Below are 113,412 nucleotides of genomic sequence, written 5' to 3' on the forward strand. Positions count from 1 at the left end.
GGCTAGCAAAATAACGATGGAGAGCAGGATATAGCTTCCGACAAAAAAAACCGCTAAAACCAGCATAAGCGGATTTAACGGACTGAGCCCATCCACCCTCGGTTGATATAAGTGGTGAGGACCGAAGCGCAGCAGCATTAGCATGAGCGAAAGCAGCGGCGTAACGTATACCCAACCAACCGTTTTCCTTATAATCGAATTCCGGACACCTCCAACCAGCATGCTAAGGTGAACTAAATGGCTAATGGTCAACAGCAGCATGGGGGCGTTCCAAAACAGCACGATCTGCCTTTCAAACTGCGGGAACAGGGCCGTTTTGATATACTCTCCCAGAAAATAAAAGAGCAACGACAGCATCAGGAGGGATGCAACGCGGTTCAGCAAGCTTGTCTTATTTCGAGCATATACGGAAATCGCCATATAAAAAAACATGTAAGACGGCAGCAATATCGTTAAAAAATCAAGCGAGATCTCGTTCATCTTGGGGTTCCTTTTGGCGCATATTTCACTAGAATTCTTCGCTTAATGTTATTCCAAATTTCGTCAAAATACAACAGCCCGAACACTGAAAATGCGCACGGGCTGAAACGATATAGGAGGCTAACGACGGGGATCATACCAAGCTAACACCGTGCTCCAGTCACTCCATCCATAATAAGGAATGCCGATATCCAAATCTTTGATGCCTATCTCCGCATAACTGCCATCCGGATTCGAGCTCCATACGTCCGCATGCTTCCCGTCCGATCGGATCCAAGTCAGCTTGTTATTTTTTCTCAGCATATAAGGTCCGAAGTCACCGTTTTTCTCCGGCGGATTTGTGATTTGCTTCTGCTCCTTGTTTGCAATGCTCACCTGAAACAATGCCGGAAGCGGCCAAACGGTATCCCCACCTGACTCCTTCGATCTTGAAACAATGATCATACGGTCATTTTCCCAAGCAAAATCGCGATCAGCATATCCCTGGGGCGTATAGGATGCCGGTTTCAAGGCGGGAAGCTCCTTAATCTTCAGATGTTTATTCTGAACGGCCATTCGGCCTTCTCCTTCAATATAAGCAAGTCTGGGTTTTACAGGCGCCCAACCAAACCACTGCGGGTAATGAAGCATGTTATCCAACTGTTGAAAATGATTGCCATCCGAAGACAGCACGCATAACACATTGCCATCTGCTGACAAGGATGCGGTTGGGTTCGCGGTGAATGAGATCCACTTCTTGTCATTAGACCACTTGAATAGGCTGGTGCCCACCGCAAAAAAACGGGATGACTCCGAAGGAAGCGTATAAAAATGTTTGATCTTGCTCCGGTCCATGTTGGCGTCTGCCGGAACCGTATACAACTCGACGTTCGTCCAACCGGACGGACGCAGTTGAGCAGGCGAGGAGACTAGAAAGCCGCTGCCATCGGGGAGCCACGAATAGTTGTCAACACCCAGAGCAACGTTCTTAAAGGGCTCGACTTTATCGCGGTCGACTTTTGCGGTATTTAATACGCCATCGAGTTTAAAAGCGAGGTAATTCTTTGCAGGGGACCACCAGAAACGGTCGCCGCCAGGATAGACGCGGTAGTGCTGTTTCGCCTCCAAACTGTACACCCAAATCTCATGCTGCCCTTCGCCAAGGGAGTACGCGATGAATTTTCCGTCAGATGACCATTTGGGGCTGCTGACTTTCTTGCTTTCCGTTAGCCGCATCTCTTGACCGTCTTTCTTAAGCCACAAGTCATCGCCGCGAACGAAGGCAGCTTGCAGGGACGGCCTCGGTTCGGCAAACCCGGTATTGCTCGCTAAGAAAGACATTACGATAGTCGTCACTATCATTTTTATTTTCATCTGCAAACCTCCCTCATGCATGCTGTAAAAGTATTTTCTGCATTGGAATCCAATTTATTCCTGAGGGAACTACAAAAAAAGAGTAGTTGCCTATGCAACTACTCCTTGCGTATACCCAATCCAAACCGCCCGCAGTAAGCTTCCAGCTCAGTGAACGGAATCGTATGGAACGCCAAGTTGTTCACAATCGATCGATTGTAGCCTGACCAAGAACTCCAGCGGGAAAGGAGCCGCTCCAGCTCCTCATTCTCGGCAGAAGCCCAGAACTGAACTTGTTCAACGTCGGGGTTGCCCGCTTTTATCATGCGAATGAGCGCCTTTAATCCACGTAGAAACAGCGAAGTTCGGCGGAACTGCTCCCGAATGAACGCAATCTCGATCTGGCATATATGACGATCCTCGTAGTCGTTAGCTCCGGTACCGTACACAACGCCTGCAGCGCCTACAAATTCGTAAGGCTCCTCGCTTAAAATCAGCATGGCTTTGCCGAACTCCAAAGGACTGCCCATGAAAGAAAGCTTCATAGCAAAAGGATACGGCAAGTTTAACTGATCATGATGCTGCAGCAGAAACTTCATATAAGCTTCGTAATCCATCTCGAATTCGCAGGACCGGAATTGAAAGGCCATTAGCTAGGATAAGCCCGCAAACTCTCGTTGTCTTTAACGATTTTGCCGAAGCCGCTGCCTTTGTTGTTCGAATTGCCTTTATTAATGCTTGGTGGAATCACGATCATGAGTAACGCCTCCTTCTTTGTTTTTTTACTGTCATATGTATATTATACCTTCTTAAATTTATCTAAAAAAGACTTCAAATTGTTAATTTTGACACTAAAAATGACTTGTTTGCCCATTTCGCTGTCGAATTCACGGCTGGTATCGGTAAACTTGGCATATAACCGGCATAAATAGACATTTTCCGCCAGAGCCGCAAGCTGTATTTCTTGGACCCCCGGTTCGTCGGCGACGATTTCGCCAACCATGAAGGAAAGTCCTTTCAGGAACATCCGTGTCCCCCGGTATGCCCGGCTCAAAACCGCCATGTCCATTAACGCAATATGCTTATCCTCAAAATCATGTTCGGGAGTTCCGTGATAATAGGCGGATACCCCAATCATACTTCCGTCCCTATCCAATGCCTGGATGATCCGGCCTTGCTTTATGTATCTGTACAGCAGCGTTATCGTATCCATTGTTGAATAGGAAGGATGCATGTCGCGCCGGTTAGCAAGAAAAAATAAACTGGCTTGCGCGAAATCATCGTCGGTTACGCAGCGCTTGCAAGACATCGCCGTCATTCGGTAATCCTCCACTCCTCCGGAAGCGAGCCGTTACAACCGGCTCGCTAGTGTCTGTTCTAAAGTCCGTATAATTTGCGGATGTTCATGGGTTAACCGGTGAAAAGCTTCCCGTCTGACCGAAAGCAATACCGCAGGACTCAGTGCCTTCACGGTTGCATTTCTCGGCGTATTTCGAAGCAGCGCCACTTCGCCGAAATGATCCCCGTCCTGCAGAGCGGCAACTCGAATTTCTCCTTTGCCGGGCACATGCTTCAATACTTCGAACTTGCCACGGACGATAATATAGCATTTATTGCCCTCTTCACCTTCGCGGACGACCGCCTCGCCCTCCTTGCACATCTCCGTTGTGAACAAGTTTGCGATATTGCCAAGAAACGAGCGCTCAATGCCATGAAAGAAAGGCAATTTGGCCAGCCGGTCGACATCCACCGTTGCATGAAGGCCGTCTTGAGACAGATGAAACCCCATCTGTTTCTCCCACATGGCCGCATAGTATCCGTTTTGCTCCAGCAGCTCGCGATGGGTGCCTGTTTCGACGATCCGCCCTTCCTTAAACACATAGATGGCATCGGCATGAACAACTGAAGCGAGCCTGTGCGTAACGGAAATGATCGTTTTGTCCTTTCGGCTTTGCCCGATTAACTCATTAATCTCGGCTTCCGTTCCCGGATCCAATGCCGATGTAACCTCATCGAGCAGCAGCAGCTTCGGCTTTCGCAGAAGCGCCCTTGCGATGGAGAGCCGCTGGCGTTCTCCGCCCGACAAAGAACCGCCCTCGTGGTGGATCGGCGTGTCGTAGCCTTCCGGCCATCCGGCGATGAGATCGTGGATTTTCGCCTGCTTCGCCGCCTCCATCATATCGGCTTCCGCAGCATCGGGGTTATCCAGCAGCAAATTGTCACGAATCGTTGCATTGAACAAAAACGTATCCTGAGCAACGAGCGTGGACAGCTTTCTCAATGATGCCTCGCTTACATCGCGAAGGTCGGAATTGTTAATCGAAACCGTGCCTTCTTTAGGATCGTAAAAGCGTGAAATCAACTGCAGCGCCGTGCTTTTGCCCGAGCCGCTCGGCCCGACAAGCGCTGCATACGTTCCAGCCCGGATGTCCATGCTTACTTCCTTCAATTGATGGGAATCTTCGGTATACCCGAACGTCACGCGATCCATCCGAACAGATGCATACGACAAAGGAAGCGTTAGCGGAGACTCCGCCTCAGGAACGTCGGGCTGCTGCTCGAATATTTCCCCCACACGCCGGAAGCTGACGCCCGCATCGATGACATTCGGAAGAAGCGCCGACAAATTGGAGCCTGACTGGCCTACGGCCATAAATAACGTAAAAAACGCCATAAAGCCGCCAACCGTAATCTCATCGTTAAAGATGAAATATCCGCCTAAACCGATCATAATGCCGTTCAGAACAAGCAGCGCCGTAAGCGGCAGCCGCTCAATTAAAGATCCGGCCATATGCAGCTTAAACCCGAAGGTGAACAGATCATTCATCTGTCTGCGCGCACGTTCCCGGATGCTTGCCTGCTGGTGCAAGCTTTTGATCGTTTTGTGCCCCTTGACCATCTCGTCAATCGTATTGGCGAAATGCTCTTGCGCCTCCTTGTAGCCTGCGTTGGCGGCTTCCGCCCGACCCTGAAGCAGCTTGGGCCCAAGCAGCATGAGCGATGACCCGGCCAACATCGCCAGCGTCAGCTTCCAGTTAATTGCGAAAAGCATCACCAGCCCGAGGACCACACTTAACGCTTCCTTCAGCATGAAAGGATACGTAATGCGGACGACTCTTTCCATCGCGCCCATATCCGCAGCGAAGCGCGTGACGAGATCGCCGACCTTGTAACGTTGATAAAACGGGAGCGATTGCTTTTGCATATGATCGAACAATGCTACCCGCAATTTGCGAATAAATTCCCCGCTGAGCTTGCCTAGTGAGTAGTCGCCCATTGCGCTGGCACAAATGTTAAGAAAGCCTCCGCAAAGCAGCAGCGTAAGGATGAAGATGAATGCATGAAGATCTTTTAGCGTGAATGCGTCATCCACCAAGTATTTCAAACTTAACGGCGATGCAACCGCATACGCGATTTCAATGAACATACTGCCTAAGAATAGGACTGACAAAAGCTTATGCTGTGCAAAATGACGCAGCATCGTCTTGATGAACGGCAATGAATATCGCCACCTCCCGCTCTCCATAGATTACCTTAGATCCATATAGCTGTAAATCGCTTCAGCCGCTCCGAACGACAAAATCTGCCAATAAATGCTCGATTGCAAAACAAATACCATTAACCTATACTTCATGTTACATGCAAACCTTGCCAAAGCCCATGCATAGAATCAACGTTGACCGGAGGGGAAATACAATCGAAAACAAAGATACCGATCATAGACCGATGTCGACAATTAGAGAAATGACCATAGAGGATTACGAACAATCCTTTTTACTTTGGAGCCAAATTGAAGGGCTCGTGCTCAGCGACGCAGATTCCAAACCAAATATTGAAAGCTATCTGCACCGCAATAAGGGATTCTGCTTTGTCTGCGAAGCGGAAGGCAAGATCATTGGCACCATACTAGCGGGGCACGACGGAAGACGGGGATTTATTTATCATCTGGCCGTAAATCCAAATGCTCGTAAACAAAAAATTGGTCAGCGCCTCGTAGACTCGAGTTTAAGCCGACTTAGAGAACTGGGCATTAAAAAATGTCACATCTTCGTACTTGAAAATAATGACGTTGGCCATTCGTTCTGGACAGCTGCGGGATGGGAAAAAAGGAGCGGTTTTTTCGTATATTCAAAAACACCTTAGGACCGACTCCCGGTATAGCGCCATTGAAAAAGGCTGCCGAGACCGATGGGTCACGCAGCCTTTTTATTTTTATAACTCTTTTGTCATAAATGTGCTGAGGGGGTCCTCTGTATAATTCGAAAACGGCCCGCAATATTGAAACCCGAAGCGCTCATACAGTTTTCTGGCTGCTTCGAACCCTTCCATAGAGCCTGTTTCCAAACTTAGCCGGTTATACCCGCGCCGTTTGGCTTCCCCAACGATATGTTCAAGAAGCTGCTTGGCGACACCTTTTCTTAGATGCGCTGAAGACGTTCGCATGGATTTGATCTCACCGTGTCCGGCATCAAGTTCTTTCATCGCTCCGCAACCGGCTAACTGATCTCCTTCCCAAGCGCTCCAAAATGTCACTTCCGGTTTTTTCAGTCCATCAATATTCAGAGCGTGCATGCTTTCTGGCGGAGAAAGCTCCGACATCCCCTTCAGATGTTCCAAAATTAATGCCCTCACCTCAGGTCCGGTTAAATCATCGACTTTAATAGCCAAAACAGTCATTCTCAATCTCTCCTTTTTCATTGCTCTCTATGATTACATTATATTTTACATTATTTCCCTCAGGTCGAAACATTCCCCTAAATCATGCGTCTATGTTAACGATAAGATACCTTAGAAATCAGGTGATAGGAATGGAATTATCCGCTAAAAAATGGACATCGTTCATATTTGTATTGATCTTTCTTGGACTGGGGATCATGCCTGTGCATGTATCAGCAAGTACTTCCGTCAAGGCATCGCTTCCCTCGTTTCCCATCAAAATTAACGGGCAAGAAATGGACTACCTGCACAGCAAATACCCTTTTTTGCTTTATAAGGACATCACCTATTTACCGCTGACATGGAACAACCTGCAATCGCTGGGCATCGAATTTGATTGGAGCGAGGAAAACGGGCTGCTCATCTGGCCAAATCGCAACTATCCGCCGCCGATCCACGAAAACCCGCCTGAGCAGGATCTCACCGCCAAGCGTAATTCTGCTGCATATACCGTACATCTTGCCGATGAACCTATCACAATAAACAATACGGTTATTCATAATCGAACGGAAACCTACCCTTTCCTGACTTATCAAGACGTCACTTACATGCCCTTAACATGGCGGTTTGTACACGATCTCCTGCAGCTCGATATCCGATGGAGCGAGACGCAAGGGCTTGCCCTCATCGGCGGCCAGTCCATCATCGGTCCTCTGATTGGGGATGACGATAATTCCTTGTATTTCTATTCCATGCTGCCAAATCCGGATAAGTCCATGATCAAGATCGATAAGAAATCCTATCGCATAGAATGGAAGAACAGAGAAGAACAAGAGAAGATGTTCGCGACCTTATCGGCTGCGGCCCATCCGTATGGCGGCAAACCAGCCGTAGTAGAGCGCAAGGATAGGGATTTATATTATGGTGATGTGAAAATATATACGCTATCCGACTCCGATGTTTGGGAATCGGATACTTGGGGAGCCCCCGTCCATACCTACACAGAGTTTAAAGCCGGTGACCAAGGCATGATTATCAGCATAAATATCAGATTGCAAATAGCAGCAATCGGTCCGAACTACGGGAGCACCTATACGATTCTAGTCCGAAACGAAAAAGCGACGATGTTACAAGATTTTAATCAGAAGCTCGATCGGGTTATTCCCAATCCTGACGGCACGGTATGGATCGCCTCCGCTAAATTGCCCGGCCGTAATGGATATATCCCCGGAAGCGCACGTCTCGGGCTAATGGACCAGAATGGCCATGTTGAGTTGGTGAACGGGAAGATGAACGAATCGGATGTGTTGGCCCTTGGTCTTACCAATCCTTCTCTCCCCAATCCGGCAGATGGAGATGGCACCCTATACGTGGTGCTCCTCGGTCACAACCAAGGGGACTTCTCTGAAAAGGACAGCGCAGGTCTCTATACGTTGGATACGAAGCTGCAAACCAAACGTCTCTCCGAGCAGCTGGCCGGGGAGTACTATTTGGATAAGAACAGAACTGTTTATATCCAACATGCTTACAATACGCTTGAAAATTGGTCCGCCGGCGAGCTGCGCACTTGGTTTGATTACGAGCTTGCCGCTATGAGCGCAACCGAATAGTCCACAAGATGAATGAGGGCATCCCGATCCCGATCGATGTCCTCTTTTTTTCTTTGTTTGATGATCGGTCCAACATCCCGGAGAGCTAATTATTCACCATAGATGTCAATGTTCCTTCCACAATCACTATCACCCACTCTACTTTCCATTATATCCTCTTTTATTTATATAAAAAATACCCATTTAAGATCAAAACATTCTAATCATGAGAACATTCCTGCCATGGCAACTTATTCGCAACGCAAAATAAACAGATCCCGGAACCTTTTCCGGGATCCATCATCTGCACATTGAGCGAAGCTAAAAAGAAACGTTGATCCGCTATTCTCCCAAAAAGCGGCCATCTCGCCTCGGAGAGGGAACAACGATCCGCTATTTTGCCGGTTTGGGCAAAATCCAGCAAACATCGGGCAAATAAGGCCCTAGAGTTCCGCCTAGCCTTGGAAAACATACCAACATTGGAAAAATAGAGTACCATAGTTCCCCTTCATACAAGAAACAGCGGCAGCGGATCTATTTCCCCCTCCCGCCCACTCCTGCTTCACTTGGACAGCACATCCAAGCGAAAGCCGCCGGTTGTCAGCCAGCCGCCGCCGTTAATCCATGGCCCCCAACCGCCGATAGGCGTAATAAGACCGCTGCGGCGCTCGTCATCTATGGCCTCGCATACTCTTGATATCACAACTTTACGACGAGCGTCTTGTGCGGTTCAAGAACTAACTTTTGATTAAATAAAAGTTTCCCTTCGATGTGCTCGAACGCAACAGCAGTCCCGCCAAGCATGACGCCCTGAACGTCTCGGCCTGTCAACAATCCGCTTCCAAAGCTGGATAGCGCAAGCCTCCCCATCTTAACTTCCAGCTCCAATTTTCCTTCCGAGCAGCGGAATTCGCCCCAGCCGTCGTTCAAGCTCCAAAAAGAGCTGAAATCGTCCTCCTGCCATTTCGGACTAAAACCGATATGCCCTTGAACCATATCATACTCGAAGCCGCTCAGTGCAAGCAGCAGCCCGAAAGAGGCCATGGATCGCGCGTAATTGCTGCCGCATTCGAATTCGTTCCACGGGTTGCGGCGTTCTCCGTCATACCGGTCGCGAATCGCTTTCACGACACGCAGCCCTTCCGTCACATATCCCTCATAAATCATATGACAAGCAGCCTGATATTCGAAGCCGTTCATGCATTCTTCCGCATAGGGAACAGGCACTATCGGAGAGTTCGCGTCAGGCCAAGAGCAAATCACGAGGCCGGACTCGTCATTTAACCCATAGATGCGGCAAGCGTTGGGGTGATCGCCTAAACGCTCCATATAATTGTTCTCATAAATGGAGTGGACCGCACGCTTTACTTTGGCAGAATCCAGCACATAGCCAAGGCCTACAAGATGAGCGAACCACTGGCCAAGCACCTGATCAATGCCGCAGCCTTCACCGATTTGATATTTATGCTCGCCGGCCTCTTCGTTCCAATACTCGGCTTCCGCGCCATATTTTTCGAGAACAGAGCGGTCTTTGAGATCAACCTTTTGATGGAAATACCGGCCGTTGAATAAATGCTCATTCGTCCATGCCGCGCCCTTGCGCCTGATCGCATCGTACTCCGCCGCTTTCTCCGGCTCGCCGAGCTCATTCGCCATCTCTGCCGCTGCCTTCAAAGCCGTCAAATACATGCTCGTCAGCCAGGAGTTCGGGCCGAACAATTCCATATCCAGCGTATGGTGCTGCCGCCCTTCCATCACGCCGTCTTTGTCGGCATCCCACTGATCCTCGTTGGTCGGCTCCCAGGCAAATTCGAGCGCCTTGCGAATGTTCGGCCAGAGGGCTCTCAGCCACTGCGTGTCGCCGGACACTTTCCATTCGCGATAGGACTTAATAATGCCGCCCATTTGACCATCCGCAGCAGCTCTGAAGTTGTTATCGCGCGTCGTCCTCTCAGCCGGCAGCATGAGGCGGAACGCCATTTTCCCATTTTCGAACTGGGCATAGGTGTAATCGATCTTTCGCATCGATCGCGCCAGCGCCGGGAACAGGAAAGCCGTAGCCTGCTCGTAATTCCACACGTGCGTACAAGAGCCTTCGCAAGAACCTTCGTTGGTATGCACGCCCTCGAAACCGTACAATGTCCCGTCGGTCAAACGCAGCACGGTAGGAGATTTCAGAATCGACATATTTCCGCTGATCGCATCAAGCACGGTATCGGGCAGCGTAGAAGCAAAAAGCGTTTCCTTAAACAACCGCGACTCTGCATGCAATCGCTCATAGTTTGTCATGACGTATTTCGCCGTATCCGTAGAATCCCGAAAAATCGTCGAATAATAATTTTTCCATGATGGCAGCCGGCCCTCGCCCGGATTCCAGAAATTAACACAATTCGGAAAACTCCATGCCAGGATGAATCTAAAAGTAGCTTTCCCTCCAGGCCCCACTGTACGATGGCCGCTCAGCAGACCGACATCCTGGTGTTTTTCATGGGCTCTTCTCGGATCGAGATCACTCGGTGCTTCATAATGCCGTTCCTGAAAGCGGCCCGTTCGCCGAAAATCTTTCCAGAATACGGTCAAGTTATCGAACCAGCTGCCACGGAACCAATAGGACTGATAACTGACATCATCATGATCGGCAAGCAGCGTCAAATCACCGAAGTCGGCATCGTCCTCTTCATAATGAACGGAAGACATCCGAATCGCTCTTCGTCCGCCCACCTCGACAGCCTCATTAACCGCACCCTTGCGAAGCGGATTCGTCAAATTGCCGACCACGCTGAGCGCTAGTTCATCCGTGGAGCGGTTCGTCACTTCATATTCAAAAATGGCGCACGGAATCGATGAATCCCGGTCATTGAGCGGGATGAACGGATTAAAAGCTGTCAGCTTGACATGAATGGGATCATCGCTATCGTCGAACGTCATTTCGGCGAACGGAAATTCACCGCGAAAGGACGTATTCGCAAAATGCGGGAATCCAGCCATGTTCTCCCGTCTGGGACCATAGCCGAAGCCTTCAAATTTCCCCTTGCCTTCGCCTGTATACGGCGTTTGCAAATCTCCGTTCAGCACTTTGGTCAGAATCACCTCGCCTTGACGTTCCGCTTTTACAGCAAAAAAGGAGAAACCGTTAAAGCTCAGCTTATTCGGCCGGTTGTAAATCTCCCAATCGATCAGCCGCCCGTTTCCGGCCAAGCCGATGCTGCCCGTACCGATCCCGCCGAGCGGAAACGAGATTTGACTCGTTTTGGCACCTGCATACACAAAATTTTTCTCCATACCAAACAGCTCATTTGACCGATTATTGCTCATATGATTGCCTCCCCAAACTCCTCATGATAGAGATCTGATTTCTCGTGCGCACTTGGATAGAATAAACAGGTGCAGCCTGATGCCTTTCAACGAAGTAATTCATGTTCGGTTAAACACCCCGTGCACGTGCACGGAGATGACGAAAAAAATTTACAGCAGAATCATCGTGCCGTTAAGGGCGTCCCCCCACTCCGGCTGTTCCAGCATGGAAGCTCCGCTCACATGCCTCGTACACGTAAACGAAATCATCTTAACAAATACGTTTCGTTTTGTAAACGCTTCATTCGAAATTCGTTCCAAGTGCCTATATCCGCTCCACCCCTTTACGTTCACGAGCACGGGTATTGACCTGCACGCTCTGTTAAGCTACGATAAGACCAACAGAGCCTTTTACGGAGGTCCATCCACATGAACATAACCAGTAAACAAATCGCCGAACTATGCGGCGTTACCCGGGGGACCGTGGATCGCGCGTTAAACAACCGCCCCGGCATTCATCCCGAAACCCGCGAGAGGATCATGCGTGTGGCCGAAGAGCTGGGTTACCGTCCGCATTTTCTAGCGCAAAGCTTAGTGAAAGGACATACGAAAACACTTGGCATTGTTTTGTTCGACATCCATAACCAAATATTTGCCCAACTGTTCCATGCCTTTGAGGCGGAAGCACGTAAACAGGGGTATATCGTTTATCTTGTGCTTTCCAACCGGGATAAGGAGCTGGAACTAGAATATATCAACAACCTGTTGGACCGTAAAGTCGACGGGATTGCACTGCTGCCTGCCAATGACAACAAAAAGTTCGAGTCTTTCCTCCTTCGCTCGCGTACGCCGATTGTCACGTTCGGCAACCGGTTGTCCGGCCCGTTTCCATACATTTGGATTAACGATAAGCAGGCGATTTGCGATTCTGTTGCCTTTCTTGCGAGCCAAGGCTACCGCCATATCATCTACTTAAGTCCGCCGTTGATGCGGAAAGGGAAAGAAAACATTTATGTGCCCGAACAAAGGTACCAAGGTTTTGTTAGCGCGTGCGCAGACATACCGGACATGCGTTTTAACGTCATCGCACAGAAGCAATATTTGTCAGAATTAGAATCGTTACTGGATCATATCGACAGCAAATGCGCCATCCTCTGCTCCAGCGATGTGTATGCCTTGGAAGTACTTAAATGGCTAAAAGCCCGTAAAATCCGCGTGCCAGAACAAGTCGGCCTCATGGGATTCGATAATATCGATTTTCTCACCTATATTAATCCTGCACTGACAACCGTGGACTATAATGTCAACGAGATCGGTACGAAGCTCGCCGATTTGTTAATTCGCCGCATTCATAATGACGAAGTGCCCGCCGAGACGCTGATCGAGCATCACGTCGTGCAGGGCGAGTCTGTGACGCTGCATGCTGACTAACTAAACAAGCCCCGAGTTCCACGTTTGAAGTGGTCCTCGGGGCTGCCGCTATTGTGTCTTCAGCGAAAGTTTTGCGGCTTGCAGGCCTGCCGCTGTTCCCGTAATTACAATCTCTCCGGATGCAGGAGTGGTTTGAACGAGCAGTAAACAGTATCCGTTAAAAGCTCTGCGCCGATTCGCCTTATCCGGCTCATGGCTGCTCGGATTGCCGTTGCCGACACCTAATAGGCTGCCGGCCCCTTCGACCGCGAAAACAACCTCGTTATCTGCGATTGGAACGACGCGGCCTTGCTCGTCGCGAATGGATACCCGGACAACGGCAACGTCCGCCCCGTCCGCCAGAAGCTCCGTTCGGTCAGCCTCCAAATGCACAGAGGCCGGCGCTCCGACCGTTTGGACCTGCTTGACAGCAAATGTGCGGCCTTCCTTATAGGCCGTAGCGACGAGCTCGCCAGGCTCATAAGGCACCTGCCACTCCAAATGTCCGGCTTTTGCCATTGGCTTAACGCCTAAGCTGCGCCCATTCAGTGTAAGCTCGACTTGATCCCCGTTCGAATACACCCACACCTCAATCGGTTCGCCGGTCTTCTCAGTCCAATTCCAATGGGGCAGCACATGAACGATCGGTTCATCCGTCCAGGCGGATTTTAAATAATAGTAGACATCCTTCGGAAAGCCGCACGTGTCCATGATTCCAAAATGGGAGTTGACGCAGGGCCATAAATTTGGCGTCGGTTCCCCTCTATAGTCGAAGCCTGTCCAGAGGAAAATGCCCGTCAAAAAAGGATGGGCAAGCAGATCGTTCCAAGCCTTTTCCACCGTACAAGACCATGAAGGCATGTAAATTCCTTCATAGGCCGGGCAGTAACCCCGCTCCTCATCCATTTCGTATACGCCTCGGGTCGTTGTGCTGCTCGCACTTTCGCTGCCGATCATGATCCGTGACGGATATTCCTTATGATCCGAGATATCCTGATCTTGGCGTTGACCATAATTGTAGCCTACGATGTCCACCTGATCGCTGTATGTCTCGTTATTCCATCCATGATTCATGGCCGCCAGCGTAGGCCGGGTAGGATCCAGTTTGCGGGTGGCATTATGCACGGATCGAAGAATGCGTGCGCCCATACGCTTCCCTTCGAGGATCTCCTCGTTTTCCAAACACCAGACGATGATGGAAGGATGATTGCGATCCCTCCGTATCATGCTTTCCAGATCGGCCATTCCATTCGGCGTGCTGTCCAGCTTACGGTTTTCGTCGATGACCAGCATGCCCAGCCTGTCGCAGATATCGAGCAGTTCCGGGGTCGGCGGATGGTGAGCGCTCCGATACGCATTGCTTCCCATTTCTTTCAGCAGCTGAAGCTTGTATTCGATCAGCCGGTCCGGCAGTGCGACTCCGACACCGGCGAAGTCTTGATGATTGCACGTACCTTTAATGACTGTCGGCACGCCGTTTAATAGGAAACCGTTTTCCGTAAATGCAATCGTCCGAATGCCGAAGACCGTTTCATACACATCCACAATGCGGCCATCCACAGCCACTTCCGTGATCAAACGGTACAAGCGGGGATGCTCCGGCGACCAAAGCTGCGGATCGGGTACGGTTATGGACTGTTCCGTTTCTTTTTCAGCCAACCAGGAGGCACGAATAGAAACGGTATCCGAAGCGATTCTTCTTCCTTCGGCGCCTACGATGGTCGATATCAGCTCGCATTCCCGGTCCTCTTCATATTCATTGTGCAAAACCGTGCGGATGACAACGCTCGCTGCATGTTCTGTCACGAGTGGCGTCGTCACGTAAGTACCCCAATGACCGACGTGGAGGCGGTCCGTTTTTTGCAGCCACGTATGACGGTAAATGCCGCCGCCCTCGTACCACCAGCCCTCGCACCGCGATGCATCCACCTTAACGACAATGACATTCTTGCCTTCATCGCCGTAACGCAGAACATCCGAAATGTCATAATGATAGCCGGTATACCCGCTGTTATGCGTACCAAGCAGGTGGCCGTTAAGCCAAACCGTACTTACACCCATGACCCCGTCGAAGTGGATCGATATCTTTTTCCCTTCATCCTCAGAAGGAATGGCGAACATTTTTCTGTAAAAGCCTACCCCCGACGGCAAATAGCCGTGACTGCCGGGCCGGCTGCCCAAGTTCGGATCGTTCACGTAGTTCTCCTCCACGACCCAGTCGTGAGGAATATTCACCCGGCTCCAATCTTTCGGAATCGCAGCTCCTTCTGTTTCTTTATCCACGTAAGCAATCTCAAGCCATTCGCCGTCCTCCCGCTTCCCGCTGTCTGTAATGCCCCCTGTCATCCCTGCTTTCACCGCATACTTCACCGCAATGTCGCCTTTATGGAAAAACCAGTCCTTGTCAAAAAGCTCTCTGCTCCTCGTTTGTTGATGCTTCATGTCACAGCCTCTTTCTGTCAGTTTTTTTGTAATATATAATTTTATTAATAATTATATGATTACATAAAACCTTCAACAATCAGAGAATATTTATGTTAATATAACAATATTAATCTTAATGAACGGAGGGTGATCCCAATGAAACCTTATTATTGGAATGTACAAACAGATATTAATTTTCAATTGCCCCTCTATATTGTCTCAACCGGCTGCTGGATACATCAACCTCAAGTGATTAGAAAAGAAGGCTACAAAGGCTTTCAATGGATTCAATGCTTGAATGGCCAAGGCACTCTGGAAATCGAAGGCAAATCGATTGTCATTTCCAAAGGCCAAGGCATGCTGCTGTACCCCGGTGTCCCGCACCGCTATTCTCCGCTGACGGAGCCCTGGACGGTGCAATGGGTTGAATTCAACGGAAATTGTGCCCATACACTACTGCAAACTCTTCATTTCCATGATTCGGCGGTATTTTACATCACCAGGCCGGAAATCTTGCAAGCGCGAATCGACGAGATCAATCATATGTTCAGTATCCGCAAAAATGGCGTAAGCTACGAAGGCTCGCAGCTTCTTTACGGCTTATTGATCGACTTGTTCCGGCATACCTCAACATCGGAAACGCGTTCCGTTCAAGAGCACTACGAGCACTTGAAGCCGGTGATCGACTATATCGGGAACCATTTCGAGCAACCGATTACGCTGCAGAATTTGGCGGATTGCCTTTCCGTGACCCCCCATTATATCTGCGTCCTCTTTCAGCAAACGTTTAGTACGCGACCGTTCGAGTACATTAACCGTTTTCGGATTCAGAAAGCAAAGGAATATCTCCAACAATTTCCTGCATGGGAAATCCAAACGATTGCACGAAAAGCCGGCTTTGAAAGTCCGAGTTATTTCATTAAAGTATTTAAGCAAAACGAAGGTCTCACACCGAGTAATTTCCGCAAATTGCATGTGATTCGTTAAACGTGGCTATCCCAAAAGCAGAGATCACTTCTTGTGAATAATTACAAACCTCATAGAAATAACAACAAAAAATAATTTAAAAACTATATTTTAATTGTTTTTAGTTGTTGTTCAATGTAATATGGACAAAACCATATATCTATTTCCAGGAGGTTCCCACGTTGGTTATTCCATTGAAAAAAGTGCTCGTTTCTTCGCTGGCAGCTGCAACTGTCCTCGCCACACCAAGCTTTCCTATGCTTGATCAATCTCCAATTGCCTCAGCGGCAATCGTATCCTCTGATTATGCTTTGCATCTGCTTTTCGATAACGACTTTGCGGATAGCTCCACAAATCTGTTGACAGCAACTCCCGTTGGGAACCCGGCTTTTGTTCCCGGCCGGATTGGAAATGCGTTAAGCATTAACTCTACAAGCTCAGCCAAACAATATGTCAACCTGGGGAAACCGAACAACCTTCAGTTCGGCACAAGTACCGACTTTACCGTTTCATTCTGGGTGAAATCTGCCGGCGTCTCGTCTGACCCTGCTATTTTATCGAATAAAAATTGGGACAGCGGAAGTAATGCAGGCTACGTGCTCGCTTTAGATTCTGACAAAGGTCTGATCTGGAATTATAATACGGCTGGAGGTTCAAGAGCTGATGCAAAAATTCCAAACGTAGCGAATGGAGCCTGGCATCACATCGTGGTCTCGCACGATCGCACGGCAGGACGCGTCGATTTCTATAAAGACGGCATTCCTGTAGCGGTAACTAACTCGAAAGGAAGCCATTATAATAACATTGCAAGCACAATGAGCATTGTCGGGCAAACTGGCACCATTGATTCCGGACTGCCGACGATGATAGGCAATGACGGTACCGGCAATTATTCCGCTGCTTTGCAAGTTCAGCTTGATGATCTTCAGATATTGAAGAGAACTGTAACAGCGCAAGAAGTTTTAGACAGCTATTCTATGGTGCCTCCGCTTGCCGCCGAAAAATTTAACGGCTCGGTGAACTTGATAGGGGCGCAGCATACCGTTCAAGGCTCGCAGTTCCGTTACAACCTGGATCTTCGTACGCCGACGATGAGTGAAGGCATTGCTAAAGCAGAAATTGAACTTGCTTATGACAGCCATTTATTTGAGTTTGTCAGCGCATCGCGAGCAACATCTGTTGATACGTCAGTCCCCGGAATTGTGAAATTAAGTTTACCCGGAGACTCTATTTACAACAATACCAATCCCCTCGAATACGCCACTTCAACACTTTCCGAGCTGAAATTCAGCGCGAAGTCATCTTCCGGACAAGGAACTATTCAAGTAAAAAATGCTGATTTTTATAACGGATCAACGAAAATGGACATTGAATCCTTAAATAAACAAACCGCTGAAATTCAAATCCACCCCAAAGCAGCAGAAGATCTCAATAAAGACGGTCATGTGACGATCGGCGATGTCGTTTTAGCCCAAGGCCATGCAGATGATGTGTTGCAAGGAATAGCCAAACAAGCCAAATTTACTCCTTATAAGCGTGTTGTCGTTATAGGCATTGACGGTGCAGGCGTTTCGGTCGCTCCGAATGCTCCATATTGGGAGACGACCAGCTCCGTCAAGGAAACGGTCGGCAGCCGTCAGGTCATCCCAGCGATCAGAAACATTATTGAGCATGGCGCTGTCACATATACAGCCAAAACGACGCTGCCATCCAGCTCTTCCCCAAACTGGGGAGCAATGATAACCGGTGTTGATTACAGCAAGCATTTAATTGACAACACCGACAGCTCGAAGTATACGTATAGCGAAACTTCACCCTACCCGTCATTCTTTAAAAAAGTGAGAGCAGCACTGCCTGAGACCAAACTAGCCGCTTTTGCAACCTGGAATAATATATTTAACGGCCATATTGAGCCGTCCCTAGGCGTGGAGGGCTACTCTCTAGGCGATGATGGCAATGCGGCAGCCTTCGCTCAGTATGCAGCAAGCGGGAAAGCTTACGATGCATCTGTCATTTTCTTTCAAATCGATGAAATGGATCATGCCGGGCATACCCACGGCTTCTATACAAAGAACTATTATGAGCAATTGAGCAAGACCGATAAGGATGTTGAGACGATCTATAACGCTTTAAAAGATAATCAGCTGCTCGACGATACGCTAATTGTGATGCTGCCCGACCATGGAGGAGGCACCGAGAACGCCAATCATACGTTAGGAAGCTCTACTTCGCATGGACAAGATTCCCCGCTTGCAACAACGACATTTATTGCCGCTAACGGAAGAACGGTAGCCACGGATGCCGGGAAAGAGAAACTGCTGCAAGGGGGTACGACCAAAGATTTGGCAGCCACCGTCCTCTACGCCCTTGGTATCGACCCAACAATCGGGGATTCTAAGGTGATTGACGGGATGTTTATCCCGCAGAAAGATCAGCACAACGCCGAAGCTCCAAACTTGAAACTAACCAAAGTCGTCTCCTCAACGACTGAGCTCCTGAAAAGTTATGAGTTGTCCATTGATCAGCTGAAGTCCGATGCGAAAGCCATGGATATCGAAATTGACACGAAAAACGTGACTGTCAAATCCGTAGCTCCTGTGCAAGCCGGCGTCAACGTGCTGCGCAATGAAACGGCAAATGGCGTGACAAGACTCATTCTCTTCTCGGATACAGGTATTGTCCCTGGCGAGCCTATTGTGAAAATAAATGTTGAAGCCCAGGGAAGCGTTCCGTCCGCAGCGCTGCAATCCGCGATGGTTGCCGATTCGCAGGCAAAAGAAACGATGCCGAACTTTTCAGCCGCTGAAAAAACGGAAAGTGATATCATCCCTGTTACAGGCGTTGACGTAACGAAGGCAAATCTGACGCTTCTGGAAGGACAAACTGCCGAACTTCGCGCAAAGGTCCTCCCTGCCACAGCCAGCAATCCAAACGTGACATGGACCACGAGCGATTCTAGCATCGCTTCAATCGAACAAGTTAGCGATAAAGTCGTTATTACAGGTATCAAATCAGGGACGGCAACCATCACAGCGACCACAGCCGAGGGGAACTTCACTGCCCAAAGCCTCGTTACTGTGCAGACTACCCCTGTAGAGACTGCACTGTCTTCCATTAAGTTGAACGGTAAAACGTCCCTGTACAGCGGTCAACAGAACCAAACCGTCGTCAAAGCAACATACAGCGATAATAGCATCACTCAGATCGTATATGGGGTCGTTTATAACAGCACTGCTCCATCCATTGCCAAAATAGACGCTAAAGGCGTAGTAAGCGCACTTCAGGCGGGTACAACCGTTATTAAAGCAACTTATGGCGGATTGACAGATCAATATACGTTAACGGTTAGATATGAATCCCATGAATCTTCAAAAACGGATGAGCCTGTTGGGCCGATAAATACTACCGGGCAGACCCTGCCTAAAGTTGAACCAAAGCCAATTGAGGCTCCAAAAGAGGTTGAACCGGCAATACCTGCGCTGCCGGATCTATTTAAAGGCGAGTTCATTCAAACAGAACTGCTGCTCAAAAACGTGGCGTCCAAAATAGAAGCAGCGAAAAAGCAGACCGCTCACGTGCAGTTCACCGATTTGCCCGCAACCCATTGGGCAGCGAGCCTTATTCACAAATTCGCGGCCATCGGTGTCGTTCAAGGATTAGCAGACGGGAAATTCGAGCCAAACGGCAAAGTAACACGCGCGGAGTTTGCGACACTCCTTTCAAGGGTATTCGCAGTTGACGGGCAGCCTGTTCGCACCCTGACGCTTCATGATTTGGACGGGCACTGGGCTAAGACAGCCATCGAAAAACTGGCTAATCTCGGCATCGTGAACGGCTACGAAGATTCCAGCTTCAGACCTGACGAAACCATCTCCCGTGCTGAAATGGTGACCCTCCTAAGCCGTATCGTAAATTTGCGTGCTTTACAAAAAGAAAACGCGTCTAGTTTCGCTGATATTGACAACTCTTTTGCTAAGGAGCAAATCAACGAGGCAGTGAAAGCAGGAATTATTACTGGCTCCGGCGATGGCAGCTTCCATCCGGACATGCCTTCTACCCGGGCTGAAGCTCTTACCGTCATCATGAACGTTCTAAATCTTCATCCTGATTTGAAGCGATTGTTGGACAGTTTGGAGGTAAGATAGTAGCAAAATTGCACAAAGAGGGTATCCCTTACGTCATGGAAATGACTGAAGGGACACCCTCTCTTTGCATGTGTTCGATATGCCATGTACCAACTTGCGGGCCAAATTCATCGAACCTGTCGGCTAATCCCCGTAAGGATGCTGAGTTAGACAATAAAATCCACCTGACGGAACAATATTATCCATCGCCACAGCATGTACACATTTCTTATAATTACCATAGTAAACGTTTACAATTTCATCGACAGAGGAGTGGATATTTGTTTTCCAGATGAGCTTCACATGTAATCAGGAGAATATGAATTGGATTTACCAGCCTAAGGAGGTACTATCATGTATCAAATTTTGAGATCGTTAGTTCATCGTATACATAGGTTTGCAGCCGCTTCTCTGGCTGCTATTGTCGCAGTCTCCCTCTTTTTTCCGGCACTTCAAGCCGACGCAGCCAGCATTCGCAGTGATTATAAAGCTTATGCGATGGCTCCGCTTACCAAGATAACGGATTGGAACGCATTCCGCAGCCAGCTGACGACGCTGAAAAACAATGGTATCTATGCCCTCACAACTGATGTCTGGTGGGGGGATGTAGAGCAGGCCGGCGACAATGTCTTCGATTGGTCCTATTACAAAACCTATGCCGATACGGTGCGCGCTTCGGGCTTGAAGTGGATTCCGATCATCTCCACGCATCAATGCGGGGGCAACGTCGGGGATGACTGCAATATCAAGCTGCCTTCCTGGCTCTGGAGCAAAGGTACGCAAGACCAGATGACAATGCGCAGTGAAACCGGTTACTACAACAACGAAACCTTGTCTCCATGGTGGACAGGAACATCCACGCAGTATGATGAGCTTTATGCCTCCTTCGCGACCAATTTCAGTAGCTATAAGGATATTATCTCCAAAATCTACCTCTCCGGCGGCCCTGCGGGTGAACTTCGCTTCCCATCCTATAATACGGCCGACGGCTGGGCCTATCCGGGACGCGGAAAGCTGCAGGCGTACACCGATACGGCGAAGCTGGACTTCCAGAATGCCATGAAAACCAAATACAGCACGGTCTCCGCTCTCAACAGCGCTTGGGGGACGAACCTGACAGCCTTCACGCAAGTTGCTCCTCCAAGCGATGGTGACAATTTCTTCATCAATGGCGTAAAGTCCACATACGGTAAAGACTTTATGACTTGGTATCAGAGCGTGTTGGAGAAGCATCTGAACACGATCGCTGCGAAAGCGCACAGCCGTTTCGATTCCGTTTTCGGCGTTCCGATCGGTGCGAAGGTGGCCGGGATTCATTGGCAAATGAATCACCCTTCCATGCCGCATGCCGCTGAATTCGGCGCTGGATATTACAACTACAGCACGCTGCTGGACGAGTTCAAGAGATCGAATCTCGATCTGACCTTTACCTGTTTGGAAATGACCGACAATCAAGCTTCTGCAAGCCCTTATTATTCCGCTCCTAAGTCGTTAGTTATCCAAGTCGCAAATCTGGCGAACCAGAAGGGTATTCGCATCAATGGAGAGAACGCGCTGCCAATCAGCGATGGCAGCGGCTATCAAAACGTGGCGGAAATGCTGTTCAACTACAATTTCGGAGGCTTTACTCTGCTGCGGATGTCCAGTCTCGTCAATGCAGACGGCTCCAAAACCGCTTTGCTGGATGCTTACCGGGATGCTATTGCGATGACTCCGATACCGGTTACGTTCATCGTCAAGAACGCGCCAACCGTTTCGGGGGATGTTGTCTATGTAGCGGGAAGCCGCTGGGAAATGGGCAACTGGACAACAGGTGTTTACCCTATCAAGCTGACTTACAACAGCTCCACCGCCGACTGGCGCGGCACAGCTTATATCGGAGCATCCCGCTATTATGAATTCAAAGCGATTATCAAAGATAGCGCAGGCAATTTCAAAAGCTGGGAGCCCGGAGCCAACAATACATGGTCGACACCTGCGGCAGGAACGAACTATACGATAACTTGGTAATTCAAGTCTCGCCGCCGCTAAATATAAAAGCACAAAAGGCTAGAGGATCATAGACGGATCCTTTAGCCTTTTGTGTGTTATTTTCCTCTTCAACTAATTCCTTTGTCTCGTTAGAAGCAGCATAAGGAAGGAAATCAAAATAATCGAGCAAGTCCATGCCCACGCCATCGTCGTATTGCCCGAATCAACGGCAACGTAGATGGCCGTTGGAATGGTTTGCGTTTTACCCGGTATATTTCCGGCAATCATCAATGTTGCGCCGAATTCGCCAAGACCGCGGGCAAAGCCTAGAATATAGGCGGAGACCAGCGATCGGAACGTTAGCGGAAGTGTGATGTACCTGAACACCTGCCATTCGTTCGCCCCGATTGAGCGCGCAGCTCCCTCCATATCCCGGTCCACGGCAGAGAAACCTACCTTCATCGTTTGATAGACCAGCGGAAAGGCAACCACAATCGAAGCGATGACGGCAGCCCACCATGAGAAAATAACGGGTGCGGCAAACAGCCATTCGATAAATTTCCCAAACCAGCTTCTCCGGCCTAGTATGACTAAAAGAATAAAGCCTACTACAGTCGGCGGCAGCACAAGCGGCAGCATAATGGCTGTTTCAAGAATGGTCTTGCCTCTGAACGATTTTCGGGACATCCACCAAGCAATTCCCACGCCGAATACAAGGACAACGAGGCTGGATAACAATGAAACTTGAAGCGATAACCGGATAGGCGTCCAAAATTCGTGCCAATTCATGCCGGCCACAATTAATTCAGGATCGTAAATCCGTATTTAACGAAAACGTCAAGAGCTTCTTTGGACTGCAAGTACGTGTAGAAACCTTCAGCTTCTTTGCTGTGCTTCGTAGCCTTTACAATTCCAATCGGATATTCAACAGGCGTATATGTTTTTGGATCGACTGCAAAAGCGACTTTTACTTTTTGGGAAGTCAAAGCGTCTGTTTTGTAAACAAAACCAACATCCGCATTTCCGGTTTCTACATACTGCAGCACTTGACGCACATCTTTCCCTTGAACCATCTTGGACTGTAAGGAATCCCATAGTTTCGTGTTCGTCAGCGCTTCTTTGGCATAGCTGCCTGCGGGCACGCTCTCAGGAATGCCAATGGCAACGTTCTTTACTTCAGCTTTAGATAAATCCGCTGCATTGCGGATCGGTGCTTTCGCATCTGTGGAAATGACGGCAACCAGTTCATTCGTCAACAATTTTTTCTGCTGCGCTGTATCGATTAGCTGTTTATCAACCAGTGCCTTCATGTTTTTGGTTGCTGCAGAAAGGAACAAGTCTGCCGGAGCTCCCTGTTCGATCTGCTGCTGCAGAGCGCCTGACGCACCGAAGTTGAAATTCAATTTGATCGCCGGATTTTTCGTTTCATAAGCTTTTTGAATATCCTTAAGCGCATCCGTCATGCTCGCTGCGGCAGAAATCGTTAACTCTACGGTTTCAGCAGGTTTTTGACTGGGAGCACTCGTGCTTTGTGCCGGTGTGCTTACACTGGGACTCGCTGCCGGCTTCTCTGCTGTTCCGCAGGCAGTGAACACTAGCGTCATCCCTAAAGCGAAAGATAAGACCATACTACTTTTAACCATTTTAAACATTGATTCCCCTCCGAATTATATTTAGTTATAATTAAATATAATCATTATACATTCGGCCTATTTTCTTGTAAACTCATAAACCATAAACAAAAAGCTGCCCCTCCGTCATCTGCGATGACTTCTGGACAGCTCATTATTTGCCAAACCTTCGCCTGCTCCTACTTTGCTTGAATGTAGCCTTCAGCTTTAAGCAGTTCCGCGATCAACACAGCGCCGCCTGCGGCTCCGCGCAATGTATTATGCGACAATCCTACGAATTTGAAATCATAGATGGAATCTTCGCGCAATCTGCCTACCGAAACGCCCATACCGCTCTCAATATCACGGTCAAGCTTCGTTTGCGGTCTGTTGTCTTCTTCGAAATAAGTGATGAATTGCTTCGGTGCGCTTGGCAAACCAAGCTCCTGCGGGCGGCCTTTGAATTGCAGCCAGCGAGCGAGAATTTCTTCCTTGGAAGGCTTTTTCTCGAACGATGCAAATACCGTAGCCAAATGTCCGTCCGTAACCGGAACACGGATACATTGCGTTGTAATGAGCGGCGAACTTGCTTTAATAATTTCATTATTTACAATGCTGCCCCAAATGCGGAGCGGCTCTTGCTCGCTTTTCTCTTCCTCGCCGCCAATATAAGGAATGACATTGTCCAGCATTTCAGGCCAGTCGGTAAAGTTTTTGCCGGCACCGGAAATCGCTTGATACGTCGAGGCAACGACTTGAGTCGGTTTGAAATCCAGCAGGGCATGAAGCGCCGGCACATAGCTCTGGATCGAACAGTTCGGCTTGACGGCAATAAATCCGGTCGAAGTTCCGAGCCGTTTTCTCTGTGCAGCGATGACTTCGATATGCCCCGGATTCACTTCCGGAATGACCATTGGGATGTCTGGCGTCCAGCGGTGAGCCGAATTATTGGAAATAACGGGAGTGCCCGTTTTGGCGTATGCTTCTTCCAGCGCTTGAATTTCATTCTTTTTCATATCAACGGCACAAAAAATAAAATCAACCTGAGAGGCAACTTCCTCCACTCTGGATGCGTCCTGAACAACAATCTGTTTCACATCTTCAGGGATAGGCGTGTCTAATTTCCATCTGCCTTGCACAGATTCCTCATAGGTTTTACCTGCAGAACCGGCGCTTGCTGCGATGGCCGTTACTTGAAACCAAGGATGCTGATCCAGCAGCTGAACAAAGCGCTGACCCACCATTCCTGTTCCTCCGACAATACCGACTTTTAACTTTGCTGTCATCTAATATTCAATTCCTTTCAAAGTGGCATAATAATGGGGATCTATTCATTCCCTTGCATGAGGGATCTCCCTAAAAAATATTCAAAGCGGATGATTTGGTGAACCTTGTACGGCAAGAAAGCGATAAATATAAAAAAATCCCACCCCCAAGACTATAATCAGCCTTAGGGACGAGATTTGTATGCTCGTGGTACCACCCCAGATTCGCTAATATGTCGCCATATCAGCCTCTTCAAGTACGGCATTGCATAGGCAATGCGTATACTTTAGCTCTATAACAGGAGCTCCTGGCACACCATCTCCGCTTCAAGCGGTTCCGATGCGCTGCTCTGAGGCTTTTTTCAATAAACAATTCTTTGCTCCTTTTCAGCTGACGGAGCTCTCTGTGAAAGAATTTTATTTATTTACTCTTCTCTTCCTCGCATTTGAATGTTGCGATAATTCTATCAGATATTGAATGCAACGTAAACACAATTTTAGAAAATTCGAAAACTTTTTATCCTTCCACAATATCCGCCCGCAATTCGCTCGCAACTTCCATCATCTTCGGAATCACCGCTTCATTGGTGCCCGATACGTAGATATCGCCTTGGTAATGCCGGAATGGGATTCGGCTATCGCCGCAGCTCCACATGAAAAAATCCCCGTCAATCGACATCGTCGTGGCGCCGGTTACTGTAAATACAGATGTATAGGAAAAATCGGCTTTGGAGGCAAAATACTGTTTGCATTCCTCCAGAGATATGATTTTTGCCGAATGGCCATCTTCCTGTAGTGCTCTAGTAATTCGATACCGTTGACTCATTGCTTGCGAATCCTCCTATACTTCACCCCAGAATACTTGGGTCTCATAATTAAAAAACACGTTGCCGTCCTGTTCATTCCGTTCAAAAACGTTCCGAAGTTCTGCCATCATTGGTTCGTAGCGCGGATCTCCCGGCGCAGGGGAATAGGAGGACGATTGCAGCCTGCCGCTCAAGCCCTCAAAATCAAATACTTGCCCGTTGGTGAACCGTGCTTCTTGCATGGTGCCAGGCTTGAAAAAGGAGAGCAGAATATCCGGCGAAATATTTTGATGGTTGACTTCCTTATAGTCAGTCGAAAATGTACGAAGCAATTGTTCGTACTCTTCAAGGAACAAGCTGCCGCGAGTAAGACGCGCATTCCAAATCAGCACGACCTTTCCGCCCGGCTTCAGAATGCGTCTGAACTCCGCTTGCGCGGCGCTGCGGTCAAACCAATGAAACGACTGCGCACATACAATAGCATCTACCGAGCGATCTGGCAACCCCGTCACCTCAGCGGATCCGGAACCGATGGAAAACCGGCTTTCTTCTCCCAGCAGCTTCGCAGCGGCTTCCCGCATTTCTTTGTTCGGCTCGAGAGCCGTTACATAGCTCCCCCGCGCAAGCAGCAGCTTCGAGAAAACACCTGTTCCAGCACCGATATCGGCAATTTCAGCATGCGGTTGAAGTCCGATAACCTCGTACAAATAATCGATCGCTTCTTTCGGATACGACGGACGGTACTTTACATACTGATCGACCCGATTGGAAAACCGTTCTTTGCTGTCCATGATGAATCACTCTCCCTCATTAGTTTCACTAGATGAAATCAAGTTTCATTATTTATAATTCCATTCTATTTCAAAACCGTCCAAAATGCCAGCACAATTTTTTCGCCCGTCCTTTGCGCCGCCGGAAAAACGAGATGCAAAAAAGCCATCTCCGTTAATGGAGTGGCTATATCGGCGTCTTACTTCAAGACTTTGTCAGCTGTCTCCTATCCTCGACTTGCGGCGGCTCTTCCATCCAACCGTGCTTGATCATGATTTCCCCGCCTTCTGAGACAAAGGGAAGAATCTTTTGAGCGAGCCGGGCCATCGCGAGCGGCAAATCGCTGCGCAGACTGAAAGCTCCGCCAAGCGCATTGCTGCCAATCCCGAAAGACCCCAGTAAATTGGTGATGTACATCATTAACTTATCTGAGAATGGAGCAACCGTAGAATTGGTAGCTTTTCCCGCGTGTGTGGCTGGCGGCTCAATATAATCATCGCGCAAAAACTCCCCCAAGGTCGTTTCGATCTCTTTGGACAGCTTCATGCCTTTCACAAAATATTGTTTCACTTTTGTATCGTTGGCTACTTGCGCGAATCCGATCATAAGCTGCATCCCCGTAAGATTGGTCTCAATGGCATGATGCAGCAGTGAAATCTCAATCGCATTCAACGATCTCTTTTCCTTGAACACATTGACGCCCGATAAATAATTATCGTTCCGAATAAAAGTCACTTCTTTGGGCATGGACATGAATGGCGGCCGGACAAGAACTCCCTTCTCCAAGAGAAATTGCGCGCATTGATCGAACAGCTCTTGCGAAGTGGCCGTTAACTGCTTAAATAACTGCCTGATATCTTTCCGATACGACATTGTTGAATACAACGCAAATAGGCAAGCTTCTATTTTGCTTATCATGTGCAAAAACATCGGTTCATACAAATAATCAAATAATTTAGGAACCCCTTTATTTACGTCATTAGCCGTAAAGCCAAGCGGAATAACGGCTCCCTCATTTTGAAAAATCCGTTTGATGGTTTCCACGGTTTGCTCCGACGAGGCATACGTCGACTTCAAGATTTGCTGAATCTCTTCATTATCCGCGTGTTCAAGCATATAGTCCAAGAATCTCAATAACATGGTTTTTTCTTGATATGTCATCCACAAGTTGCCTAATTCTGACGATGTTAATGGGATATCGGTCGGTTCCATCTGTTAGACTCCTTTAAATAAACTTTCATTATCTCATCCTAATGATTGCTTTCATTTATCATTTCCGAATGGGGAAAGTTTATCCTGAGCACATTAACCGTTCTTGGCCATTTCGCATCATACTTGAAAAGCCCAAAGAAGCTAAGCACATAAGCTGCTTAGCTCCTTTTTCATTCATCTATTTACTTATTTAGCAAAAAGCTTTTCTGCCGCATCAAGCGCCATTTTATTGCCAATGGCCGAATAATCGAGCCAAGGCTGATCGGCAATCGGGTAAACATGACCGGCTTTCACCGCTTTAAGCCCTTTCCAAATAGGGTTCGATGACAGCTGTTCAAACAGTTTCTTTGCCGAATCGTCATTGTTCACAATGACGAAAATCGCATCGGCATCGTAGTCAGGAAGAACTTCTTGCGAAATTGTTTCATAAGCTTTGTCGATTTTCTCCACACCGTTTGCCGGCTTCAACCCTAAATCTGTGAACAGAATCGGTCCCAGGGGACGCTTCATACCCATGACACGCAGTTCCTTAGCTGTCACACGAATCGCCATGACTTTGCCGTCGCCAATTTTGGCATTAATAAGCCCTTTCACATTCCCTGCCTGTTTCTCGTAATCCTTGATGTACGTTTCCGCCTGCTGCTCACGGTTCACGAGCTTGCCGATTTTTTTCAAATGGTCGCGCCATGTTCCTTCGTCCAGGTCAAACACTTCTGTTTTCGCAATTTTTTCAAACTTGGCGACATCTTTACCGGAAAGCGATTTATCCAAATAAATCACTTCAGGCTTCAAAGCCAGCAGCGCTTCCATATCGGGTTCAGCCGCAACGCCGAGCTTCTTCGTATTCTGCAAACGGTCAGCGACGTGCGGTAGGAATGCTTTGAGGTCGCCACCCATGACAGAACCTACAGGCGTAATGCCAAGCGCCAGCAAATCATTCGTTAAATGAATGGAAATCGACGCAATACGCGGCTCTTTCTCCACCGGTTTAGCGGAAGTCGTCACGGCAGCCGTAGGGGCCGCCGACGCTGTAGATGCGGCTTCTTTCGGTGCGGCGGTTTGGCCGCATGCCGTCAGGACGAATAAGGAACTGATCACGCTGAATAATGCTATGTTTTTCTTCTTCACGATAAAAACCCCTTCATAATGTGTTATTTCGTTCTAGCGAGTAAAAATAAAAAGTACGGCGCCCCGACAGCGGCAACTACGATGCCTGCCGGGATAGCGTTAGGCTGAAAAATAGAGCGTCCTATCGTATCCGACGCAACCAGGATGACGAGTCCGACCAAGCCCGCTATCGGCAGCGCATGCTGATACATCGGTCCAACCAACCGACGGGCCAGATGCGGAGCAACCAATCCCAGGAAGCCAATCCCGCCGGTCATGGCCACGCTTGCGCTGGACAAGGCGACTGCGGTCATCAGCAGCAGCAATCGTTCGCGATTCACGGCAACGCCAAGCCCTGAGGTCACCTCATCGCCCAACGAGAAGGAATTCAAGATTTTCCACTTGCTTAATGCAAACGGCAGGAAAATGCCAACCCAGGGCAGCAGCGCAACGACATGCACCCAATCTCTTCCCCAAACGTTGCCTATCAACCATCTGGCTGTAAAAGTATACGTCGCCTCATCCAACCGCAGCGAGAGAAATAAAGTTACGGCGCTGAAGCCCGCTGCGATGGCAATTCCGACAAGAATTAAACGTATGGGCACGATCCCTTTATATCGGTCATAGGCCAAAGCCATAATCAAAATGGCCGTTATGACGCCTCCGGCAAAGGCGAACATCGGAATGAGCAAGGCGGGTGTGCCCTTCATGGAATGAAAAAAGCTGACGAACACAATTAAGCCTAGTGCAGCGCCCGAATGAAGCCCCAGAATCCCGGGGTCAGCGAGACCATTACGGGTTATTCCCTGCAAAATAGCGCCGGATACCCCTAAACCGATGCCCGCCAACATCGTAATGAGAATGCGGGGCAAGCGATATTCGAATAAGACGAGCCGGCTATCCGGAGTGCCGTAGCCTAGAAAGGTTTGCCATACTTCCAACGGCGAAAGCCGGATCGAGCCCGTATTCAGACTAATCAGAATGACGACCAAACTAATGAGGATCAAGCAAATGCCGACCATGATACTCTTGCTCTTTCGTTGACGGTTACGCAGCGAACTCATGACAGATTCCTCCTTTCTTTCCGGGCCAGATACAGAAAGAAAGGTACGCCTACCAGAGCGATCATCAAAGAGATCGCCAATTCCTTGGGCGGATGAACCATCCGCGCACCCAGATCTGCAAGCACCAGCAGGATGGCTCCGAGCAATGCAGACAGAGGAATGATGAAGCGATAGTCCACACCAACAAGCTTTCTGGCGATATGAGGGATAACCAGGCCTACGAATCCAATGGATCCTACAGCTGAAACTCCCACACCGGCAAGGATAATTGCCAGAGCAATGCCAAGCAACCGGATTCGCTTTGTTTTGACGCCCAGACCTGCTGAAACTTCTTCTCCCAAAGAAATTAGCGAGACAGAGCGGCTTATCGTCACAGCCCCCGCAATCGCCAGAAGAATAACCGGCACCAGCAGGTTTAAATGCTTCCATTTTACACCGGCAACACCCCCGGCGTACCAGAACGCAAGATCCTGACTAAGATCATAGTAGATCGCGACACCCGAACTAAGCGAATGCAGCAATGCCGCAACAACGGATCCCGCAATCGTAAGACGCAGCGGGGTTAGACCGCCAGGCGTGGATGAACCAAGCAAGTATATGAAAACAGTGCTGAGTACGGCCCCGAGAAAAGAGACCAGCATGAGGCTCGAATAGGGCAAATTAGGAAAAAATGCGAAGCTTAAAGCAACCATAAAGGCTGCGCCTGCATTGATCCCCAGAATACCGGAATCAGCTAACGGATTTCGCGTAATTCCTTGCATTAAAGCACCAGCCACTGCAAAGCCTGCTCCGATAACAGCCGCACCGAGGACGCGAGGCAAACGCAATTCATGAATAATCTGGTGCGATGTTAACTCAGAATTATAATGAAATACGGCCCCCCATACGGTTGCTAGTGTTAAATCCTTAGCCCCAAACGAAATGGCTGTAAACATGACGATAAGTAAAACGAGCATCGTTATGAGACTAATCAATCCATATGTCATTCTGTTCATGCTTGTAAGCCCCGGCTTCATCGAGATGATTCATACCCCTCATTAATACTGATAATCATTATCAATAAATTCATTATAGAAATCTCTCTTGCTTTCGTCCATGACATATTTATAGATTTTATCCTTGGATTATTTTCAGATTCGCATTGGTTGGGGAATTCTGCTTCAATGAAGTTCCGCTTAGCATGGATACCGCCTTTTCCAGAAGCTGTCCAATCGCTTGCGGCGCATAGACCATCCATTCATCCCAATGGAGCATGAAATATCGCCCCTGCCTAATGGCCGGATGACGCAGCCAAACCGGATCCGTCATAATCTGATGCTGAAGCTTTGCCGAGGATTGCCTGGTCGAATTCAAGAAGATGACATAGTCCGATTCATACTGGTTCATATCCTCCGGCGTTACCCTCAGCCAATTGAAATAGGTACCTTCGCTGTGCTGATTAATTTCCCGGGCAATTCGACTTGGAGGCGACAACTGTAAAGACCGGTAAAAAACATGCCCCACATTTCTGGCGCCATACAATCTCATTTCCGTGTTCATCATGCGGCAAATAGCAACCGTTGGGCTTCCGAACGTCTTTTTCACTCGTTTCCCGGCCTTCTCGGCCTTGTATGTATGGAGCTCGATCCAATCTTTGGCTGCCTGTCTGCGGCCTACGATCCCAGCTATTTCTTCCAGATGCTCAAAGACATCCTGCGATGCCCAAGGTACCGAAATAATAGGAGCGATGTCGCCAATATGCTCTCTCGCTTTCAGTAGCACATTCTCTTTGCAAAGGATAAGTCCCGGCTTCGCTTCCAGGAAAGCTTTTCTGCCTATTTCCCAGGAGTCTGCGGCGTGCAGCGGCAAAGTCAACGAAGTCGTTTCAGCCTGCAAATACTTTTCATGGTGGAATTGGGCTGCGCTCGGAACAATCCCCAGCGTCAGCAAGTGATCCGTATAAGGGTAAGATAGCGAAACAATATTGGTTAAGGGCTCGTTCGCATATTGCGTGGGAGCATACCCGCAGTTCTCTTTAAAGCGCCGGCTAAAATAAAATTCATCGCGATAGCCTACCCGTCCGCTCAAATCCCGTATCTGCGGCGCGGATACAAGCAAAATTTCCTTTGCCTTGTTCATGCGAACTTGAGTAAGAAATTCGATCGGCGATTTATTCATTTTTTGCTTAAAACGCTGCGAATAATAAGCAGGATGCATGCCTGCAATCTCCGCCAGCTTGTCCAGATTGATATCTGAATGGTAAGCATCCTGCATGTATTGAATCGTAAGCTGAATCGAGGCATCGGCATCCTTCGGCGCCGTGTCCAGACGCGGCTGATCTTTTAGAATCAACGCTACTAGTTCGTACAAATATTGCTGACGCAAGTGCTCTCTTACACTTGAATCCCCGCATGCGGAGGCAAGCAGCTGCATTTTTCGTTGAAAAAGCAGTGTATCCGTTTGAAGAGCTCCGTGAATGGGAAATTGCTTCTCCCGCTCAAAAACCTTACGCGCTTGCGTATTCTCTGCAATTCGAAACAGATTGAATTCCAGCTGATAGATCACGCTGTTCGCATTGCCCGACAAGTTCAACGCTTGGACGCTCATGCCGGGAAGCAGCAAACACAGCGTTTTGCCATGCAGTTGAACCTCCGTCTGATTGATTTGAAGCTGACCTACCGTCTTAACAAAAAAGAGCAGCGTGTGATGAGCAACTTCCTCCGCCGTTCGTTTCCACTCCGCTAAATCGGTTATAATTTCAAGCTTGATCAGCTCAAGCAATGTTCCTTGTAAATACAGTTCGTGGTCCGAATCACGATTCATCCGAGTCCCTCCCGCGCAAATGATAACCATTCTCATAATAATATAACACAAAACATTTTTTTTCGCTGATCCAGAAATTCTCAGTCATGTTTGTTGGAGGCGAAAACAATAAGAAGAACCTAGCCAGTGGCTAGGTCCTTGTCTTAACTCGTATGTTGGAGCGCTGGGAGCTTTCACTCACCCTGATTCGGTTGAAAGAGTCATCTTTCTCATCACGCTTCGGACACAGCGGCCGTTATTTTCGCGACAAGCGTCGTGTCTCTCTGCGGACGGACACCAGAGTCCTTATTTGCCCATTTTGTTGAAAAATCAGTCCCCCAGTGAGCACATAACAGCGTTGGTGTCCGCTACATGTTGGAAGTGGTTCTTTTCCATCGAATAAGGGCCTCCCAGTCCGCCGTTACTTTAACGCTGAAAAACAACGTCTCAGCTAACACATCAAACCCTCTTCAATGAACCGGCTTGCGTTTGAACAATAAATATAGGAAGAACGGCGCCCCAATACCTGCCGTAAATACCCCTGCCGGTATATCAAGCGGCATGAACAGCATGCGTCCGGCCAGATCGGCCAGCAGAAGCAGAATCGCGCCGATTAAAGCCGCAGCGGGAATCACGAGCGAGTACGAGTTGCCTACGAGTCTGCGAGCGATGTGGGGGGCCATGAGGCCGAGGAATGAAATCATCCCCGCCACCCCGACGGCCGCACCGGCAAGCGCTACGCTGTAGAGCAGCACCATGACTCGGGTAACTTGAAGACGGCTCCCAAGTCCGATAGCCGTCGGTTCGCCTAATGTCTGAATCGTCAGCTCCTTCGCATACAGGAGGGAGAGTGGGATAAAGATGGCAATCCACGGAAAAATGATCTGCACATACTTCCAGCTTGTTCCGTAGATGCTGCCCGTCATCCAGTTTAACACTTGAGCCGCCAAGTAAGCCGGCCCGCTAATGAGCAGAAACAGGGTAAGCGCCGCCATCGCGGTAGAGAGGCCGATCCCGATGAGCACCAGTCTATAGGTCGACACTCCCCGCTTCCAGGCAAGGGTATAATTGATCAGGACCGCAAGAAGCGCTCCTATTATCGCAACAACCGGGATCCAATGAACGCTGTAGCCGGTGAACAATGTCATGAAAGCAACAGCCGCTGCCGACGCGCCGCCGGTGACGCCCAGAATGTCCGGCGAAGCGAGCGGATTCCGAATCACCCCCTGCAGCAGGGCGCCCGATACGGCCAGCGCCGCCCCGATCAAGACCGCGGCAAGAATTCGCGGCAGCCGGAATTTCAGCAGAATCAGCTCTGAGCTGCCCGGATTCTGTCCCGTCAACGAGCGAAAGACTTCCTTCATCGGAATGCTTACGCTGCCGACGGAGAGGCAGACCATGGAAAGCACGATCATCGCGAGAAGCAAACTGAGAAGGATCAAAGCCGATCTTGCCGAGCGTGAGTTAGTCATTCGCCTTCCTCCTTGCCGCATGGATCAGAAAGGGAACGCCCAGCATCGCCGTGGCGATCCCAACGGGCACCTCCTTAGGCATCAAGACGAAACGCGCAGCAAGATCCGCGGCGACGAGCAGCACGGCACCGCTTAATGCGCAGCAAGGCAGCAGCCACCGGTGATCATGGCCGATCAGCGCCCGGCACAGGTGTGGAACGATCAGCCCGACAAATGCGATCGGACCGGCAGCCGACACCGAACTCCCCGCGAGCAGCACGACGGCGAGCGCCGACAGCAGCCGCACGAGCGTCACGCGCTGACCCAGGCTCCTTGCACTTTCCTCGCCCAACATCATAATGTTGAGGGAGCCTGACAAAAGCAGCGACAAGCCTAAGCCAATCGCCATATAGGGGGCTACGGACAGCAAATGGTCCAATTTCCTCCCGGAGACGGACCCGATCATCCAGAACAAGGCCGCATCCAGCGACTGCTTGTTAATCAGAATCAAGCCTGACGTGATCGACGAGGCAAAAGCACCCATCGCTGCGCCAGCTAACGTCAGCTTGACCGGTTCGAACCAGCTGCCCCGCATCGCCATGGCGTAGACGCAGATCGAAACGAACAGCGCGCCGGCAAAAGCGATCCAAATCATTTTATTCATCGTAAGGGCCGATCCGTAAAGGACCAGCCCGATCACGATGAATAGCGATGCGCCGGCATTGATGCCGAATACGGAAGGCGAAGCGAGCGGGTTTCGCGTCAACACTTGCATGACGGCGCCCGCTACGGCGAGACAAGCGCCTACGGCAGCCGCGACCAGAACCCGCGGCACCCGGGACGTCCTAAGTATCAAATGCTCGTTCGATCCATTGAAATGGCTGTAACTCGCCCACAAATCGTCAAGCCCGAATGTTTGCTCCCCCAATAGAACGCTCACTGCGGCGAGCACGAGCAGCAACAGGGCTCCCGCCGTCAATGCCATCATCTTGCTTTTGCGTGTGTGAAGTAAGGCAGCCGTGTTATTTGACATCGAAATACTTGATCAATTCATCCAACAGCAGGTTGGCGGCTTTGTATCCGCCTGCGGAGTTCCAAATGCCTTCATCCACTTGAATCACTTTATTGTTTTTCGTTACATTCAAGTTTTTAAATAACGGATCATTCGTCCATTCCTTCACCACATTCGCGGCATCTGTCTTCCCTTTCGCTTCCGTGACGAAGTAGAACAGGACGTCCCCATCCATTTTGGCGATATTTTCTTTATTCAAAACTTCAATGAAAGCATCCTTGTCCTGCGACTCGGGACGCGCGACACCCAGTTGGCCGAGCAGTACGCCGGCGAATGTCTGCTTCTGATAAATGCGCACCTGCGACGCCGAGAAACGCACCAATGAAACCTTCGTAGCCGCCTTGCTGCCAAGCTTCGCTTTCACTTCCGCTACGCGCTTGTCGAAAGCGGCCATCGCTTTCTCGCCTTCATCCTTCTTGTTTACCGCCTCTGAGTACAGCTTGAAGTTGATTTTCCAATCCCCAACCAAATCAGCTGCGAATACCGTAGGAGCAATTTGCTTCAGTTGATCGTAAATTTTCTCCTGCCGCACTTTATTCCCGATAATCAAATCCGGTTTCAAGCTGGCAATCAGTTCAAGATTCGGCTGCAATTCATCCCCGACGACGGTTACATTCTGCATATCGTTCTTGATATGGTCGTACCAGGGTTCGCCAAGCCAGGACATAACGGCTCCTACAGGCTTAACGCCTACCGCGAGCAGAGCTTCCGTCCCCTCATTCGTCAGGATAACAATGCGAGATGGCGTCCCCTTGATCGTCGTTTCGCCCATTGCGTGTTTAATGACCCGCGGAGCATCGGCTTCCGTATTCGCGGCAGCGGTCGGTGAGCTGCTAACGGCCGGGACCGGCGTCGCGCCGCTTGCTGTGGTCGGCGTAGCCGTTGACCCCGTGGAACAGGCGCTGAGCAGTAATGTGAAACAGATGACGACCATGGCAGTCATCCAGGCTCTTGTCTTCTTATACATCTGTGAATCTCCCTCTTCTCTATAGTGATAATGATTCTCATAACCATTACTACTATAGCGTCTAAGCCCACCTTCAACAATGGGATATTTGGACAGCGGGAATGGATTATTTCGACACCAGTCCCGGGCATAAGACTCTTTGAATCTTTTGGGAGAGACGCCCTCCTGCTTCTTAAAAATCCGGCTGAAATAGTAACTGTCTGCGTAGCCGACATGCTCCGAGATCTCTTTCAGCGTTTTGTCCGTATAGACGAGAAGTGCCTTGGCCTTGTTCATCCGCAGTCCGATCAAATAGTCAATCGGGCTTGTATCCATCTGGTTCTTAAACAAACGAAGCAGCTGTCTGGACGTACATTCCAGCGTTTCAGCCAGCGCCTCCAGCGTCACCGCTTCTTGATAATGCTCTTCCATATAATAAACAGCTTGGCTGACGAGATCGGGACGGATGACGTCCACCCCTTGTTCGTGCAGCTGCTCCACCAGTTCGTAAAGCAATTGATAGAAGAGCGTCTTCACCTTGAATTTATCAAGCGGGCTGGGTGCCTGCCATATTTGATGCATATGCTCCAGCTTCTGCAGCCAAGAGATCGGAAACTTAGGCGACAAACTGTAGCGCAGCAGGAAGGGATTCTCCCGCTCCATCAGATTAACCAGCTCGTATCGGTTCGGAAGCGGCAGTGTCGCCTTGTACAGCACCATGAAATATTCCAGCTGCTCCTCCGCCGTAATGTCGAGAACAATCCCTTTCCCGACGTGCAGAACATGGAATCTCGGCATACGGCTTTCGCTTCCGTCAATGTACAGTTCGGCACTGCCCCTGATGACATACAGAAAAGCGCTTGTCGGCACGCGATATCCGCGCATCACTTCGCCAGGCCCCAGCAGCATGCGCCGAACATCTAATACTTTGATGAGAACATGATTCCACAAAACAATATGGTCGCTAATTCTCATAAATCGGTCATTCCTTTCTATCTAACTATCTATCTATTAGCCCTATCTTATCACAATTGAAAATAATTCTCATTATCATTTGTGGATCGTTCTTGTTACGCACAAAAACCTAGCGAAAGATCGCTAGGTTTCAATTGAAACACCGCCAAGCAGGTATCAATACTTACGCGTAGAAACATCCCGCTTCGCCGTTTCCTGGGAGAAAATGCTTTCCGCTGTAATGATATTCACCGGAATTTCCTTCCCTGCGACAAGGTCTTTGGCGGCTTTAATAATTTGCGGACCCAGCAGGGGATTGCATTCTACCGACATGTTCAGCTTTCCTGCCAACATAGCTTGGAAAGCAAGCTTCGTAGCATCCACGGAAATGACGATAACGTCTTTGCCCGGCTTCAAGCCCGCCTGTTCAATCGCCTTAATCGCGCCAAGCGCCATATCGTCATTATGGGCAAAAACAACCTGCGGCTTCATGCCCTGCTGAAGCACTTTGCCCATTAGCTTTTGACCGCTTTCCATCGTGAAATCGCCGATTTCCGAAGCTATGACCTGAAATGCGGCGTTCTGGGAAAGCACCTCCTCAAATCCTTGCCGGCGCTCAATGGCCGGTGCAGAACCTGCGGTGCCTTGAAGCTCCACAATCTTCGTTTCTCCACCCTCCGCCGGCTTGTGCTCGACAACCCATCTGGCCGCTCGCCGTCCCTCTTCAACAAAATCCGAGCCGATGAACGTAGTCCACAAGGAGTCGTCTTCGACTTTCACTTTCCGGTCGCTCAGCATGACCGGTATGCCGGCTGCCTTCGCTTCCGCCAAAACTTCGTCCCAGCCAGTCTCTACAATTGGCGTGAAAGCAATGACATCCACCTTCTGCCGGATAAAACTGCGAATGATCTCGATTTGCCTGTCCTGACTGCCTTCCGCGTTCTGCATGATGAGCTCGATGCCGAGGTCTTGGCCGGCCGCAGATTTGATCGATTCCGTGTTCGCTGCCCGCCAGCTGCTTTCCGAGCCTACGACGGCTACGCCAAGCTTCATCTTTTTCGTGTTCACATCCATGCGGGAAGCCGCCTGCTTGAGGCCCGGATCGCTCGTTGCCTCAACTTCCCTGGCATTCTTGGGAGTAATCAGATGACTGCGCAGAATGATTTTTTTCGGGATCACTTTCTCACGGTTCAGGATATCGAGCGCGTATTGAATCGACTCCCTTCCCCCAGTCGGACTAGTCACCGTACCGCTCAGAACGCCTTGTTTGACTAGATCGAATCCTCCGTTCAGGGTGTCCAGCCCATCGATGCCGATAATTTGCACATCATGCAAGCCTAGTGCGTCAATCGCCCGGTAAGCCCCTAGCGCCATAGCGTCACTATGCGCAAATACAAGCTTAACTCCCGGAGAGTTGGGCAAAATACGCCTTAACTCATCCTCGGCCCGATCCCGCTGCCAGTCGCCGACAACCACTCTGTTCACTGTAATAAAAGGGGAGTGAGACAAATAATCCCGGAAACCACGGCTGGTCTCTTCAACGGATTTCGTGCTGACGGCCCCTTTTATTTCCACAATGTCGGCCGGAGAACCGCCGAGCAAATCAGCAGCCAATTTGCCTGATTTTTTTCCGATCGCTAAATTGTCAGACCCGATAAACAGCGAGTAATCATAGCCGGTCACACCGCGCCCGAGAACGATAACCGGAATTTCCTTATAAACCTCCGTCACGATAGGCGTCAGCTTCTCGGAATCATTCAGCGAAATAATAAGCAGATCGATGCCGTATTTCATCAGCTTTTGTACATCGTGAACCTGCTTCTCGCTGTTTTCCGCCGCATCCGTAAAAATCAGTTTAACGTTTTTATGCTTTTCCGCTTCCTTGCGAATTTCATTGTTCATTAACAGCTGCCGTGGTTCATTCAAGTTCGGCTGGCTGATGCCGATTAAGAAATAAGGTTCATCTTTTACCGCTTTAAGGTGCAGCAGGCTTGCGACGAGCATGACCACAACCAGGCCAATCAAGCTGAAAACAAGCAGCCATATGAAACCTATTTTGGAAGGAACCTTCATCCTAGTAGTCTCCACGTTTTCTATATTCCAGAGGCGATACGCCAGTCATTTTTTTGAACGTATGGCTAAAATAGTGCTGAGATTGGTAGCCGACTTTCTGCGCGATCTCGTAAATTTTGGACGTGGGATCATTCAGATATTGAATGGCTTTCTTAATGCGAATGTCGGTGAGGCAGTCGACGAACGATTTTCCCAAGTCTCTTTTTAACAATTTGCTTAAATACGTCGCATTCACGTTCATCTGCTCAGCCACCTCGGATAATGATAAATCCTCCTTATAATAATAAGTTTCCAAATACTTCTTCGTCATCATCACAATAGGGGTCAAAGCGCTTTCACGAAGGAGTTCCTGATGCAGGTCTTCATAATGCCTTGGCACATGCTCAAGCTGCTCGACAACCGTATGGGTCAGAAGCAGGCTGACTCCCAAATAAGTCATCACCGTGCGTTCAAACTCCTGATAAATAGTGCGAATGCCAGCTAAGTCTGAAATTTGCGTCAGGGCGGCAATCCGTCCTTTTTCCACGCTGAAAATGACAGACACAGGAAGCTGCGGCAGCATTTCAGTTAAAATGTTTTTGATCGCGAACTCGAGCAAAGGCGGATCCCACATCTTATTCGGCGCATTGGCGGTCATTTTGCCGAGCGGCTTCAACAACAGCATGCTGATTTTCCCATGAAACTGCGGCTGAAAAAACAGCCATTCTTCCTCAAACTGTTCCTTCGCAAGCTTTCCGGTGATCCATTTGCTAAAAAACTCTTCGCGCATAGTCAGAGCGTTGAACTCCAGTTTCTGGTTCATCCACTGGGTATGCTTTTGTTCCACGCGATCCTTCGTCAACACGTCTATTGCTTTGTTTACTGCTGCGCCCAGCTCCTTTTTTTGCACAGGCTTTAGCAAATAATCAAAGGCGTTGAGCCTAACCGCTTGCTGGGCATACGCGAACTCATCATGGCCGGAGATGACGATCACCAAGCAATTCGGATTTTGCGTTTGCAATTTCTCCATCAATTCGAGACCGTTCATAAATGGCATGTTAATATCCACAAACATCAGATCAGGACAAGCGGAAGCCGCAATTTCCAATGCTTCTTTGCCATTCTCTGCTTCAGCAACAACCTCAATGCCCATGTCAGCCCATGGCAGCGTCTTACAAAGGCCGTTTCGAATGCGCGGTTCATCGTCTGCGATCATTAGTTTCCACATGATTCGTCACCTCAACCTGACTTTTTCATTGCTTGCACCATTGGATGCTTGATTTCAACCGTTGTCCCTTTACCGAGCTCACTGTATATTTGGATTCCGAAAGCGGTTCCATAAGTGAGTTGTATCCGCTCGTTTACATTGAACAAGCCAATGCCGTAGTGATCCTCGCGCATTTTCTCGCCGCGTAGAATTTGGTTGATTTCCTCCAGCTTCTCCGGCGGAATGCCAGCCCCGTCATCCATGATGCGAAAACAAATCATATCGAGCTCTTGCTTGGCGGAAATGCTGATTTTCCCTTTGCCCGTTCTTGCCTTAATCCCATGATAAATCGCGTTTTCTATCAAAGGCTGCAAAATGAGCTTCAGGACATGGTAATGATATAAATGCTCCGGAATGTCAAACTTAAAATCTAATTTATCCATATAGCGGGACATCTGAATAATCATATAGCTCTCGGCGTGTTTCACCTCGTCCCGCACCGGAATCCACTCGTTTCCGCGATTCAAGCCGATCCGGAACAGATTCGTAAGCGCCCCGATCACTTCAATGATATCGTCGGCTTCATATTCTTGGGCCATCCAGCCGATCGTATCCAACGTATTATATAGAAAATGCGGTTTGATCTGGGCTTGAAGCACCTGCAGCTCAGCTTCCCGCTTTTTTTTCTGCTCCATATAGACCACATTAATCAGATTGTTAATTTCCTCCAGCATATGATTAAAGCTGTTTCCCAGCTGTCCGATCTCATCTTTGGTTTCGGCAACAAAACGCTGATTAAGCTCGCCGTTCTTCACCTTGCTCATCAAACTCATCAGCTTACGGATAGGACGGATTAATGTGCCTGTAAAATAAGCGGATAAAAGCGCTGCCAAGAGAATCGTTATAAACGTAACGATAAAGGTATACAGCTGAATATCCGTGATGACCCGCTGATAATCGTCATTGGGGATAACGCCAATGAACCTCCACTTATTGGTTTCGGAATCGTTAAACAAAATGCGGTAAGCATGGCCTTTAATTTGCTGCGTCACGCTCCCTTGCGAACCGTCCGGCAGCCATTTTCCTTGAATGCGGTACACAATATCGTTCGTTGGAGCATACACAATATTGCCGTTGTGATCCAAGATGTACATAAATCCCGATTTGCCCAGCTTCACATTTTCGAAAATGGATTTAATCATATCCATTCTGAGATCCATCAGAACGACTCCCGTCACTTCTTTCGTTTGGGGATCTGCCACGGCATGCACGAGCGACAGCACATCGTATGAACTGTAGTTTTGAGAAGTTGAGACGTTGCGGCCTATCGGATTGCTAATAATCATCGTTTCGGAAGGGGCCTTGACCGCATCCTGAAACCAGCTTTCCTCGACCAGCGAATCACGCGTAATCCGGTTCATATCATGCGATGTGAAAGCACCGCTTTTATTGACCAGCATAATCCCCATGATTTCCTTGTTGCGTTCGGTATACATGGACAACGTTTTGTCGATCCGGGAAACTTCTTCCTCCGTGATCTCCAGTTCATTCATCTGCATGAACTTCTCAACTTCGGAATCCTGGCTTATGTAATAGAGCACATCTTTGAGATGATCGATATAGTAATCCACATTGCTTTCTACTTGATGAATCATTTGAAGCGTGCTTTGGTCCGCCTGATTTTCCGAATACTTACTGTACGTCCGAATTCCCCAAAAGCTTAGGGTAAGAATGGAAATCAGAATAATTAAGAGAAAGATGCAGTTCAGTTTAAACCGAATGCTGCGGTCATGCCACCAACGAAGATATGCCCTCACTGCGATCCTCCTCTTCCTTTATTCGTACTTATAATATCATAGCTGAACTATATTGGGGACGGAACTTTTGGTTTTTTTTGGCATGTGCGGATTCCGCTTTCTTTCCCTTCTTGACACGATAACCCGCTGCAGGGCGATAAAGGCAAACAAGAGGAAGCCGATGACGATTTTCGTCCACCACGAGCTTAACGAGCCTTGAAACATAATCATCGTTTGGATAACTCCGGCGCTTAGTACGCCAAGCATGGGACCTATGAAGTAACCAAATCCGCCTGTCAGCAGGATACCGCCGATCACACACGCAGCAATTGCGTCCATCTCGCCTCCCATCAAATGAAGACCATAGCCGGACAGCATGTAAAATGTAAACACAATGCCGCTTAGCGCCGAACAAAAGCCGCTTAGCGTATAAACCGCTAATTTCGTTGCATACACAGGAAGACCCATTAGTTCGGCAGATTTCTCATTCCCGCCAATCGCATATACATTTCGCCCGAATGCCGTATATCTTGAAATGTAAACAGCTGCCGCAACCGTTACAAGGGCAATGACGACACCGATGGAAATAGACCCTTCCCCCGGCATTGGTATTCTGAAGTTGGATATGGCGCTGTAAATCGGATGATCGATGACAATGCTTTCGGGACTGATCAGAAAGCACGTACCCCGTGCCAAAAACATGCCGCCGAGCGTGACAATCCACGGATGAATATGAAACCGGCAGATGAGATACCCCTGCAATAAGCCAAATACCGTGCCCAGCAGCAGTACGCTCGGCATGACAACGAATGGATGAATCCCGGCTCTTAGCATGACGGCGGACAGCACACTGACTAGCGCAATTAATGAAGCGACGGAAAGATCAATGCCTCCCGTTACAATGACAAAAGCCAAGCCAGTCGCTACGATAATCAGAAACGCATTGTCGACAAACAAATTTAGAAATACTTGAATGGAAAAAAAGCTGTCAAACATCGCAGACCCTGTTCCATATAACGAAATGAACAACAGAATCGTGGCTAGAATGGTGATGTTCGAGGACGTTATTTTAAGCGGCAGTTTCATTGACAAGCACCTTCTTCTCCATTTTTTTGCTAAACGTACGGCTCAACATCTCTCTTAATGCATCCGATTGGACTAGACTGACAAGGATAATTACGACGGCTTTCACGACCATGACAGATTCCGATGGAACACCCAGCGTATAAATAGTCGTCGTTAAAGTTTGAATAAACAGCGCGCCTAATACGGTCCCGCCCAGGTAGAAACGTCCGCCACGCATGGAGGTTCCCCCGATGACAACGGCCAGTATCGCATCCAGCTCAAACCATAATCCCGCATTATTGGAATCGGCTCCTGTAATGTTCGAGGAGACAATTATGCCGGCAAGAGCTGCGCAAAACCCGCAAATGACATAGACGGAGATCATGATCCGTGTGGAATTGATGCCGGCGAACTCGCTGGATATCCGGTTGGCCCCAACCGACTCCAGAAACAATCCGAACGCGGTCTTCCGTGTGATGACGTGTAAAACGACAAAAACGACGACCGCCAAAATAACGGCAAAAGGCACACCGAACAAATAGCCTCCTCCTACAAAACGGTACGCTTTATCGGAAATCGTAATGATTTTACCGCCAGAGATCAGCTGTGCGATACCACGCCCTACCGTCAACAAAATCAGCGTGGCGATCATCGGCTGTATTTTCAACTTAGCCACGAGCAAACCATTCCAGTATCCGCACACAACGCCTATACCTAGCCCTGCCAGCAAAGCGAGCGCAAACGGAACATGCTTCTGCAGAAGAAATGCAGCCAAGGAAGCGGCAATCGCCAGCACCGAGCCTACCGAGATGTCGATGCCTTCTTTCGCAATGACAAGCGTCATGCCCAGCGCAATGATGAGAATTGGCGTCCCACGGTTTAAAATATCGATCAGGCTGCCGAATAAATGCCCGTCTTGCATCCGAATATGGAAAAATCCCGGGGTGAATAATGCATTAAAAATCAAGATTAAGGCAATTCCTACGGCAGGCCAAAATAACTTTGAGCGGATGGCATTAGGAAACATGCTCATGAACGGCATCATTGTTGCCCCCTCCTTCTGCGATCATTTGCATAATTCGTTGCTCGCCGATTTCATTGCCGGCCAATTCGCCAATAATTTGGCGATCCCGCAATACCATAATGCGGTCGCAGCACCCGACCATCTCTTCCCATTCCGATGTAATCATCAAAATGGTCATCCCTTCCGCTGCCAAGGATAAAATTAATTTGCGAATCTCGGCTTTGGAGCCTACATCGATACCGCGTGTCGGTTCATCCAGGATGAGCAGCTTGGGATTCGTAGCCAACCATCTCGCCAATATCGCCTTCTGCTGATTGCCACCGCTTAGCTGATCGATTCTTTGTTCCATACTCGAGGCCTTAATGCTTAACAGCTTGATGTAATGCTCTGCAATGTCTTGCTGCTTGCGAAGCGATAAATTGTGCAAAATGCCGCGTTTGGCCTGCAGAGCCAAGACAATATTTTCCCGCACCGTCAATTCGCCGATAATCCCTTCGACTTTGCGTTCCTCCGGACAGAAGGCCAAGCCGTATTCGATCGCTTTTTTCGGAAACATCGTACGAATCTTATCATTATCGATCGTCATTGCCCCCTCGTCCGCCTTATCGATGCCAAAAATCAATTTGGCGATTTCCGTGCGCCCGGATCCGAGCAAGCCTGCAAGTCCTAATACCTCTCCTTTGCGAATCGTTATATCGAATGGCTCCATGGAACCACGGCGTCCTAATTGCTGAGCGGATACCCACACCTCGCCTTTCTTCATTCCGACAACTTTGCTTTGCGCCTCCTCGTCATTCCATTCGCGGCCGATCATCTTGGAAATCAGCTCAATCCTCGGCAAATCTTCGGTTAAATACTCACCTACCAACTCGCCGTTTCTCAGCACCGTTATGCGATCGGAAACCTCATAGACTTGATCCATGAAGTGTGTGACGAATACGATGGCCATTCCTTCATCTTTCAGCTTTCTCATAATCCGGAAGAGCTCCTTGACTTCCTGCTGGTCAAGACTCGACGTCGGCTCATCCAGAATGAGCAAGCCGGACGAGATGTCTACAGCTCGCGCAATAGCCACCATCTGTTGAATCGCTACGGAAAATTCAGATAGCGGCTTTGACACGTCCAGCTGGATACTGAGCCGTCCCATGAGCTCCTCCGCCTTGGCGTTCAAAAGCGGCCAATCGATGCTTCCTCCGCGTTTGCGCGGTTGACGGCCGATAAACAGATTCTCCGAAACGGATAAATTCGGACAAAGATTTACTTCTTGGTACACCGTGCTGATCCCTAACGCTTGCGCATCTTTTGGCGATTTAATGTGTACGATCTGGCCATTCAAGGCGACGATGCCTTGATCCTTCTCATGCACACCTGTCAAAACTTTAATCAAGGTGGATTTCCCTGCGCCATTCTGTCCCATCAAAGCATGAATTTCTCCTCTTCTAAGCTGAAAATCCACATTCGTTAAAGCCTTGACGCCGGGGAAAAATTTACTAACGCCAGTCATCGTTAATACGGGCTGCTGCATTCCTCTCCACTCCTTTATTTATCTTTGATGAAACGAAATCAAGAGCTCCGATTGACTCTTGATTTCGCTGAAAAATCGTCTATTTATCTTAGTACTTGCGGTTTGGCAGAGCGTCAATCGCTTTTTGGCCTGTGAAAACATCTTCATTGGATTTAATCCACTTTGGAAGCTGTTTGCCTGCTTTCAGGTCTTTTGCCGCTTGGAACAATTGCGGCCCGAGCAGCGGATTACACTCAACAACCGTGTTCAGCTTACCGGCTTTAACAGCTTCGAAAGCTTCTTTAATCCCGTCAATCGAAACGATTTTTACTTCTGAACCTGGTTTTTTGCCGGCTTCTTCAAGCGCTTGAATCGCGCCCAGCGCCATGTCGTCGTTATGAGCATACACGCCTTGAATATCTTTGCCCTCCGGGGATTTCAAAATAGCTTCCATCACTTGTTTGCCTGTTGCCCGGTTGAAATCGCCGCTTTGGGATTTTACGATTTTAATGTTCGGATGATTTTTCATTTCGTCGTCAAAGCCTTTTTTGCGGTCCGTTGCCGCGCTCGCGCCAACCGTTCCTTCCAGCTCGACGATATTTCCTTTATCTCCAAGATGCTCGGCCATGGCTTTTGCCGCATTTTGGCCTTCTACAATAAAGTCAGAACCGATGAAGCTTGTGTACAGGTCTTCATTCTTTTTGTCGATCCCGCGGTCAACGAGGATAACCGGGATTTTCGCATCCTTCGCTTCTTTCAGAACGGCTTCCCAGCCTGTTTCCACGACAGGTGCCATCGCGATCACATCTACCTTCTGAGCGATGAAGGAGCGAATGGCTTTAATTTGATTCTCTTGCTTTTGCTGCGCATCCGAGAACTTCAATTCGATTGTAGGATCAGCTTTCGCCGTATCTTGAATCGATTGCGTTTCCGCACCGCGCCAGCCGCTCTCTGCTCCGATTTGCGAGAAGCCCACGACGACTTTGCCGCCTCCTGCCGCCGCCTTTGTTGCTTGTGGTGCTGTTGAAGCCGTTGTCGTTTCCGATGTTTTGGCTCCGCAGCCTGCGACCAGTGACATCAATACCGTAGCTGTAACAAGTGCCCCCATGACTTTTTTTCTTTGTACCATTTGTGTTCCTCCTCCAAATAATTATTTACATCCTTAGTGTAATAGTTGGGCCAAAGAAGGTCTTTACACGCAAAAGTCATTTTTTGCTTTTTTCCGTCATACTGGATGAAAATGGCGAAGTCCATGCATTCGACTCTGCACCCTTATGGGAACTCCATTCCCTTATTTGGACACAAAGTGGATTTTGGGGGTTGGAGGGGGAACTACAGGGCTTTATTTCGGGAAATGGGACTCCATTCTGCCCAAAATGGTGAAATAGCGGACCCTAGTTCCCACTCCCCCGCTCAAAAGACTGAACCTGGCAAAATAACGCCCTGTAGTTCCCCTACTGTCCCGTGTTGCCTCGTATTGCCCCGTGCTGCCTTGAAACCGGCACTCGCTGCACCCGAAAAGGCTGCGCTCACGCCCGCCCAGCAACGCCAAAAGGACGTCTTGGACTGATACATCACAGTCAGTCCAAAACGTCCCCTCGTCATTTTACTCTAAAATCTTTTGTGCCATAATCGCCAAGTCCATAATGTCTACTTTGTTATCGTTGTTCAAATCTGCTTTTTTATACTTTTCCCAATCTGCGTCGGCGGACGACTTCCCGTATGCAGCAGCCACCATGCCTAAATCGGCAATGGAATATTTGCCGTCTCCATTAAGATCACCCGGGAACGTGACGGTTGTGATTTGCAAACTGTGGACAACGCGTTCGAGCCCGGTTTCCACCCCGGCCCCATCGGCCAGAATTGCTTTAGATACTGTGATGCTGGTGCTGCCCGGCTGCGCAGTTGATTTGACTTTCCACTTTAGCTTCAGCAGGCGGTCATTGATATTCCCGGCTCCCGCCCCCAGATTGGCCACAATGAAACGAATTTGACCGGGCGCCCCAGCTTTATCCACGATCTTGATGCCATCTTTCAGCTCTTCCACACCTGTATACTCTATTAAATTAGGGTCGTACGTGATGGTCAAATCCTCGGCGTACACACTGCCGGTAACGTTCGCGAATCCGAGGTCAAGATCAAACGACTCATTCGCCTGAACAGCCGCTGCCCCCGTCAAAGTCGCTGATGCAGGAATATTTGGCTCCGGAGCTGCTGCCTGCAGCGGTCTGACGACAATATAGTCCAGTTCGTAGAATCCTGTGCCTTTCATGAACGTGATCGTGTTGGAGCCCTCGTTCAATTCGACTTTCATCGGGACGGCCATAAATCGTCCCCAACTCTTCGTGCCTTGCAGCTTCATCGCTTGTTCTTTGCCGTTCACGATGATTTTGCCTGTCGCTGCCGTAAAATCGCCGCCATTGGCAAACCAAACATCAACGTTATACGTACCTGCTGAGGGAACCTTTATATCGGCAAACTTGACATAGCTGTCCACATAGTCAATTTCGCCGACATAGCTGTTGCCGGAAGCATAACTGTTGTTCGTATTCACTTTCGCTTTGAATATCTCAGCCTGTTCAGCCTCATACTTGATGGACGCGACGGAATCGGCATTCTCGGTCACTTCAGGGAAATAGCTGACCCGCAAGTTCTCCGCTCCGAATGGAACCAGGGTAATATGCTCCGTCGGTTCCGAAGAGAGCAATGGACCGACCGGCGGTTCCGATGCTTCTACATTATTGGCTGATTTGCCCCAAGACGGAATTTTCTTCGCTTTCGCAATCAGCTTGACCGGACTTGTCGCTTGAATGAAGGGGTTCTCCGGCATAGGTCCTTGCACGACCTCAATGGAATTTTCCGGATGTTCACGGTCAATTAACAGCCCGTAATTCCATGGCGTCTTGGACAGCACACGGTACTGACTGAAGCCAAGTCCTGCGGCATTAAAGCCTGGCACGGCAGCAATCGGATTAGACTCAACCTGCCAATTTTCTTCAACTTGAAGCGAGAAAACGAGCGGTCCGCGTTCGATGCCGACGGAATTGTTGACCCATGTCGATGTTTTCAGCTTCATCGGCACTGTTAGAACGACACGATCGCCTGCCGCCCATGTTCTGTCAATCGTGACGTATTCCCCGGCTTTCACAGCCGGCTGCGCTTGGCCATTCACCGTCACGGTCGGTTGATTCGCCCATGCGGGAATTCTTAGCTTGAGCGGAAAGCTTACGGATTCCGAAGTGCTCACTTCAAACCCGATTTGATCTTCAAACGGGTAATTTGTTGTTTCTTCCACGGATACGTTCGCGTTCTTAATTTTGGTCGATACGCGGCTCGGTCCGTACGCAATGACACCCAGGCCGCCGTCCGGCGTTGCCGCCCACATGTTTTTCACGAAATACGGCCAGCCCATGTGCATGTTGAATCGACAGCAAGGGAAGCCGGACGTCGGCGAAGGCATCATCCCGTTATCATAGTTCTGTTTAAAATTATGATCCGCAAGATTGCTCTCCACTTGATTAGGCAAAGAATAATACTGATGCAGCTTCAAATTCTTATCCATGGCGCCAGGCAATGAATTGAAAGCAATTTTCTCAAGCGCGTCTCCGATATGGGGATCTCCGAGAATCATGGCGGCTTCCTCATTGCTTTGCATGCGTTCGGTAATCGCACAGAGCTCGACGCCCTGCGTAGAAGCGATGCCGGCCAGCATCTCCGTACCTGAAGGCATTCCCGTAATCTGCGTATGCTTGGTCAAATTGTTCACACCCGCTTGGAACGCGTCACGATCTTTCGCGTCATGCGATCTTTGATAGTAAATGGCGGGCATCTTCATCGCTTCATTCACATTCACAGTATGCGTCGGCTGGAAGTCATTGCCGAAATTTTGAAACCCGTCATCCGTGAATATGTCGGTATGCGGGTAGCCCTGTCCGGCAAGCGTATCCGCCAATTGCAAGAGAAAGGCGTCGTCTGTCCGGTTATACAGCCAGAGCACCGTATCGATGTTATCGCCGACGCGCATTTTGCCCCAATCTCTCAAAGGTCTGGCAGGCAGCTGTGCAGCTTGATAATGGAAATAGTTTGTCATGAAAGGAAGCACGCGAGCGTCATTCGTCGCTTCATAATAGTCTTTCATGACATAGAGCGCGACCATGCGCGGCCACCAATCGTCACTGCTTTTCGGCCCGAAAGAACCATCGGCTTCCTGACTGGCCAAAATGGCTTCAATCCATTTCTGCGACTTGGCAATTAAATTTTGGTCCTTCAGCGTGTAAGCAAGAGGGACCAAGCCCTTCAAATAATAGACCGGACGTTCCCAGTCCGAGTCCGGCGCCGTGCCGCCAAGCCAAGCAGCATTCGTACTGAGCTCGCCGTACAAATCCTCTGCATATCCGGTAGCTCCGTCGCGCTGGAGTTCGAGCTGCTTAAGCAGCCACCCTTTTGCTTCGATCGAACCAAGCGGCAGCGGGATAAAAGGCGTTTGAACAAGCGGAGCTTTGTTCGCTACAGGCGAGGCATATGCTTTATCCGGCACCACATATTCGCTTGCGATCACATTATCGTAGCTTGCTTGCGCACGGTAACTTCTTAATCCGATCCCGCCTTTTGTATATTTCTGCGGGCTAGCGTCGGTATAGGCGAGAACAGGCGTATGTGAGTCGTTGACATACACTTTAATCTCATCCTGATAAGTGACGATCTTCATGTGATAGAAACGATTCGGATCGACACTGTCGAAAACTTTCACTTGCTTCAGAGGCGTCCAGTTATTGTTCATACGGCCAAGGGTTACTTTGCCGTCTCCGCTTAAACCGGCGTAATAGCCTTTGACATTATCCGCCCCGGGCGCTGCGCTTTGCGTTTTGAACAGCAATCCGGCATCTCCCGTGCCTGTGTCGGTTGGCAGTTTAATATCGCTTTCCAGCGTCATATCTTGGAACTGCGCATGCTGGGCAATGATTTTGTAACCGTCGCCTTTATTGACCGTGATGGCTCCCGATTGCACTTTCCAGCTTCCATCGACCACGTTCCATTGATCGATCGGTTGCTCAACCGGCGTATCGAAATTGTCCGCTAACAAGATGTCGCCTCCGACCGATTTCACCACGATATTGTCGTACGACGGTATGGAATTGTACATCCTAACCCCAACTTTGCCTTGCGTATACGTGCTGTCCGTTTGCTGCAAAACCAGCACATCGTTCACATACACATTGATCTGGCTGCCTATGGCAGATACCTTCAAACGGTAGTCCGTATTCGGGTTAATCGTGACGGCCGCCCGCTTCAATTCCGTCCAATTGTTGTTCATTCGGCCGAGCATGACAGCTCCGGTTCCGGTCGCGCTAAGCCCTGCATAGTAGCCTCGCACATTATCAACGCCCGGGGTTGCGCTTACTGTCCTGAATAACAGGCCGGCATCCCCGTTGCGATCTGCCACGCGAATATCAGACTCCATGGTGAAGTCGCCCAAGTCATCCTTGTTGGAGACCGCCTTATAGCCTTGCCCTTTCGTAACCGAAAGTCTGCCGGAGTCAATAGTCCACGGACCTTCAATGGCATTCCATGTATCGTTGATTTTCATAGTATCGAAATGATCTGCAAAATAACCGGGTATTTTTTCTATTTCCGCAGCTTGCACCGGATAAGGGGAAAGCATGGTCAAATACAAGGCAAAAATAAGCAGTTGGACAATTACTGTTTTTCCTTTTACCACAGGACACCTCTTTTCTTATAATCAAACGATCCTTGCTTCAAGCTCACACAGGTAATACGCGTTATCGGTCGTCAGCTTTCAAGCTGCCTCCTCCTTTCTAAGAATGTGGAACCCGCTCATGGCCCGGCCAGATGGCTAATCTTCTCGCTCAGTTCAAGCGGATCGACCATATGAAACGTGTCCACCACAAAGCCGTTCTTATCAATTAAAAAGACAGTGGGCAGCGCGTGAAGCTCATACAAATCAGCGGCATGTTTATGCTCATCGAGCAGGATCGGATACGTGAGATTGTTCTGCTTGACAAACTTTTCGATGTTTTCCGGTTTTTCTTCGGTACTCACGTTAATGCCAAGAAAATCAACCTGATTCTTATACTGCGCATACAGCTTTCTCAATTGAACGACTTCAACCGAACAAGCCTCACACCAACTCGCCCAAAAATGGATCACAACCGGCTTCTCTCGTTTGCCCCCAATTGAATAATACGAGCCGTCCAATGCCTTCAACGTAAAAGAAGGCGCTTTCACATCGTTGGCTCCCGGCCTGTCCCCCGAGCTGGCCAGATTCACAATGCTCTCCAGCTTATGAACATCCAGCCTCTGTCCTTCGCCGGAAATGGGCTCCGTACTCTTGTGCGCGACATGCAGGTACAATGGCAGGCAGGTTAACAAAAGAATGCCAACTAGCACACTGATCATCTTTTTCATATGAACCTCTCCCTGAACGCTGTTTACTCTGATTATATCTGCCGCAAAAAAGTGCGTCTTTACGCTATTAGGCTAAAGTTTGCGCAATTCTGACAAACATTCAGGTCTGTACACCTTCCCATTGCAAAAAAAGCCGCCCCCCACGACATAACCCGTGGGGAGGCGAACTTGTTTACTGTAAAATCAACTGAGCCAAAGCTGCCAAATCTTCGATGTCTACGCGACCATCATTGTTCAAATCTGCGATTTTGTACTTCTCCCAATCTGGGTCTGCGGATGTTTTGCCATAAGCGGCTGCAACAATCGCCAAGTCACCGATCGAGTATTTACCGTCGCCATTCGTGTCACCAGGTTTCGGAGTAATAACCGATTCATTAAATCTTTGGAGCGCCTCATTCAGTTCAGCAATTGCCTGAACAACCTGAGCAGTGGTCGCACTCGCATCGTTAGCGACAAGGCTTGCTTTGTCGATAGCCGCTTGCAGCGCTGCTTTGGAACCAACCGGATACTGGCCGATAGCCGTGCCTTCTGTAGCAGCATCGTGCTTGCTCTGAGCTTCAGCGATGCGTGCTTTCAAAACGGTTTTATCCACAGCTGCAAGAATGCGGATGCTTTGAGTGGCTCCGTCCACTTCTGTTTCTGTACCTTCTCCGCTGGCCAGAACGAGATTGGAGAGCTTGACCGTAGTGGTTACATCCTCACTCGCAGCCTTTGCTTTCCAATGCAGCTTCAATACATCGCCATTGACGCTTGCACCCTTTACATTGGCCAAAATGAAGCGGACGCTGCCCGGCCCTGCTTTTTTATCGACGATGATTAAGCCATCTTTTAAGCTTTCCGCAGAAACGAATTCAAGCTTATTCGCATCATACGTAATGCTCAAATCTTCGGCATACACATTTTGTGTAATACTGCTCAAGCCAAATGTCGAATCAAAAGATTGTTCGCTTGAAACCGTTGCCGGTCCGGTCAGCGACGACGTCGGATCATTGACAATCGGGCCGACGGAGAAGTAATCGAATTGCGCCGGGATCGATGTGCCATCGGACGTGGAGATCGCATAGAGCCCGACCTTCGGATTCGTTAATTGTACCGTAACCGGATCTGCGGCTTGCTTCCAGCTGGAACCGTCCCAATAATAGGTCGTGTAAACGTTGCCAACTTTACTAATTTGCAGGAAGGACGTATCGAAACCGGGATGTTTCGCCATATGGCCGGCTTTGGTGTAGACCGTGCTTTTCTCATACGCTGTTTCTAAGGATTTTCCTGTGGAGCCATCAGTATCCCAAACATGTCCGAACCGCACGTAGTTATCTTCGTCCTGCCAGACGAACAGTCCGGCCTGCTGGAAGTTCTTCCTTACCTCGGCGGTCACTTTTGTCGTGATGACGAAATCGCCGCTCGGCGCATTTTGCAAAAACACATTTTTAATCGCATTTGAAGTCCCGAAGCTGTCGCCGGTTAGCGTTTGGATCGTCAGTTTACCGGGATTGGTCACTAGGCTCCAGTTCGCGTTATTTTGACGATAAATGCTCCAATTGCTGTTTAGCGTGGTGCTGTCGAAATTGTCTACCGTGGAACCCTTAGGAAGCGGATCGTTCACCCCGGCGAAGACGGTTTCCTTTTCAGCCGATAGCTTGCTCAGCGATTGCTGGTAATCGTTCGCAGTGGCTTGGCTGTCCGCAAGCACCTGCTTAGCCGCTTGAATGACGCCTTGGAAGTGCTCCAGCACATTTTGCTTATATTGGCCCGGCTTATCGCCTACGACCAGCTTGCTGTATAGCTGCTCAGCCTCTTGAATGCCGCCGGACAGGTCGTCAGCATTTACGGTGCCGATCAATTCACGGTGCGCTTTGGCAATGCGATCGAAGTCCAGCTTCTCAACCTTGCGGTCATAAGAAAGCAATCCGTTAATTTCGTACTCGACATCCGTAATTTGCGTATAAATAGCTGCGCTCAAGCCAGGGTTTGCTTTGAGATTTTTCAATTGATTAATATAGTCGATGTATTTGTCTGTAATTTCTTTTTTACTTTTCATTTCTTGATACGAGAACACGAGCGGACTCCATTCATGTCCAGGCGTATGCAAGCCAAGGCCTCCGTATTCGCCCAGCACAGCAGCACGTGTATCCGTAGGCTTCGGAGAGTTCGGAGCCGGATAGGCATGCATATCGACCAAGTCGCCTGCGCCGGAATCCTGCCAACCGCTGGCGTTGTTGATGAGACGTGTCGGATCCAGACTTTTCACATAATTGGTCGCGTCCTTGGTTTGCTGTCCGCCCCAATCGAACTCGCCCCAGCCTTCGTTAAAGACCGTCCATTCAATGATGGATGGCGCGCTGCGGAGCTGATCGACCATTTCTTTATATTCCTTAAGCCACTGCGTTTTGGCAGCCTGTGTAATATCTGCGCCATGGTTGCCTTGGCGGTCCTCCAAGCTCGGCATATCCTGCCATACGAGAACGCCCAGCTTATCGGCCCAGTAGTACCAGCGAGCCGGTTCCACTTTAATATGTTTACGGATTGTATTCATACCGACACGTTTCACAGCTTGAATATCAAATTTCAAGGCATCTTCGGTCGGAGCTGTGTAAATCCCGTCAGGGTAAAAGCCTTGATCGAGCGGGCCCATCTGGAACACGAATTTGCCGTTCAAGAGCGGTCTTGTAATGCCGTCTACTTTCCCGAGTTTAATCTCTCTCATGCCAAAATAGCTGTCGACTTGATCTACAACTTGGTTCCCATTTTTCAAATAAACTTTCAAATCGTATAAGAATGGATCATCCGGTGTCCAAAGTCTTGGATTCGGAACGGGAACTTTCAGTCCCGTACCGGCTTGCCCGCTAATTCTTCCGACCTCTTGGCCGCCCTTAAAAGCAACGGCTTCCACCGTAAGATTGTTGGTAGCTCCCGCAGGAACGGTTAGTTTCAGCGTTTGATTCGCAAGATCAGGCGTCATATCCAGCTTTTCAATATGCGCCGGAGCGACAGGCTCCATCCAAACCGTTTGCCAAATACCGGAGACCGACGTATACCAAATGCCGCCCAGCTTTTTCACGGTTTGCTTGCCGACGGCTTGATCTTCGCCATTATCCGTGTTATCCAATACATGAACGATCAGTTCATTATCGCCCGCTTTTAATTGATCGGTAACATCGAAGCTGAACGATGTGTAACCGCCTTTGTGGTCGCCAACCTTTACGCCATTGACGTAGACCGTAGTCAAATAATCGGAGGCGCCGAAATTCAATAGGACGCGCTGCCCGCTCCAATCGCTCGGAACCGTAAATGATCGCTTATACCACATGAGATTCTCTACGCGTTTAATGCCCGAAAGCACAGACTCCGCCGCAAAAGGAACGACGATTTTCTCCTTCAGCTTTTGCCCGGTTGGCAGCGCATCCCCGGCTTTGGCAGATTGGAACTCCCATTCCCCGTTCAGATTTTTCCATTTGTCGCGAACAAGCTGCGGTCTCGGATATTCAGGCAGCACATTGTCTTTATCCACTTGGCTTGCCCATGGCGTCATGATTTGATAGGCAGAATCGTTTATCAACATTTTCTCGAATGCTTGGACGGCTTTTCCATCCTGATCTTTCAGACCGCCTTGTCCGTCATAAGTGGCCTTAACTAACCAAGCATCCTTTGAATACACCGGATATTGGAAGGTAACGATGACGGTGCTGTCGTCGCCTTGTTTGAGCGCTGCCGAAGCGACCGGCCAATTGCTGCCCATCACGTTGAAATTAAGGTGATTAACGAACCCTTCCGGCAGCTGCTGCACAGCTTTATCCAGCTTTACTTCCGCTGTGGCGCCATCCGCAGAAACCTTGCCCACATAGGAGAAAGTGCTTGGCGGGGTTAAAGCTTCTTTCGGTACGGCTGATTTGGGTACAGACGGACTCGACCAACGCATATGAATGTTCGATCCGCCGGTATGTTCGAAATATTCAACTTTAATCGCATATTTCTGTCCTGCAACCAGCGAGATCGGCGCCGCCACCTGCTCCTTGTCCCAATCGTCCACCCAGTGATCAATGATAAGTTTATTGTCGATCCAAAGACGGAAGCCGTTATCTCCAATGATGGAGAACGTGTAATCTTCGGAAAATTGGGGCTCAATGAACCCGGTCCAACGTACGTTCACATTATCCTGCTGCCCTGTTAAAAGACCAAACGCCTTTTCCAAATCGCCGAAATCCAAATTCGGATCAAGAACGGTTGATTTTAACGTACCAAAGTTAAACTGCGGAGAGCCCAGATTCGTATAGTACTCTCCTTTTAAGCCGTGAACAACAGGCTCGTTTGCCGATTCCGCTGCTTGCGCCTGCAAGGTCATCAACGGAGCCGTTGAGATCGTGCCGAATACATAAGCGGCGATGAGCAGCTTGCTTAACGTCTTCTTAAACTTCATTCTTTTCCAGCCTCCTGATCATAATGTTGAATGGGGTGAGAGCGCTGCTGAGCCTCTCTCTTTTTGCAAGAACTCCTTTCATTGGAAGATTACAGATACATTATGTATCATTCGGTGGAGGAAGTATTTAAGTTAATCCGCCTTTTTGTACGTTATTTTGTCAAAAGATTATAAATCAACTTCGCCGCGTGGGCATGTGTTTCGCTAACGGACCTCATTGTCGTTATCTTCGATAATAGGCTTATGCTCCTCTATAGCGGACTCCAGAGTCGTTAATAGACAAGAAAGCACGTAAATACGCGCAGATTTCGTGAATAACTGCTTTGGGGTCCGTTAGCGTTCATTCAGGGCTGAATTCCTTCGATTAAGGCCTGGAGTGTCCGTTAGCTCCCCGCCGATGCGATCTTTGCAGTTGCGACGACACAGCTGCCAACCCTAAATGGTCAGGTGGACACTAAATTTGAGAAAAACCGCCAGGGAACTCCTGACGGTCCTTTTGCGTGTAAACCCATACTTTTGTCCAGGGGGGAGGAATGGATGTGGGGTTGTTCCAACCGCTGTTGAAATCGTGTCTTTTGAATTTATTTTGCGGTATATACACGATTTCAAAGGCGGCCCGCCGCAAAGCGGCTTTCCACCCTCACACCCATCCCTCTTCTATTCTACTTTGAGCCGCCTTCCACTTCTTTGTTTCTAATCTGTCTGAAATCCCATTCATTCCCGTGTACACCCTTGTCATACTCCAAATACATTTCACCTTCGCATGCTTGATACCGGCTCAACTTGAGACCCGCGCGATTAAGGGGAACTCTGTTCCCCTATTTCGGCGAAAAGCGAAATATCGGACGCCTTGTGGTAACTACAGGATCTTATTTCACTTCAATGATCTACCGATCAGCTCAAAATGGCGAAATAGCGAACTCTAGTTCCCATTCCCTTGCCTAAAGAGCTGTTCCCAGCAAAATAGCACCCTGTGGGTCCCCTTTCAGCGAGACTCGCTGTCCCTGCAAGAAGGGAGCAGCGCAGCAACAAAAAAGGAGCCAAGCACGAACAAGCGCTCAGCTCCTTTATCATTCAATTAACATTTCGCCTCAAGCAGCTCTTTATGGCGAGAAATGACGATATCGATCATACATCGATATATATCTGAAGCATATTCCGGGTTCAAGCCATTGAGCTCTGAAAGCTGTGCAATCTTCTGAAATTGTTGATTCTCACGGCTGGCATCCTGCGCTTGTAAGTGATTGCTTGCTTTGTAAATTCCAACTTCTTCTGTATATTTGAATCTTTGAGCTAATAAAGCAATGATTTGCCGATCGACTTCGTCAATGTTCGTTCTAAGTTCTTCCAGTTTAGTCATCCCATGTTCCTCCCAGCTCAATCCGTTCGTGTTTCCCATCTTACATGCGGGAATCTCCGTTTTTATTTTAGATGAAAATGGGTGAACATTCAACGCTTAAAGAGGAAGAAGTGGATGGATCGTCCCTTAGTGCTCGTTATTTTTATAATCCGTCGGCGAATATCCGGTAAATTTCTTGAAGCATTGGCTGAAATATTGCGGATTGCTGTATCCGACTTTCTCCGCTACCTCATAGGACTTTAAGCCGCTCATGCGAAGCAATTCGATGGCTGATTTCATCCGGGTTTGCAGTAAAAAATCACTGAAAGTAATCGATTTCTCCTTCTTGAAAAGGATGCTTAAGTACGTTGGACTGATATGAACGTGACGGGCGACTTCTTGAAGCGACAGCCCCTCCGTTGCATAATGGCTCTCAATATACGCAATTGCCCTATGCACCATGCTCTGCGTTTGAATCTCGCGCTGCCGGTTCGCAATGTCCAGGAAACGCGATGTGATTTGGCGAATAGAAGCAAAAATATCCTGAATCGTTTGGAAACGTTCCAATTCACTATAATACGAATAAACACTCTCGAGACTTTCCTTCATCTTCGCATTTCGATTCGCAATCTCTTCCAACTCCTTGAACAAAAGAAGGCTGATCTCAATGCCGATTAAGCGAACCTGGGCTAAGGAGACGAATTTCATTTGGAGCAGTCTTTGTTCGATATCAGCCAGTATGGCATGGGCTTCTTTTTCCAGTCCCAATTTTACTTTCATGACAAATTCGTTCTCTAACTCGTTTAAAATAATTTCCGTGGAGCTTGCAGGAGGAAGGCCGGTGTCCCAGACGGTCAACACCCTGTTCGTTCCGGTCATATGACGGAATTCAATAGCCGCCTTCGCATCGCGATAAGATCTGGAAACGTCTCCGGGTTTGTCATAAATAAAGCCAATGCCGACAGTCACCGTCGTTTTCAGAAATTTCTCTACGTTGACTCGAATCGTCTCGGCAATTTGCAGCGTCAGCTGTTCAATATGATCCTGCTCGCCGTCTGCATTGTAAATAATAACAATTTCATCGTTTTCCGATTCAAATACAATCCCCTCATAATCGCTTAGCATCGTTTCCTCTGCCACGTTCAAGATGCAGTATTTCAGCATTTCTTTGCCAAAGCGGTTCTGGTAATCGGGATAGCTGTAATCGTCAGCGGTTAATAAAATAACCACATATTTGGATTTTGGCAGCTTAATATTGAGAAATTCGCTATGGGAACGGATTTCGTCCTCCGGTAAGTTCTCTTTGATCATTTTCCCCAAAAATCTTTGCCTCAACAGCGGCATGCCTTCCAACACTTTCCGCTTCATCTCATTCTCATATTCAAGCTCGACCTTCGCCCTTTTGGCCGTATCCAAAAGCGTCGGCGTATCGACCGGCTTCAATAAATAATCAAATACCTTTAATTTCAACGCTTTATGAGCAAGCTCAAACTCGTCAAAGCTGGTCAGCATAATAATTTTCATATCCGGGTATTTCTCTTTCACCGCTTCCGTCAACTGGAAACCGTCCATAAAGGGCATTCGAATATCCGTTAACAGGAGGTCAGGCTTCACATCCGCAATCAGACTCAGCGCCTCTTCGCCGTCTCTCGCTAAACCGGCAAGTGTAAATCCGTTTTGTTCCCATGGAATTGTACGCGATAACCCTTTTCGAATAATACTATCGTCATCTACTATGATAACTTTCATTCTTAAGCCCCCCGCATTTTTATTCGTAAAATGGGATTCTAATCATGACGGTGACGCCACCACCCGGCCTGTTCTCGTAAAAAAGACCAAAACATGCCCCATAGTTAAGCTGAAGCCGCTTGTTTACATTGCCAATGCCAAACCCCGGGATACTCCCGCTATCCGCCTCTTCCCTTAAGCTATGATTAATGGCTTTTACCTCTTCCTCCGACATCCCATTGCCGTTATCCTCGACATAGAGCCGTACCTCATGGTTGGCTGCTTCGCCCCAAATGCGAATTAATCCTTGTCCGCGTTTTAACTTCATGCCATGATAGATCGCATTTTCTACGAGAGGCTGCAGCGTAAGTTTGACGATATTGCAATTCATAATGTCCGGTTCCATATCGATTTCATATATAAAATCTTCGCCATACCGCATCTGCTGTATGTACAAATAATTTCGAATATGTTCAATTTCCAGGGAGATCGGAATGATCTCGTTTCCTTTATTAATGCTGATTCGATAAAAGTTGGATAACGCCGTCACCATTTCGGCAGCATCCTTATGTTCTTCCATTTCACACAGCTGTTTGATCGAAAATAGGGTATTGTACAGAAAATGCGGCTTAATCTGCGACTGCAGCACGGCCAGCTCCGCCGACCTCTTTTTTTCTTGTTCCTCCTTGATTTGCGTTAATAAATTTTTGATTCGCAGCATCATATCCTGTATGCCTCTGCTCAGTACGCCAATTTCATTGGAAGGAACCGCTTTATACAAAATAGGCAAATTCCCGTCATCAATGCGATTCACGGTATGCGTCAATTTAATCAAAGGTTTGGTAATAATATGCGCGATGATATTAGAAAGCAAGGCAGCAGCAACAATAGCCAGCAGCATTACCATGATGATCACCAGTCCGATGGAGTTCACTTTGTTATAAAGCTCCCGTTCCGGTACGATAGCGGCAACCTTCCACTTATTGAGACTTAACGTATCGTAAACGATAAGCATTTTTTCGCCGTGTTTGTTCGTTATATTGATTTTCCCGGACGGTTCGTCCACATTCATCAAATCTTCTTGTAGGCTTGCTTCGTTAATTTCGTAACGTTCTTCTACGTTTTTAAAGCTCATAACTCCGTCGTTGCTCACGATACACAAATAACCATTGGTGCTGATCTTCGCATTGTTCAATAAATCGCTGAAAAAGCGGTTTTTCAAATTCATCATGAAAATCCCCTTCGTGCGCGATTTATCTTTGCCGAACATCCGGTATACACTGATGACCTGGGGGGCAGCCAACTGATTCTCATCATGAATGTTCAGCCATTTAATGACGGAGAGACGATCGCTCTCCAATTTACTGCTATAATCATCCAAGGAAATATTAACGGTTGAAATTAAGGAGTTATTTTGTTTATACTGCGATACTCGTCCTTCGTTGTAATAAAATAACACAGAGTCCAGCATAGGATAACGTTCAAAATAGGAGTCCAACGCTTTATTCATAAAGATGTAATCCTCAGGCTCCAAGGGTACGCCGGGATCATCTGTCTTGTTCATAATTGAGATCCATTCGGATTTATTTTCTAAACCAATCAGTTCAGCAATAAATGCGGTTAATTTGTCGCTTAACAAGCTTTTCGTTTGAGCGATCGTATCGTTCAAATTGGTGAATGCGTTTTCTTTTAATTGCTGCGAAGCGAGCATAAACGAGATCGTTCCTGTAACCAGTACAAACACAATCGTGATTGGGATGAATAACCAAATGATCGTTGACTTTAATGAACGAAATACTGGCACAGAAATTCTCCCCTAACGAACAGCATTCAGGGAGAGCGAATCATCGCTCACCCTAAAAATGGATACTGATCTCTTTTTATTTTTTCATTGCCGCTTCATAATCTGCTTTTGCTTTTTCCATCGAAGTCGCCCAGCCGTTCACGAAATCGGCTACGGTCATTTTTCCGGTCAGCACTCTTTGGAAATCAGGCTCCAGCTGCTGCGTCGTAATTTTCGTGTAATCCGGCAAATGAGTCGGCAGCTTTAAAGCGGTCGTTTCTTTATCAGCGAGCACTTCTGCGCCTTGTTGAATATGCTGCGTATTTTTCACATAATCGCTTTTCAATGAATCTGTGTTGGTAGGCATTTGACCGATACTTTGATTCCAGTATGTTTGACTGTCCGCACTCATTAAGAAGCTTAAGAATTTCCATGCCTCCTGAGGATGCTTGGAGTTTTTGAACATCACTAAGCCGTTGGCAACGGGAACGACAACTCTTTTGCCGTTATCCGCTTTTGGCGGAATGACACCTGCGAATTTATCGTTACCCAGATTCGTTACGTGGTCGTTGTAAGAACCGAAGTTATGTTGAATCATAGCGGAAGTTCCCGTGTCAAACGTTGCGTTCATCTCTTTATTGCTGTTCGTCACGTCACTTACAGGCGTATTCTTCTTATAAAGAGCAACATACTTGTTTAAAAATTCCGTAATTTTCGGATCTCTAACAGTAGCTTTGCCATCCGGTGTAAAGTATTCCGAAATGCCGGAGTAAGCATAAATCATCGATGTGAGCTGATTGATACTGCCGGCACCGCCACGAATGCTGAATCCGTAACGATTGTTTTTAATATCGGTCAGCTTGTCAATGTTGGTGAAGAAGTCGCCCCATGTTGTAGGCGCTTTCAATCCAGCGTCCTTCACCCAATCCGTTCGATACCAAAGGATATCCAGAAACATCGTGTGCGGCAAATAATACAGCTTTTTGTCCGCTGACAAACCTCGATCGAACTCTACGATATTCGAAGCAATTTTATCTTTCTCGCTCCAGTCCTTAAAGTACGGATCAAGCTCTTGAACGGCACCTTTGGCCACGAAATCGGATAACCATACCATGTTGATACCCGCTACGTCCGGGGTGTCATTAGCCGCGATGGACACATCGTACTTTTGTTTGGCACCGCTTGCCGGAATTCCTACATACTCAACTTGGATGTTCGGATTCTTCGCTTGAAAACGCTTAATTAACTCTTCGTAAAAAGGAGTCCGGTTCGGTCCAGGATTCTCATCCCAAAAAGTAAGCTTCACTTTCTCCGCCGGATTGGCTGCTTGTGCGGTAGGTGCGGTTGTTGGTTTCGGCGCTGTCGTCTCCGTGGTCGTGGAACTTCCACCGCTGCTGCACCCCGATAGCGTCAACGATAAAGCCGATCCTACTACGAATAACATCTTAAGCCCCTTTGTGTACATGTGAACATCTCCTTTAATCTTATATTCAATATATCCTAAATCCCCTTTCGAAAATAGCCTCGAAGAGTGAATTAGTTCAAAATCGATTAACCTTTTACAGCGCCTGCACTAATTCCTTGCACTAGAAACTTCTGAACGTAAGCGAACAAGATTGCCGCCGGCAGCAAAGCAATTACGCTTCCTGCAGCCAAAGCGCCATATTGAATGTCAAACTCACCCTGCATATAACGAAGTCCAACCGGCAGTGTGAACAGCGCCTTTTTACTAATCAACATAAGGGCAAATAAGAATTCGTTCCACGATCCGATGAAGGTGTATACCATGGTTGCCACAATACCCGGCACAAGGATCGGAAATATAACCAGGAAGACAGATTTCAATCGGCTGCATCCATCGACCATCGCCGCTTCTTCAAGCTGCTCAGGAATATTGGTAATAAAACCGCTCATTAATATCGCGTTGAAGGGAAGCTGGAAGGTACTGTTGATGATGACTAATGCCATTAAATTGCTCGTGAGGTGCAGCGTTCTGAAAATCTCGAACATCGGGATAAGAAGCATGGCCCCCGGAATAAACTGGGTACATAACAGCAGCAGCATGAAAAGCTTCTTGCCTTTGAACTTAAACCGGCTGATTGCATAGCCCACTAGAATAGAGCAAACCAGCACGATGAGGACGGTCAACAGCGCTACGATTAAACTGTTGAGGAAATACTTGGAGAAGCCAACGTTATTCCATGCAATCAGAAAGTTTTTGAACGTTGCAGGCATCGGCAGGTATTTGATAGGAAGCTTAGTAATGTCAGCCTCTCTTTTGAACGCGGTGACGAGCGCCCAGAACAACGGGAATAATGTGAAAACCATCGCCAGCAGCATCGGAATATACAACATAAATGTTTTTTCCACGATCCTTGGAAGAATGGGTTTAGGCTTCATCGTTTGCGAGTTAATCATGCTTACTCTTCCTTTCCATATCCGCTTAATTTCAGGTAGAACACTGCAAACAACAGCAGGATGATAAAGCCAATGACGGTGAGTGCCGAGCCGTAACCAAAGTCTTGCGCGACAATCGCTTGCTTCACGATGTACATCGGGAGTGTTGTCGTTAAATCAATAGGCCCACCCGTTCCGTTGGTCATAACAAAGATTAAGTCGACGTTATTGAATTCCCATACGGCCCTCAGCAAAGTCGTTAGAATGATCGTTGTTTTCAAAAAAGGAAGCGTAATATGGATGAAAGATTTCCATCTCCCTGCGCCATCCACCACCGCTGATTCATACAAATCACCGGGTATTGTTTGCAGACCGGCCAGCAATGCGATGGTGAAGAACGGTATTCCTCTCCACAATTCCGCCGTTACAATGGCAGGAAAGGCGGTCGTTATTTCCGAAAGCCACGCAATTTTATGATCGATAAGGCCTAGTTTTAAAAGGATATCGTTGAGCGGCCCTATTTGTTCATTAAATATAATTTGCCACAACGTAGAGGTTACAACCCCTGAGATCGCCCAAGGCAAAATGGCTGCGGACCGGAATAATCCGCGGAATTTAAAAGCTTGATTCAGCATAAGTGCGATGCCTAATCCGCATATGAGCTGAAGTGCGACCTCGACGAAAACCCATTTGGCCGAGACCCATAAGGTTGAAAGAAACAATTTGTCGGAAGTGAAAATCGTTTTGAAATTGCTTAGCCCCACAAATCCATTCTCGTAGGCTTTCGTCGGATTAAACTTCTGCAAGCTGAAGTAAAACACATTTCCGACGGGGTAGAACAGAAACACAATAATCAGAACAATCGCGGGCGCGATCAAGAGGTAAGGCAACCACTGAATGCGCTGCTTCTGTTTCTTAACGACCGCCCCGTTTACAACGGTTACATGGTTTGTACTCACTGGGTTTCCTCCACTTCAAGTTTCTCGGATTCAATTGAATCCGTTTCTATATTTCAATTGTAGGACAGATAGGCATTAGGGAGAATCAAATATCATTATCAGAGTGTTTAAGATCATTAACAGTTATTCAGAATATAAATCAACTAGAAATTTGTATAAATTAAAAATAGTGGAACAGGCAAATTTCCTGTTCCACTATCTAAACAAACTGATTTAGTTTATTTTCGTGAGGCTAATAAAGTCGAAAGATGCAGATCCGGCTACGGTAGAAGTGAAAGTAAACGTGTGAGTGCCTGCGCTTAAATACACGTTTGCAAATGCGCTTGCGTACATCCCTTGAGGCGGAGTCGGCGTTCCCACCAGAAGCTCATTTACCGGTGCGCCCACATTGGTTCCATCAATAGACAACTGTAAGGTAGCTCTGCCTGTATTTTTCTTATAGCCGAACAGCACATCGTAGTTCCCGTTCGAAGGAGCGGTTACCGTAAATTGAATAGACCCGTTCAGCGGAAAGGTATATTGCAAATGAGTTCCGCTAACTGCGCCGTTTCGAACATAGCTGCCGGCGGTGTCATCGGTAGCCGTTTGTTTGCCGGAAAGAGAACCCGTTATCGGGTAAGTTCCGGTCGGATCCATATCGTACACGACGTCCACTAATTTGATCGTATAAGTCTTGACCACCGATCCGTCTTGCGACGTCACTTGCAGCTGGTCTCCGCTGTACAGCACTGCGCTGCCCGTCAAAGAACCCGTCGCATAAACAGCACCGGTGACCGTATAAGTCGGCTTCGTAGCGTCTACCGATTCGATCTCGGCAAGCAGACTTGCAGCCGTAATACCGGTTTTAGCCATGATGAACATATCTGCATTGTAAATAGCGATAACATTTGGGTGGTCGGCAGCTTTCGGTTGGACGTATGCATTAGCAGCAAGAGCACCCACCATAATTTTGTAAGATGCCGTCGTTGTTCCATCCTCTGCCTTTACAATTAACGTGTACACGCTATTTGCCAGAGCCTGCCCTGCCGCTTGTGCGGTTCCACCTGCATTATTGACGGTGTAAGTTTGAATCGAGCCGTCTGTGGATGTAAGCTGAGCCGTCAATTGAGCAACTGTGGTCGTTGTTCCGGATACACCCACTCGCATCGATGAAAGCTCAACAGCTGCAACATTCGCATGACTCGCCGCCAATTGAATATTCGTATTGCTGCTTAGAACCGCCGGAGCAACGTTGATCGTGTACGGCGCTGTCGTCGTTCCGTCTGCCGCCGTAACAACCAAGATATCTCCGGTGATAAGCGCTCCGGAATTCTTAGCCAGACTGCTTGAATCCGTTACGGCATATGTTTGTGTCGAGCTATCGCTGGATGTCACTTGCAGCTTAACTTGATCTACCGTTGTTCCGTGCGTTACGTTCACCACATGCGCGACGGAATCAACAGCCGTCACATTCGGATGACTCGCAGCGTACTGAATATTCGTGTTCGTTGGCAGCTGCGGCGTGGCCGTCGCGCCGGTCAATCTTACGTAATCGATCACGATGCTGCCCGCAGCCGTCGCCGTAAATCGCACGGTATGAATGCCTTCCGTCAGCGTGACATTTCCGAGAACAACCGGAACAAATACATTCGCTGTAGCCCCGTTCTGGTTCGTTGGAGAACCGATATCCGTGCCGTCCAAAGAAACCTGAACCGTCGCTCTGCCCGTCGTATTGGTTTTATACTGATAACTCAGTTCATACATGCCGGTTGTAGGAACATTGACGGTTAATTCTACATAACCTCCTACGGCAACCGCACTGGTTTGCAGGTAAGCAATGCCACCCGTTGACGAGGTTGAGAGCGTAACACCAGCGCTTTTTGCAGCAGTGGTAAGTTGTGACTCTCCCTCTACGGTAATGACATTCGGAACGGAAATTTGATAATTTTTCGTTGCCGTTCCGTCCTGGGAAGTGACAACTAACACATCTCCTGTGACCAATTGACCCGACGACTTGGCATTGTTGCTGGAGTCCTTCACAGCATAAGACTGTGTTGTGCCGTTCGTCGACTCTACTTGACTGATCACATCGCTGACTGTCGAACCCAGAATGGCCGTAATGGTAGAAGTTGCTGTATCTAACGCTGACAGATTCGCATGTCCGGCCAGCTTCAGCTGGATCTCCGTGTTCTGCAAATTCACAATCGCTTGATTCGGATACGTCTGTTTGCCAGATACGGTTACATGACTAATATCTGCAAGAGAGGTTAGCGCTGAACCCCATGTATTCTTGTAGTAAGAGGAATTCGTAACGGTTATATCACTTGCATTCCTTAGTTCCAGGACATTCGGGTTGCCGGAGCCGCTGACCATTTTCACCGTATCCAAAATAGCATTGGAAACATCATCCAGTACGATGGCAAACCGATCATCATTTTTCTCAAAATTTGTCGTGACATTTTTGAACGAAAGACCTTTCACATGTTTGGCCCAGAAGCCGTAGGATGGCTGTTCCCCAATATCCGCGATGTTGTATTTCCCAACTCCCAGCTCCGGAGGACTCTTCAATGTATCAGCAAAGCTATTTCCGCCCTTGACTAAAACATCCACATTTTCAAAGTTCAGATTTTCAATGTAGCCGATGTTGCGTCCATCCGGAAGCACTGGACCCCCGTCTCCCACTTTATAGCCCGCAATGATTGGCGCTGCCTTATTCTGATTCGTATAGGCGGCCCATCTCTTGGAAGGATCACTATATTGACTTCCTCCATAAACCTGTTCAATATTAACATCCTTGATGTAAATATTTTTCACCACACCAATATTTACGTTCGTGCTTAACAGCTCATCTCTCTGTGTGCCGTTTTCCATCCATTTCATTCTAGTCGCATTGCCCCCGATCACACGTCCCCTATTTGAAATCGAAATAAAGAACGGTGCCCGCGTGCGTCTCATTTGGGCCTTATGGTGCACAGTACCCGTATGTCCATAATTCAGATATACATTTTCGACATGCGCTCCGTCATTCGTAGAAATGGAGAAGCCTGCTTTATTTCCCGCGAGCACATAAATATTATCCACATAGAGATTTTTAATGTCATCTACGGTTTCACTGCCGATTTGGAATAGATTACAGTTCGTGTCACCGATAATATTGCGGACATAATAGGTCGTTGCAGGTCTGGTAAAACCTAACGAAGAGTCGCTTCCCGGTTTTACAATATCATCGGAAGAACCTCTGACATAAATATTTTTGGCTGTAACATAGCTGCTCTGCATATAGTCGAATACATCTCTGGCGCTGCCGCTTGCATCCTTGCCATAATAAAAGTCGTGCGTGTTGATATGGTCGGTACCCGTGGCCAGCATCGCAAAATGTCCTGCCTTATCCACTCTGAGCATATTGCTGATATCCGTATTCTTGACTTCATTGGTACCGTCCTCATTAATGCTTTGAATATAATAAGGTTGGTCCGTGGCAGGTGAATTCGTCTCTTGGTACCACAGATCGAGACCGTTGTCCAAGCCGCCGAATTCGAAGTTTGTACACAGCTTCACTGTAACCATCTTGTCTGTACGATTGTCAGCAGCGTTATTCATGACTCCGTCACTCGTCGTCAGATTCCCATTGCCAGTAATTCTGCCGTTGCCAATGATCTTGATATTATCTAATCTTTCACCAAAAAACATCGCGTTTCTAAAATAGGTATGACCTACATCCTGCTTAGTCATGTAATTTTCAGGATCTCGATAGGGTCCGGTGTCCGTTGCCGATGTACCCGCGCGATAGGCTTTATCCGAGAAATAAGTTGTCTCTGGAGCATCTCCGCCTTTTAATGCTGAAATTGTTGCATTGCTATGGATGTATAGATAGACGTTGCTTTTAAGTTGAACCGTTCTCACATTGAAGGTGCCATTCTCAAACAATAGTGTGCCGCCGCCCAAAGAATTCAGATACACAATCGCATCGTTAATAGCTTGCGTATCATCAGCCGTACCATTGCCCTTTGCACCCATCAGCTTAGCATTGAATTTGCCTGTATAGAATTTGGCAATGTTGGAATCTCCGCTATTTTCGCCACCGTTAACTACAAGCTTAAAGTAGTACTCAGAGTCCGGAGTCAGGTTAGCGACCTCCACTTCGCTCCCTTGAGCACTGATCGCAGCTTGACTTTCCGCCCAAGTGACTCCCTTATTCGTGGATTGCATCAGCTTAATGGATGTGGCATTCTTAGCAGCACTCCAAGTAAACTTTGCTTTCGTATACGTCTCTGCGTTTTCTTTATAAGTAAGACTCTTATCCAAGATACGATTGAAATTGCTGACCGTATTTACGGCTTGCAGACTCACAGACCCCCAGGGACTAGTTAGTACTTCAGGTTCGGAAGTTGTATAGGAGGCTTCAAATTGATAACTGCCTGCATCTATGGCCACTCCCTCGAAAGTAATTTGCAGATCGGCTCCATTGGCCGGTCGCAAATCAAGTCCCTTAAATGTAATGAACTGGCTGCCATCCAAATTGTCGGTAATCGCAACCGTACCAACCTTTTGGAACCGGTACCCCGCTCCCACTCGGCCTATCGATTGTGTTTCAAGCCCTGAAAGCTTTACTTTACCTCTGCCAATAACATTGACCGATGTATTATCCAAAGTGGCGCCAATCCCTTTTGGAACCTTAAGCACAACCTCTGTTGCGGGACTTCTCATGCCTGCGAAAAAGTTCAACACAACGTCGGATTGCGTTTGTGCCGTTATTACGCTATTTTCCAACTGCAGTTCGCCTCTTAATGCGGCCTTGATCACATTGACGGTATAATTATGCGATTCTTCTCCTGCAGTTACCGTTAAAATGTCACCCTGAGCGATCGGATCCGTCAACTGCTTCGTTCCGCTTCCACCTTTAACTGCGTACGTTTGGGTCGCCGAAGTTTTCGAAGTAATTTGCCCCAGCAGCTCACCTACTGTTTTTATGGCCAAAGTAGTAAGACCCGCGCCTTCAGCTGTATCGACGGTGTACATATAAGTGTTCCCTGATGTAACGCTAATCGCATCTTTTGAGATATCACTGACATAGTTATATCCCGGATTTTTGATTTGAATGTCCGTTGCACTAGCAGTCACACTGCTTTTCTCAGGAACTACTACGGCTATGCCGGCCGTGCTCGCTTTGGTGCTGTCGGATGTTCTTGTTACTTCCAATATGATATTCACAGTAGTTTCTGCGCTTGGAGGCACTATGGTTCCATTAAGCGCAATCACTTCTGTGTTGCTTGATGTCTTAATTGCAACAATAAACCCTGCGGGTACGGCTGGCAGCAATAATACAGTGCCATCCTTCGATGGTGCCGTAATCGTTGTCATTTCCGCTGCAACTTCTGCCGCAGTTCGTTGGACAATGCTCCTCGCAGGCACAACTACCGCAATGCTTACCGTGCTCGCTTTGCTGCTGTCGGATGTTCTTGTTACTTCCAATACGATATTCACGGTAGTTTCTGCGTTTGGAGGCACTATGGTTCCATTAAGCGCAATCACATCTGTGTTGCTTGATGTCTTAATCGCAACCGTGAACCCTGCCGGTACTGCCGGGAGCGTTAAGGCAGTGCCGTCCATCGCCGGCGCTGTGATCGCTGTAATGGCTGCTGCCACTTGGGCGGCTGTTTTGACGGCTTGTTCGCCTCCGGATGAACCGCCATCAGAAGAACCCCCTCCAGAAGAACCCCCTCCGGATGTTCCTCCACCCGATGCCGTCGGCGCAGCTACATCCGTTTTCACGCCATCCGCAACAGTGACATGCGCCGGCTTCGGTTCCATCTTCACGCCGTCCGCATTAATTACGGCGTTTTCAATGCTGCCGCTGCCTTTTACATCCACTTGCGCGTCCGCTTTAAAGTTCGTTACGGCAGCGTTCGCTCCCATTTGTACGGTCGTGCCACCAGCCCATTTTTGAATATTGACATTGGCAACTTTTCCGCTTAGAAGCTCAAGCGATGCTTTGGATTGGATGTTGATTTGATCCACCGTACTGCCGTCCAAAACAATGCGAACTTTCCCATCCTTTTTAAGAACCATTAATGGCCCTACAAGCTTCGATTTGCTAATGAGAATGCTGTGCTCTCCGCCACCCCGTACAATGGTCTGGCCTTTCACAGTTACATTTTCCATCGACATGTTTCCATCGCCTACACCTTGTGTTATGTACAAGTTGCCTTCGATCACCATATCTTTTAGTTTTACATCCTTGGTGTTAATCACTAAGTTAGAGGATACATGACCGGTGTATGTCTTGGCCTCATTATTCAATTCTCCAACGATTGCGTCGATCATTTTGACGAATTCCGCTCTCGTGATGTCGGCCTGCGGATCGAAAGCGCCATTCTCGCGCCCGGATACATATCCGCCTTCCAGAAGTGCGTTTACAGCCTCCTTGCTCCAGCTTGCAATAAGGCCGGCATCAGTGAAACGATCCGATATGTTATTGTCTTTCGCTTTTAGATCAAATGCCCGGGAAAGAATGACTGCCGCTTCCTGCCGGCTGATCGGTGCCTCCGGTCTGAAATTTCCCTGATCATCCCCGGATACGATCCCCGCTTCTGCAGCTTTGGATACATCATCCGCATACCAAGCGCCTGTTGTTACATCCGGGAAGGAGAGATTCGCTCTATCCGTATACCCAAATACCCGGTTCACCAAAGAGACAAACTCCGATCTGGAAATGGATGCATCAGGTTTGAACATTGCGTCTTCATACCCTTGAATCAAGCCTTTCTGCGACCAACGGTTGATCTCGTTTGACGCCCAGTGACGGGCAACGTCTAAGAAATTTGTCGAAACGGCAGCAGTATCGGTCGTAACCTCGACTGCTGAGGGTGTCTCTGCTGAAGCTACTCCTGCACCTAAAGACGCCGATGAAAATAGCATCGATAGAACCTGAATAGCTGCAAGCGCTTTCTTCGTGCTTTGAAGCATGTGGTGTCCCCCCTTACTTGTAATACTTTCATTATAAAATAAATGGCTATACCAATAGAGTTTAAAATTTTTATGGGATTGTTAAAAATCTTTTCAATAGCACCGATGTTCTGACTAAAATTGTTTATTTTTGTCATTTGGTGTAACTTCGTGAAACCCAAAAAAGCCCTCCCCCCTGGCCGGGAAGAAAGCGTAGGCGTCAGCTGCAGTTGCATCCTTTTCAACTATTTCCGTTATAGGCTAATGCTTCTTCCGTGATTCGTTTGATATCGACCGGTGAAGTAATTTCGTCGTTAACCATATCCGGCAAAATGTTGTTCAAAAAATAATCAACGCAGTATAACGGGATGCTATTTATTTTAATGAGTGCGTCGCGGTACATTTTAATGAATTCTTTCTCTGTGTTTCCTCGTTGAAGCTCAGCGAATGCCTCATACACTTGATCCATTTTATCTGCTACTTCTAAAATCAAACCTTCCATGGAGCTGTCTTTTCCCTCGCGCAGCTGTTTATGGAAAATGTCTTTATACTCTTCGGGAATCTGTTCTTCGATAAAATTATAAACCATGCCTTCTTCTACTTTTTGAATTAATAAACGAAGCTCCGGCGAAGCATGCTTGACAGGTGTTTTGATATCTCCAATGAAAATTTCACCGTAATCATGACTGCTTGTAATTTCATAAAGCTTCTTCCAATCAATGCTTGCGCCGTTTTTTTCCTCAATGTCCGCAAGAGTTTTGGCGTATTGCACGACTTTCCATGAATGAGCGGCGACACTATGTTCCTCAAACTTGAACTTTCCCGGGCAGCGGATAATTCGTTCCAAATCATTTAAAGACCTGAAATATGAATGGATTCCCATACGTTCAATCCTCCCTATTATGTTAAATAGCTCGTCCATTTTATTCATGATCTCACATTTATAAGTATACTAGCTGCCTGTAAAATCTAGATTAAATATAATCCGCGATATCGTTAAAAGTCTGAAGACATGGAAATACTAAAAAAGCCTGATTTCCCAGGCTTCAGTTAAAGCATTCAAAGGCAAAGCCTCTCATTTACACCGCAATCAGCATTCCGCCTACCGCACCCGCGATTACCACGACCCAAGGCGGCAGTTTCCAAAAGACGAGCATAACGAACAAAACCGCTGCCAGGACAAAATCGGCAGAAGATAGGATCGCCGTCGTCCAAAGCGGATTATACAGCGCTGCAAGCAAAATGCCCACGACAGCTGCGTTGACTCCGGTCAGCGCGCCTTGAACTTTAGCGCTCTTCCGCAGCGTATTCCAGAAGGGCAGCGCTCCGACGATCAACAGGAAGGCTGGAAGAAAAATAGCCACCGTAGCAACGATTGCCCCTGTCACTCCGCTTATCATCGCTCCCAAATACCCGGCAAAGGTGAATAACGGGCCAGGTACTGCTTGCGCCGCACCATAACCTGCTAAGAAATCCGACTTGCTAATCCAGCCAGTCGGCACAACTTCGTTTTCAAGCATAGGCAGAACGACATGCCCACCGCCAAAAACAAGCGACCCTGACCGATAAAAGCTGTCGAATAAAGCCAGCCACTCTCCGGGAGCAAATTGCCGAAGCACAGGAAGCAGAATCAGGAGCCCGAAGAAGACCCCCAAACATAACACGGCAATGCTCCGGCTAATGGGAACGGGGAAATTCGATTCATTCGGAATCGACGTACTTTTATATAACAGCATGCCCACAATGCCTGCAATACCAATAAGGAGAACTTGGCTGAAAGGCGTTTGCCACAATACAGTAACAGCCGCTACAAGGACGGCGATCGTTGCTCTATTGCGGTCAGGCGCAAGTTTCTGTCCCATGCCAAGTATGGCTTGAGCGACGATAGCTACGGCGACGATTTTCAGCCCGTGAATCCAGCCTGCGCTGCCAATGTCGAATCCTTGCAGCAGAAAGGCGAATAACACCAGCGCAATTACCGATGGAAGTGTAAAACCAAGCCATGCTGTCAATCCGCCGAGCAGCCCGGCACGGATGACCCCAATGGCTATGCCAACCTGACTGCTGGCGGGACCGGGTAAGAATTGGCACAGTGCGACCAGATCCGCATAGCTTCTTTCGTCCATCCATTTACGGCGCCGTATGTATTCGTTATGAAAATAACCAAGATGAGCAATCGGCCCTCCGAATGAAGTGACACCCAATTTGGCAGATACAGCCAATATTTCGAGAAGAGCTCCCGGTTTTCTTGCGGGCTTAGGTTGGACAGCCGCATCAATTTTTTCCACGAATCGTCATACCTCCAGAACGTTTTCAATTGCACATAAAATAAACAAGCGGCTTCTTATTCATAATAACGAATCTTCTTTTGAGCGGCAAACATATAAAATTAACATAAAGCCTCCCCACCTGATTTAGACGGTAGGGAGGCACGGTGCCAGCGGCTTCGCTGGGAGTGATGAAAGTTGGCCTATTGTGCAAATTCACTGCGTAAACGTTCTTCAAAATATTCATCCATATACGTTTTAATGAATCCGTCGCGTTTTTCCGTATCTTCTTCCTTCTTGAAGATGCCGCTCCTTCTTAGCCGTTCTTGTTTCGGCTGTTGACTCCACGCGTCGCGGGCTTCCCTTTCAAGTGCGAGGTTGATTCTTCGAATGGTCAAATATTCGTTGGTTCTTTCGCTGCGCTCTTTCTCATGATCCGGCGCAGGGGGAATGAGCTTTTGTATTTCCTCGTTCTGCCGCTTCAGTTCTTCATAATGCAGAAGTTCGAGTTTCCTCTGATCTTCGTGCAGAACCTTCACTTCGGCCACAATTTCGCGCTGCCGGCGCTGTTCTTCCTCCTTATCGAGCGGTGCTGGCAGCATCGTTCTTAGCTCCTGGTTTTGGGTTAGCAGTTGCTTATTTTGGTGTGTCAGATCCGTTACAAGACTGCTTAAGTGGGAAACGCCTTCTATTAGAGGTTTCATTGCGGTATGAATGCGTTCTTCAAGCAGCACCGCAAGCCCTTCCTCAAACATCTGTTTCATCGCGTCGGAAGAACGTTCGGATACCGCTGGCGGAGCAGGAGGGACGACAGGAACGGGTAGCGTTCTTGTCGCGTTCTTGCGAACATGGGACATGGTTGAGCTTGCCGCTGTCTTCATGCTTTGACCAGCATCCAGACGCTGTTTTAAGATTTCAAATATATCAATATCGTGTTGCGTAAAAATCCGGTTGCCATTATCCTCTTTGCGGAATTTGTATCCTCTTGCCTCGAGAGCCATCGCATACTTGCGTAAGCTTGAATCGCTTACCCGAAGATGTTCGTGTACTTGTTTTGGACTATAAACCAGTTCTAAATCTAAATTCACCATCTGATCATCTCCTCATCATTTCCAAGGTTATAAGCTCCTAATAGTATTCTAGATTCATATAAATGAAATTACAGTCGAAACGAGAGTGTCGAAATCTGTGTTATTGAGTGACTTTGGGTTACTGCGCACAATCGCAATAAAGTCAGACTCTTGATTTAAGAGCATTTATCAACATATTCTCCGTATTATTTTAAGGGTTCTGTACCCTATCACTTATGGTAGGGTTGGCCAACCTTCCTTACTTGAACTTGAATAACTACTAATTAACCATTTGTTATCAATTAGCTCTAACGTGATGAAATCTGTATAGGCTTTCTGTTTATCTTTAACTTGAACTTTAACTTGTGCCTCCTTATGTAAAGGATCTAGTTCTTTGATCTTTTCTATTTGATATCCCGATATTTCACCGTAATAAAATCTGTAATTGGCAAGGCTACCGGCATTATTATTTTTCATAAATTCAGAAACACCGTCCATGCCTTTTGCGTAAACATCATAAAAATGACTCAGCGTTTCTTTAGGTACTCGATTCTTCATTGAGTTAGGATTGTCTTTCATGTCATACATAAACACGGAGATTGCCAGTATAACTAGGACACAAACAGATACAAGTATGATATTTTTTCGCATCGTTCTACTCCTTCCTCGTGCGGGAACTCCATTCCCTTATTTCGACGAAAAGAGGAATTTCGGGTGTCCAAGGGGAACGGCAGGGTCTTAATTCACCTAACTTCTAACGATCTGTTTCAGAATGGTAAAACAGCGGAACCTAGTTCCCTTTCCCCCGCCCAAAGGGCTGATTAGGGAGAAATAACGCCCTGAAGTTCCCCATATCCTCCTGCGGGGCGTAGAAACTAGCTGTTTCTGCTACTCTGCAGCATTTCTTTCCGTTCCGGGCAGACTAACGAACAGCAGGCAGCTGGAGATTGCTATAAATATTTCCCAAGAAATATTTATAGCAGGTACATGCTGGGTGCATGCCAGGATTTTACCAGGCTCATACCATCAGCATAGGACAATTCCGCCATAAAAACAAACAAGCAGACGCCTGGCGGCGCCTGCTCACTCTTTACATTATACACCTGCGCTCGCCTCCCGAGGCTAACGGCGCTTCCTATTGGCTACCGTGACAACAGCCCCCACTCCCGAGATGTTGGACGCCTCATCAAGCTATTGATAACGGCTACCGAAATTAAGAAAAGGGGGCTGTCTCCAAAGGCATGACTCTCATTTACGGACCTCACTGTCGTTATTTCCGATAAACGAGCTAATCTCATCAATAACGGACTCCAGTGTCGTTATTAGACCAATCGCCTGCATAAATACGCTCTGATCTCGTGAATAACTGCTTAAGTGTCCGTTAGAATTCATCATTGGCTGGAATCCTTTGAATAAAGCCTACACTGTCCGTTAGCACAAGCAACTCACAAGCAATTCGCCTAAACGCTATTTTACAATCCCCAAGACAAAGCCATCGTAACCTTTACTGCCAACAGTTTGAATAGCCGTTGCGGTAATCCTCGGTTCCTCAGCCAACAGATCATAGAACTGCCTTACTCCCTGCACGCGGGGATCTTCACTGCTTTCATTGATGATCTCGCCTTCGCGAATGACATTATCGCCGATAATGACAGTCCCAGGATGAGAGAAATGCAGCGCCCATTTTAAATAGTTGGGATTATTAGGTTTGTCTGCATCAATAAAAATCATATCAAAAGACTGGACGCCTTCCTCATCCATCAGCGCCAATTGTTCCAAAGCATCCCCTACCCTAAGCTCAACAATATCGCTCAGCTGTGCAAGGGACAGGTTCGCCGCTGCCACCCGGGCATGAATTGGGTCGAGTTCCAAAGTCACTAAACGTCCGCCGGAAGGCAATGCACGCGCCAACCAAATCGTACTGTATCCTCCCAGCGTCCCGATCTCCAGGATTCGTTTGGCGCCTTGCATTTGCGCTAATAAATTCAACAATTTGCCTTGAGCAGGTGTAACATCATATGCAGGCAGACCTGCTTGTTGATTCGCAAACAGCGCTTTTTCCAGTACAGCGTCGTGTGGAATTAGGCGCTCCGTAATATACTGATCTACTTTCTCCCAAGTGTTCGTTTGACTCATTCATCTCATTCCTCCTCTTTGCTCCTTACCTTCACCTCCATTGTATGACAGTCCAAATCATAAGAATAATATATCTTTTAAATTTATTTATACATATAATATATAAATAAGAAGCAAAGGGAGTATACAAGATGAATTTACATGCACTGCGTTTATTTCATACGGTTGCAACGACCGGAAGCGTGACGCGCGCTTCCGAACTTTTAAATATAAGTCAGCCCGCCATTACCGCTCAGATCAAAAAATTTGAGAAGGAAATGCTGCTCCCCCTGCTCAAACCTCAAGGAAGAGGAATCGCTCTTACGGATGCCGGCGAGGAACTTGCGTTGCTTGCCAAAAGGCTCTTCGCGGTTGAACAGCAAATCGAACAATTCGCCCACAATTACCGCAACGGGACGAACGGGTGCATTCGATTAGCCGCAACGTATTTACCCGCTCATTTCCTCATCCCCGCTTGGATAGCCAAGTTTAAGCAGCAGTATGAGCAAGTCGAAATGATCATCACCACAACCAATTCAAGCGATGCCCTCAAACAGCTCTTGCAAGTAGAGGTCGATATCGCCATTTATGGAGGGATCGCCGAGGCCTACCCGGATACGATTCAGACGGAAGAATTGTTCCAGGACGAGCTGTGGTTTGTCGTTGCTCCTCATCACAAATATGCGAATCAGCAAGTTACTCTGTCCGAGATGATGAAGGAACCTTTTGTCATGCGGGAAGAAGGAAGCTCAACGCGGGAAAGACTGTTATCCTTATGCCGGACCTACAATTCCTCCGTTCCCACCATTTCTTTGCAGTTTAACGGACTGCATGAAGCGATTACTGCGGTTATTGCCGGGTACGGTGCGAACTTCGTCTCGTCATTGGTTGTACGTGAATATGTCGAACGCGGAGAGCTGTGCCGTGTTTATGTGGAAGGCATCCATCTGAAAAATTCAATCGCCATCTGCACACGCAAAAATGAGCCCTTATCTGCTTCCACGATGAATCTTATCCGAATGATCCGCCAAAATCCCTATACCAAATCGTACTTATGAGCTGTAGCGCTTCATCGATGGCTTCATCCTTTAACCGATCCAGCCAAGCCATTTACGAAATATTTCTGGAACGTCAGATATACGATAAAAATAGGAACAATCGAAATCAACACAGCCGCATTCAAAAGCGTATAGTCTGTCATATGCTCTCCGCGAAATGCGAGCAGTCCTGTTGTAATCGTTTTCATACTATCTTTCGTAATAAAAATTTGCGCCAGCAAAAACTCGTTCCACGTTGCCATAAAGTCAAAAATGACGAGCGTCGCAATCGCAGGCATCGACAGCGGAAGGATAACTCTCATAAATTTGCCCAAATCCCCGCAACCGTCCATCAAAGCCGCCTCGTCAAGCTCCTTGGGAATCGTTCTAAAAAATCCCCGAAGGATCAGAATGCCGAATGGAATCCCAAAGCCTATGTAAATTAAAATGATCCCGGGGTATGTGCTGACCAAATGGGTTTTGTTCAAAAAGATATTGAGCGGCACAAGCGTCGCCTGGATCGGAATCATCATGCCTACCAGGAACAAAGTAAACATCGAGTTCCCCCATTTGAAATTCATTCGCGTCAGCGCAAAAGCCGCCAGCGCCTCGATCAAGATGCCCAGCGGCACTTTGACCATGCAAATGATGACTGTATTTTTCATATACATACTCATTCTGCCTTGATTCCACGCTTTTAGAAAGTTGTCCCAATGCACCTTCTGCGGCAATGAATAAACGGGGTGGCTCAACAAATCGGCGTTCGATTTGAGAGACGTGAATGCGATAAACATAATCGGAATCATAAAAAGAACGGCCAACACGATTAAAGCCGCGTATTTCAACACGCCGGAAACCGGGTGAACACCTGTTTCATTCATCTTTTAGATCACCGTCCTTCCGCCCATTATAAATGGGATTTCTTAGTTGTATAGTACACGTACGGGACAATAACAATCATAACCATAAATACAAGGAACCATGATATGGCCGATCCTGTCCCAATATTCGCAAATTTGAATGTCTGATAGTACATCCAAGAAGATAAAACTTGCGTACTTTCCGCAGGGCCGCCACCTGTCATCGCATAAATAATATCGTACACTTTCATGGCTGCAATCATCGTCGTCGCGATAACGATGACAAATGTTTCCTGCAGCAGCGGAATGGTTATGTAGAAGAAAGACTGGTATGGCTTGGCGCCATCGATAATAGCAGCCTCATAGGGTTCCTGCGAAATCGTAGACAACCCGGCCAAGAATAGAACCATCGGCTGCCCCACTCCTTGCCACAAAGCCGCAATGAAAACGGCGTACAAAGCAATCCTCGGCTCAGCTAACCAAGCGTGCGTCCAGCTCTCAAGCCCAATCGCCTCTAGTACTCTATTAATAAATCCTTGCGTAGGATTATATATCCAAGCCCATACCGTAGCGACTACGACACCGGAAAGCACATACGGAAAATAAAAGATAGCCCGGAACAAGGTTCGTCCCTTTATTTTTTTATTCAGCAGCAGGGCAAGCGATAATCCAAAGCTCAATGTGATGACCAGTGAACCGATCAGCCACTGCAAATTGTTTTTTAAAGCTCTTGGAAATACGGTATCCTTCGTAAATAAATCGATATAGTTAGCCAATCCGACGAAATCCTTGTGCGGCGCCACCCCGTTCCAACTAAAAAAGCTGAGAAATAGCGTATAGAGAGACGGCACGAAAATGACGGTTAAATAAATGGTTAGCGCAGGCAGCAGAAACAGCCATGGCTTTATGACTCTGTATCCCATCGTAGTCCTCCTTTCATAAGCGGCTGGAGCGATCAAGTCGATTGATCGCCCATCGCTCCGGCCAAGTCTCATCCCTTACTTCTTCTTGCTTTTGTAATCTGAAGCCGCTTTATCGATTTCTTGAGCCGCTTGCTGCGGCGTCCACTCCCCAAGTGCGATATGATCCTGCGCTTCAAATACTTTCTGAATCACCTGCTGCGGCAATGCCTGATCCATAATTAAGAAAGCCCCATCATTCGCGCTGTCTAACATTTCTTTCAAGTGAGGCGTCTTCTCGGATAGCTTCGTATTGAGCGTAGCCGGTGAACCGTACCCTTCAATGTACTTATTCACTACATTAACGCTGGTCAAATATTCCCCAAGCTTCACAGCAGCATCCTGCTTCGCTTTTTCCGACGATCCATTGATTTGGAACATTTCAGCGAATACCGATGGTCTCACCGGCTTTTGTTCGCTCGGGAATTTGAACACGCCAAACTGATTCGCGTCAAAGCCGTTGCTGTTGATGTTTCTGTCGAACCAAGTTCCTTCAATGATCAAACCGGCTTTTTGCTGATAAAAGACGGAGTCTGCTTCCTGAGGATCAAGCGATACATAACCTTTCGGGAAATAGCCTTTATCCGTATATTCCTTCAGTTTTTCGAAGGTTTTGACAACAGCCGGATCGTTCCAGGAGGCCGTCAAATTGCTTAATTTATCGTGAAGCTCCGGACCGGCGAAATGTTCGAGAAGCGCCTCGGTTAAGCGCATGGTATGCCAACCGCCTTTGCTTCCGAAAGATAACGGGGTAACGCCGCTGTCCTTTAAGGTTTGCAACTGTGCCTCGAAGTCAGCGAACTTCGCAGGCGGCGTTAGTTTGGCTTTGTCGTATACGCCCTTCGGATACCACATCCCGAGCACGTTCAAATGGATCGGAATTCCGGACAATTTTCCGCCGTAAGTGGACATATCCAATGCTGCTTTGTTGTAGATTTCCGAATATTTATGATCTTGGGCGATTTGATTCAAATCAAGCGTTAGCCCATTCTCCGGGTAGAAGGAACCCAATGATCCGCCCCAGGTAAACCACATATCAGGCAGCGTCTTGGAATTGGCGGCCAGCTTCAAATTCTCTTTAATCGGATCAACGGAATATTTGCTGACTTGCACATCGATATTCGCATTCTCCTTTTTGAAATCATCGACTGCATTTTGAATCCATTCCCAGCCGGTATCCAGTGTCCACAGGGTAATAGTGACCTTTTGCGCTGTCTTTTGACCGCTGTTCGCCGTCGTCGAAGCGGTTTCACTGCTGCCGCCTGAACTGCAACCCGCCACGATACCGCCAACAAGCATGACACTCATAAGTAAGGAAGCTGCTTTTTTCATCTGTTATCCCCCTAAATGGTTTCTATTTTCTTGATCATCAAAGCCTGATACGGTTTAGCCGGCAGATCAACCCGGCAGTCTCCTGCAAATTCTCCGTCAAGCTGCGTTACCGTCATATTCCACGTATCGATCAGCGTAATTCCGAACCTCTGTCCTTCCGGAAGATTCAACGTTCGAAACGCTGGACGGCTCTGCCCAAAATACACCAGATAAAACTGTTGATGTATGCCGCCGGCAGCGGCGTCCCACTTGAAATTAACCGGAGTTTCTCCGAGTTGAGGCATGTCCGCCATCAGATTTCGCAGAAACTGAATACGGCCCGGACTTTGTCCGTGAAGCTCCCCACCATGCGACCACCAAATGAGGTTGTCGGGATGTACGTACGTTTCTCCGTGTGTCACATAGCCCCCGAAAGCCATTCCTCTCCAAAAGCATTCTGTCATGACTTCCGCCGTTATATTGCCCCAGCCGTGATTCAAGTCGCCTTCATACCGGCATTCATCGACAATAATCGGCTTACGGTACTGCTCCCGCCACTCAGGGACGAAGTTCAAATCATGGTGCTGGATGCTGGCATGCGTGACCCATGGTTTGCTGTGGTCGTACCAATGCTCATTGCTTCTGTAATGAATCTCCGGGTTGTGCCAATTGTGAATAGAGCGCAGGTGCTGATACGAATCGCGATCTTGAATGATTTGGAAAAACCGGTTCCAATCGCTCATCGATTTCTCACGCATCAGGTCAAACTCGTTGGCGAGCGACCACCAAATATTTCGAAAAGAGGACAGCCTGGCAATGGCATATTGCAAGTACAAATCGTCCGTTTCCGTGCTCATTTTAGAAAATCCCCAGCGGTCATACGGGTGAAATAAGATAAGATCCGCTTCAATTCCGAGATCCTGCAGCTGCCCAATACGCCGCTCCAGATGCTGCCAAAAGGCAGGCGCAAATGTAGTGAAATGCCAGCCTTCATCCTTGGAGCCTTCAAAGGGATATAACTCCGGCTCATTCAGGTTGTAATCATAATGCTTCGGAAACACACACATCCGTATTTTATTAAAAGGAGATTGACGCAAACTGGCGAGCGTTTGCTCCTCCAACTGTTCTCCTTGATGATTCCATACATAGCACGTTGTACCGAAAGGTTGATACGGCGTGCCATCCGCATAGGCAAAATGATAAATGTTATCTACCCTGACCGGACCGTGATTGCCCGGCGCCGGTTCCACACAGTTCAAATAACCTGAGATTGCATCTAATTCTGTCCTATTGCTAACGGTTTCAAAAGACCATTTACCCAAAGTATCCGGCATGAAACGAACGCAATATTCGTCGTTGCCGTCATAGAAGCCATCCACTTCTACCAGTCGATCTCCATTTCGGAATCGCGCAGCGAAGCGAACTTCAGTGAACGGATTGCCTATCGTCTCCGGGCCTTTGCATCGATATTCAAATCTCCCCCACTGTTCTGTTTCAAAAGCATTTTGCAGTTGTTTCGACATGAAAGCCTGCTCCCTTCGTATTTTCTTACTGCTTATTGTAAGGCTGTCGGGGGACTCTCAGTAGTAGCCGGAACTGCACTTTACTTTTCAAATATGTCGCTTTATTTTCAGAAAACAGCTAGCGGTATCTCTTCTATAGATGGTTTTTGACATTTCCTATGTTTTTTTGTTTATAGGTAAATGTAAACGATAAAAATCCCTATTGCGCATATTCCGCCAAGCAATAGGGAGAGTCTCTTTATTGATTCCTATATTCGAGAGGAGGAATGCCGAATCGTTCTTTGAACAGTTTACTGAAATAGTGCGGATTCATATACCCGATATCGGCAGCAATTTCATAGACTTTCTTATTCGTTTGACGAAGCAATTTTTGCGCATACTCCAGCTTGTTCCGTATCACGTAGTCGCTGAAATTTTCGCCTACTTCCTTCAGGAATACCCGGCTTAAATAGCCTGAACTTACGTGTATATCCGCTGCAACTTTTATTAATGTAATGTCCTCCAATAAACACCTGTCGACCATTTCCTTCGCCATCCGGACAATTAAATTGTCACTTTGCTTATTAACAGGAAGACGAAGCAGCGACTCCATATATGCTCTGGGCAGATCAGTGATATGCTCATAGGGCGAGCTTATGGAATAAACGATGGATACGCTCAACAAATCGAGCAGTTTCTGCCTAAGCGCTTCCAAATATTTGGCTCTTTCCACCTCTTTGATTGCTGCGGCATGCGGCGAAACCGGCGCGATCCAAATGATTTCACGGTAGTGTCGATGAAAGACAACGCCTCCCCAATCTTTCGTGACAATTTCGTCGATCATATAAAGCAGAGACATAAACCGCAAATGCTCCGCATCGGCAGCATCCGTCATCGCATCTTCCCTTTTACGAATGACCGTCAACCAATAGCCCCGCTTATCCTCGTATAGCTCAAATTCACTTATCACCGGGCTTTGGGGGAAGGTGTATACGTCTAACAGCGATAACAAATATTGATTTCTGTCATCCTCCGTGACATAAGGCTGTTTGGCTGCCTGTACGGTCTCCTCTAGCGTAGTTACGGTCTTTCGGAGCACTTCGGCGATTTCTTCCTCATCCATCGTCGGCTTATGCAAAAAATCGATGGCCCCCAGACGAATCGCTTCCTTCGCATACGAGAAATCATCATAGCTGCTCAGGAAAATAATGGGGACGAGGGGATGGCGCAGCTTAATTTGTCTGGCAAGCTCCAAGCCATCCATGCCGGGCATTCGTATATCCGTTACGACAAAATGAATCTCGCCGGATTCCATGACTCGCAGCGCTTCTTCCCCGTTCGAGGCTTCTGCTTTCCAATACACGCCAAGGCTTTCCCAGTTCACCATATACCGGAGTCCCACCCGGACAATGGATTCATCTTCTACTACGAGCATATTCCACATGCTCGAACCCCTCCTATCCAATGGGCTGATACGGCAAATTTAAACGGACATGCGTGAATCCTTCCTTGCGTTTCACTGTCAATCCGTACTCATCGCCGAAGCGAAGCCGGATGCGATCGCGGACGTTGCGCAAACCGATATGCGTGGAGTCTTCATAGCTTTGATGCTCATCCAATTGCTTCAGGGATTCACCTTGAAATCCTATGCCATCGTCGCGAATCTCAATCATTAGCGTATGATCGTTTTCACTGAGCTTGGCAGCGACAGTAACATGCAGCATCCGTTCCAAACCGCTCGCTCCATGGAAAATCGCATTTTCCAAGAGCGGCTGGAGCAGCATCGGCGGCACAGCCGCATTCTGAATGTTATCCGCAATGTGCCATTCCATCTCGAACACATTCGTATATCTCAAATCCATCAAGCGGGAATAGTCCTTCAACAGCTTAATCTCCTCCGCTAAGGAGACTAGCTCCGCATCTAACTTCATATTCGCATGCAGCAGCTTGTTCAGCGAATGAATGAGCTTCGCAATTTGATTCGATTGCTGAAGAATCGCGAGCATCCTGATGGAATTTAACGTGTTATACAGAAAATGGGGCTGAATCCGCGCTCGGAGCGCATACAGCTCCGCATTCCTTTTTTGCCGTTCCTTTTCTTCAATCGATTGAATTAATTCGTCCAAGCGCAGCACCATTCTCCCGTAGCTATTCTGCAGCTGACCGATTTCGTCTCCCCGGTCTAGAAGCGAGCCCGGAACCGAGAATTTGCCCCGCTCCACATCCCGCATGGAGCGAATCAGCCTGGAGATCGGCTTGGATAGCCCTCTGGACAAGAGCCACGATACCGCCGCCGCCGCAAAGCCCATAACAATCGCAATAGCAAACGTGTAATTGCGAATGGCACGGCTGCCTTGCAGCATCTCATCGCGGTTCACACCCATATATACTTTCCAGCCCAAATATTTGCTTTGCAGGTATACGCCGCTAAACGTTTTGCCGTTTGCATCCGCTGAAACACTCGTTTCCCAGGTTCCGCTCTGCTGGTCGACACCGATAGAGCGAAGCCGCTCCGCCAGCTTTTCATCGGATGTATAGATCAGGTTCCGTTCTTGATCCATCACGGTTACTTGAACATCCTTGAGTTCCAGGGAATTAACGATATGCGTAATAAAATCCGGCAGCACATAAAAGGCGATCACAGCTAGCGGTTGAGAGTCCTCATCCACAATCAATCGAGCGCCTATGATGGCTTGAAAAGGTTCTTTGAATTGCTTGATTTCTTTTATCCCTGTGACGACAAAGCCGCCTTTTTTCTCCATCACCTGCTTGTACCACGCAGATTCCCGCTCCCGATCCTCCGGATTGATCGTGGGATTGCCGCTGATCAAATAACCGTTCTCCGAACCGTTCATGCCATACACCATCAATCCCTTAATCGAGGAATGAATCGACGGGTAGGCGCTCATTAATCGAATGAGCGTTTTCTGGGCGTCTCTTTCTGCCGCCCCCCACCGGTCCGGCGACATATAGGGCTTATTCAGAAAACTGAACGTTTCCGGTATAAAATAGGGCAGCATGGAAAATCGGTCAAAATCATTAATTTGACGTTCGATGGATGTGTTCAGCTGAGCAAGTATGACGTTCAAATCCTGCTCCGTTTGATCATGAAGCATGACTGCCGATTTTTGATACGCCGTTATCCCAATCAGCAGAGACGGAATAATACTGAGAAGAAGGAACATGACGAATAACTTTTTCTGAAACCTTATATTTCTCCAGCCCGACATCGCAACACCTCATCTTCATGCTAGTACAGTTCGATTTCGACATTCGATTTCCTGCCTGCCTTTGACCTTCTCGGACGGAGAATACTCTCTGTTGCTCCTCAGATCCTCTGGCGTTAAGCGAGCGGGAACTATGATCCGCTATTTTCCAGAAACTCAATACTTCAACAAAATAGAGGGAACTGTGGTCCTCTATTTCATTAAATCCAGGCGAATTTAGTCAATTTAGCGCGAATAAGACCCTGTAGTTCCGTTAGACGCATGAAACCGAGGATTTAGCTCAAATAGCGACCTCTAGTTCCCTCTCACACTGCACAAAGACGCAAACTATGCTCTAAACAAAAAAAGCCCTCCCAAAAGCAGAACAATTCTACTTTCGGGACTGCCTGAAAATGATCCATGCAACTGCGCGCCGAGGATTATCGCGCTATTTTCGGAAGAAACACCTTTTTGATCGCATCGGCAAGTCTTTCCTTATTAAAGGGTTTGACGAGAAAGTCCTTAGCACCTGCTTGAATCGAATCCACGACCAGCTTCTGCTGCCCCATTGCCGAACACATAATGACTTTGGCTTGCGGATCGAATTGTTTAATTTCAATAAGCGCCGCAATGCCATCCATCTCAGGCATCGTGATATCCAATGTGACTACATCCGGTTTGAATCTCTTGTACATCTGTACGGCTTCAAGGCCGTTCCTACCTTCGCCTACGATCTCGTACTCCATGTCCATAAGCATATCCTTCAGCATTGCCCTCATAAAAGCCGCATCATCAACAATCAAAATTCTTTCCTTCACCGTTCACCATCTCCCTTTTTAGAAAAGTGACAGCTCTTAACTGAAAATAGGACAGATCCTGATGATCTGTCCTATTCATGCTGCCTTTTTCATCTCATTCGATTGTCCTCGTTGGGTTTCCGATATCACGACCCATAATATGACAAATTACTCATTGACTTACATGTTATCATACGTGTCTCTCAAGATTCTCTCAAGACTATCGACACATTCCAATGTTCTCTTGAACGCACGAAGGGGCCCTCCCGAAGCAGAATAATCTACTTTCAGGAAAGCCCCTTCGTCTTCATGCAACCTATAAATACGCGGACACTCTATCTCTCATTGCTTTGGGCAACTCGACGCCCAGTTCTTGCCGGTAGAGCGCATCAAAGCTGCTAAAGTGCTTGAGTGCTCGCTCCGGCCTGCCGCTGGAAGCGTAGACATCCATTAGCAATTGATTCATGTCCTCATCCAGCGGATAGATGGACAAATACACATCCATCCGTTGTTCCGCCTTGCTCCATGCCTGATCGGCCATATCCCGGCTGGCCAAGCTTCTCAGAAGAGCCGAATACTGCTTGGCATAGCCTTCCTCCAGCTGAGACTTCCACAGATAATCTTTTCGTTCTAAAAGAGATCCGCGGTACAGCGAGCATGCGCGTTCCGCTTGAGCGTAATCGTGCGATCCTTCCCGCAGCGCGGTTTGAAATTCCATTAAATCATAACGAACTTGCAAGGGCTCCAGCATATAGCCATCATTCGTTTTCACGATATCCATGCCAATCTCTTGTTCTTTGAGCAGCTTTTTCAGACGATAAATCGTATTGTGCAAGTTATGAGAGCCTCTGTCCTCCGGCATATCCGGCCACAGCATATCAGCCAGCTGCCACTTGCTGATATCTTGTTTCGGATGGCACAGGAAATAAGCAAACAATTCCTCCGTCTTTCGCGTCGGCCAACGGACAACCGTACCATCCGGACTCCTGACATCGAAGCCCCCAAGACAACGAACCAGCGCCCCGCGATCTTGTTTATCCTCCGCTGCGGCGGGCTGCTTTAGCTTAAGCAGGCGCTGGGTCAACCGTTCGATAGCAGCCGGAGTGACCGGCTTTAGCAAATAATCGAACGCATAAACTTTGAATGCATCCACCGCATAATCTTTATGAGCCGTCGTAAACACGACCCTCGTATGCTCTGAGATTTCATTCAATCGCTGAGCGAGTTCAAGTCCGTTCATCTTGGGCATTTCCACATCCAGGAACGCAATGTCTGGCTGCAGCTCCGGCAGCCGTTCAAGCGCCTCAAGCCCATTGCTGAAAGCCCCGACAATGTCATAATGGCCGTTGCGCCCGATGATGACTTTCATCAGCTCGAGAATCGGCTTTTCATCTTCGACAATGATCACTTTAAACAATTTCAGCCCCCCTTTCTTCCATAGCGGTATATTCCGTAGATGTAAACGGCAAATACATCACAACTTTCGTTCCGCGTCCCAACTCGGAGCTTACCGTTACGGTTGCGCCCGGAATGGCATCCAACCGCTTGCGGATGTTTGAAATGCCAATCCCGCCCGTACTTGACCTTCCGCTGGCGATCCGGTAAAGCAAATCGTCGGGAATCCCCACGCCATCGTCATGAACGGACACCTGCAAATAGCGATCCCCTTCCTGAATGGATAACGTGACGGTGCCATGCCCGTCTTTTTCGAACAAGCCGTGACGAATTGCATTTTCGATAAACGGCTGAATGCATAAGGATGGAATAGAAATATCCTTCAGATTGTCGTCCACATAATAAATCACATCGAACCGTTCGCCGAATCGCGCTTTCTCAATCTCGACATAGGCGTCAATCAACTCCAGCTCACGCCCTAAACTGACGTATAACTCATTCCGGTCCATGTCCAAAATATAGCGTAAATACTGGCTGAGCTTCGACAACAAATAGGCGGCCTTCTCCCCATCCGTATAACAAAATGAAATGACGCTGCTCAGTGCATTATACAGAAAATGCGGCTTAATCTGAGCCTGATGGAAAGCAAGCTCGCTCAGTATCGCCTCTTGAATGGACGTCTTCATAGCAATCAGCGTATGAATGCGGGCAAGCAGCGTTTCCGCTTCAAACGGCTTCGTCAAGTAATCGTTAGCCCCTGCCCTGAAGCCGAGAGCGATATCTTGCGGCGTATCCTTGGCGGTCGCGAACAAGATCGGCAAGTCAAGAATGGAGTGATGCGCGCGCAGCAAACGACACAACTCTATGCCGGATATCCCAGGCATCATAACATCGAGAATCACTAAGTCTATCTGCGGATATTCCTTGATTTTGGCCAACGCTTCCTTGGCCGAGAAGGCTGTAACCACATTGTACCGGGATCTTTTTAAAATGTTCAGCAATGTATAGATGTTCGAAGCTTCGTCATCTACAATCAAAATCGTAGACGCATGCTCTTCCAGTATGTCCAGCGTATCGCGGCTCTGAACGATTCTGCCTGAGTCTGCGTTCATGTCCGAATCGGAAGTTCCCTCGTATAACGGCGCTCGCTCATCGGCGCTGGGCAGCGAAAAAGTCATCCGCGTTCCCTGACCCGCCTCCGACCACTCGACTCCGATTTGCCCTCCCATGCGTTCGACGAGCTTCCGGCTTATGTACAGCCCAACCCCCATGCCGGTGTACCCGTCATCCGGCAAAACTTGATCAAGTCGTTCGAAATACCCGAATATTTCCGAGTGCCTGTCGCGGGGAATACCGGTCCCCGTGTCCTCGACCGAAACCGATACGACTCCCTTGCTCACACTCGCTGTAATGACGATGCTTCCTTGATTCGTATGTTTGATAGAATTATGAATCAGATTGTACATAATTTGACGCAATCGATTCTCGTCCGCTTCGGCCCATACATTCGGAGGAACCTGATTATCCAGCCGAACGGCTTTGCCGGCGAGCTCAAATTGCAAAACATCGAATACGATCTGCGTGACTGTCCTTACATCCACAACGGTCATATGCAATCGAAGCTCGCCATGCTTTAGTCGAGTGACGTCAATCAGATCGCGCATCAGCATCGAGAGCTTGATCGAAGTATCTTTGATCAGCCATAGGCTTTGCTTTTGCTTGGAAGATAAATTATGTTCATCGTCATCAAGCAAATGGGAGGTAATGTTCATAATCCCGTGAAGCGGAGTTTTGACCTCATGGGAGGTGTGCATCAAAAACTCGTCTTTCCGTTGGTTGGAGACCATCAGTTGATGTGTCAGCAGCTCATTCTTTTCGTAGGCGTTTTTAAAACGTACGGCCAGCAAAATGTTCATTAAGGTAATGAAACAAATAACCCCTGCTTTGCTCAAGAGATCGGAAGCAACCGCGTTTTCCGCATAAAGCGAACCGTCGATCAAAAACAGTAACAAAGAAACAATCGCAGCAATGAACAGCAGGATTTCTTTCCTTTCGGAAGAGCCTCTCTGACTGCGCAAGTACAAATGAACCATTCTGGTCAGGATATAGAGCGGAACAAGTCCAATGTAGACAAAAAAGGCATATCTGACTTCATTGTAAAGTGAATAAGGCAGAATGAAAATGACCGCTACATACATCACAATCGGCGAGATTAGCCACAGCATCTTTCGTCGTGGGATCAGCCGGTTGTCCAAGGAACAGAAAAACAAAATACTTAAGAGCGAGCTTGCGAATTGGCTTACATCCAACGCTTTGTAAACAATATCGAAGGGAATGCCCGGCATGAGCCGCTGGAAAATCTTTTCGCCAAACAGCAATTGAATAACGGAGAGGGAAAACAAATACAGCCCGCTGAGCAGATAGGTTTTCTCCTGCCGGCGCAGTAAATAGAAGCTAATGTGGTACGTTCCGAACATGACCAATATAAAAATAGCCGCCATATCGCTGCCGATCAGTATGTTATCCAGCTGGGCAATCTCCTTATGCCCTCCGAACTGGATCGAGTTGACGATCCCCCCGGTGAAAAATTCATAGTTGGACACTTGAATAATTACTTCAATTTCTTTGGCATCGGTATGAAAAAATGCGCTGTACGGCGTATTGCCGGGAGCATGAGCTTCTTTCGCCTCGGCCGGACGGCCGCTCTCTCCCTGCAGCTGCCCGTCGATATACAGGCGGTGCGACATCCGGATGCTTCTCAATTTCATGCCATAGATCTCGTCGCCGTTCGCATGAACAAGCACCTTGAGACGGTAGGTTCCATAACCTTTCCTGCTCATGCCTCCATCCTTATTCTTCCCCTTCCAAGTACCGGGTACGACTAAATACGCCGCCTTCGGTCCAGGTTCGGCACGAAAGTCTGCCGGCTCCAGAAGCTTTCCTTCGTAGAACTCCCACTCTCCATCCAAGGAGACCAATCCCTGTCTATGAAAATCCCAGCTTGTTAAATCCAACACGCCATGTTTCGCGAACTGTGTCGCCTTATTCGGAGTACCTTGGGCATATATGCCTATGAATAAGAGAACAGAGAGAGAGAAAACAACGGCGAGAGCAATGAGCTGGCGAAGCTTGTACATGAAGACTCCCTCTTTCTCATTAAATAACCTGTAAGACTTCTTATCCTATCATTTCATACTCCCAAAAAACTCACAAGCCTTGACAAGGATCACGGTAGCGAATACAATTCATTTGGTAATGATAATCGTTCTCACAATAATTTTGGAGGTTAGAGTATCCATGGAATTAAGAACTAGGAATGGAGTACGCAATCTTGGGGGAAGACTGCTCGTTCTAATCATGGCGTGCATGCTCATTCTTGTCGGTTGTGGACAACAAACAGCAACTAAGACCGCTGATAAAGCGGCAAATAATGAGGCTAAAGCGTCAGCGTCGCCAAGTGCTCCCGTTGAATACACGGTTAAGCACGCTATGGGCGAAACTAAAATTACAGGAACGCCCAAGAAAATCGTCGTTCTGACGAATGAAGGAACGGAAGCCGTGCTGAGCTTAGGCATCAAGCCTGTTGGCGCCGTGAAATCTTTTACAAGCACCGGGGACTGGTATGATCATATCAAATCGGATATGACGGACGTAAAAGTCGTAGGAGACGAGAATCAGCCGAACCTCGAGCTCATTGCCTCCTTAAAGCCGGATCTCATTCTCGGCAATAAATTGCGACAAGAGAAAGTTTATCCGCAATTGTCAGCGATTGCCCCAACGGTATTTTCCGAAAAGCTCATGGGCGACTGGCAAGTCAATTACCAACTGTATGCCGAAGCTTTGAATAAAAAGGCGGAAGGCGACAAAATCATTGGCAATTTTGAAAAGCGAATTTCCGATTTCAAACAAAAAGCCGGAGACAAACTCAATACGAAAGTATCCATCGTTCGCTTCATGCCGGGCAAAGTGCGAATTTATATGAAAGACACGTTCTCTGGCGTCATGTTAAAAAAGCTTGGATTCCAGCGCCCTGCTTCGCAGGATCAAGATAAGTTCGCCGACGATGTGCAGAAGGAACGCATTCCGGATATGAACGGCGACATGCTGTTCTATTTCACCTACGAGAACGATAAAGGCGAAGGAAACAAAATCGAGCAGGAGTGGATGAATGATCCGCTGTGGAAAAACATCGACGTCGTGAAAAAAGGAAATGTACATAAGGTTAGCGACGCCGTTTGGAATACGGCAGGAGGCATTAAAGCCGCTAACCTGCTGCTTGACGATTTGGAAACTTATTTCTTGCAAAAATAAAAAAATGACTCGGGGAACCAATTCCCCGGGTCATTTTTTTATTTAAGAAATCGCCTGCTGCTTGCGCAAGGCGGATCGAAGGTATCCGAGCGCACATACAATGGACAGAATGACAATAAGCGTTAGTCCCCAATAAACATTGCTGTAAGCATGTGCCAGAGGAAGATCCTTTTGCCAAACAAGGGCACTGGCTGTCGCGGCTACCCCGAATGCGCCGCTGAAAAATTGCAAGAGCTGAAACAGCCCAAGTCCCGAGGCAATCTGCGCAGGGAGAAGCAATCTCGACATTTCATTCGATATACTGCTCGTTAAGATCGTGTAACTGACGCTCATCAACATATAGATGAACATGATCGAGAAAAATGAGGTGCCCTCAAACAAGGCAAAGAGGATAACCGAAGCCAGAAGAAGCAATGGCGTATACCGGATAATGGAGCTATTCCCGCGCGTATCAATGATGCGCCCCACTTGACGTGAAATAACCATCGCTAAGAAGGATCCTGGGAAAATCACCAAACCGGCTTGGATTGCACTCAGGTGATACTGTTTTACAAGAATTTGAGGCATGAGGAACAAGGTGGCAAAGCTGCATAAATACGCTGCGATACCCACGGCTCCTAGAATGAGAAATGAACGGTTGGCAAATAATGACGGAAGTACAAAAGGATCTTTTGCAGAGCGAATGCGAACTATAAATAAAGCTATCGAAACAAGTCCGGCCAGGAGCGCTATCCACGAATGATTCGTTAAATATAAAAGAAGTCCTGTAGTGCCTATACCGATGAATAGTGCGCCTATCACGTCGAAAGAACCTTTGCGCGGCTCTTCTTTAGGAATGAACATGACATAAAGAGGCACTAACAGCAAAGTGACTGCCGTTATGATAAACAAAAGATGCCAGCCCAGAAATTCCACGATAAATCCGCCTACAACAGGACCGAAGCCAAGTCCGAAAGCGACCGAAGACATAATCATAGCCATCGCTTTCCCGCGGCGTGCCATCGGTATATAACGGGATATTAAGACTAAAGACAATGCAGGGATCGAGCCCGCTCCCGAAGCTTGCACAATGCGGACGATGAGCAGTACCGCAAAGCTGTTGCTGAATAGTCCGGCAATAGCGCCGAGGCTCAGCGACAAAATTCCGATAATGAACAATCTTCGTATCGGAACGAAATCAGCAAGCCGGCTGTACGTAATGGATGAGATCGCGAATACAATCGAGTAGCCCGTAACAATCCACGAAGTCGATGATGCGGATAGTTGGAAAGCTTTGGCCACATCCGGCAATGCTAAATTAAACATCATAGTATTCATGATGACGAGTACGATCGTTACGCCAAGCAATAGGAGAACAACTCCTTCTTTCATTACGCTTCCCTCTTGCGCATGATTTGAAACGTTCATTTTTTTCATAGCAGTTGTTCGCCTCCGCTTTAATTTCTAAAATTCGATAATTATCGAACAATAGAATAATAACATGGGTTATGCTATAATTCAATCATAAACTTAAAAAAAGTAAGGGGGGGCCCTTCATGAAATTTTTATATCATCCAGACCGTGCAGATATTCATTTGTCCACCGTTTTATATGCGTTAAGCGATCCCGTGCGTTTGTTAATTGTTTCAGAACTTCGTGATGTGAGCGAACGGGCTTGCGGAGATTTCGAAGTGCCTGTTGTCAAATCGACCATGTCCCATCATGCGCGCACGTTAAGAGAGGCCGGCGTGGTGAAAGTTCGCGTTCAAGGAACCCTGCGACTTATATCCTTGCGAACAGAGGATCTGGAAGAGCGCTTCCCGGGATTGCTTTCATCCATACTGTCTGCTTACGATGCTTCCGACGAGAAAAAAAAGCTTCTTCATCCAGATACTGTGAAATAATTGGACAACAGTAAAAATCCGTATTCCTTGAGCGGATACGGATCTTACAATGCCTATTCTCTCCTGCATGCGTTCAAGCTTGAAGAGCAAAGCGGTTCGTCGCCTTCCGCACAAGCCCGAAACACGGAAACAAATGACACCTCCCTCACCTTGCGCACTCTGCGGATTAGCGTGCTTCGGCGTTTGACATGGGCCATCCCCGGCGATTCGGCCAAATACCATTCCTCCTGTGCCAAGCTCCCGGATAACCCGGGGATGCCGTACACCTGCATCCGTTCGTGTTCAGCATCCGCCTCGTTCCATTTCCACTCCAGCATGCGAGGAGCATCCGGCAAACAATTTAGTCTGCGGATTTCCTTCAAATACGAGTATCCGTCGGATTCGGACAACCCCGCAGAAGAAACAGGTTCATACCCAATGGACATTTGAAGAACCGGAACGCCGGGGGTATGAAATACGTAATCCACATCCTCCTCACGGTCGCAAATCACCCTGCATTCATCAATGAACAGACCGTTCGCAAGCGTTATGATTCTCTCCAAGCGTACTCCTTCATAGGCGTCTGCAACCTCCACGCCTATTCGAACAGAACCGTTTCTTGCATCCTTCGTCACTTCCCGCAGAACCCCATTAGAAGGACTCTGTGAGCGGCCTCCGACAACGATGGTATTATGAGCGATCGTTTGCCGGAACCACGCATCGTGCAGAGGGTGGCTGTACCCCAACATGCCGGCGTCCGTCAGCCAGCAGCGGCCTCCCGCATAATAAATCACGTTCAGTTTGTCGAAGTGGCCGTGCCAACCGCCGTGCTCTCCATAATCGACTAGCGCCGCTTGCGCCGAAGGTCCTTGTCCAATTGTCGTATAAAGCATGCCCGGCTTATTCAAGTTGACCACATGAATATCCTGAATGACCGCCTCGATGGCAAACTCCTCCGACTCCAGAATGTCTCTGCCATAAAGCAGACTGTTCAGAGAACATCGTTCCGAGTGCTGAAGGATGTCTTCCCCTAAGCCGTACTCCGCATAAGCGAATTCATATAAATCGGCATACTGCCTCAGGTCGGTTTCCATTGAATCATGAACGGCTGGAAACGTATAGTCCGGTAAATGAGCTTCAAGGGGGATACGAAACATGAGCTGAAATTTCCTGTCCTCGCTGAGCGGTACGTCGAACGCAGCTGCAGCGTGGACTGTCGCGATCAAGGCGCTCAACGTATAGAAATGGTATCCCCACGATCCTTCAAACCAAAAGCCTTCTTGTCCCACACTTTGTTCCATTTGAAAATGAAATCCATGGCAAGGATCGTTTAGCGCCGACTCGAACAATTCCCTGTCGCCAAGAGCTTCGGCGATCACAGCCTTTGCTGCATTGTGGTAGCTCTGCCAGTTCGACTCCCCGCGCGGATTTCGATCGATCACGGCAATCGCAGGCCGAAACAGCCTCAACTCGATGCCGGACATCTCCGCATCCGTCCACATTTGGCAGGACTTAAGTATCGTGAAAGCTTGAGCAAGCGGAATCACCCACATCGCTTCGCTAAGCGTCTGATTTTGCACCCTTGCCCCGTATCTTCCCGCTTCGCTGCCCCTTTTACCAAAAATATCATGCAAATCATAAGCAGCGTAATGTTGCGCATAAAACAATATCACCCGCTTTGCCCACTCGGCATAGGCGGTCTCATCGGTTGCTGCGTACAGCAGAGCAGCGGTCAGAGCACGATTGCTGCATGCTGCATGTTCCTCAGCAATAACGACCTCGTCATATGGCGAGCCGCTTACCTCTTCCTGACAGAGCGGGCACTTATGGAGGACAGGCGTGACCGTCTGAAGATGAGTTCCGTCAGCCGGGCAGACATAGGCATGACCCCAGCCTCCTCCCGTGAGCGGAATAACCGGAGAAGATTCGACGACCGATTTCATCTGTCTCATCTGATAAGCAAGTGCCTTCCGCACGGTTGTTTCGGTTCGAATGCGCGAACGAAATTGTTCCAGCCACGCTGCTGAGTGCAACGGATACATATACGTGAACCTCCATTCAAAGGGTTTCCGGATTCGCAGGACCACTCAACTGATGATGGGACAGCTTATACGCCTTCGGACTCATGCCGACCATTCTTTTAAATATTTTATTGAAATGACGGTAATTTTCCATCCCAACCTGTTCGGCAATTTGAAATGTTCGGAGATCGGTTGTCAGCAGCATGCGTTTGGCGGCCTGTACCCTCATCGTCATCATATATTGGGTGTACGTTTGCCCTGTCGTTTTCTTAAACAAAGAACTGAGATAAGGAATGCTGTATCCTACTTTCGCAGCCATGTCTTCCAAGGATATCGATACCGACAAATCAGCCCTCAGCTGTCCGATTACATTCAACATGATCGCATTGACAGGACTTCCCTGATCATAGCCCTCTTCCGCTATGCCGGTGTCGGTATTCCGCCCGTTTGCTTGCATGTTTTGCCGTTCGTCTTTCCGCCTGCAAATTCGCGGAATGAAGTTTTTGAGCGTGTCGGCGAGCAGGTTCTCTTGGAGCAGGCAATCTTCCTTAATCAAGTAGGAAGAGGCGCCTAATTCAATGGCCTTTTGAGCAAAATGGAAATCTTTGTGGCAAGATAAAATAATCGTCTCCGGCATATCCGGTTGCAGCTGTTTCAACGCTTCAAGCATTTCAATTCCGCTCATCACCGGCATCGTTATATCCGTAATCAGAAAATGAGGTTGATATTGTTTGAACAGCTCAAGCCCTCTTCTTCCGTTGACAGCCTCTCCTACAAGCTCAAACCATTCCTTCTCTTGGGCAATCATGTGTTTGAATACATCGCGGGCCGGTTTCTCATCCTCAACGATCAATACCTTATATGGAGCTCTCATGCGAGTATTCCTCCTTAGCGAATTCCAAGCGATGCCTTGGAATAAGGATGGACACGATCGTCCCTTCTCCTTGAGCATTGCTTTCAATTCGAAATTGGGTTTGCTCCCCGAACAGCAGTCTGACGCGTTCTGATACATTTTTAATTCCGATACTTTTTCCACGATCTTCGTGCTGAATATACCGTCGCAGCTGTTCTAAGCGATCCGGCTCCAAACCTAATCCATCATCTTCAATTTGCAGCATGACCGTTTCTTCCGTGAGCGGAACCGCTCGAACAACGATCGTACCTTGATCGGCTTCTTTGCCGAAAATACCGTGAAACAGTGAATTTTCGATCAAGGGCTGTAATAGAAGCTTCGGAATTAGCATGCCTTTCAATTGCTCGTCAATTTCCGTTCGTACAATAATTTGGCAGTCATACCTCAATTGCAGCATGGCGATATAATCGGTTATGTAATGAAGCTCCCCGGAAAGAGGGACAAGCTGTGCATAGTTTTCCATCGAGTAGCGCAGCATGGAAATGAGTCTGTGCAGCATGCTTCTGATTTTGTTGTAATCCTTCATCATGGCGAACATGGTGATTGTATTTAATGTGTTGTATAAGAAATGAGGATTGATTTGGGCCTGCAGCGCCGTTATTTCACTGCGTCGCTTCAGCTCTTCCGAATGCTGTAAATTTTCCATCAGCGTATTAAGGCGAAAGGCCATATTATTCAGCATCATCCCCAGCTCGCCAATCTCATTTTTCGGATAATCCGAATACGAATTGGAAAAGTTGCCCTGCTGGATCGATCTCATATGCCGTTTGAGCCGCTGAAGCGGCCGATACAGATTATAACCGATCACGAGTGAACCGATCAGTCCAAAAAGCATAAGCATCATTAACAAGATCAATGCCGTTCTCGTAATAAACCGCGCACTCTCCGACAATTGAGCAACCGGTATTTCCGAAATGACACTCCACTTATGAAAGTTGCCGGACTGTTTAATCGAGAACAGGGAGTGATCAACGACGAACTGTTCGCTATGGTTGCTTTCGTTCCAGCCCTCTATGGCCTGTTCGATCCGCTTGGAAATGTCTGCTGAAGAGGCCGTGCTGGTCGTGGCAATGACTTTGTTCTCGCTCGTAACGATATATACGGCTCCGTCAGGACCCAGATTGATGTTATGAATCGCCTTTTGTAAAGCTTGCTTCGGCAGCGTAATGATTAACATCCCTCTGTAGCCTGTCCCGTTGGAATAGGTGAGCTTTCGCATAAAGAAGCTGTTGTCGGCTAGAAAAGTATTCCCCGTGCCGGGCGCATCGATTAATTGAAATGCCTTGTTTGATTCTTCCGCAGAGCGGATAAGCTCCTCATAACGTGATTGCGCTAAGGGAACTATCGAATCCGTTGTCGAAATGACTTCACCGGAATCGACAGAATAAATGCTTATATCCGCAATATCCCCGATCGTCGTTTTTCCCGTATCCAACGTTCTCAGCAATTCCTGCATCTGAATCACGTAGTCGAAGTAGCTGTCCTTCGCATTCAAAGCGTTGGTGATGACCGGCGAAAGTCCGTACTGGTTGCTTAATTGTTGAATACGCACCATCGTATTATCGATTTGTTCGTTCAACTGGTTAACGACCTGAAAATTCAGCGCGTTCACTTTAGCCATCACCGTTTGGTTCGAAACATGTACCGTGACATAGGCAAATATAGATAAGGGAATAGCGGAAACCAGAAAAAGGATGAAAATAACTTTAACAAAAAAACTTCTTCTAATAAAACGCAGAAATGAGACTCTCATTGTATAATCGCGGCCTTTCCCATCATCCGAGAGAGGATATCCATGCTCTCTTGGAGTCTATTTTAGCACATGGCGGACAAGGCCATACATGATCATTCTGCTCGTTCGCTTTAGGCAAGCGAACCGGCAAACTCAGCCAGTTCAATCGATTTCCCCTGATTCAAGCGGGAGTGTTCCGCTGCAAACGCCATCAGATGACTCCGAACGGAGGCAGCTGCGGACGTCAAGCTTTCCTCTCCATTATAATCGCGCACTTCTTGTAAAAAGCTGCGGACGATCCCGCTGTCGCCCCCGCCATGCCCGCTTGTTTGCTTCGGAAGCTTAATCTCCGTCCTCTCATGCGTAACAAAATCCATCAGCACAATGTTATCGTCCTCTCCGCGAATTTCACCGCGAGTGCCCATGATTTGAATACGCCGCTCCTGATCGCGGGTAAAACCGCTCATGCTGAATATAGCGGTAGCGCCGCTCGCAAATTCCATATTCACAACTTGGTGATCGACGACGTTATTATCGCATTTATACACACATCGACCGTACCCCGTCTCCTTCAAGCCTTGGACAATGCTTTCCCGGGATAAGTCTGCCGCAAAATGCCTTGCCCAAGCTTTGCTCTCGCCCAAATAAAAGCGAGGCGCCGAATACGGACATGCCGCTTCAACGGCGCAGCCATCAATACAATATTCGGCCGAGCCTTCCGGCGCATTGCCGGAATGAAAATGCAGCAGTGACCCGTACGAGCTGACTCGTACACACGGCTCCTCCATCAGCCAAGACAACACATCCATATCATGGCACGATTTGGCCAAGATCATCGGACTCGACACATTCGAATTGTTCCAGTTGCCGCGAACGAAGCTGTGCGCCATATGCCAATAGCCGACATTCTCATTGAGCTGGATGGAGGCCACTTGCCCGATGCGTCCTTCTGTAATAAGCCGCTTAATAGCCGACCAGAACGGCGTGTAGCGAAGAACGTGGCAAATCGTAAGCAGCCGGTTATTTTCTTTAGCGGCTTGCTCCATAGCGATGCATTCCTTGGGATCGGGTGACATCGGCTTTTCCAACAGCACATGGTACTTGCTGCGCAAAGCCGTCATCGTCGGATGGTAATGCATCCGGTCCTGCGTGCAAATCACAGCGATATCGGCCAGCTGCGGCTGTTCAAGCAGCTGCTCCCACGAAGCATAGCACCGCTCCGGCGGGATACCGTGCTCCTGTGCGAATTGCGCCAAGCGGTTCGGGTCCGGCTCCGCTGCGGCGACAAACTTTAATTCATGCGGATAGTCCAGTGCGTAAGGCGCATAACTGCGCGAGCCCCTGGCTCCCGCTCCGATTAAGATGGCTGTTAGCTGTTTCATCCAATAAATCCTCCTTGCTTTCTCTCGGTAGATAATACCATTGTCATTTTGTTTACCAATACAGCTTCCAATCTCTGGTTGCCCGGACAAGCGCTTCAAAGTAAAAATAATCGCCCCACAGGCAGCATTCGTCTACTCCTGCATGTAAGGGCTTGCTGTATACGCCATGCAGCAGCAAGCCATTGGATTCCGGCGTGTTCACGGTCGAATAATTGTCGATCAAAGATAAAAGAATGGAGCTTGCCGCATTCTCATAGATAGCTTTATAGGGATCCGCTGCGGATAAATGCTTGTTCAGTTCCATCATGCCGCACACGGCAATCGCCGCAGCCGAGCTGTCGCGCCATTCGGAACCGCTCGTAAAGATCAAGTCCCAGTAGCAAACATAGTCGTTCGGCAGCCGGTTAATGAAATAATTCACCGTTTTTTTCGTTAGAACGATAAGTTCAGGATCTTGCGTGTAGATATAGTTCAGCGGAAACCCGTAGACAGCCCAAGCCTGACCGCGCGACCAGCAGGAATCGTCCGAAAATCCTTGAGCGGTCTTGCCGTAAAGCGGAGCGCCGGAATCGACATCCATATAATATGTATGAAAGCTGGACGCATCCTCACGAATCAAATATGCTGCAGCTTGTTTGACATGCGAGGCCGCCGCATCGAAATAAGCCTGGTCGTGCGTTATTTCCGCCGCCCAATACAGCAGCGGCAGATTCAGCAGGCAATCGATAATCATCCGTCCCCGCTGCTTCGGATTGCTCAAGCTTCCCCAAGCTTGAATAATTCCCGCCTGATCCAAATAGCGGGTCATGAGCAAATCCGCCGCACGAAGGGCCGTTTGCTTCGCTTCCTCATTACCGGTCAGTTTGTACGCAGCCACGCAGGATAAGGAATATAAAAAGCCTAAATCATGCGTTTCGGTACCGATTTGCTCATCTGCGCGCTTTTTGAAGGAGTTTAATTGAATTTCGGCGGCACGACGGTACTTCTCATCGCCTGTAACTTCATAAGCGAGCCACAGCATCCCTGTCCAGAAGCCGGGCGTCCACTCGTAATTATCTGCCGGTGTATATCTCAGATTTGTGCTGACGATATCGGGAAATTGGTCTGTGAATACCTCCAAATTACCGTCGATCTGCTTCAATACATGCCTGATAGCCGCATCGCATTGGTCTTTGGTTAACTGTGACGGGATTCTGAACCGATCTGTATTCCGTATACCTTCATCCTTCACATGCTTCATAGTTAAAATCTCCTTCGTTTTTACAAAGCCTGGTTAAAATATATGGAGAATCACCCCGATCACAGGGCAATTCTCCATTTGGCAAGCACACTCATTTCTTGATTGCGTTATATTGCTCCATATATTCTTTGCCTGCAGCTTCTCCGTAGTTTTTTACCCAGTTGTTAATTTCCGTTTTCACCTCATCGATGGTGCTTTCGCCAATGACATATTTCAGCGCAGCCGTGGAAACCTTCTTCAAATGATCGGTATTTTTCGTAAGGGTAGGAGACGTCATTCCGCCGAACGGATTCGTTATCCCGATAGTCTCGAAGCTGTCCGTGTAGGCTTTCATCTTCGCCCGCACGGGGTCGGTCGCATCCGATGCCACATAGTAATAAGGATCGTAACGATTGTCGAGTACCCAAACAGCCGGAGTCTCGGACTGGAACAGCTTAGCCTGATCGGCTGTACGCTCTACCTTGCCGTCTTTATAGCTGGTGGAATGCTGGCCGATAATGCCTGCTTTGCTGAACGCATAGTTTTCCTCGCTTGCACAAAAATCAAGGAAATCAACGAGTTTCTGAACTTTCTCCTTTGGCGTGCTGGATGGAATTACCCATAATCCCCAGAGACCGGCAGCTTTGCCGATGCCGCCTTTGCCATCGGGACCTTTCAAGAGCGGCAGCATGTCCACTTCCGCTTTGGCATCCACTTTTCGAATTTTGTCCAGCGGAGAGTTCGGAGCATCGCTTAATTCACCGACATGATTGGCTTTTACGCCGGCGATGCCTTGTGTCCATTTTTCAACAGCTTGCTGGGACTTTAGGACGGTTGCGTTCTTCTCGATCAGCCCGCTGTTCCAAGCGCTCTTTAACCATTCTAAATATTTGATATAGCCCTCCGATTGAATCGCAAACTTCGGTACTCCGTTATCGATCGTCCAAGCATTCGGCATCCCGAAGGCATATTGAACGGAGGCCAGCCAATCGAAGACGACATAGGTGTTTGTCGCATATGTAAGGAGAGGGATCGTTTTTCCTCCCCCGGCAGGATCTTTTTCCTTGAATGTTTTTAACACTTGGGTGAGTTCTTCCACCGTTTCCGGCTTTTTCAAGCTATAGGCATCCAGCCAGTCTTTGCGGTACAGGAATGCTCCTTGGGCGCTGTACAACTGCCTTGGTCTCGGAATCCCGTAAACCTTGTTATCTACTTTCGTTTGAGACCAAGTAATCTCTGGAATCAGGTTTAAGTTTTTCTTATCTTTCATATAAGGCGTAAGATCATAGAATGCCCCTTGCTTTACATAGTTCGTGAATACGGCGTCTTTGCCGTTATCGAACAGAATCAGATCGTATTGCGCCGAATCGGCCATCGCGATGCTGATTTTATCCTTATAGATGTCTTCCGGGACAAGTTCCAACTCCAGTTGAACGTTGCCGCGCTTCTCGAGATCTTCCTTCGCCTTGTTCCCCTTCAGCACCGGAGGCTCTCCGTTATAAATGAGCATCGCTTTGATTTTCAGTGGTTCTTTGTTCGCGCTGGCAGCCGGTCCTTGTTTTTCTTCGCCTTTACCGCAAGCAGCCAGAAGGCTCATTGTCATCACAACAGCAAGCGAAGCGTACAACGTTTTTTTCATTTTCACACCTTACCACCCTCTCTAAAGTTCAACGATAATAACTCACATGCAAGCTTTCCCCTTGATGATCCGAACCTTTCTTCTTCACCTCCTATGTGAAGTTCACGCTTTATTCTTTTATGGATCCAATCATAGCACCCTGGGCAAAATGCTTTTGCAAAAACGGATACACCACCACAATCGGTATCATGGAGATGATGATTGCGGCCATTTTAATCGTATCGCCCAATTGCGCCGCCGACTTTTCACTCATACTAAACTCATTGTTAATATTGGATGTGCCGACGACAATCATCTGACGCAGCAGAACCTGCACAGTCCACATGCTGCTCTTGCTCAAATAAATAACAGCGCCGAAAAATTCGTTCCAGTGGCCGACCATGAACATGAGTCCGAACGTAGCCATAATCGGCATGGATAACGGGAGCACCAGCGACCATAAAATCCGAATTTCGCCCGCTCCGTCCATTCGCGCAGCTTCTTCCAAGCTCTCCGGCAAGCCTTGGAAAAAAGTTTTCATCACCATAATCGTAAAAGCGTTGGTAGCGCCAGGCAGTATAAGCGCCCAGTATGAATTCAGCATGCCCAGCGATTTAACCAGCAAATAGTTCGGAATGATTCCGGCGCTGAACAGCATCGTGAAGAAGATCAGCAGCATCATCGCCCGGCGGCCCGGTAAAAACTTTTTGGACAATGCATAAGCCAGCGTTACCGAGAAAAGTAGATTTACGAAAGTGCCCAGCACGGTAACGTAAACAGAATTGCCTATCGCGTTAACGAACCTGCTGGTAGACATCAAGTATTTATAGCCTTCCAGCGAAAACTCCTTAGGGATAAGAAAGAAGTCGCCGCCGATCGACTCCCCTCCCCCGCTGAAGGATACAGCCAAAATGTATATGAATGGAACGATAATCAGCAAACTAAAGACAAGCATAAGGAAGCCAATCACGACATCAAACATTTGAAAACGCATTCTCATTAGCATTAAAAAACACCGTCTTCCCCTGCTTTTTTGGCGAAATGATTGCTAAGCAGCACTAGAATAAGCCCTATGATAGAGTTGAACAATCCGGCAGCAACGCCGTAACTGAAATGCGACTCCGTTAAACCTACCCTGTAAACGTACAGATCAATGACATCGGATACCTCTTGGTTGAGCGGGTTTGTCATGAGGAACACTTGCATGAAATTCGAATCCATGAGATGTCCGAGACGAATCACCAGCAAAATAATAATGGTGCTCTTAATGCCCGGCAGCGTAATGTGCCAAATTCTCCGCCATCGCCCGGCACCGTCCATCGTCGCCGCTTCGTAGAGCTCCGGGTTGACGCCGGCGATTGCCGCCAGGAATATGATCGTGCCCCAACCCGCATCCTTCCATATGCTTTGAAATACGGCCAGTGAGCGGAACCATTCCGTGCCCGTCATAAAAGCTAATTCCTTACCGATCATGGGAGCTAAATAATGGTTGATCACACCGGAAGGTCCGAAGAAAATAAACGTGATTCCTACGACAACAACCCATGAAAGAAAGTGCGGCAAGTAGACGACGGTTTGAATAATTTTCTTGAAAGCTGCCGAGCGCAGTTCGCTTAGCATAATCGCCAAAAGTATGACGAACGGGAAATAAAAAAGCAAATTGAACAAACTCAACAGCAGCGTGTTCCGTAACAGAACGAAAAAGGATTCGTTCGAGAAAAACTCGCGAAATTGTTGCAAACCTACCCATGGGCTTTTACTAAAACCAAGAAACGGACTGTAGTCTTGGAATGCAAGCAGCACTCCCCACATTGGAAAATACTTAAACACGATGAAATATAGCATTCCGGGAGCCGCCAACAAATAAAACCATACGTATTTTTTTATTTTTTTTTGTAACGAAGAGCGCCGTGTTTGGGAATAACGGCTCTCAAGTTGTTTCAGTGCGCCGGTCTCCAGCTTATCGAGCTGACTCAAACTCATGCTTGGTGTGCCCCCTCAGAAGGATTCTATACATTTTGCAACTTCGAAAAGGAAGCGCTTACGTTTGAATTTAATGTTACACAAATGAGGTCCGAAGTTACATGTCCTCTTTTAATGGAAGTGTATCCTTAATTAAGATTCTCACCGGTCATGGTCTAAGAGCGCGCAAATATATCTCAAATAAATCCGCGATATGCGGATTGCGCACCTAACATCTATCTTTCACATAAAAATAAAGGAGTAACTCTTATGATCTTTTAAAATGAGGAGAAGTCCATGATCGTAATCGAAGGTACCAGCAAAGTCTCCTTTGGAGAAGGTACGTTGTCCGAGTTGGAATTAGCGATTTATGAAAAGAAACAAAACAGCTCTGCGGAGTATCGGTATGATTCGGTGGATACGCTGCTGTTTGAACTGTACATGCGGACGCAAATCATGGAGGCCTCAAAAGCGCTGAGTGCAAGCGGCGTCTATTTTGCGGATTTCAAACACTCTATGTGCAACCCGGCCTATTGGCATATTACAGATCAGGGCAAGTTCCAGTTGAAAAGCGGCGTTGCGCCGCAAGACGCGGTGCGGGACATATTCACGAACGGAACCTCTTATGCTTTCGAATGCTCCATGGCCGTCGTAGTTGTTTTATACAAAGCCATATTAGAATCCATAGATTCCAGCCATTTCGATATGCTGACATCGGATCTTTTATTATTTGATTACCATTCCAACAACAATTTGCACCTTATCCAACGGATCGATAATGAGGAAGCCGTGACGGGCGATGTCCTTTATTTTGAAAATCCCGAGTATGAACCTATGGTTCCCTGGGGTAAAGGGGAAAATGTCGTCATGATGGAAAACGATCACTTTTTTGGACATGGCTATGGCCTGGGAATCGCATCGAAGGATATTGTTATTAAGGTCCTGAACAAGCAGAGAATCCCGGGCAGCACACAATCTGCCTATTTGGCGGATCGTTATGTGCATCCGGACTTCTCCTACTTTGCGCTCTTCCAATGCCGGAATCGGGATAAACCCATTGTTGCGAAAGTAGGGGACTGGACCTATGTCCGCAAATGCCGGATTCATTAACAAAAAAGTTTGTTGCGCCCAATTTGAATAGACATGTGCCCTATTTTCCAATTCCTGCATAGGATGATGTATGCCTATACCGAAAGGGGAAAAAAACATGACACAACGCAATGCAATAACGGAGGCTAACCTCACGAATTATCAAACGGCAACAAGAACGGAGACTCTCCTTCCAGCTCAACAAGCTCCGGCATTTACGGGAGATAATCTCCCTATTTATCAGCAGCCTTCCGCGGCTCCCGTAGCACCTGGTGTCCAGTATCCTGTTCAGCCACAACACGCCTATCATGCCCAACAAGTTGCTTATCACCCAGTACATCATGCTCATCATCACGCTTATCATCATGGTTATCATCATCCTGTGCATCACCACGCTTATCACCCTGTACATCAGCTTGGTTACCATCCTATGCACATCTATGCTTATCATCCAGTACATCACCATGCCTATCATCCTATGCATCATCATGCCCACCACCCTATGCATCACCATGCCTACCATGCTCAACAGCACCACGCTCATCATGCACAGCACCCGCACCACCATGTTCAACATGCTCATCATGTTCCGGATCCGCAATAGCCTTTTACCGCTTCCATATCTTCCAACCGATTGGCCGCAATTCCAAAAAAGACCCGGACACAAGTGTGTCCAGGTCTTTTTCACGTCTTCTTAGGCTCCAAAACAACATCCAACTGCCCCTTCAACCGTTCCGATATGCCGGGTCTGAGCGCCAAGTACGGACCTGCATCCGTGAGATGTACACTTACCAATCCCGCCATGCGGAGAGTCATGAGATGATGGTGTACATTTCCTTTAGCGCCGCCGACCTCCTTCGTTATTTCTGTGAAAGAGCGTCTTTTTTCGGAAAGCAGCTGTAAGATATCCAGACGCTTCTCATCCGACAGCGCTTTGGCTGTTGCGGAAACCGTGAAAGTCGTGGGTGCTTCGATGGCAATTGGGTACAACACATAAATCTTGTCCAAAGATACAACAAAAGTATGCAGCGGCCGAAAGTGATAAGCGGGTATCAAGCATACTTTCTTTACCTGGCTTAGCTCAATGCGCATACCGGTCACAAACGTTTCCACGACATCCTCTGGTTTCATGCCGGCCTTAAGGGCTTCCTCGATTTGTAACGCCCCTTCTTTGATCCCTTCCATGCCCTTCCACTGTGACATATATTGTTCCTGCCAAGCGGAAAGAAGGTCGACAAAACGATCGCGTTCTTCGCCCAAATGAAGCCAGACAGGCGTTTTGCTGCCAGCCATATAGGCGGCCAAGCGTTCGTACAAATCTCCGACAGAAAGAGTGCTTATCCAGTCCAGAAATGCCTTCATGGAGGAGCTGTCCGGGCACTGATCTACAAGAACGGTGAGCAAATCAACAAATGTCAGTTCCTCAACGGCTTCCAACTTTTCTAAAAAATCAGGCTTCAAAACCTGCTTAACCTGTTCGATCCACTCAGGACCGGCATACAGGTATTTGATGTTCTGTCTTCTTTTATACAAAAGAAAGCTAAGCAAGCATTCATGTACCGGCGAGAAATCCGTCTCTATCTGATAAGACATGAGATGATCTTGAACCTCCTTCTAACCATTCTTTTACTCAGAATACCACAATCGGCAAACAGATCATAATGGTTTCGAATAAAACGAATAGCGGAATTAGTTACTATTATAAATAACTTAAAATATAGTTCTTGTTTTATTGAACTAATGGTGTTACTTTATTGTTAGACCATGATTCTAACAGAAAGAGGAAAACGCCAATGAAGACAAATCCTTTCATCGACCTTTTCAAAAACAAGAACTATGCACGGCTCTTCGCGGCACAGCTGACCTCCCAAATCGGATCGGTAACGGGCTTAACCGCATTCGCCTTCTACATGCTGGAGCACTTCAGCTCGCAGCCGGCTTACGCAACGATTACCGAAATGATGTACTCGCTGCCGACACTTGCTATCTTTTTCTTGACCGGTGTGGCCGCGGATCGCTTCGATAGGCAAAAAATTGCCGTAAACTGCGATATGATCAACATCGGTTTGAGTCTCGCCTTGCTCGGCGCGATTGCCTGGGGGTGGATGCCTCTCGTGTTTGCCCTATTGTTCCTTCGAAGCGCAGTAAGCAAAATGTTTCACCCCGCCAATGCGGCCTTGGTACGGGGAGTACTTCAACCAGAACAGATTCCTTCGGCTATGGGCATGAATCAGATGCTGATGAGCGCTTTCATCCTCTTAGGCACAAGCTTAGGCGCAGTATGCTACTGGCGTTTAGGGATACTCGCTTCCGTGGCGATTGATATGCTAAGTTTCTCCATATCGGCCGTATTCATTGCACGCTGCCGGATCCCTTTGGAAGTCAGGCTGCCGAACGGTCCCTCGTCTTGGCAATCATTTAAGTTAAAGCAGATTGGCAGCGACTTTAAGGAAGGATTGCGTTATGTCCGCCACAACCCCATTGTGCTGGCTCTCTTAACCGGCATCCTCATTCTTGGCCTTGCCAACGGCGGAGGCAGCGTCATGTACCTGTTCAACCTGAAATATAAGCTCGCTCCCGACACTTACGAGTCACTGCAAATCGGCATGACCGCCATTCTCGGAGCCGGCATGATTGCGGGCAGCCTGATATCCGTTCGTCTGGCCAAAAAAATGCCGCTTCATCAAATGATCATCCTCAGTTTCTTTTTGGGCGCGGCCGTACACGTCCTGCAAGCGGTCGTCACACAACTAGTCCCCTTCATGGCTCTTTATCTGGTGTTTGCGTTATCCGTTCCGCTTTGCAATGTAGCCTTCTTCGGGTGGCTTGCCCAAGTCACCGAGCCAAAGATGATGGGCAGAGTCCAAGCGCTTATTCAACCGCTTATGATGATTACATTTACGGCTATGCAAGGCCTGATCGCTTTGGCATTCCCGAAACAGCTTTCATTGGAAGCGATTTACTACACGGTTGGAGCCGCTGAATTCGTATTAGCGCTGTATTATCTGCTGCTGCTTCCTTCTCTGGCCCAGCAGCATGCTTTGAAGAAGATGAAATCCCTTGCTTCTTAAAAACGCAAAAATGACACTCTAAATTGCTTAGAGTGTCATTTAAGATGCAGTTCATATGATTATTGAGCTTGTACGATCTCTCTACCTTTATATGAACCGCAGTTTTTGCAAACATGATGTGCTTTCTTCAATTCTGCACATTGTTCACACTTCACCATTCCTGGCACAGCCAGTTTAAAGTGAGTACGGCGCTTATCGCGACGTGTTTTGGACGTTCTCCTTTGAGGAACAGCCATGGTCAAAACACCTCCTGTTACTTGCATAAATCAACAAAAGCTATCATAGCTTTATCCCGGCACTTTGTCAATGCCTATTCTGTGAAACCGCGAAACCCTTTTAACAATAATTTAATATTCAGGAGCCGTTTTCGCGGGCAAATGATAACATTCTGCTTACAAATGCACCTTACACTTGAGTTATCTTATTGTGACGGAGGCATTCAATATGACAACCAAAATAGTTCTTGCATTTGCCTGTCTGCTGTTCCTGTCTGCTTTAGGCGTTAATGCAACAGAGAATGAGAGCTACATTGTTCGTCCATATTCACCTGATCATTATGATTCAACCAAACAATTCGAATATGAATTCGAGTGGCAGCATGGTAAAATCACCGCCAATCCTTAACACGATAGAGCAATCTTAAGTTCTTGGATATACGCCGCTCCCAGCTTTGAAAGCGAGACATTTCGATGTGAAATCCAACCCACATGAATGCTTTCTTCGCAATCCAGGGGGACGGGAATGATCTCATTCCCATTCAAATCGGCGCTTAAGACTCCCGTTGATATGGTATAACCATTTAACCCGATTAGCAAATTAAAGAGTGTCGCCCTGTCATTCACGCGAATGCTTTTTTTGTGCATCATCGTGCTGAGAATTTCCTCTGAGAAGTGAAAGGAATTGTACTCGCCTTGATCAAAGGATAAATACGGGTAGTCCTGAAGCTGATCGATCGTCACGATGGATTGTTTGGCAAGCGGGTTGTTAATACTGATGAAAATATGGGGCTTGGCGGTTATCAAGCTGTTAAATTGCAAGTTAGCCTCCTTTAGCAGCTTATTGATGACTTTCCCATTAAACTCATTCAGATACAAAATCCCGATCTCACTGCGTAAATTTTTGACATCTTCAATGATTTCATGCGTCTTGGTCTCGCGCAGCGCTAAATCATACTCATCATGGCCGTACGCACGAACCAAATTGACAAAGGCATTGACGGCAAACGCATAATGCTGCGTCGAAACCGAGAAATGCTGCGGAGAAGGCTTCGCATTCAGATACCGGCTTTCCAGCAGTTCCGCCTGTTCGACAACCTGCCGCGCATAGCTTAGAAATTCAATCCCTTCTTTCGAAAGGGAGATCCCTTTATTGGATCGTTCGAATATCGCAAGGTCCAGTTCTTCTTCCAGATCCCTGATCGCGTTCGAAAGGCTGGGCTGGGAAATAAACAGCCGTTTGGCAGCCTCATTGATGGAGCCGCGATTCGCGACCTCTATCACATATTTTAATTGTTGCAACGTCAACGCGATCCCCCCTCATCCTGTTATCCCCAGTTTACTATATCCTCTTGAAAAATACTCAACAAACGATTATGATAAACATATTAATACCGACCCGTTTACTGAGATTAATTGAGAGGTGCTGGTAAATTCTATGTTCGATCGTTGCCCGGCTTGTCAAACAGAAGTACGTCCCGGACAGTTTACTTGCATGCAGTGCAGTCATGAGCTTAAGCCGAACGGCATCCAGCTTGATGCCCTTACGTATTGGGACTCCTCCAAAACTAAGCGAACTTTTAAATACACCGCAACCATCCTTCTAGGCGTATCCCTCACGGTCATTTTCCATCATATCGTCCCCTCTGTCATTGGATTGGGCGCCGCTGCCGTTATGTACCTTAGAGACTACAAATAACATAAGCGTTCTACAGAGCCGGGGAGACCGGTTTTTTTGCGTTTCAACGATATAATTTGGCATTATGCGCATCATAAGAAAGAGTGATTTGCCCATTTGGCAAGCTGGCGTATATGATGAGGGTGCTATCAACGATCTACTAAGGAGATGCACTTTACTATGAAATGGTTTCGATCTTATGGCCCCGGTCTGCTCCTTGTGCTCGTCCTTGCAGCGGCAGCTCAGTGGATAGGAAATCTAATTCCGCTTGTAGGCGGACCGGTTTTTGGCATCGTGTTTGGCATCATTCTCAATCATACTTACGGGAAACCCGCAAAATCACTGCAAGGAATCCTTTTTACTTCGAAAAAAGTGCTCCAATGGGCCATCATTTGTCTAGGTGCCGGACTGAGCTTATCCCAAGTTTGGAAAACAGGGCTGGAATCCCTCTCTGTCATGCTTTTTTCACTAAGCGCTGCCTTCTTGGCCGCTTACGGGATCGGCAGATTGATGGGGGTGCCGCTCAAACTGCAGAGCTTAATCGGCGTCGGAACCGCGATCTGCGGCGGATCGGCCATCGCTGCCGTATCCCCTATTCTCGAAGCCAAAGAGGATGAAATCGCTTACTCCATCTCAACGATTTTTTTGTTCAATGTCGTGGCCGTCCTCGTGTTTCCGGCACTCGGCCACGCTCTCGGGCTAACCCAGAAAGGCTTTGGCTTATGGGCTGGAACGGCCATTAACGATACGTCATCCGTTGTGGCGGCCGGCTATATTTTCGGCAATGATGCAGGAACTTATGCAACGATCGTGAAGCTCACCCGAACAACGATGATCATTCCGATCTCCCTCTTGTTTACCGTGATCATGGCCGTGAATAAAAAAAGGGAAGCAGCCGAATCAGGGACACCGTCTCAGTTTCAATTCATGACGATTTTCCCATGGTTCATCATCTGGTTTCTCATTGCTTCATTCCTTTATACGATTGGTGTCATCCCCACTGGAATCCAGCCGTATATCGGCGATATCGGCAAGTTCATGATCGTCATGGCGCTTACCGCCATTGGCTTGAACGCGGATTTTCGGAAAATGATCCGAACGGGCTACAAACCCATTTTGCTTGGACTGATCGTTTGGATCGTTGTTGCCGTCGTGAGTTTAATCGTTCAGTATTCAACGGGAAATGTGTAAACAAAGCGCAGTGCGCGGGAGAAACGGCCAATTTTGTCCTAACCGGCATGATCAAGCAATGGGGCTGCGTATACTGAACAGAAAGGTTGATGTTGTTGTTTACATCCGAAGGAGGTCATGGCGATGATCGTGGCGGAAGAGATTTACCGGTCGTATGGGATGAATAAGGAAGCATTCATTGCATTCATGAAAGAAAGAAGCCGGGACACGGCCATTCATGCGCTGGGCATTGAAATTGTGGAGCTTAGGCTTGATCGCGTCGTGATGACGATGCCTGTCGGACCTTCCTCGCGCCAGCCTGCAGGGATTTTGCATGGCGGAGCTTCCGTTCTGCTGGCTGAAACCGCTGCCTCAATCGCGTCGGAAATCAATATCGATCCAAACAGCTATGCGGCAGTCGGACTCGAAATTAACGCTAACCACCTCAAAAGTAAACGGGACGGCATCGTAACCGCTGTGGCAACCCCGCTGCACAAAGGCCGGAAAACGATGGTTTGGGACATCAAAATTTCCGATGAAAATCAACAATTCATCTGCATCTCGCGCTGCACGGTGGCCATTATTGAAAAAAGACAATAAATGAGGAAACCTCCCGCTATTTGCGCCGAGTTCGTGAGAATTTACGAAATCCGGTCCAATTAACGGGAGGTTTTCAGGCTGTCGAGAAAGTCTCGGCAGCCTTTATTTAAACACTTTTAATTCAATACATTACCGCGTTAATTTGTT

At 48.0% G+C, this 113,412-nt stretch carries 83 protein-coding genes and 1 other annotated feature (1 of these 84 running past the window's edge); of the genes, 16 read left to right on the forward strand and 67 right to left on the reverse strand.

Features of this window, described 5'->3' with window-relative positions; genetic code table 11:
- The 5 genes from AC3WRW_RS02165 to AC3WRW_RS02185 all read right to left on the reverse strand — a co-directional run.
- Positions 1-480, reverse strand: the beginning of a protein-coding gene (locus tag AC3WRW_RS02165) for a sensor domain-containing diguanylate cyclase (protein ID WP_492544546.1). It extends 1,143 nt beyond the left edge of the window; the window shows 480 of its 1,623 coding nt (coding positions 1-480); it begins with the start codon at positions 478-480; its stop codon lies beyond the left edge, outside the window.
- A 120-nt stretch (positions 481-600) separates the two neighbouring features.
- Positions 601-1,833: a TolB family protein gene (locus AC3WRW_RS02170; RefSeq protein ID WP_492544548.1), complete on the reverse strand. Its 1,233-nt coding sequence runs from the start codon at positions 1,831-1,833 to the stop codon at positions 601-603.
- 98 nt (positions 1,834-1,931) lie between these two features.
- Positions 1,932-2,462, reverse strand: a complete 531-nt coding sequence (locus AC3WRW_RS02175) for a hypothetical protein (RefSeq protein WP_492544550.1) — start codon at positions 2,460-2,462, stop codon at positions 1,932-1,934.
- A 149-nt stretch (positions 2,463-2,611) separates the two neighbouring features.
- Positions 2,612-3,130: a hypothetical protein gene (locus AC3WRW_RS02180; protein ID WP_492544552.1), complete on the reverse strand. Its 519-nt coding sequence runs from the start codon at positions 3,128-3,130 to the stop codon at positions 2,612-2,614.
- Positions 3,131-3,163: 33 nt separating this feature from the next.
- Entirely contained in the window at positions 3,164-5,293 is a 2,130-nt protein-coding gene (locus AC3WRW_RS02185; RefSeq protein ID WP_492544554.1) for an ATP-binding cassette domain-containing protein, read from the reverse strand.
- Between the two features lie 158 nt (positions 5,294-5,451).
- Between AC3WRW_RS02185 and AC3WRW_RS02190 the strand changes: the two genes are divergently transcribed.
- Positions 5,452-5,955 (forward strand): GNAT family N-acetyltransferase, encoded by a 504-nt coding sequence (locus AC3WRW_RS02190; RefSeq protein ID WP_492544556.1) that lies wholly within the window; start codon positions 5,452-5,454, stop codon positions 5,953-5,955.
- Between the two features lie 69 nt (positions 5,956-6,024).
- On the opposite strand, the gene AC3WRW_RS02195 is transcribed toward AC3WRW_RS02190, so the two are convergent.
- Positions 6,025-6,480: a GNAT family N-acetyltransferase gene (locus tag AC3WRW_RS02195; protein WP_492544696.1), complete on the reverse strand. Its 456-nt coding sequence runs from the start codon at positions 6,478-6,480 to the stop codon at positions 6,025-6,027.
- Positions 6,481-6,620: 140 nt separating this feature from the next.
- On the opposite strand from AC3WRW_RS02195, the gene AC3WRW_RS02200 reads away from it, so the two are divergent.
- Positions 6,621-8,078, forward strand: a complete 1,458-nt coding sequence (locus AC3WRW_RS02200) for a hypothetical protein (RefSeq protein WP_492544558.1) — start codon at positions 6,621-6,623, stop codon at positions 8,076-8,078.
- Between the two features lie 541 nt (positions 8,079-8,619).
- Here the strand turns inward: AC3WRW_RS02200 and AC3WRW_RS02205 are convergent.
- The 3 genes from AC3WRW_RS02205 to AC3WRW_RS02215 form a co-directional block, all read right to left on the reverse strand.
- Positions 8,620-8,760, reverse strand: a complete 141-nt coding sequence (locus AC3WRW_RS02205) for a hypothetical protein (protein WP_492544560.1) — start codon at positions 8,758-8,760, stop codon at positions 8,620-8,622.
- Complete coding sequence (locus AC3WRW_RS02210; RefSeq protein ID WP_492544562.1) at positions 8,757-11,372, reverse strand: GH116 family glycosyl-hydrolase; 2,616 nt, start codon at positions 11,370-11,372, stop codon at positions 8,757-8,759. Before AC3WRW_RS02210 ends, AC3WRW_RS02205 begins: the two co-directional genes overlap by 4 nt.
- Before the next feature lie 150 nt (positions 11,373-11,522).
- Positions 11,523-11,672, reverse strand: coding sequence for a hypothetical protein (locus AC3WRW_RS02215; RefSeq protein WP_492544564.1), 150 nt, complete (start codon positions 11,670-11,672; stop codon positions 11,523-11,525).
- 108 nt (positions 11,673-11,780) lie between these two features.
- Here AC3WRW_RS02215 and AC3WRW_RS02220 point away from each other — a divergent pair, with 108 nt between their 5' ends.
- On the forward strand, positions 11,781-12,782 hold the full coding sequence (locus AC3WRW_RS02220) for a LacI family DNA-binding transcriptional regulator (RefSeq protein WP_492544566.1): 1,002 nt from the start codon (positions 11,781-11,783) through the stop codon (positions 12,780-12,782).
- 48 nt (positions 12,783-12,830) lie between these two features.
- Here AC3WRW_RS02220 and galA read toward each other — a convergent pair whose 3' ends face one another.
- A complete protein-coding gene (gene galA / locus AC3WRW_RS02225) occupies positions 12,831-15,203 on the reverse strand; it encodes a beta-galactosidase GalA (protein WP_492544568.1) in 2,373 nt (790 codons plus the stop codon).
- Between the two features lie 138 nt (positions 15,204-15,341).
- Here galA and AC3WRW_RS02230 point away from each other — a divergent pair, with 138 nt between their 5' ends.
- From AC3WRW_RS02230 to AC3WRW_RS02240, 3 genes are all read left to right on the forward strand, one after another.
- Positions 15,342-16,172 (forward strand): helix-turn-helix domain-containing protein, encoded by an 831-nt coding sequence (locus tag AC3WRW_RS02230; RefSeq protein ID WP_492544570.1) that lies wholly within the window; start codon positions 15,342-15,344, stop codon positions 16,170-16,172.
- A gap of 161 nt (positions 16,173-16,333) precedes the next feature.
- On the forward strand, positions 16,334-20,296 hold the full coding sequence (locus AC3WRW_RS02235; protein ID WP_492544572.1) for an S-layer homology domain-containing protein: 3,963 nt from the start codon (positions 16,334-16,336) through the stop codon (positions 20,294-20,296).
- Positions 20,297-20,629: 333 nt separating this feature from the next.
- The gene (locus AC3WRW_RS02240) at positions 20,630-22,285 is read left to right on the forward strand and encodes a family 14 glycosylhydrolase (RefSeq protein WP_492544574.1); all 1,656 of its coding nucleotides are present in this window, start codon (positions 20,630-20,632) and stop codon (positions 22,283-22,285) included.
- Between the two features lie 93 nt (positions 22,286-22,378).
- Here the strand turns inward: AC3WRW_RS02240 and modB are convergent, their stop codons facing one another.
- From modB to AC3WRW_RS02420, 36 genes are all read right to left on the reverse strand, one after another.
- Positions 22,379-23,035, reverse strand: a complete 657-nt coding sequence (modB, locus tag AC3WRW_RS02245; RefSeq protein WP_492544576.1) for a molybdate ABC transporter permease subunit — start codon at positions 23,033-23,035, stop codon at positions 22,379-22,381.
- A gap of 11 nt (positions 23,036-23,046) precedes the next feature.
- Positions 23,047-23,898 carry a molybdate ABC transporter substrate-binding protein gene (gene modA / locus AC3WRW_RS02250; RefSeq protein WP_492544578.1) on the reverse strand — a complete coding sequence of 284 codons (852 nt, stop codon included), beginning with the start codon at positions 23,896-23,898 and terminating at the stop codon, positions 23,047-23,049.
- A 158-nt stretch (positions 23,899-24,056) separates the two neighbouring features.
- Positions 24,057-25,142 carry an aspartate-semialdehyde dehydrogenase gene (gene asd, locus AC3WRW_RS02255; protein ID WP_492544580.1) on the reverse strand — a complete coding sequence of 362 codons (1,086 nt, stop codon included), beginning with the start codon at positions 25,140-25,142 and terminating at the stop codon, positions 24,057-24,059.
- Positions 25,143-25,305: 163 nt separating this feature from the next.
- Positions 25,306-25,571 (reverse strand) — a binding site (T-box leader).
- Between the two features lie 67 nt (positions 25,572-25,638).
- Positions 25,639-25,947: a hypothetical protein gene (locus AC3WRW_RS02260; protein ID WP_492544582.1), complete on the reverse strand. Its 309-nt coding sequence runs from the start codon at positions 25,945-25,947 to the stop codon at positions 25,639-25,641.
- 15 nt (positions 25,948-25,962) lie between these two features.
- The gene (locus AC3WRW_RS02265; RefSeq protein WP_492544584.1) at positions 25,963-26,718 is read right to left on the reverse strand and encodes a class I SAM-dependent methyltransferase; all 756 of its coding nucleotides are present in this window, start codon (positions 26,716-26,718) and stop codon (positions 25,963-25,965) included.
- A gap of 184 nt (positions 26,719-26,902) precedes the next feature.
- Positions 26,903-27,910, reverse strand: coding sequence for a DUF3231 family protein (locus tag AC3WRW_RS02270; RefSeq protein WP_492544585.1), 1,008 nt, complete (start codon positions 27,908-27,910; stop codon positions 26,903-26,905).
- Positions 27,911-28,096: 186 nt separating this feature from the next.
- Positions 28,097-29,038: an iron-hydroxamate ABC transporter substrate-binding protein gene (locus AC3WRW_RS02275; protein WP_492544587.1), complete on the reverse strand. Its 942-nt coding sequence runs from the start codon at positions 29,036-29,038 to the stop codon at positions 28,097-28,099.
- Positions 29,039-29,061: 23 nt separating this feature from the next.
- On the reverse strand, positions 29,062-30,081 hold the full coding sequence (locus tag AC3WRW_RS02280; RefSeq protein WP_492544589.1) for a FecCD family ABC transporter permease: 1,020 nt from the start codon (positions 30,079-30,081) through the stop codon (positions 29,062-29,064).
- Entirely contained in the window at positions 30,078-31,067 is a 990-nt protein-coding gene (locus AC3WRW_RS02285; RefSeq protein WP_492544698.1) for a FecCD family ABC transporter permease, read from the reverse strand. Before AC3WRW_RS02285 ends, AC3WRW_RS02280 begins: the two co-directional genes overlap by 4 nt.
- Positions 31,068-31,194: 127 nt before the next feature.
- Positions 31,195-32,883 (reverse strand): helix-turn-helix domain-containing protein, encoded by a 1,689-nt coding sequence (locus tag AC3WRW_RS02290; protein WP_492544591.1) that lies wholly within the window; start codon positions 32,881-32,883, stop codon positions 31,195-31,197.
- Positions 32,884-33,332: 449 nt separating this feature from the next.
- Entirely contained in the window at positions 33,333-34,334 is a 1,002-nt protein-coding gene (locus AC3WRW_RS02295; RefSeq protein ID WP_492544593.1) for a FecCD family ABC transporter permease, read from the reverse strand.
- Entirely contained in the window at positions 34,327-35,346 is a 1,020-nt protein-coding gene (locus AC3WRW_RS02300) for a FecCD family ABC transporter permease (protein WP_492544595.1), read from the reverse strand. Before AC3WRW_RS02300 ends, AC3WRW_RS02295 begins: the two co-directional genes overlap by 8 nt.
- Positions 35,336-37,306 (reverse strand): ABC transporter substrate-binding protein, encoded by a 1,971-nt coding sequence (locus AC3WRW_RS02305; protein ID WP_492544597.1) that lies wholly within the window; start codon positions 37,304-37,306, stop codon positions 35,336-35,338. Before AC3WRW_RS02305 ends, AC3WRW_RS02300 begins: the two co-directional genes overlap by 11 nt.
- A 156-nt stretch (positions 37,307-37,462) precedes the next feature.
- Positions 37,463-39,358, reverse strand: coding sequence for a substrate-binding domain-containing protein (locus AC3WRW_RS02310; protein ID WP_492544599.1), 1,896 nt, complete (start codon positions 39,356-39,358; stop codon positions 37,463-37,465).
- A gap of 1 nt (position 39,359) precedes the next feature.
- Positions 39,360-40,565 (reverse strand): response regulator transcription factor, encoded by a 1,206-nt coding sequence (locus AC3WRW_RS02315; protein ID WP_492544601.1) that lies wholly within the window; start codon positions 40,563-40,565, stop codon positions 39,360-39,362.
- A gap of 11 nt (positions 40,566-40,576) precedes the next feature.
- Positions 40,577-42,361 (reverse strand): sensor histidine kinase, encoded by a 1,785-nt coding sequence (locus tag AC3WRW_RS02320; RefSeq protein ID WP_492544603.1) that lies wholly within the window; start codon positions 42,359-42,361, stop codon positions 40,577-40,579.
- Between the two features lie 36 nt (positions 42,362-42,397).
- Complete coding sequence (gene yjfF, locus AC3WRW_RS02325) at positions 42,398-43,426, reverse strand: galactofuranose ABC transporter, permease protein YjfF (protein WP_492544700.1); 1,029 nt, start codon at positions 43,424-43,426, stop codon at positions 42,398-42,400.
- Positions 43,410-44,450 carry an ABC transporter permease gene (locus AC3WRW_RS02330; protein WP_492544605.1) on the reverse strand — a complete coding sequence of 347 codons (1,041 nt, stop codon included), beginning with the start codon at positions 44,448-44,450 and terminating at the stop codon, positions 43,410-43,412. The genes yjfF and AC3WRW_RS02330 overlap by 17 nt, the downstream gene beginning before the upstream one ends.
- The gene (locus AC3WRW_RS02335) at positions 44,422-45,954 is read right to left on the reverse strand and encodes a sugar ABC transporter ATP-binding protein (RefSeq protein ID WP_492544606.1); all 1,533 of its coding nucleotides are present in this window, start codon (positions 45,952-45,954) and stop codon (positions 44,422-44,424) included. Before AC3WRW_RS02335 ends, AC3WRW_RS02330 begins: the two co-directional genes overlap by 29 nt.
- A gap of 88 nt (positions 45,955-46,042) precedes the next feature.
- Positions 46,043-47,062 (reverse strand): ABC transporter substrate-binding protein, encoded by a 1,020-nt coding sequence (locus AC3WRW_RS02340; RefSeq protein WP_492544608.1) that lies wholly within the window; start codon positions 47,060-47,062, stop codon positions 46,043-46,045.
- Positions 47,063-47,539: 477 nt separating this feature from the next.
- A complete protein-coding gene (locus AC3WRW_RS02345; RefSeq protein WP_492544610.1) occupies positions 47,540-51,652 on the reverse strand; it encodes a 3-keto-alpha-glucoside-1,2-lyase-like domain-containing protein in 4,113 nt (1,370 codons plus the stop codon).
- 116 nt (positions 51,653-51,768) lie between these two features.
- Complete coding sequence (locus AC3WRW_RS02350; protein ID WP_492544612.1) at positions 51,769-52,359, reverse strand: TlpA family protein disulfide reductase; 591 nt, start codon at positions 52,357-52,359, stop codon at positions 51,769-51,771.
- Between the two features lie 172 nt (positions 52,360-52,531).
- Positions 52,532-56,773, reverse strand: coding sequence for a PA14 domain-containing protein (locus tag AC3WRW_RS02355; RefSeq protein ID WP_492544614.1), 4,242 nt, complete (start codon positions 56,771-56,773; stop codon positions 52,532-52,534).
- Between the two features lie 1,078 nt (positions 56,774-57,851).
- Positions 57,852-58,133, reverse strand: coding sequence for a chorismate mutase (locus tag AC3WRW_RS02360; protein WP_492544616.1), 282 nt, complete (start codon positions 58,131-58,133; stop codon positions 57,852-57,854).
- Between the two features lie 126 nt (positions 58,134-58,259).
- Complete coding sequence (locus AC3WRW_RS02365; RefSeq protein WP_492544618.1) at positions 58,260-59,861, reverse strand: response regulator; 1,602 nt, start codon at positions 59,859-59,861, stop codon at positions 58,260-58,262.
- A 19-nt stretch (positions 59,862-59,880) separates the two neighbouring features.
- A complete protein-coding gene (locus AC3WRW_RS02370) occupies positions 59,881-61,644 on the reverse strand; it encodes a sensor histidine kinase (protein ID WP_492544619.1) in 1,764 nt (587 codons plus the stop codon).
- A gap of 76 nt (positions 61,645-61,720) precedes the next feature.
- Positions 61,721-63,067: an ABC transporter substrate-binding protein gene (locus AC3WRW_RS02375; protein WP_492544621.1), complete on the reverse strand. Its 1,347-nt coding sequence runs from the start codon at positions 63,065-63,067 to the stop codon at positions 61,721-61,723.
- A gap of 107 nt (positions 63,068-63,174) precedes the next feature.
- Positions 63,175-64,041, reverse strand: coding sequence for a carbohydrate ABC transporter permease (locus tag AC3WRW_RS02380; RefSeq protein WP_492544623.1), 867 nt, complete (start codon positions 64,039-64,041; stop codon positions 63,175-63,177).
- A gap of 2 nt (positions 64,042-64,043) precedes the next feature.
- Positions 64,044-64,979, reverse strand: a complete 936-nt coding sequence (locus AC3WRW_RS02385; RefSeq protein WP_492544625.1) for a carbohydrate ABC transporter permease — start codon at positions 64,977-64,979, stop codon at positions 64,044-64,046.
- A gap of 213 nt (positions 64,980-65,192) precedes the next feature.
- Positions 65,193-71,924 (reverse strand): S-layer homology domain-containing protein, encoded by a 6,732-nt coding sequence (locus AC3WRW_RS02390; protein WP_492544627.1) that lies wholly within the window; start codon positions 71,922-71,924, stop codon positions 65,193-65,195.
- A 220-nt stretch (positions 71,925-72,144) separates the two neighbouring features.
- Positions 72,145-72,786, reverse strand: coding sequence for a YfbR-like 5'-deoxynucleotidase (locus AC3WRW_RS02395; protein ID WP_492544629.1), 642 nt, complete (start codon positions 72,784-72,786; stop codon positions 72,145-72,147).
- A 196-nt stretch (positions 72,787-72,982) separates the two neighbouring features.
- On the reverse strand, positions 72,983-74,191 hold the full coding sequence (locus AC3WRW_RS02400; RefSeq protein WP_492544631.1) for a chromate transporter: 1,209 nt from the start codon (positions 74,189-74,191) through the stop codon (positions 72,983-72,985).
- A gap of 182 nt (positions 74,192-74,373) precedes the next feature.
- On the reverse strand, positions 74,374-75,261 hold the full coding sequence (locus AC3WRW_RS02405; protein ID WP_492544632.1) for a hypothetical protein: 888 nt from the start codon (positions 75,259-75,261) through the stop codon (positions 74,374-74,376).
- Between the two features lie 213 nt (positions 75,262-75,474).
- Positions 75,475-75,891, reverse strand: a complete 417-nt coding sequence (locus tag AC3WRW_RS02410; protein ID WP_492544634.1) for a hypothetical protein — start codon at positions 75,889-75,891, stop codon at positions 75,475-75,477.
- A 597-nt stretch (positions 75,892-76,488) separates the two neighbouring features.
- A complete protein-coding gene (locus tag AC3WRW_RS02415) occupies positions 76,489-76,635 on the reverse strand; it encodes a hypothetical protein (protein WP_492544636.1) in 147 nt (48 codons plus the stop codon).
- A 72-nt stretch (positions 76,636-76,707) separates the two neighbouring features.
- Positions 76,708-77,376, reverse strand: a complete 669-nt coding sequence (locus AC3WRW_RS02420) for an O-methyltransferase (protein WP_492544637.1) — start codon at positions 77,374-77,376, stop codon at positions 76,708-76,710.
- Positions 77,377-77,507: 131 nt separating this feature from the next.
- Between AC3WRW_RS02420 and AC3WRW_RS02425 the strand changes: the two genes are divergently transcribed.
- Positions 77,508-78,413 carry a LysR substrate-binding domain-containing protein gene (locus tag AC3WRW_RS02425; RefSeq protein ID WP_492544639.1) on the forward strand — a complete coding sequence of 302 codons (906 nt, stop codon included), beginning with the start codon at positions 77,508-77,510 and terminating at the stop codon, positions 78,411-78,413.
- A gap of 23 nt (positions 78,414-78,436) precedes the next feature.
- On the opposite strand, the gene AC3WRW_RS02430 is transcribed toward AC3WRW_RS02425, so the two are convergent.
- The 9 genes from AC3WRW_RS02430 to AC3WRW_RS02470 form a co-directional block, all read right to left on the reverse strand.
- Positions 78,437-79,273, reverse strand: coding sequence for a carbohydrate ABC transporter permease (locus AC3WRW_RS02430; protein ID WP_492544641.1), 837 nt, complete (start codon positions 79,271-79,273; stop codon positions 78,437-78,439).
- Positions 79,274-79,299: 26 nt separating this feature from the next.
- Positions 79,300-80,175: a carbohydrate ABC transporter permease gene (locus AC3WRW_RS02435; RefSeq protein WP_492544642.1), complete on the reverse strand. Its 876-nt coding sequence runs from the start codon at positions 80,173-80,175 to the stop codon at positions 79,300-79,302.
- Positions 80,176-80,250: 75 nt separating this feature from the next.
- Entirely contained in the window at positions 80,251-81,543 is a 1,293-nt protein-coding gene (locus AC3WRW_RS02440) for an ABC transporter substrate-binding protein (protein ID WP_492544644.1), read from the reverse strand.
- Between the two features lie 11 nt (positions 81,544-81,554).
- Entirely contained in the window at positions 81,555-83,045 is a 1,491-nt protein-coding gene (locus AC3WRW_RS02445) for a DUF5605 domain-containing protein (RefSeq protein WP_492544645.1), read from the reverse strand.
- Between the two features lie 238 nt (positions 83,046-83,283).
- A complete protein-coding gene (locus AC3WRW_RS02450; RefSeq protein ID WP_492544647.1) occupies positions 83,284-84,468 on the reverse strand; it encodes a response regulator transcription factor in 1,185 nt (394 codons plus the stop codon).
- 13 nt (positions 84,469-84,481) lie between these two features.
- Positions 84,482-86,254, reverse strand: a complete 1,773-nt coding sequence (locus AC3WRW_RS02455; RefSeq protein ID WP_492544648.1) for a cache domain-containing sensor histidine kinase — start codon at positions 86,252-86,254, stop codon at positions 84,482-84,484.
- Positions 86,255-86,670: 416 nt separating this feature from the next.
- Positions 86,671-87,048, reverse strand: a complete 378-nt coding sequence (locus tag AC3WRW_RS02460; protein ID WP_492544650.1) for a response regulator — start codon at positions 87,046-87,048, stop codon at positions 86,671-86,673.
- Between the two features lie 295 nt (positions 87,049-87,343).
- Positions 87,344-88,435, reverse strand: coding sequence for a response regulator (locus AC3WRW_RS02465; protein ID WP_492544701.1), 1,092 nt, complete (start codon positions 88,433-88,435; stop codon positions 87,344-87,346).
- 1 nt (position 88,436) lies between these two features.
- Complete coding sequence (locus AC3WRW_RS02470; protein WP_492544651.1) at positions 88,437-91,559, reverse strand: hybrid sensor histidine kinase/response regulator; 3,123 nt, start codon at positions 91,557-91,559, stop codon at positions 88,437-88,439.
- A 160-nt stretch (positions 91,560-91,719) separates the two neighbouring features.
- Between AC3WRW_RS02470 and AC3WRW_RS02475 the strand changes: the two genes are divergently transcribed.
- Complete coding sequence (locus AC3WRW_RS02475; RefSeq protein WP_492544653.1) at positions 91,720-92,733, forward strand: ABC transporter substrate-binding protein; 1,014 nt, start codon at positions 91,720-91,722, stop codon at positions 92,731-92,733.
- A 42-nt stretch (positions 92,734-92,775) separates the two neighbouring features.
- Here AC3WRW_RS02475 and AC3WRW_RS02480 read toward each other — a convergent pair whose 3' ends face one another.
- The gene (locus AC3WRW_RS02480; RefSeq protein WP_492544655.1) at positions 92,776-94,149 is read right to left on the reverse strand and encodes an MFS transporter; all 1,374 of its coding nucleotides are present in this window, start codon (positions 94,147-94,149) and stop codon (positions 92,776-92,778) included.
- A gap of 119 nt (positions 94,150-94,268) precedes the next feature.
- Here AC3WRW_RS02480 and AC3WRW_RS02485 point away from each other — a divergent pair, with 119 nt between their 5' ends.
- Entirely contained in the window at positions 94,269-94,616 is a 348-nt protein-coding gene (locus AC3WRW_RS02485; protein ID WP_492544657.1) for an ArsR/SmtB family transcription factor, read from the forward strand.
- Between the two features lie 53 nt (positions 94,617-94,669).
- Here AC3WRW_RS02485 and AC3WRW_RS02490 read toward each other — a convergent pair whose 3' ends face one another.
- From AC3WRW_RS02490 to AC3WRW_RS02525, 8 genes are all read right to left on the reverse strand, one after another.
- A complete protein-coding gene (locus AC3WRW_RS02490; RefSeq protein WP_492544658.1) occupies positions 94,670-96,637 on the reverse strand; it encodes a heparinase II/III domain-containing protein in 1,968 nt (655 codons plus the stop codon).
- 16 nt (positions 96,638-96,653) lie between these two features.
- Complete coding sequence (locus AC3WRW_RS02495) at positions 96,654-97,490, reverse strand: response regulator transcription factor (RefSeq protein WP_492544660.1); 837 nt, start codon at positions 97,488-97,490, stop codon at positions 96,654-96,656.
- Positions 97,474-99,282, reverse strand: a complete 1,809-nt coding sequence (locus tag AC3WRW_RS02500; RefSeq protein WP_492544662.1) for a cache domain-containing sensor histidine kinase — start codon at positions 99,280-99,282, stop codon at positions 97,474-97,476. The genes AC3WRW_RS02495 and AC3WRW_RS02500 overlap by 17 nt, the downstream gene beginning before the upstream one ends.
- Before the next feature lie 110 nt (positions 99,283-99,392).
- On the reverse strand, positions 99,393-100,643 hold the full coding sequence (locus AC3WRW_RS02505) for a Gfo/Idh/MocA family protein (RefSeq protein ID WP_492544664.1): 1,251 nt from the start codon (positions 100,641-100,643) through the stop codon (positions 99,393-99,395).
- A gap of 52 nt (positions 100,644-100,695) precedes the next feature.
- Positions 100,696-101,883: a glycoside hydrolase family 88 protein gene (locus tag AC3WRW_RS02510; RefSeq protein ID WP_492544665.1), complete on the reverse strand. Its 1,188-nt coding sequence runs from the start codon at positions 101,881-101,883 to the stop codon at positions 100,696-100,698.
- A gap of 91 nt (positions 101,884-101,974) precedes the next feature.
- A complete protein-coding gene (locus tag AC3WRW_RS02515) occupies positions 101,975-103,501 on the reverse strand; it encodes a type 2 periplasmic-binding domain-containing protein (protein ID WP_492544667.1) in 1,527 nt (508 codons plus the stop codon).
- A 109-nt stretch (positions 103,502-103,610) separates the two neighbouring features.
- Positions 103,611-104,480, reverse strand: a complete 870-nt coding sequence (locus AC3WRW_RS02520) for a carbohydrate ABC transporter permease (protein ID WP_492544668.1) — start codon at positions 104,478-104,480, stop codon at positions 103,611-103,613.
- A 5-nt stretch (positions 104,481-104,485) separates the two neighbouring features.
- Entirely contained in the window at positions 104,486-105,463 is a 978-nt protein-coding gene (locus AC3WRW_RS02525; protein WP_492544669.1) for an ABC transporter permease, read from the reverse strand.
- A gap of 276 nt (positions 105,464-105,739) precedes the next feature.
- Between AC3WRW_RS02525 and AC3WRW_RS02530 the strand changes: the two genes are divergently transcribed.
- Positions 105,740-106,552, forward strand: coding sequence for a protein-glutamine gamma-glutamyltransferase (locus AC3WRW_RS02530; RefSeq protein ID WP_492544670.1), 813 nt, complete (start codon positions 105,740-105,742; stop codon positions 106,550-106,552).
- A 287-nt stretch (positions 106,553-106,839) separates the two neighbouring features.
- A complete protein-coding gene (locus AC3WRW_RS02535) occupies positions 106,840-107,229 on the forward strand; it encodes a hypothetical protein (protein ID WP_492544672.1) in 390 nt (129 codons plus the stop codon).
- On the opposite strand, the gene AC3WRW_RS02540 is transcribed toward AC3WRW_RS02535, so the two are convergent.
- Entirely contained in the window at positions 107,216-108,124 is a 909-nt protein-coding gene (locus AC3WRW_RS02540) for a winged helix-turn-helix domain-containing protein (RefSeq protein WP_492544673.1), read from the reverse strand. The two genes, AC3WRW_RS02535 and AC3WRW_RS02540, sit on opposite strands and share 14 nt — an antisense overlap.
- A 200-nt stretch (positions 108,125-108,324) precedes the next feature.
- Here AC3WRW_RS02540 and AC3WRW_RS02545 point away from each other — a divergent pair, with 200 nt between their 5' ends.
- Positions 108,325-109,602 carry an MFS transporter gene (locus tag AC3WRW_RS02545; protein WP_492544674.1) on the forward strand — a complete coding sequence of 426 codons (1,278 nt, stop codon included), beginning with the start codon at positions 108,325-108,327 and terminating at the stop codon, positions 109,600-109,602.
- 59 nt (positions 109,603-109,661) lie between these two features.
- On the opposite strand, the gene rpmF is transcribed toward AC3WRW_RS02545, so the two are convergent.
- On the reverse strand, positions 109,662-109,838 hold the full coding sequence (gene rpmF / locus AC3WRW_RS02550) for a 50S ribosomal protein L32 (RefSeq protein ID WP_047680282.1): 177 nt from the start codon (positions 109,836-109,838) through the stop codon (positions 109,662-109,664).
- 208 nt (positions 109,839-110,046) lie between these two features.
- Between rpmF and AC3WRW_RS02555 the strand changes: the two genes are divergently transcribed.
- Positions 110,047-110,226 carry a hypothetical protein gene (locus tag AC3WRW_RS02555; protein ID WP_492544675.1) on the forward strand — a complete coding sequence of 60 codons (180 nt, stop codon included), beginning with the start codon at positions 110,047-110,049 and terminating at the stop codon, positions 110,224-110,226.
- Here the strand turns inward: AC3WRW_RS02555 and AC3WRW_RS02560 are convergent.
- The gene (locus tag AC3WRW_RS02560) at positions 110,223-111,125 is read right to left on the reverse strand and encodes a LysR family transcriptional regulator (protein WP_492544676.1); all 903 of its coding nucleotides are present in this window, start codon (positions 111,123-111,125) and stop codon (positions 110,223-110,225) included. The two genes, AC3WRW_RS02555 and AC3WRW_RS02560, sit on opposite strands and share 4 nt — an antisense overlap.
- 130 nt (positions 111,126-111,255) lie before the next feature.
- Here AC3WRW_RS02560 and AC3WRW_RS02565 point away from each other — a divergent pair, with 130 nt between their 5' ends.
- The 3 genes from AC3WRW_RS02565 to AC3WRW_RS02575 all read left to right on the forward strand — a co-directional run bounded on the left by AC3WRW_RS02565 (position 111,256) and on the right by AC3WRW_RS02575 (position 113,265).
- Positions 111,256-111,516: a hypothetical protein gene (locus AC3WRW_RS02565; protein WP_492544677.1), complete on the forward strand. Its 261-nt coding sequence runs from the start codon at positions 111,256-111,258 to the stop codon at positions 111,514-111,516.
- 159 nt (positions 111,517-111,675) lie between these two features.
- Positions 111,676-112,686 carry a YeiH family protein gene (locus AC3WRW_RS02570; protein ID WP_492544679.1) on the forward strand — a complete coding sequence of 337 codons (1,011 nt, stop codon included), beginning with the start codon at positions 111,676-111,678 and terminating at the stop codon, positions 112,684-112,686.
- A gap of 123 nt (positions 112,687-112,809) precedes the next feature.
- On the forward strand, positions 112,810-113,265 hold the full coding sequence (locus tag AC3WRW_RS02575; protein WP_492544680.1) for a hotdog fold thioesterase: 456 nt from the start codon (positions 112,810-112,812) through the stop codon (positions 113,263-113,265).
- Positions 113,266-113,412: the final 147 nt, after the last annotated feature.

Source organism: Paenibacillus sp. FW126-R14, from assembly GCF_058789495.1.

Bases quoted from the DNA above. Each gene is read 5' to 3' on its own strand.
- AC3WRW_RS02390 (WP_492544627.1), bottom strand. From the start codon at position 71,924: ATGCTTCAAAGCACGAAGAAAGCGCTTGCAGCTATTCAGGTTCTATCG.
- yjfF (WP_492544700.1), bottom strand. From the start codon at position 43,426: ATGAAACTGCCGCTTAAAATAACGTCCTCGAACATCACCATTCTAGCC.
- AC3WRW_RS02475 (WP_492544653.1), top strand. From the start codon at position 91,720: ATGGAATTAAGAACTAGGAATGGAGTACGCAATCTTGGGGGAAGACTG.
- AC3WRW_RS02480 (WP_492544655.1), bottom strand. From the start codon at position 94,149: ATGAAAAAAATGAACGTTTCAAATCATGCGCAAGAGGGAAGCGTAATG.
- AC3WRW_RS02380 (WP_492544623.1), bottom strand. From the start codon at position 64,041: ATGATTAACTCGCAAACGATGAAGCCTAAACCCATTCTTCCAAGGATC.
- AC3WRW_RS02530 (WP_492544670.1), top strand. From the start codon at position 105,740: ATGATCGTAATCGAAGGTACCAGCAAAGTCTCCTTTGGAGAAGGTACG.
- AC3WRW_RS02570 (WP_492544679.1), top strand. From the start codon at position 111,676: ATGAAATGGTTTCGATCTTATGGCCCCGGTCTGCTCCTTGTGCTCGTC.
- AC3WRW_RS02500 (WP_492544662.1), bottom strand. From the start codon at position 99,282: ATGAGAGTCTCATTTCTGCGTTTTATTAGAAGAAGTTTTTTTGTTAAA.
- AC3WRW_RS02435 (WP_492544642.1), bottom strand. From the start codon at position 80,175: ATGGGATACAGAGTCATAAAGCCATGGCTGTTTCTGCTGCCTGCGCTA.
- AC3WRW_RS02440 (WP_492544644.1), bottom strand. From the start codon at position 81,543: ATGAAAAAAGCAGCTTCCTTACTTATGAGTGTCATGCTTGTTGGCGGT.
- AC3WRW_RS02515 (WP_492544667.1), bottom strand. From the start codon at position 103,501: ATGAAAAAAACGTTGTACGCTTCGCTTGCTGTTGTGATGACAATGAGC.
- AC3WRW_RS02470 (WP_492544651.1), bottom strand. From the start codon at position 91,559: ATGTACAAGCTTCGCCAGCTCATTGCTCTCGCCGTTGTTTTCTCTCTC.
- AC3WRW_RS02270 (WP_492544585.1), bottom strand. From the start codon at position 27,910: ATGGAACCGACCGATATCCCATTAACATCGTCAGAATTAGGCAACTTG.
- AC3WRW_RS02395 (WP_492544629.1), bottom strand. From the start codon at position 72,786: ATGGGAATCCATTCATATTTCAGGTCTTTAAATGATTTGGAACGAATT.
- AC3WRW_RS02295 (WP_492544593.1), bottom strand. From the start codon at position 34,334: ATGACTAACTCACGCTCGGCAAGATCGGCTTTGATCCTTCTCAGTTTG.
- AC3WRW_RS02555 (WP_492544675.1), top strand. From the start codon at position 110,047: ATGACAACCAAAATAGTTCTTGCATTTGCCTGTCTGCTGTTCCTGTCT.
- AC3WRW_RS02355 (WP_492544614.1), bottom strand. From the start codon at position 56,773: ATGAAGTTTAAGAAGACGTTAAGCAAGCTGCTCATCGCCGCTTATGTA.
- AC3WRW_RS02405 (WP_492544632.1), bottom strand. From the start codon at position 75,261: ATGGTGAATTTAGATTTAGAACTGGTTTATAGTCCAAAACAAGTACAC.
- AC3WRW_RS02430 (WP_492544641.1), bottom strand. From the start codon at position 79,273: ATGAATGAAACAGGTGTTCACCCGGTTTCCGGCGTGTTGAAATACGCG.
- AC3WRW_RS02445 (WP_492544645.1), bottom strand. From the start codon at position 83,045: ATGTCGAAACAACTGCAAAATGCTTTTGAAACAGAACAGTGGGGGAGA.
- AC3WRW_RS02340 (WP_492544608.1), bottom strand. From the start codon at position 47,062: ATGGTACAAAGAAAAAAAGTCATGGGGGCACTTGTTACAGCTACGGTA.
- AC3WRW_RS02185 (WP_492544554.1), bottom strand. From the start codon at position 5,293: ATGCTGCGTCATTTTGCACAGCATAAGCTTTTGTCAGTCCTATTCTTA.
- AC3WRW_RS02565 (WP_492544677.1), top strand. From the start codon at position 111,256: ATGTTCGATCGTTGCCCGGCTTGTCAAACAGAAGTACGTCCCGGACAG.
- AC3WRW_RS02170 (WP_492544548.1), bottom strand. From the start codon at position 1,833: ATGAAAATAAAAATGATAGTGACGACTATCGTAATGTCTTTCTTAGCG.
- AC3WRW_RS02285 (WP_492544698.1), bottom strand. From the start codon at position 31,067: ATGACATATGGATTGATTAGTCTCATAACGATGCTCGTTTTACTTATC.
- AC3WRW_RS02210 (WP_492544562.1), bottom strand. From the start codon at position 11,372: ATGAGCAATAATCGGTCAAATGAGCTGTTTGGTATGGAGAAAAATTTT.
- AC3WRW_RS02360 (WP_492544616.1), bottom strand. From the start codon at position 58,133: ATGACTAAACTGGAAGAACTTAGAACGAACATTGACGAAGTCGATCGG.
- AC3WRW_RS02505 (WP_492544664.1), bottom strand. From the start codon at position 100,643: ATGAAACAGCTAACAGCCATCTTAATCGGAGCGGGAGCCAGGGGCTCG.
- AC3WRW_RS02410 (WP_492544634.1), bottom strand. From the start codon at position 75,891: ATGCGAAAAAATATCATACTTGTATCTGTTTGTGTCCTAGTTATACTG.
- AC3WRW_RS02520 (WP_492544668.1), bottom strand. From the start codon at position 104,480: ATGAGAATGCGTTTTCAAATGTTTGATGTCGTGATTGGCTTCCTTATG.
- AC3WRW_RS02425 (WP_492544639.1), top strand. From the start codon at position 77,508: ATGAATTTACATGCACTGCGTTTATTTCATACGGTTGCAACGACCGGA.
- modB (WP_492544576.1), bottom strand. From the start codon at position 23,035: ATGAATTGGCACGAATTTTGGACGCCTATCCGGTTATCGCTTCAAGTT.
- rpmF (WP_047680282.1), bottom strand. From the start codon at position 109,838: ATGGCTGTTCCTCAAAGGAGAACGTCCAAAACACGTCGCGATAAGCGC.
- AC3WRW_RS02240 (WP_492544574.1), top strand. From the start codon at position 20,630: ATGTATCAAATTTTGAGATCGTTAGTTCATCGTATACATAGGTTTGCA.
- AC3WRW_RS02330 (WP_492544605.1), bottom strand. From the start codon at position 44,450: ATGATGCCGTTCATGAGCATGTTTCCTAATGCCATCCGCTCAAAGTTA.
- AC3WRW_RS02200 (WP_492544558.1), top strand. From the start codon at position 6,621: ATGGAATTATCCGCTAAAAAATGGACATCGTTCATATTTGTATTGATC.
- AC3WRW_RS02415 (WP_492544636.1), bottom strand. From the start codon at position 76,635: ATGATGAATTCTAACGGACACTTAAGCAGTTATTCACGAGATCAGAGC.
- AC3WRW_RS02495 (WP_492544660.1), bottom strand. From the start codon at position 97,490: ATGAGAGCTCCATATAAGGTATTGATCGTTGAGGATGAGAAACCGGCC.
- AC3WRW_RS02485 (WP_492544657.1), top strand. From the start codon at position 94,269: ATGAAATTTTTATATCATCCAGACCGTGCAGATATTCATTTGTCCACC.
- AC3WRW_RS02280 (WP_492544589.1), bottom strand. From the start codon at position 30,081: ATGAGTTCGCTGCGTAACCGTCAACGAAAGAGCAAGAGTATCATGGTC.
- AC3WRW_RS02420 (WP_492544637.1), bottom strand. From the start codon at position 77,376: ATGAGTCAAACGAACACTTGGGAGAAAGTAGATCAGTATATTACGGAG.
- asd (WP_492544580.1), bottom strand. From the start codon at position 25,142: ATGACAGCAAAGTTAAAAGTCGGTATTGTCGGAGGAACAGGAATGGTG.
- AC3WRW_RS02375 (WP_492544621.1), bottom strand. From the start codon at position 63,067: ATGTTATTCGTAGTAGGATCGGCTTTATCGTTGACGCTATCGGGGTGC.
- AC3WRW_RS02490 (WP_492544658.1), bottom strand. From the start codon at position 96,637: ATGTATCCGTTGCACTCAGCAGCGTGGCTGGAACAATTTCGTTCGCGC.
- galA (WP_492544568.1), bottom strand. From the start codon at position 15,203: ATGAAGCATCAACAAACGAGGAGCAGAGAGCTTTTTGACAAGGACTGG.
- AC3WRW_RS02230 (WP_492544570.1), top strand. From the start codon at position 15,342: ATGAAACCTTATTATTGGAATGTACAAACAGATATTAATTTTCAATTG.
- AC3WRW_RS02350 (WP_492544612.1), bottom strand. From the start codon at position 52,359: ATGAAAAAGATGATCAGTGTGCTAGTTGGCATTCTTTTGTTAACCTGC.
- AC3WRW_RS02575 (WP_492544680.1), top strand. From the start codon at position 112,810: ATGATCGTGGCGGAAGAGATTTACCGGTCGTATGGGATGAATAAGGAA.
- modA (WP_492544578.1), bottom strand. From the start codon at position 23,898: ATGTTTAAAATGGTTAAAAGTAGTATGGTCTTATCTTTCGCTTTAGGG.
- AC3WRW_RS02305 (WP_492544597.1), bottom strand. From the start codon at position 37,306: ATGAGAATTAGCGACCATATTGTTTTGTGGAATCATGTTCTCATCAAA.
- AC3WRW_RS02450 (WP_492544647.1), bottom strand. From the start codon at position 84,468: ATGTGGAATATGCTCGTAGTAGAAGATGAATCCATTGTCCGGGTGGGA.
- AC3WRW_RS02290 (WP_492544591.1), bottom strand. From the start codon at position 32,883: ATGAATCGTGATTCGGACCACGAACTGTATTTACAAGGAACATTGCTT.
- AC3WRW_RS02300 (WP_492544595.1), bottom strand. From the start codon at position 35,346: ATGTCAAATAACACGGCTGCCTTACTTCACACACGCAAAAGCAAGATG.
- AC3WRW_RS02310 (WP_492544599.1), bottom strand. From the start codon at position 39,358: ATGAAGGTTCCTTCCAAAATAGGTTTCATATGGCTGCTTGTTTTCAGC.
- AC3WRW_RS02540 (WP_492544673.1), bottom strand. From the start codon at position 108,124: ATGTCTTATCAGATAGAGACGGATTTCTCGCCGGTACATGAATGCTTG.
- AC3WRW_RS02260 (WP_492544582.1), bottom strand. From the start codon at position 25,947: ATGAGTCAACGGTATCGAATTACTAGAGCACTACAGGAAGATGGCCAT.
- AC3WRW_RS02455 (WP_492544648.1), bottom strand. From the start codon at position 86,254: ATGTCGGGCTGGAGAAATATAAGGTTTCAGAAAAAGTTATTCGTCATG.
- AC3WRW_RS02315 (WP_492544601.1), bottom strand. From the start codon at position 40,565: ATGTGGAAACTAATGATCGCAGACGATGAACCGCGCATTCGAAACGGC.
- AC3WRW_RS02220 (WP_492544566.1), top strand. From the start codon at position 11,781: ATGAACATAACCAGTAAACAAATCGCCGAACTATGCGGCGTTACCCGG.
- AC3WRW_RS02335 (WP_492544606.1), bottom strand. From the start codon at position 45,954: ATGCAGCAGCCCGTATTAACGATGACTGGCGTTAGTAAATTTTTCCCC.
- AC3WRW_RS02175 (WP_492544550.1), bottom strand. From the start codon at position 2,462: ATGGCCTTTCAATTCCGGTCCTGCGAATTCGAGATGGATTACGAAGCT.
- AC3WRW_RS02510 (WP_492544665.1), bottom strand. From the start codon at position 101,883: ATGAAGCATGTGAAGGATGAAGGTATACGGAATACAGATCGGTTCAGA.
- AC3WRW_RS02365 (WP_492544618.1), bottom strand. From the start codon at position 59,861: ATGAAAGTTATCATAGTAGATGACGATAGTATTATTCGAAAAGGGTTA.
- AC3WRW_RS02190 (WP_492544556.1), top strand. From the start codon at position 5,452: ATGCAAACCTTGCCAAAGCCCATGCATAGAATCAACGTTGACCGGAGG.
- AC3WRW_RS02265 (WP_492544584.1), bottom strand. From the start codon at position 26,718: ATGGACAGCAAAGAACGGTTTTCCAATCGGGTCGATCAGTATGTAAAG.
- AC3WRW_RS02525 (WP_492544669.1), bottom strand. From the start codon at position 105,463: ATGAGTTTGAGTCAGCTCGATAAGCTGGAGACCGGCGCACTGAAACAA.
- AC3WRW_RS02545 (WP_492544674.1), top strand. From the start codon at position 108,325: ATGAAGACAAATCCTTTCATCGACCTTTTCAAAAACAAGAACTATGCA.
- AC3WRW_RS02535 (WP_492544672.1), top strand. From the start codon at position 106,840: ATGCCCAACAAGTTGCTTATCACCCAGTACATCATGCTCATCATCACG.
- AC3WRW_RS02180 (WP_492544552.1), bottom strand. From the start codon at position 3,130: ATGACGGCGATGTCTTGCAAGCGCTGCGTAACCGACGATGATTTCGCG.